This window comes from Serratia sp. FS14 (assembly GCF_000695995.1).
Lineage (GTDB): Bacteria > Pseudomonadota > Gammaproteobacteria > Enterobacterales > Enterobacteriaceae > Serratia > Serratia nematodiphila.
This window is the reverse complement of record NZ_CP005927.1, coordinates 4,292,762-4,408,104: the sequence shown is the minus strand read 5'-3', so window position 1 is coordinate 4,408,104 and position 115,343 is coordinate 4,292,762. Positions and strand designations below refer to the sequence as shown.

Annotated in this window: 94 protein-coding genes (1 of these 94 cut by a window edge); 52 read left to right on the top strand and 42 right to left on the bottom strand. The window is 59.9% G+C overall.

Annotated elements, in window-relative coordinates; translation table 11 throughout:
- Window positions 1–89 precede the first annotated feature (89 nt).
- The 5 genes from potG to rlmC all read left to right on the top strand — a co-directional run bounded on the left by potG (window position 90) and on the right by rlmC (window position 4,836).
- Entirely contained in the window at window positions 90–1,223 is a 1,134-nt protein-coding gene (potG, locus tag L085_RS20140; RefSeq protein ID WP_044031558.1) for a putrescine ABC transporter ATP-binding subunit PotG, read from the top strand.
- A 24-nt stretch (window positions 1,224–1,247) separates the two neighbouring features.
- The gene (gene potH, locus L085_RS20135; protein ID WP_021504359.1) at window positions 1,248–2,210 is read left to right on the top strand and encodes a putrescine ABC transporter permease PotH; all 963 of its coding nucleotides are present in this window, start codon (window positions 1,248–1,250) and stop codon (window positions 2,208–2,210) included.
- The gene (gene potI, locus L085_RS20130) at window positions 2,207–3,052 is read left to right on the top strand and encodes a putrescine ABC transporter permease PotI (protein ID WP_004938644.1); all 846 of its coding nucleotides are present in this window, start codon (window positions 2,207–2,209) and stop codon (window positions 3,050–3,052) included. The genes potH and potI overlap by 4 nt, the downstream gene beginning before the upstream one ends.
- Window positions 3,053–3,156: 104 nt before the next feature.
- On the top strand, window positions 3,157–3,636 hold the full coding sequence (locus L085_RS20125) for a YbjO family protein (RefSeq protein ID WP_049870692.1): 480 nt from the start codon (window positions 3,157–3,159) through the stop codon (window positions 3,634–3,636).
- Window positions 3,637–3,705: 69 nt separating this feature from the next.
- Window positions 3,706–4,836, top strand: coding sequence for a 23S rRNA (uracil(747)-C(5))-methyltransferase RlmC (gene rlmC, locus L085_RS20120; protein ID WP_044031556.1), 1,131 nt, complete (start codon window positions 3,706–3,708; stop codon window positions 4,834–4,836).
- Between the two features lie 32 nt (window positions 4,837–4,868).
- Here the strand turns inward: rlmC and artJ (L085_RS20115) are convergent, their stop codons facing one another.
- From artJ (L085_RS20115) to L085_RS20090, 6 genes are all read right to left on the bottom strand, one after another.
- On the bottom strand, window positions 4,869–5,603 hold the full coding sequence (gene artJ, locus L085_RS20115) for an arginine ABC transporter substrate-binding protein (protein WP_044031555.1): 735 nt from the start codon (window positions 5,601–5,603) through the stop codon (window positions 4,869–4,871).
- A 199-nt stretch (window positions 5,604–5,802) separates the two neighbouring features.
- Window positions 5,803–6,471 (bottom strand): arginine ABC transporter permease ArtM, encoded by a 669-nt coding sequence (gene artM, locus L085_RS20110; RefSeq protein WP_015377298.1) that lies wholly within the window; start codon window positions 6,469–6,471, stop codon window positions 5,803–5,805.
- Entirely contained in the window at window positions 6,471–7,187 is a 717-nt protein-coding gene (gene artQ, locus L085_RS20105) for an arginine ABC transporter permease ArtQ (RefSeq protein WP_004928413.1), read from the bottom strand. Before artQ ends, artM begins: the two co-directional genes overlap by 1 nt.
- 9 nt (window positions 7,188–7,196) lie before the next feature.
- Window positions 7,197–7,928 carry an arginine ABC transporter substrate-binding protein gene (gene artJ, locus L085_RS20100; RefSeq protein ID WP_044031554.1) on the bottom strand — a complete coding sequence of 244 codons (732 nt, stop codon included), beginning with the start codon at window positions 7,926–7,928 and terminating at the stop codon, window positions 7,197–7,199.
- A gap of 32 nt (window positions 7,929–7,960) precedes the next feature.
- Window positions 7,961–8,689, bottom strand: a complete 729-nt coding sequence (gene artP / locus L085_RS20095; RefSeq protein WP_004928406.1) for an arginine ABC transporter ATP-binding protein ArtP — start codon at window positions 8,687–8,689, stop codon at window positions 7,961–7,963.
- A gap of 262 nt (window positions 8,690–8,951) precedes the next feature.
- Window positions 8,952–9,494, bottom strand: a complete 543-nt coding sequence (locus L085_RS20090; RefSeq protein WP_044031553.1) for a lipoprotein — start codon at window positions 9,492–9,494, stop codon at window positions 8,952–8,954.
- A gap of 159 nt (window positions 9,495–9,653) precedes the next feature.
- Between L085_RS20090 and L085_RS20085 the strand changes: the two genes are divergently transcribed.
- Together L085_RS20085 and L085_RS20080 are read left to right on the top strand one after the other, a co-directional pair.
- The gene (locus tag L085_RS20085; RefSeq protein ID WP_044031552.1) at window positions 9,654–9,977 is read left to right on the top strand and encodes a heavy metal-binding domain-containing protein; all 324 of its coding nucleotides are present in this window, start codon (window positions 9,654–9,656) and stop codon (window positions 9,975–9,977) included.
- A gap of 121 nt (window positions 9,978–10,098) precedes the next feature.
- Window positions 10,099–10,935 carry an N-acetylmuramoyl-L-alanine amidase gene (locus L085_RS20080; RefSeq protein ID WP_044031551.1) on the top strand — a complete coding sequence of 279 codons (837 nt, stop codon included), beginning with the start codon at window positions 10,099–10,101 and terminating at the stop codon, window positions 10,933–10,935.
- Here L085_RS20080 and L085_RS20075 read toward each other — a convergent pair whose 3' ends face one another.
- Both L085_RS20075 and L085_RS20070 read right to left on the bottom strand, forming a co-directional pair.
- Window positions 10,936–11,946 carry an NAD(P)-dependent oxidoreductase gene (locus L085_RS20075; protein WP_004928393.1) on the bottom strand — a complete coding sequence of 337 codons (1,011 nt, stop codon included), beginning with the start codon at window positions 11,944–11,946 and terminating at the stop codon, window positions 10,936–10,938. It abuts the gene before it with no gap.
- Window positions 11,947–12,104: 158 nt separating this feature from the next.
- Window positions 12,105–13,544 (bottom strand): DUF2867 domain-containing protein, encoded by a 1,440-nt coding sequence (locus L085_RS20070; RefSeq protein ID WP_044031550.1) that lies wholly within the window; start codon window positions 13,542–13,544, stop codon window positions 12,105–12,107.
- Window positions 13,545–13,693: 149 nt separating this feature from the next.
- Here L085_RS20070 and L085_RS20065 point away from each other — a divergent pair, with 149 nt between their 5' ends.
- Entirely contained in the window at window positions 13,694–14,041 is a 348-nt protein-coding gene (locus L085_RS20065) for a DUF1294 domain-containing protein (RefSeq protein WP_004928387.1), read from the top strand.
- Here the strand turns inward: L085_RS20065 and L085_RS20060 are convergent, their stop codons facing one another.
- Window positions 14,042–14,869 carry a MurR/RpiR family transcriptional regulator gene (locus tag L085_RS20060; RefSeq protein WP_028127982.1) on the bottom strand — a complete coding sequence of 276 codons (828 nt, stop codon included), beginning with the start codon at window positions 14,867–14,869 and terminating at the stop codon, window positions 14,042–14,044.
- Window positions 14,870–15,036: 167 nt separating this feature from the next.
- Here L085_RS20060 and L085_RS20055 point away from each other — a divergent pair, with 167 nt between their 5' ends.
- Both L085_RS20055 and L085_RS20050 read left to right on the top strand, forming a co-directional pair.
- A complete protein-coding gene (locus tag L085_RS20055) occupies window positions 15,037–16,593 on the top strand; it encodes a PTS transporter subunit EIIC (RefSeq protein WP_044031549.1) in 1,557 nt (518 codons plus the stop codon).
- The gene (locus tag L085_RS20050; protein ID WP_044031548.1) at window positions 16,590–17,285 is read left to right on the top strand and encodes an N-acetylmannosamine-6-phosphate 2-epimerase; all 696 of its coding nucleotides are present in this window, start codon (window positions 16,590–16,592) and stop codon (window positions 17,283–17,285) included. Before L085_RS20055 ends, L085_RS20050 begins: the two co-directional genes overlap by 4 nt.
- 28 nt (window positions 17,286–17,313) lie before the next feature.
- Here the strand turns inward: L085_RS20050 and ltaE are convergent, their stop codons facing one another.
- The 5 genes from ltaE to L085_RS20025 form a co-directional block, all read right to left on the bottom strand.
- Window positions 17,314–18,330 carry a low-specificity L-threonine aldolase gene (gene ltaE / locus L085_RS20045; RefSeq protein WP_044031547.1) on the bottom strand — a complete coding sequence of 339 codons (1,017 nt, stop codon included), beginning with the start codon at window positions 18,328–18,330 and terminating at the stop codon, window positions 17,314–17,316.
- Between the two features lie 75 nt (window positions 18,331–18,405).
- On the bottom strand, window positions 18,406–20,127 hold the full coding sequence (gene poxB / locus L085_RS20040; RefSeq protein ID WP_044031546.1) for a ubiquinone-dependent pyruvate dehydrogenase: 1,722 nt from the start codon (window positions 20,125–20,127) through the stop codon (window positions 18,406–18,408).
- A 198-nt stretch (window positions 20,128–20,325) separates the two neighbouring features.
- Window positions 20,326–21,327 (bottom strand): NADH oxidoreductase, encoded by a 1,002-nt coding sequence (gene hcr, locus L085_RS20035; protein WP_044031545.1) that lies wholly within the window; start codon window positions 21,325–21,327, stop codon window positions 20,326–20,328.
- Between the two features lie 55 nt (window positions 21,328–21,382).
- Complete coding sequence (gene hcp, locus L085_RS20030; RefSeq protein WP_044031544.1) at window positions 21,383–23,032, bottom strand: hydroxylamine reductase; 1,650 nt, start codon at window positions 23,030–23,032, stop codon at window positions 21,383–21,385.
- Window positions 23,033–23,213: 181 nt separating this feature from the next.
- Window positions 23,214–24,110, bottom strand: a complete 897-nt coding sequence (locus L085_RS20025; protein WP_044031543.1) for a lysine exporter LysO family protein — start codon at window positions 24,108–24,110, stop codon at window positions 23,214–23,216.
- A 187-nt stretch (window positions 24,111–24,297) separates the two neighbouring features.
- Here L085_RS20025 and L085_RS20020 point away from each other — a divergent pair, with 187 nt between their 5' ends.
- The gene (locus L085_RS20020; RefSeq protein WP_015377311.1) at window positions 24,298–25,956 is read left to right on the top strand and encodes an ATP-dependent endonuclease; all 1,659 of its coding nucleotides are present in this window, start codon (window positions 24,298–24,300) and stop codon (window positions 25,954–25,956) included.
- Window positions 25,957–25,970: 14 nt separating this feature from the next.
- Here L085_RS20020 and L085_RS20015 read toward each other — a convergent pair whose 3' ends face one another.
- The gene (locus tag L085_RS20015) at window positions 25,971–26,924 is read right to left on the bottom strand and encodes a VirK/YbjX family protein (RefSeq protein WP_044031542.1); all 954 of its coding nucleotides are present in this window, start codon (window positions 26,922–26,924) and stop codon (window positions 25,971–25,973) included.
- A gap of 194 nt (window positions 26,925–27,118) precedes the next feature.
- On the opposite strand from L085_RS20015, the gene macA reads away from it, so the two are divergent.
- Entirely contained in the window at window positions 27,119–28,234 is a 1,116-nt protein-coding gene (gene macA, locus L085_RS20010) for a macrolide transporter subunit MacA (protein WP_044031541.1), read from the top strand.
- A complete protein-coding gene (macB, locus tag L085_RS20005; RefSeq protein ID WP_015377314.1) occupies window positions 28,234–30,180 on the top strand; it encodes a macrolide ABC transporter ATP-binding protein/permease MacB in 1,947 nt (648 codons plus the stop codon). The genes macA and macB overlap by 1 nt, the downstream gene beginning before the upstream one ends.
- An 87-nt stretch (window positions 30,181–30,267) precedes the next feature.
- Here the strand turns inward: macB and cspD are convergent, their stop codons facing one another.
- Window positions 30,268–30,489, bottom strand: a complete 222-nt coding sequence (gene cspD / locus L085_RS20000) for a cold shock-like protein CspD (protein ID WP_004928349.1) — start codon at window positions 30,487–30,489, stop codon at window positions 30,268–30,270.
- A gap of 355 nt (window positions 30,490–30,844) precedes the next feature.
- Between cspD and clpS the strand changes: the two genes are divergently transcribed.
- On the top strand, window positions 30,845–31,165 hold the full coding sequence (gene clpS / locus L085_RS19995) for an ATP-dependent Clp protease adapter ClpS (protein WP_004928347.1): 321 nt from the start codon (window positions 30,845–30,847) through the stop codon (window positions 31,163–31,165).
- Window positions 31,166–31,192: 27 nt separating this feature from the next.
- Window positions 31,193–33,472, top strand: a complete 2,280-nt coding sequence (clpA, locus tag L085_RS19990; RefSeq protein WP_004928343.1) for an ATP-dependent Clp protease ATP-binding subunit ClpA — start codon at window positions 31,193–31,195, stop codon at window positions 33,470–33,472.
- 207 nt (window positions 33,473–33,679) lie between these two features.
- Here the strand turns inward: clpA and infA are convergent, their stop codons facing one another.
- From infA to trxB, 5 genes are all read right to left on the bottom strand, one after another.
- Complete coding sequence (gene infA / locus L085_RS19985; RefSeq protein ID WP_002211347.1) at window positions 33,680–33,898, bottom strand: translation initiation factor IF-1; 219 nt, start codon at window positions 33,896–33,898, stop codon at window positions 33,680–33,682.
- A 105-nt stretch (window positions 33,899–34,003) separates the two neighbouring features.
- The gene (aat, locus tag L085_RS19980) at window positions 34,004–34,729 is read right to left on the bottom strand and encodes a leucyl/phenylalanyl-tRNA--protein transferase (protein WP_015377315.1); all 726 of its coding nucleotides are present in this window, start codon (window positions 34,727–34,729) and stop codon (window positions 34,004–34,006) included.
- Between the two features lie 29 nt (window positions 34,730–34,758).
- A complete protein-coding gene (cydC, locus tag L085_RS19975; protein WP_044031540.1) occupies window positions 34,759–36,498 on the bottom strand; it encodes a cysteine/glutathione ABC transporter ATP-binding protein/permease CydC in 1,740 nt (579 codons plus the stop codon).
- 2 nt (window positions 36,499–36,500) lie between these two features.
- Window positions 36,501–38,267: a cysteine/glutathione ABC transporter permease/ATP-binding protein CydD gene (gene cydD / locus L085_RS19970; RefSeq protein WP_044031539.1), complete on the bottom strand. Its 1,767-nt coding sequence runs from the start codon at window positions 38,265–38,267 to the stop codon at window positions 36,501–36,503.
- A 240-nt stretch (window positions 38,268–38,507) separates the two neighbouring features.
- Entirely contained in the window at window positions 38,508–39,479 is a 972-nt protein-coding gene (gene trxB, locus L085_RS19965) for a thioredoxin-disulfide reductase (RefSeq protein WP_004928321.1), read from the bottom strand.
- 654 nt (window positions 39,480–40,133) lie between these two features.
- Here trxB and lrp point away from each other — a divergent pair.
- From lrp to serS, 5 genes are all read left to right on the top strand, one after another.
- Window positions 40,134–40,628 (top strand): leucine-responsive transcriptional regulator Lrp, encoded by a 495-nt coding sequence (lrp, locus tag L085_RS19960; protein ID WP_004928318.1) that lies wholly within the window; start codon window positions 40,134–40,136, stop codon window positions 40,626–40,628.
- A 120-nt stretch (window positions 40,629–40,748) separates the two neighbouring features.
- Entirely contained in the window at window positions 40,749–44,429 is a 3,681-nt protein-coding gene (locus L085_RS19955) for a DNA translocase FtsK 4TM domain-containing protein (protein WP_044031538.1), read from the top strand.
- 195 nt (window positions 44,430–44,624) lie between these two features.
- Complete coding sequence (gene lolA, locus L085_RS19950; RefSeq protein ID WP_015377319.1) at window positions 44,625–45,236, top strand: outer membrane lipoprotein chaperone LolA; 612 nt, start codon at window positions 44,625–44,627, stop codon at window positions 45,234–45,236.
- 67 nt (window positions 45,237–45,303) lie between these two features.
- Window positions 45,304–46,590 carry a replication-associated recombination protein A gene (locus L085_RS19945; protein ID WP_049870719.1) on the top strand — a complete coding sequence of 429 codons (1,287 nt, stop codon included), beginning with the start codon at window positions 45,304–45,306 and terminating at the stop codon, window positions 46,588–46,590.
- A gap of 109 nt (window positions 46,591–46,699) precedes the next feature.
- Complete coding sequence (gene serS, locus L085_RS19940; RefSeq protein WP_044031537.1) at window positions 46,700–47,992, top strand: serine--tRNA ligase; 1,293 nt, start codon at window positions 46,700–46,702, stop codon at window positions 47,990–47,992.
- A 53-nt stretch (window positions 47,993–48,045) separates the two neighbouring features.
- Here serS and L085_RS19935 read toward each other — a convergent pair whose 3' ends face one another.
- Window positions 48,046–48,411 (bottom strand): DUF1801 domain-containing protein, encoded by a 366-nt coding sequence (locus L085_RS19935; protein ID WP_044031536.1) that lies wholly within the window; start codon window positions 48,409–48,411, stop codon window positions 48,046–48,048.
- A gap of 163 nt (window positions 48,412–48,574) precedes the next feature.
- On the opposite strand from L085_RS19935, the gene L085_RS19930 reads away from it, so the two are divergent.
- Window positions 48,575–49,726: an MFS transporter gene (locus L085_RS19930; RefSeq protein WP_033642558.1), complete on the top strand. Its 1,152-nt coding sequence runs from the start codon at window positions 48,575–48,577 to the stop codon at window positions 49,724–49,726.
- Window positions 49,727–49,775: 49 nt separating this feature from the next.
- On the opposite strand, the gene pflA is transcribed toward L085_RS19930, so the two are convergent.
- From pflA to ycaO, 4 genes are all read right to left on the bottom strand, one after another.
- On the bottom strand, window positions 49,776–50,516 hold the full coding sequence (pflA, locus tag L085_RS19925) for a pyruvate formate lyase 1-activating protein (protein WP_031299859.1): 741 nt from the start codon (window positions 50,514–50,516) through the stop codon (window positions 49,776–49,778).
- 281 nt (window positions 50,517–50,797) lie between these two features.
- Window positions 50,798–53,080, bottom strand: coding sequence for a formate C-acetyltransferase (pflB, locus tag L085_RS19920; protein WP_004928286.1), 2,283 nt, complete (start codon window positions 53,078–53,080; stop codon window positions 50,798–50,800).
- 54 nt (window positions 53,081–53,134) lie between these two features.
- Window positions 53,135–53,995 (bottom strand): formate transporter FocA, encoded by an 861-nt coding sequence (gene focA / locus L085_RS19915; protein WP_004928284.1) that lies wholly within the window; start codon window positions 53,993–53,995, stop codon window positions 53,135–53,137.
- A 461-nt stretch (window positions 53,996–54,456) separates the two neighbouring features.
- Window positions 54,457–56,220 (bottom strand): 30S ribosomal protein S12 methylthiotransferase accessory factor YcaO, encoded by a 1,764-nt coding sequence (ycaO, locus tag L085_RS19910; protein WP_044031535.1) that lies wholly within the window; start codon window positions 56,218–56,220, stop codon window positions 54,457–54,459.
- A gap of 148 nt (window positions 56,221–56,368) precedes the next feature.
- Here ycaO and ansB point away from each other — a divergent pair, with 148 nt between their 5' ends.
- The 9 genes from ansB to lpxK all read left to right on the top strand — a co-directional run bounded on the left by ansB (window position 56,369) and on the right by lpxK (window position 68,668).
- The gene (ansB, locus tag L085_RS19905) at window positions 56,369–57,415 is read left to right on the top strand and encodes an L-asparaginase 2 (protein ID WP_021504333.1); all 1,047 of its coding nucleotides are present in this window, start codon (window positions 56,369–56,371) and stop codon (window positions 57,413–57,415) included.
- Between the two features lie 302 nt (window positions 57,416–57,717).
- Window positions 57,718–58,803 carry a 3-phosphoserine/phosphohydroxythreonine transaminase gene (gene serC / locus L085_RS19900; RefSeq protein WP_044031534.1) on the top strand — a complete coding sequence of 362 codons (1,086 nt, stop codon included), beginning with the start codon at window positions 57,718–57,720 and terminating at the stop codon, window positions 58,801–58,803.
- 113 nt (window positions 58,804–58,916) lie between these two features.
- Window positions 58,917–60,203 (top strand): 3-phosphoshikimate 1-carboxyvinyltransferase, encoded by a 1,287-nt coding sequence (gene aroA, locus L085_RS19895; RefSeq protein WP_044031533.1) that lies wholly within the window; start codon window positions 58,917–58,919, stop codon window positions 60,201–60,203.
- A 259-nt stretch (window positions 60,204–60,462) separates the two neighbouring features.
- Window positions 60,463–61,152 (top strand): (d)CMP kinase, encoded by a 690-nt coding sequence (gene cmk, locus L085_RS19890; RefSeq protein ID WP_004928270.1) that lies wholly within the window; start codon window positions 60,463–60,465, stop codon window positions 61,150–61,152.
- A 184-nt stretch (window positions 61,153–61,336) separates the two neighbouring features.
- Window positions 61,337–63,010 carry a 30S ribosomal protein S1 gene (gene rpsA, locus L085_RS19885; RefSeq protein WP_004928267.1) on the top strand — a complete coding sequence of 558 codons (1,674 nt, stop codon included), beginning with the start codon at window positions 61,337–61,339 and terminating at the stop codon, window positions 63,008–63,010.
- Window positions 63,011–63,072: 62 nt separating this feature from the next.
- Window positions 63,073–63,357 carry an integration host factor subunit beta gene (ihfB, locus tag L085_RS19880; RefSeq protein ID WP_004928264.1) on the top strand — a complete coding sequence of 95 codons (285 nt, stop codon included), beginning with the start codon at window positions 63,073–63,075 and terminating at the stop codon, window positions 63,355–63,357.
- Between the two features lie 276 nt (window positions 63,358–63,633).
- Window positions 63,634–65,904: a ComEC family protein gene (locus tag L085_RS19875; protein ID WP_080497453.1), complete on the top strand. Its 2,271-nt coding sequence runs from the start codon at window positions 63,634–63,636 to the stop codon at window positions 65,902–65,904.
- A gap of 35 nt (window positions 65,905–65,939) precedes the next feature.
- A complete protein-coding gene (gene msbA, locus L085_RS19870; protein ID WP_021504329.1) occupies window positions 65,940–67,688 on the top strand; it encodes a lipid A ABC transporter ATP-binding protein/permease MsbA in 1,749 nt (582 codons plus the stop codon).
- Window positions 67,688–68,668 (top strand): tetraacyldisaccharide 4'-kinase, encoded by a 981-nt coding sequence (lpxK, locus tag L085_RS19865; protein ID WP_044031532.1) that lies wholly within the window; start codon window positions 67,688–67,690, stop codon window positions 68,666–68,668. The genes msbA and lpxK overlap by 1 nt, the downstream gene beginning before the upstream one ends.
- Window positions 68,669–68,670: 2 nt before the next feature.
- Here the strand turns inward: lpxK and L085_RS19860 are convergent, their stop codons facing one another.
- On the bottom strand, window positions 68,671–70,077 hold the full coding sequence (locus tag L085_RS19860; RefSeq protein ID WP_004928247.1) for a VOC family protein: 1,407 nt from the start codon (window positions 70,075–70,077) through the stop codon (window positions 68,671–68,673).
- A 525-nt stretch (window positions 70,078–70,602) separates the two neighbouring features.
- Here L085_RS19860 and L085_RS19855 point away from each other — a divergent pair.
- From L085_RS19855 to L085_RS19830, 6 genes are all read left to right on the top strand, one after another.
- Window positions 70,603–70,812 (top strand): cold shock domain-containing protein, encoded by a 210-nt coding sequence (locus L085_RS19855; RefSeq protein WP_004928244.1) that lies wholly within the window; start codon window positions 70,603–70,605, stop codon window positions 70,810–70,812.
- Between the two features lie 223 nt (window positions 70,813–71,035).
- Entirely contained in the window at window positions 71,036–71,257 is a 222-nt protein-coding gene (locus tag L085_RS19850; RefSeq protein WP_004928241.1) for a cold-shock protein, read from the top strand.
- Window positions 71,258–71,370: 113 nt separating this feature from the next.
- Entirely contained in the window at window positions 71,371–72,597 is a 1,227-nt protein-coding gene (locus L085_RS19845) for a winged helix-turn-helix domain-containing protein (protein ID WP_044031531.1), read from the top strand.
- A 298-nt stretch (window positions 72,598–72,895) separates the two neighbouring features.
- Entirely contained in the window at window positions 72,896–73,078 is a 183-nt protein-coding gene (locus L085_RS19840) for a Trm112 family protein (RefSeq protein WP_004928237.1), read from the top strand.
- Entirely contained in the window at window positions 73,075–73,824 is a 750-nt protein-coding gene (gene kdsB / locus L085_RS19835) for a 3-deoxy-manno-octulosonate cytidylyltransferase (protein WP_004928235.1), read from the top strand. Before L085_RS19840 ends, kdsB begins: the two co-directional genes overlap by 4 nt.
- A gap of 150 nt (window positions 73,825–73,974) precedes the next feature.
- Window positions 73,975–74,871: a YcbJ family phosphotransferase gene (locus L085_RS19830; RefSeq protein WP_015377332.1), complete on the top strand. Its 897-nt coding sequence runs from the start codon at window positions 73,975–73,977 to the stop codon at window positions 74,869–74,871.
- Window positions 74,872–74,878: 7 nt separating this feature from the next.
- Here L085_RS19830 and elyC read toward each other — a convergent pair whose 3' ends face one another.
- Window positions 74,879–75,652: an envelope biogenesis factor ElyC gene (elyC, locus tag L085_RS19825; RefSeq protein WP_015377333.1), complete on the bottom strand. Its 774-nt coding sequence runs from the start codon at window positions 75,650–75,652 to the stop codon at window positions 74,879–74,881.
- A gap of 152 nt (window positions 75,653–75,804) precedes the next feature.
- Here elyC and cmoM point away from each other — a divergent pair, with 152 nt between their 5' ends.
- The 7 genes from cmoM to L085_RS19790 all read left to right on the top strand — a co-directional run bounded on the left by cmoM (window position 75,805) and on the right by L085_RS19790 (window position 86,534).
- The gene (cmoM, locus tag L085_RS19820; RefSeq protein ID WP_015377334.1) at window positions 75,805–76,590 is read left to right on the top strand and encodes a tRNA uridine 5-oxyacetic acid(34) methyltransferase CmoM; all 786 of its coding nucleotides are present in this window, start codon (window positions 75,805–75,807) and stop codon (window positions 76,588–76,590) included.
- Window positions 76,587–77,909: a chromosome partition protein MukF gene (gene mukF, locus L085_RS19815; protein ID WP_015377335.1), complete on the top strand. Its 1,323-nt coding sequence runs from the start codon at window positions 76,587–76,589 to the stop codon at window positions 77,907–77,909. Before cmoM ends, mukF begins: the two co-directional genes overlap by 4 nt.
- A complete protein-coding gene (gene mukE / locus L085_RS19810) occupies window positions 77,890–78,618 on the top strand; it encodes a chromosome partition protein MukE (RefSeq protein ID WP_004928226.1) in 729 nt (242 codons plus the stop codon). The genes mukF and mukE overlap by 20 nt, the downstream gene beginning before the upstream one ends.
- Window positions 78,615–83,063 (top strand): chromosome partition protein MukB, encoded by a 4,449-nt coding sequence (gene mukB, locus L085_RS19805; protein WP_004928222.1) that lies wholly within the window; start codon window positions 78,615–78,617, stop codon window positions 83,061–83,063. The genes mukE and mukB overlap by 4 nt, the downstream gene beginning before the upstream one ends.
- A 221-nt stretch (window positions 83,064–83,284) precedes the next feature.
- Window positions 83,285–85,093, top strand: coding sequence for a L,D-transpeptidase (gene ldtD, locus L085_RS19800; RefSeq protein WP_028127364.1), 1,809 nt, complete (start codon window positions 83,285–83,287; stop codon window positions 85,091–85,093).
- Between the two features lie 180 nt (window positions 85,094–85,273).
- Window positions 85,274–85,822 (top strand): YcbK family protein, encoded by a 549-nt coding sequence (locus L085_RS19795; protein WP_004928217.1) that lies wholly within the window; start codon window positions 85,274–85,276, stop codon window positions 85,820–85,822.
- Window positions 85,823–85,886: 64 nt separating this feature from the next.
- Entirely contained in the window at window positions 85,887–86,534 is a 648-nt protein-coding gene (locus L085_RS19790) for an MBL fold metallo-hydrolase (protein WP_015377338.1), read from the top strand.
- Between the two features lie 76 nt (window positions 86,535–86,610).
- Here L085_RS19790 and L085_RS19785 read toward each other — a convergent pair whose 3' ends face one another.
- The 5 genes from L085_RS19785 to L085_RS19765 all read right to left on the bottom strand — a co-directional run bounded on the left by L085_RS19785 (window position 86,611) and on the right by L085_RS19765 (window position 94,252).
- Window positions 86,611–87,801, bottom strand: a complete 1,191-nt coding sequence (locus L085_RS19785; protein WP_015377339.1) for an amino acid aminotransferase — start codon at window positions 87,799–87,801, stop codon at window positions 86,611–86,613.
- Window positions 87,802–88,045: 244 nt separating this feature from the next.
- Window positions 88,046–89,173, bottom strand: coding sequence for a porin OmpC (gene ompC / locus L085_RS19780; protein WP_015377340.1), 1,128 nt, complete (start codon window positions 89,171–89,173; stop codon window positions 88,046–88,048).
- A 301-nt stretch (window positions 89,174–89,474) separates the two neighbouring features.
- Entirely contained in the window at window positions 89,475–90,875 is a 1,401-nt protein-coding gene (asnS, locus tag L085_RS19775; RefSeq protein WP_004928205.1) for an asparagine--tRNA ligase, read from the bottom strand.
- Between the two features lie 215 nt (window positions 90,876–91,090).
- Complete coding sequence (pncB, locus tag L085_RS19770) at window positions 91,091–92,296, bottom strand: nicotinate phosphoribosyltransferase (protein ID WP_004928202.1); 1,206 nt, start codon at window positions 92,294–92,296, stop codon at window positions 91,091–91,093.
- 255 nt (window positions 92,297–92,551) lie between these two features.
- The gene (locus L085_RS19765) at window positions 92,552–94,252 is read right to left on the bottom strand and encodes a GGDEF domain-containing protein (protein ID WP_044031530.1); all 1,701 of its coding nucleotides are present in this window, start codon (window positions 94,250–94,252) and stop codon (window positions 92,552–92,554) included.
- A 337-nt stretch (window positions 94,253–94,589) separates the two neighbouring features.
- Between L085_RS19765 and pepN the strand changes: the two genes are divergently transcribed.
- Window positions 94,590–97,208: an aminopeptidase N gene (gene pepN / locus L085_RS19760; RefSeq protein ID WP_044031529.1), complete on the top strand. Its 2,619-nt coding sequence runs from the start codon at window positions 94,590–94,592 to the stop codon at window positions 97,206–97,208.
- Between the two features lie 51 nt (window positions 97,209–97,259).
- On the opposite strand, the gene ssuB is transcribed toward pepN, so the two are convergent.
- The 5 genes from ssuB to ssuE are packed head-to-tail and all read right to left on the bottom strand — an operon-like array spanning window position 97,260 to window position 101,602.
- On the bottom strand, window positions 97,260–98,063 hold the full coding sequence (gene ssuB, locus L085_RS19755) for an aliphatic sulfonates ABC transporter ATP-binding protein (protein ID WP_044031528.1): 804 nt from the start codon (window positions 98,061–98,063) through the stop codon (window positions 97,260–97,262).
- A complete protein-coding gene (gene ssuC, locus L085_RS19750) occupies window positions 98,060–98,854 on the bottom strand; it encodes an aliphatic sulfonate ABC transporter permease SsuC (protein ID WP_044031527.1) in 795 nt (264 codons plus the stop codon). The genes ssuB and ssuC overlap by 4 nt, the downstream gene beginning before the upstream one ends.
- Window positions 98,855–98,865: 11 nt before the next feature.
- A complete protein-coding gene (gene ssuD, locus L085_RS19745; protein WP_015377346.1) occupies window positions 98,866–100,014 on the bottom strand; it encodes an FMNH2-dependent alkanesulfonate monooxygenase in 1,149 nt (382 codons plus the stop codon).
- A gap of 19 nt (window positions 100,015–100,033) precedes the next feature.
- A complete protein-coding gene (locus L085_RS19740; RefSeq protein ID WP_015377347.1) occupies window positions 100,034–100,999 on the bottom strand; it encodes a sulfonate ABC transporter substrate-binding protein in 966 nt (321 codons plus the stop codon).
- Between the two features lie 24 nt (window positions 101,000–101,023).
- Window positions 101,024–101,602 (bottom strand): NADPH-dependent FMN reductase, encoded by a 579-nt coding sequence (gene ssuE, locus L085_RS19735; protein WP_044031526.1) that lies wholly within the window; start codon window positions 101,600–101,602, stop codon window positions 101,024–101,026.
- 258 nt (window positions 101,603–101,860) lie between these two features.
- Between ssuE and pyrD the strand changes: the two genes are divergently transcribed.
- Both pyrD and L085_RS19725 read left to right on the top strand, forming a co-directional pair.
- Window positions 101,861–102,871 carry a quinone-dependent dihydroorotate dehydrogenase gene (gene pyrD, locus L085_RS19730; protein ID WP_015377348.1) on the top strand — a complete coding sequence of 337 codons (1,011 nt, stop codon included), beginning with the start codon at window positions 101,861–101,863 and terminating at the stop codon, window positions 102,869–102,871.
- Window positions 102,872–103,047: 176 nt separating this feature from the next.
- Window positions 103,048–103,596: a cell division protein ZapC gene (locus L085_RS19725; RefSeq protein ID WP_004928171.1), complete on the top strand. Its 549-nt coding sequence runs from the start codon at window positions 103,048–103,050 to the stop codon at window positions 103,594–103,596.
- A gap of 6 nt (window positions 103,597–103,602) precedes the next feature.
- Here the strand turns inward: L085_RS19725 and L085_RS19720 are convergent, their stop codons facing one another.
- The gene (locus tag L085_RS19720) at window positions 103,603–104,706 is read right to left on the bottom strand and encodes a YcbX family protein (RefSeq protein WP_044031525.1); all 1,104 of its coding nucleotides are present in this window, start codon (window positions 104,704–104,706) and stop codon (window positions 103,603–103,605) included.
- Between the two features lie 103 nt (window positions 104,707–104,809).
- On the opposite strand from L085_RS19720, the gene rlmKL reads away from it, so the two are divergent.
- From rlmKL to rmf, 6 genes are all read left to right on the top strand, one after another.
- On the top strand, window positions 104,810–106,936 hold the full coding sequence (rlmKL, locus tag L085_RS19715; RefSeq protein WP_031299849.1) for a bifunctional 23S rRNA (guanine(2069)-N(7))-methyltransferase RlmK/23S rRNA (guanine(2445)-N(2))-methyltransferase RlmL: 2,127 nt from the start codon (window positions 104,810–104,812) through the stop codon (window positions 106,934–106,936).
- 5 nt (window positions 106,937–106,941) lie between these two features.
- Window positions 106,942–108,846, top strand: coding sequence for an ABC transporter ATP-binding protein (locus tag L085_RS19710; protein ID WP_044031524.1), 1,905 nt, complete (start codon window positions 106,942–106,944; stop codon window positions 108,844–108,846).
- A 73-nt stretch (window positions 108,847–108,919) separates the two neighbouring features.
- Window positions 108,920–110,236 carry a membrane integrity-associated transporter subunit PqiA gene (gene pqiA, locus L085_RS19705; protein ID WP_015377352.1) on the top strand — a complete coding sequence of 439 codons (1,317 nt, stop codon included), beginning with the start codon at window positions 108,920–108,922 and terminating at the stop codon, window positions 110,234–110,236.
- Window positions 110,223–111,869 (top strand): intermembrane transport protein PqiB, encoded by a 1,647-nt coding sequence (gene pqiB / locus L085_RS19700; protein ID WP_044031523.1) that lies wholly within the window; start codon window positions 110,223–110,225, stop codon window positions 111,867–111,869. Before pqiA ends, pqiB begins: the two co-directional genes overlap by 14 nt.
- On the top strand, window positions 111,866–112,426 hold the full coding sequence (pqiC, locus tag L085_RS19695; protein ID WP_044031522.1) for a membrane integrity-associated transporter subunit PqiC: 561 nt from the start codon (window positions 111,866–111,868) through the stop codon (window positions 112,424–112,426). The genes pqiB and pqiC overlap by 4 nt, the downstream gene beginning before the upstream one ends.
- Window positions 112,427–112,696: 270 nt before the next feature.
- Window positions 112,697–112,867 (top strand): ribosome modulation factor, encoded by a 171-nt coding sequence (gene rmf / locus L085_RS24860; protein WP_004928150.1) that lies wholly within the window; start codon window positions 112,697–112,699, stop codon window positions 112,865–112,867.
- Window positions 112,868–112,930: 63 nt separating this feature from the next.
- Here rmf and fabF read toward each other — a convergent pair whose 3' ends face one another.
- The 3 genes from fabF to fabA form a co-directional block, all read right to left on the bottom strand.
- Window positions 112,931–114,208: a beta-ketoacyl-ACP synthase II gene (gene fabF / locus L085_RS19690; protein ID WP_044031521.1), complete on the bottom strand. Its 1,278-nt coding sequence runs from the start codon at window positions 114,206–114,208 to the stop codon at window positions 112,931–112,933.
- The gene (locus L085_RS19685) at window positions 114,205–114,732 is read right to left on the bottom strand and encodes a helix-turn-helix domain-containing protein (protein WP_031300129.1); all 528 of its coding nucleotides are present in this window, start codon (window positions 114,730–114,732) and stop codon (window positions 114,205–114,207) included. The genes fabF and L085_RS19685 overlap by 4 nt, the downstream gene beginning before the upstream one ends.
- A 324-nt stretch (window positions 114,733–115,056) precedes the next feature.
- Window positions 115,057–115,343, bottom strand: the 3' portion of a protein-coding gene (gene fabA / locus L085_RS19680) for a bifunctional 3-hydroxydecanoyl-ACP dehydratase/trans-2-decenoyl-ACP isomerase (RefSeq protein ID WP_004928144.1). The gene runs 232 nt beyond the window's last position; 287 of the gene's 519 nt are visible here — the last part of the coding sequence; the start codon falls outside the window, past its right edge; its stop codon occupies window positions 115,057–115,059.

Genomic DNA, 115,343 nt, shown 5'->3' with positions numbered 1-115,343 from the left:
GGCAGGCGGGCGCTCCCCGCCTGCATTGCCGTTTTGGGCCACGGCGCTCGCCGTGGTTTTGTGCCGCTTTACGCCGGAGAGCACCCCGATTGAACGACGCTATTCCTCGTCCTCAAGCCAAGTCGCAGAAGGTTTTCACCCCTCTGCTGGAAATCCGTAACCTCACCAAAACCTTCGACGGGCAGAATGCGGTCGAAGATGTCAGCCTCACCATCTACAAGGGCGAGATCTTTGCGCTGCTTGGCCCGTCCGGCTGCGGCAAGTCCACCTTGCTGCGCATGCTGGCCGGCTTTGAACAGCCGACGGAAGGGCAGATCGTGCTCGACGGGCAGGATATGTCGCATGTGCCGCCGTACCAGCGGCCGATCAATATGATGTTTCAGTCGTACGCGCTGTTTCCGCACATGACCGTGGAGCAGAACATCGCGTTTGGCCTGAAGCAGGACAAAATGCCGCGGGCGGAGATCGCCGAGCGGGTGGCCGAAATGCTGGCGCTGGTGCACATGCAGGAGTACGCCAAACGCAAACCGCACCAGCTTTCCGGCGGCCAGCGGCAGCGGGTGGCATTGGCACGCAGCCTGGCCAAGCGGCCGAAGTTGCTGCTGCTGGATGAACCGATGGGCGCGCTGGACAAGAAGCTGCGCGATCGCATGCAGCTGGAAGTGACCGACATTCTCGAGCGCGTCGGCGTGACCTGCGTGATGGTGACGCACGATCAGGAGGAGGCGATGACCATGGCGGGGCGCATCGCCATCATGAACCGCGGCAAGTTCGTGCAGATCGGCGAGCCGGAAGAGATCTACGAGCATCCGAATAGCCGCTTCAGCGCCGAGTTTATCGGTTCGGTCAACGTCTTCGACTGTGTGCTGCTGGAGCGCCACGACGATGCGCTGATCCTGCAAAGCCCTGGGCTGCGTCATGCGATCAAGGTGGATCCGGATGCCTCGGTGGTGGACGGTGTGCCGATCCAGGTGGCGCTGAGGCCGGAAAAGATCCTGCTGTGCGAACAAGTGCCGGAAGACGGCTGCAACTTCGCGGTGGGGGAAGTGGCGCACATTTCCTACCTGGGCGATCTGTCTATCTACCACGTGAAGCTGCACAGCGGGCAGATTATCAGCGCCCAGCTGCAAAACGGCCATCGTTTCCGCAAGGGGATGCCCACCTGGGGCGATGAAGTGCGTCTGTGTTGGGAAACCGACAGCTGCGTCGTGTTGACGGTGTAGTAGAGCCGGTGAGGAGTAACCCGTATGACCCTGCTTTCTGAACGCACGCCGGAACCGCCGGCCAAAACGCCCTCCACCCTCAAGGCCCTGTTCCATCGCCTGCTGATGGCTCACGGCCGCAAGCTGGTGATCGCATTGCCGTATTTATGGCTGACGCTGCTGTTTATGCTGCCGTTCCTGATCGTGTTCAAGATCAGCCTGGCGGAGCTGGCGTTGGCGGTGCCGCCCTACACCGAGCTGATGAGCTGGGTGGACGGCAAGCTGAACATTGCGCTCAACTTCGCCAACTACCTGCAGCTGACCGACGATCCGTTGTATATCGATGCCTACCTGCAGTCGCTGCGCGTGGCGGCGGTCTCGACGCTGTGTTGCCTGATCATCGGCTATCCGTTGGCCTGGGCGGTGGCGCACAGCAAGGCGTCGACCCGCAACATTCTGCTGTTGCTGGTGATCCTGCCTTCCTGGACTTCGTTCCTGATCCGCGTCTACGCCTGGATGGGGATCCTGAAAAACAACGGCACGCTGAATAACTTTCTGATGTGGCTAGGGGTGATCGATCAACCGCTGGTGATCTTGCACACCAACCTGGCGGTGTATATCGGCATCGTTTATTCCTATCTGCCGTTTATGGTGCTGCCGATTTACACGGCGCTGATCCGGCTGGATTACTCGCTGGTGGAGGCGTCGCTGGATCTGGGCGCCCGGCCGCTGAAAACCTTCTTCAGCGTGATCGTGCCGCTGACGCGCGGCGGCATCATCGCCGGTTCGATGCTGGTGTTCATTCCGGCAGTGGGGGAGTTCGTGATCCCGGAACTGCTCGGTGGGCCGGACAGCATCATGATCGGCCGCGTGCTGTGGCAGGAGTTCTTCAATAACCGCGACTGGCCGGTGGCCTCGGCGGTCGCCACCATCATGCTGCTGTTGCTGATCGTGCCAATTTTGTGGTTCCACAAACACCAGAACAAGGAAATAGGGGGGCAGGAATGAACAACTTGCCGGTAGTGCGTTCACCGTGGCGCATCGCCATCCTGACTGTCGGCTTTACCTTCCTGTATGCGCCGATGCTGATGCTGGTGATCTACTCCTTCAACAGCTCCAAGCTGGTGACGGTGTGGGCCGGCTGGTCCACGCGCTGGTATAGCGAACTGTTCCACGATTCGGCGATGATCAGCGCGGTGGGGCTCAGCCTGACCATCGCCGCCGCCTCCGCCACCGCCGCGGTGGTACTGGGGGCCATCGCCGCCGTGGTGATGGTGCGATTCGGCCGCTTTCGCGGTTCAACCGGCTTCGCGTTTATGCTGACCGCGCCGCTGGTGATGCCGGACGTGATCACCGGCCTGTCGCTGCTGCTGCTGTTCGTGGCGATGGGGCATGCCTTCGGCTGGCCGTCGGAACGTGGCATGTTCACTATCTGGCTGGCGCATGTCACCTTCTGTACCGCTTATGTGGCGGTGGTCATCAGTTCGCGTCTGCGCGAGGTGGATCGCTCGATTGAAGAGGCGGCAATGGATCTGGGGGCGCCGCCGCTGAAGGTGTTCTTCGTCATCACCTTGCCGATGATTGCGCCGGCGCTGATCTCCGGCTGGATGCTGGCGTTCACCCTGTCGCTGGATGACCTGGTGATCGCCAGTTTCGTTTCCGGCCCGGGCGCCACCACGCTGCCGATGCTGGTGTTCTCCAGCGTGCGCATGGGGGTGAACCCGGAAATTAACGCGTTGGCCAGCCTGATCCTGCTGGTGGTGGGCATCCTCGGCCTGATCGCCTGGTGGTTTATGGCGCGCTCGGAAAAACAACGATCGCGTGAATTGCAGCGGGCGGCCCGTAGCTGAATCGTAACAAACCTGCTATTTTTGCAATCAATAAGTATTGCAACTAACTACCTGACTTTACATGTGCCACCTGTATAGGTGGCGCGTCGTAGCGGAACACGGATATGTCAGACATGCTGAAAAGCGGGCAGGGAATGGGATCGACTTCGGATGCGCCGGTGCCGGTGATGGTGGCGGGCACCGCCATGGTGGCGATCAAGTGTATCAGCGTGGTGCTGCTGCTGGGTGAGCTGGGCGTCGACGGCGCGCAGGAGTTCGTCAACACCAGCGCGCAGGCGTGGGATTCCACCTTTATCTTTCTGGCCGGCCTGATGCTGCTGTGCCTGCAAATCAGCTGCGGCTTTGCGGTGATGCGCGGCCGCAATTGGGGGCGCTGGGGCTATGTGGTCTGCCAGTGCATCGTGGTGCTTTACCTGCTGTTGGCCACCATCGGCAGCCTCTTCCCCGAGGTGTTCACCGTGGAGGGGGAAACCAGCGGCCAAATCCTGCACGTTCTGATCCTGCAAAAGATCCCCGACGTGGTGATCCTGGCGTTGCTGTTCGTTCCTGCCGCCAGCCGCCGCTTCTTCACCGCGCGCAAGTGAGATTTTAGGCGCGCGGAGTGGTAAACTCTGCGCCCTTAATTCGTCATCCTGAACTTCACGGTAATCTTCATGCATTGCGCTTTGTATACGGCGGGCACCTGCCGTTCCTGTCAGTGGCTGGAAAAGCCCTATCCGCAGCAACTGGCCGACAAACAGCATCACCTGCAATCGCTGCTGGCCGGGCGCGACGTCGCGCAGTGGCTGCAGCCGGTGGCGGGGGAACTGAGCGCATTTCGCAATAAAGCCAAGATGGTGGTCAGCGGCAGCGTGGAGCGACCGCTGCTCGGCATGCTGCACCGCGACGGCACGCCGGTCGATCTGAGCGACTGCCCGCTGTACCCCGCCGGCTTTGCGCCGATGTTTGCTGTGCTGAAAAGCTTTATCGCCCGCGCCGGCCTGACGCCGTATAACGTGGCGCGCAAACGTGGCGAGCTGAAATACCTGCTGCTGACCGAAAGCACGCTCGACGGCGGCGTGATGCTGCGTTTCGTGCTGCGCTCGGAAACCAAACTGGCACAGCTGCGCGCCGCGCTGCCGTGGCTGCAGCAGCAGCTGCCGCAGCTCAGGGTGATCTCCGCCAATATTCAACCGGTGCATATGGCGATCATGGAAGGGGAGCGCGAGATCGCGCTGACCGAACAGCAGGCGCTGGAGGAACAGTTCAATCAGGTGCCGCTGTTCATCCGCCCGCAAAGCTTCTTTCAGACCAACCCGCAGGTGGCCGCCGATCTGTATGCCACCGCCCGCGACTGGGTGCGCGCGCTGGGTATCGACAGCATGTGGGATCTGTTCTGCGGCGTCGGCGGTTTCGGCCTGCACTGCGCGCAGCCGCAGACGCGCCTGACCGGCATCGAAATCAGCGCGGAGGCGATCGCCTGTGCGCGCCAGTCGGCGCAGCGGTTAGGGTTGTTGCAGGTAGATTTTCAAGCGCTCGATTCCACCCGCTTCGCCACCGCCGAAGGCCAGGTGCCGCAGCTGGTGCTGGTCAATCCGCCGCGGCGCGGCATCGGCCAGGCGCTGTGCGACTATTTGAGCCGGATGGCGCCGGACTATATTCTGTATTCGAGCTGCAACGCCGAGAGCATGGCGAAAGATATCGAGATGTTGCCGGGGTATCGCATCGAACGGGTGCAGCTGTTCGACATGTTCCCGCATACCTCGCACTACGAAGTGCTGACGCTGCTGGTGCGGATTTTATAAAACATAAGGCCCGGATAACCGGGCCTTATTGCTTACTGCGGGAACCACTTGTCGTTGATGGCTTTGTAGGTGCCGTCGGCCTTGATGGCGTCCAGCGCGGCGTTCAGCTTGGCCAGCAGCGCCTGGTTGTCTGGGCGCACCGCGATGCCGAGACCGGTGCCGAAGTATTGCGCATCGGTGATGTGCTCGCCCACCGGCGCCAGCTGCAGGTTGGTTTTCAGCCATTCGTTCACCACGGCGGTGTCGCCGAACACGCCGTCGATGCGGCCGTTTTTCAGCTCCAGAATGGCGTTCTGGTAGCTGTCGTAAGAAACGGTGTTAATCTCCGGATGCTTGTCCTGCATGTATTTCTGGTGGGTGGTGCCGTTTTCCATGCCGAGCTTTTTGCCTTTCAGATCCGCCAGCGAGCTGAACTTGCCTTTTTGCGCGATCACGATCGCCGAGTTGGCGTAGTAAGGCTGGGTGAAAGCGACCTGCTTGCTGCGCTCCGGCGTGATGTCCATACCGGAAATCACCGCATCGTATTTCTTGAATTTCAGCGCGGCGATCAGGCTGTCGAACGCCTGGTTGGTGAAGGTGCACTGCGCCTGCATCTGCTTGCACAGCGCGTTGGCCAGATCGATATCGAAGCCGACGATCTGGTTGTTGGCGTCGAGCGATTCGAACGGTGGGTAGGTGGCGGAGGCGGCGAAGCGGATGGTTTCGGCCGCGGTGGCGTTAAAGGTCATCCCGGCTAACATCGTCGCGGCAAGCAGCAGTTTTTTCATGCGTAGAGCTCCTGTCTGGATCCTGAAAGTGATTATTCGCTATCGTTTGTTTTTACTGGTAATCGCCAGAGGTTTTTGCGCGAATGCCTGTTGTTAACCCTGCCATTGAGTGAATTAAAATGCAATATAAATGATTAAGTATTGTCTTGAGGGGTAAAAAAAGCCCCGCACAATGGCGGGGCTCATGGGGGCGGCGGCCTCAGTTGCGGCGTTCAAACGCCAGCGCGCGGCGCTCCACCAGGCGCATAAGCAGCGTCAGCAGGCCGTTGACGCACAGGTACACCAGGCCGGCGGCGCCGAACACCATCACGTCGTAGGTGCGGCCGTACATCAGCTGGCTGTAGCCCATCACTTCCATCAGCGTGATGGTATAGGCCAGCGAGGTGCTTTTGAACACCAGCACCACTTCGTTGGAGTAAGACGACAGCGCGCGCTTGAAGGCGAACGGCAGCAGAATGCGCAGCGTCTGCCGGCGCGACATGCCAAGCGCTTCGCACGATTGCCACTGCCCGGCGGGAATGGCGCGCACCGCGCCGTAGAACAACTGCGTGGTGTAGGCCGCGCTGTTCAGCGCCAGCGCTATCATCGCACACAGCCAGGGCTGCGACAGCAGGTTCCACAGCCAAGGGTAGTCGCGGATCGCCGGGAACTGGCCGGGGCCGTAGTAGATCAGGAAGATCTGCACCAGCAGTGGCGTGCCGGTGAACAGCGTCACATAGGCCTTGACCAGCGGCGTCAGGATCGGCGTTTTCAGCGTCAGGATCACCGTCAGCAGCAGCGACAGCACCAGTGCGACGATCAGCGCGGCGACGGTCAGCGTCAGGCTGGTGTGCAACCCTTTGAGGATCTCCGGCAAATATTCAATCATCAGGCCGGCCCCCGCTCAAAGCGCGTGGCGCGCAGCTCAATGCGTTTGATGACGTATTGGCTGAACAGCGTCACCAGCAGGTAGATGGCCGCGGCGATCACATACCAGGTAAAAGGCTCCTGGGTGCGGGTAGCGATGCTCTTGGTTTGCAGCATCAGATCGTTCACGCTGATCAGCGACACCAGCGCGGTGTCTTTCAACAGCACCAGCCACTGATTGCCGAGGCCGGGCAGGGCGTGGCGCCACATCTGCGGCATGATCAGGCGAAAGAAGATCGCCGCCTTACTCAGTCCAAGCGCCTGGCCGGATTCCCACTGCCCCTGCGGCACCGCTTTGAGCGCGCCGCGCAGCGTCTGCGAGGCGTAGGCGGAATAGAGCAGAGCCAGGGCGATCACCCCGCACAGGAACGGGCTGACTTCGAAATTGTCGATCGCCAACTGAATCGGCAGCTGGAACAGACCGAGGTTGAGGGTAAAGCCGTCGGAGAGCATCAGCAGCAGCTGCGACGAGCCGAAATAGATAAACAGCACCACCAGGATTTCCGGCAGGCCGCGCAACACGGTCACCCAGGCGGTGCCGAGCCAGCTGACCGCTTTCCAGCGGGACGATTCCCATACGGCGAACAGCATCGCCAGAATCAGCCCGAGGATCAGGGCGCAAACGGCAAGGCCGACGGTCATGCCGGCGGCGCTTGCTAAAGGTTGTAATTCATTCATTTGGGCGTATTACTGCTGGAACCATTTTTTGTAGATGGTTTCATAGGTCCCATCCTGCTTGATCTTGTCCAGAGCGGCGTTGAACTTGCCCTGCAGATCGGTGTTCTTCTGGCGCACCGCGATGCCAAGGCCGGTGCCGAAGTAGTCTTTGTCGGTCACTTTGGCGCCCACTGCCGCCAGCGCGTCATTCTGCTTCAGCCACTCGTTGACCACCGCGGTATCGCCGAACACCGCATCAACGCGGCCGTTCTTCAGATCCAAAATGGCGTTCTGATAGCTGTCGTAAGGCACGGTGGTGATTTCCGGGTGCTTGTCGGTCAGGTATTTCTGGTGGGTGGTGCCGTTTTGCACGCCGACTTTCTTGCCTTTCAGCGCCGCCACGTCGGCAATTTTGCCTTTCTGCGCGATGAACAGCGCCGAGTTATCGTAGTAAGGCTTGGTGAACAGCACCTGCTTCTCACGCTCCGGCGTAATGTCCATACCGGCCATCACCGCATCGAAACGCTTGAACTTCAGGCTCGGGATCAGGCTGTCGAACGCCTGGTTGGTGAAGGTACACTCGGCCTGCATTTCTTTGCACAGCGCGTTGGCCAGATCGACATCAAAACCCTGAATCTTGTTGCCGGCGTCAATAAATTCAAACGGAGGATAGGAGGCTTCGGTAGCGAAACGGATGGTTTCGGCTGCGGAGACGGAAACGCTGATGCCGGCCAGAACGGCGGCGATTATTAGTTTTTTCATCGCAAACTCCCCAAATTACAGCAAGTTAATTGTTAGTGTGATAAGTAATTAGCAAACTCGGTGGTCCGCGGCTGCGTGAAGTGGCTGCTGTCGCCTTGCTCCACTACGTGGCCGTTTTCCATGTACACCACGCGGCTGGCGGTTTTGCGCGCCACTTCCACTTCGTGGGTGACGATCACCTGCGTGATGCCGGTGCCGGCCAGTTCGCGAATGATGCTGACGATCTGGGCGGTGATTTCCGGATCCAGCGCTGCGGTCGGTTCATCGAACAGCAACACCTGCGGCTCCATCATCAGGGCGCGGGCGATCGCCACGCGCTGCTGCTGGCCACCGGAAAGGTGCAGCGGGAAGCGATCGGCGAAGTCGGTCAGGCGCAGACGCTTGAGCAGCTTGTCGGCGCGCTCCATCGCCTGAGCCTTGGTCAGACCCAGCACGCGGCAAGGTGCCTCGATCAGGTTCTGAACCACGGTGAGGTGAGGCCACAGGTTGTATTGCTGGAACACCATGCCGACGTTTTGGCGCAGTTCGCGAATGGCTTTCTCGCCCGGCGCCTGCCTGAAGTCGAATTGGTTGCCGGCGATCTGCAGTTGGCCCGAACGCGGCATTTCCAGCAGGTTCAGCACCCGCAGCAATGAACTTTTCCCGGCGCCGCTTGGGCCAAGCAGCACCAGGGTTTCCCCGGCTGGACATTCCAGCGTGATGTCAAACAGCGCCTGGTGAGCGCCGTAATAGCAATTGATACCGTTAAGTTGAATACTCATGCGCCAGAATTGAATAGACATTGATGCCGCAAATGTTAACTTCCACAGAATACTTATGCAATCTTTGTGCGTTAAAATTTATGAGTGTGCGGCGGGACAGTAAAAGATTAGCACAAGATACCGCGACTCAAGCCGAGGGAGGGGATTTGTGGCGCAGGCTGTGAGATCGGTAGCGAAATTTTTTCTATTGGACGAAATTCGAGCGGTAGACGGGCGGCGGGATGACCGACGCGGCAAGCCCGCGTCGGCCGGGGGAAGCGGGTTACTGGTTTTCCAGCACCTGGCGTACGCTGCCGTTGGTGGCGTGCGCTGGAACATTCAGGTAGCGAATATCATCAACCACCCAGCAGGTGCCTTCGCGCACCATCAGCACTTCGTCCTGCCAGTTCACGGTGCTGTTGGCGTCTTTCTGGTAGCTCAGGTCAACGCGCAGCGGGATGTTCTTCGCATCGGTGTTAGGAATGGTCGAGGCGCTGGCGACGGATGCGCTGCTTGGCCCCTGCGCATTGCCGGAGAACAGATCGCCGGTAATCTGATGCTTGCCCGGGTTTTGAGCGGTGCTGACCAGATCCTGATACAGCACTTTGCTCAGATAAGGCTGCAGCTGCGCCAGGCGGTTGCTGTCCGGCAGGCCGGCGCCCTGCTGGATGCGCAGGTCATAGAACTTTTGCGCGACCGTATCCGGGCCGCCTTCCACACAGCTGCCGCTGCGGGTGCCGATTTCCTTGTATGCCGGTTCCACCGTGGTACAGGCACTCAGCAACAGCGCTAAGGGTAAAACAGCCGCAATCGTTTTTGTTTTCATCTTATTACCTTATGTGAAAGTCTCTACCATGAAGACCGATAGCTTACAGTATAAATGCGTTTTTTGGCCTTGCATTCGTACTGCGTGCCATTGATTAAGCGAACATAATGTCAATCTTCTGGTCATAGATACGTTGAATTAATCAAACAAGGAGTTCTGATGCAGCTTTCAACTACCCCGACCCTGGAAGGGTTTACCATCACCGAATACTGCGGCGTCGTCACCGGCGAAGCGATTCTCGGCGCCAACATTTTTCGTGATTTCTTCGCCGGCGTGCGCGATATCGTCGGCGGCCGTTCGGGCGCTTACGAGAAAGAGCTGCGCAAGGCGCGCCTGATCGCGTTCGAAGAGCTGGAAGATCAGGCGAAAGAGCTGGGCGCCAACGCGGTGGTCGGCATTGATATCGATTATGAAACCGTTGGTAAAGATGGCAGCATGCTGATGGTGACCGTCAGCGGCACCGCGGTGAAAGTCGGCCGCTAATCCCATGCCTTAACGCCCTGGCTCACGCCGGGGCGTTTTTACTTTGTCGGCGGGTGGCTTCCGTGGCGACTATTGCTTAGCGTTAACGCTAGACCAAATCATCAAACCACAGGGAGGATGAGTGAAAATTTGGCCAGGGATCATCGCCGCCGCGCTGTTGGCGGGATGCCAAAATCCGCAGCAAGACACGCTCGTCGATCGTGGCGCTTACCAGCTCGAAACCTTGCATCAGGCGCAGGGCGCCGATCGGCGCATTCGGTTTCTGGTGATGCACTATACGGCGGAAGATTTCCATTCATCGCTGAAAACGCTGACCGACGAACACGTCAGCGCGCACTACCTGTTGCCGGCGCACCCGCAGCGCGAACACGGCAAACCGACGGTGTACCGGTTGGTGCCGGAGGCGATGCGCGCCTGGCATGCCGGCGCCAGCGGCTGGCGCGGGCGCAGCAATCTCAACGACACCTCGATCGGCATCGAAATCGTCAACAAGGGGTTCACCCGCAGCATGCTATTCACCCACTGGCAGCCCTACACGGCGGAGCAGATCGCCGTGCTGATTCCGCTGAGCCGCGACATCATCCAACGCTATGGCATCCAGCCGCAGGACGTGGTGGGGCACAGCGACATCGCACCGCAGCGCAAACAGGATCCCGGCCCGCTGTTCCCCTGGCGACAACTGGCGCAGGCCGGCATCGGCGCCTGGCCGGACGAGGCAGACGTGCAGCGACTGCTGGCGGGGCGCGATCGTCATGCGCCGGTGCCGCTGGCGCCGCTGCTTGATAAGCTGGCGCGTTACGGCTACGCGGTTGATTCGTCATGGGATGCGCGGCAGCAGCGCAATGTGCTGGCGGCGTTTCAGATGCATTTCCGGCCCGACGATGTTCGCGGTGAACCGGATGCAGAGAGTGAGGCGATTATCGATGCGCTGCTGTTGAAGTACGGCGCGTGGCGTTGATTACAGGCCGTGCAGTTTGCCGTGATCTTTCAGCCAGCGGGCGGTGCGCGCGATGCCTTCTTCCAGCGAGACGATCGGCTGATAGCCCAGCTCTTGCTGCGCGCGGGTGGTATCGAGCGTGAGGTCGAAGTTGAGTTTGGCGACGCCGTAATGGGTCAGCACCGGCTCCTTTTCGCTTTTGCTGCCCAGGCGCTCCATGCCGCGAGCCATCATGTCGAGCATCGGATAGGGGACGGAGCGGATGCGGCACTTCATGCCCAAATCGTCGATCAGCTGCTGCACCACGGTGCGCAGCGGGCGCGGCTGCTGGTTGGTGATGTTGTAGGCGCGGCCGGACGGCGTGTCTTCTTTTAGCGTCGCCAGCCACATGGCGTGCACCGCATTCTCCAGATAGGTCATGTCCACCATCGCCGCGCCGCCGCGCGGCAGCAGCAGGTTGCCGTAGCGTTTGATCATCTGCAGCAACCGCGGCAACATCACCTTGTCGTGCGGCCCGAACAGGCCCTGCGGGCGCAAAATGGTGAAATGGGTCTGCGGATTGGACAGTGCCAATTGCTGGATCACCTGCTCGCCGGCGGCCTTGCTGCGCGCGAACTCGTTGGCGTAACGCTGCGGGCGAAAGTCTTCGGTCACGTTGCGGTGATGGTGGTAGTCGAAATAGATCGCCGGGGAAGAGATGTGAATGAACTGCGCCACGCCATAGGCCGCCGCCCATTCGCCGAGGCGGCGGGTAGCGCGGACGTTGGCCAGTTCGAAGGCTTCTTCGGTGCCCCAGGGCGAGGTAAAGCTGGAGCAGTGCCACAGCACATCGACGTCCGCCAGCATCGCTTTGGCCTGCGAAGAGATCAGGTTGGTGAGATCGGCATGAATGAACTCCGCGCCCATTTTTTCCAGCAGGCCGCCCATCGCCTGGTTGCGGCCGGTGGCGCGCACTTTGATGCCCTGGCGGCGCAGATATTCAACGGCGTTACGGCCTAACCCACTGGTTGCACCGGTGACCAATACCTTCATAACGGACTCTATTCTCACCCAAAATCGGAATACCGGCGGGCGCTTGCGGCGCTCCCAGCAAATAAGATGCCATTCTTCCGTGATTTCGTGCGCTATGCAATCGGAAAGCCCCGAAGCACAGCGGCAAACTGTGCGGTTGATCGACAAATGAGCGCCGTTCAGCGCTGTTGGCGGTCCAGATTCTCGGCAAGCTCGGCGATGCGCTTCGCCATGCCGCGAAAAATAAACAGATGCGCGGGCATCATGGCGAACCAATACAGCAGCCCGCTGAAGCCGGCCGGGTGCCACCAGGCGCGCACGTCCAGCGTGCGGCGATCGCCGTGATCGGTGATGGTGAAGCTCAGCCGCCCCAGGCCGGGCGCCTTCATGCCGAACAGCAGCGCCAGCTGCCGCAGCGGCTTCAGCGTGATGACTTTCCAGCCGTCGATCTCGTCGCCCAGCGCCAGGGCCGCGCGCGCCGGGCGGCCATAGACCACGCCGTTACCGATCATGTCGTCCATGCGGGCGCGGATCCGCCACAGGATATTGGCGTAGAAATAGCCTTCCTCGCCCCCCAGCTGCTGCACCGTTTGCCACAGGGCCTGGCTGGAGGCGGCGGTGTCGAGCGAACATCCCGCCTGTTTCGGGTAATAGCCGTAGCCGGGGCGCCAGCGGGCCCGCGCCGCCGGATCGTAGCCCCAGTCGGCGGAATCGACCACCTCCAGTTCGCGCTGCAGCGTGGCGGTGACCGCCTGATCGAAGGTGTGCAGACGTTGCGGGATCAGGGCCTGCAACGGTTTGCCGTCGGCGGGCAGATCGTGCTTCAGGCCCTGGATCAGCGCGCGCGCGATCAGCGTCGGCACCGAGGTGATCAGGCTGATGAACCACACTGAAATCAGCCGCGTCGGCAGGGGGATCGGGATCAGCCAGCGCCGCTTGCCGCTGATGGCGATAAAGCGTTTGAACATATCCTGATAGCTGAGGTATTCCGGCCCGGCGACGTCAAAGATGCGGTGTTCTTGTGCCGGGTGCGCCAGCAGATCGGCCAGGTAAACCAGCAGGTTCTCCAGCGCCACCGGCGAGGACTTCGAGCGCACCCAGCGCGGCGGCGTCAGCACCGGCAGGTTATAGACCATGTCGCGCATCACTTCGAACGCCGCCGAGCCGGGGCCGACGATGATGCCGGCGCGCAGCTCGGTCACTGGCACGCCGCTCTGGCGCAAGATCTCGCCGGTCAGGCGGCGGGCCGCCAGGTGCGGCGAACTGTCGTCGTTCGGCTGCAGCGCGCCGAGAAAGATCACCTGCTTGACGCCGGCATTGCGCAGCGCGTCACGCAGATTTTCCGCCGCCTGGCGCTCCTTTTCGATAAAGTTGTCGCCGTCGCCCATCGCGTGCACCAGATAGTACAGCGTATCGATCTCCCACAGCGCCGCGCTCAGGGTGTCCGGGCGGTACAGATCGACATACAGGCAGTTGACCTGCGGCCAGTTCTGCTCCTGCAGCCACTCGATGCGCCGCGCGGCGGCGGTAATCTGGTGCCCCTGTTCGATCAGGTGCGGGATCAGGTTCTGGCCTATATAGCCGCTGGCTCCAAGAACCAGTACGCGTTGGGGTGTCATCGGGCCGCCTTGTGCGGTGAAAGAGTCGCAGAACGACAGGATGCCAAATTCAGGATTTAAATGCACTTTTTGTATGGGTATAAGCCAGTTGCATCCGCCGCGGCGCAGGTTCACACTACGCGCCCCTTATCGAACGAAGACCGGATGTCATGAAGCTCAATGTGATTTGTTACGCCCTGCTGGGCCTGGCGCTGATCGCCAGCCTGTTCTCGCCGCATCCGGTGTGGATGGGGTTGCTGCTGGCGAACCTGCTGACGTTTCTGATCTACGGCGGCGATAAGCTGGCGGCGCGCAAGGGATGGCGACGGGTGCCGGAGACGACGCTGTTGCTGTTCGGCGCGCTGGGCGGCTGGTTGGGCGCGCTGCTGGCGCAGCAGCTGTTTCGCCACAAGACCCAGAAGCAGCCGTTTAAAACCTGGTTCATCCTCAGCGTGGCGCTCAACCTGGCGGCGGTGCTGGGGCTGTGGTACTGGGTTTACGGCCGCTGGATCTTCTGATTACAGCAGCAGCGGCAGAGTCGCGCTGGCGGTGGTCTGCATCGCCTGAGCGTAGGCGGGATCGCGCTGAGTCAGTTCGGCGATCATCAACTCCACCAGCAGCATGGCGCCGACCTTGGCCGGCAGGGCGCCAGCGGTCAGCGGCCCTTCCGGTTTGGCCGCCACCAGCAGCGTATCCGCCATCTTGGCCAGCGGGCTGCGTTGGGTATTGCTGACGGCGATCACGCGTGCGCCGCGCCCTTTGGCCAACGTCACCGCATGCAGCACGTCCTTGGTTGAGCCGGAACTGGAGATGACGATCAGCAGATCCCGCTCACTCAGCGAGGCTGCATTCATCGCCGCCCGGTGCATGTCGCTGAACAGCTGCGCCGGTTTGCCGAGGCGCAACAGCTTGTAGTGCAGGAAGTCGCCGATGATGGCGCTGGCGGCGACGCCGTAAATCTGCACCGAAGCGCAACGTTGCAAGCTGTCCGCCGCCTGTTGCAGCGCCTGCGGATCCAACAGCGCGCCGGTATCCCGCAGCGCCTGTACGCTCTCTTCCACCAAATTTTCCGCCGCGCTTTGCCGCGTCGCCGCTTCCGGCTGGCTTTGTTGCAAGCTGAGGGCCAGCGCCATTTTAAATTCGGTATAGCCTTTGCAGCCGAGATGGCGGCACAGCCGCGTGACGCTGGCTTCGCTGGTGGCGCTTTCACGCGCCAGTTCGGTGATGGTCAGGTAAACGGCGCGGGAGGGCTCCGCAAGAAGATAGTTGCCGAGCTTTTGCAGCGTGGGGCTGTACCCCGCCAAATCCTGCCGCAGCCGCAATAACAAGTTGCCTGTATTCATCACGTTACCTTTCTGAGTATTCCCGTTTCTATTGTGGCGGAAAGACGCCGCGGCTCGCCAGTGAAATCGACGGATTGTGAAGCCGATCATCGTTATGAATAAATTTTTCATTGAAACTATTTTTATGTGGTAAAAATTTTTATCATAAAAATGATGTCGGGGGAAAATTTATGTCAACACCAGAATTGCCGCGCTCCGGCGGCTGGTTCGAAAAAGCCCAGCGGTTCGGCAAGTCGTTCATGCTGCCGATCGCCGTGCTGCCGGCGGCCGGCCTGCTGTTGGGGATCGGCGGTGCGCTGTCCAATCCCAATACCGTCGAGGCGTATCCCTTCCTCGACGTCGGCTGGTTGCAAAGCATATTTACCGTGATGGCCAGTGCCGGTGCTATCGTGTTCGCCAACCTGGCGGTGTTGTTCGCGGTCGGCGTGGCGGTGGGGCTGACCAAAAGCGACAAGGGCACGGCGGGGCTGGCCTCACTGATCGCCTATCTGGTAATGAACGCCACCATCAATGCGCTGTTGAAAATCAACGGCACGCTGGCCACGCAGAACGCGGGCGCGGTGGGGCAGGGAACGATTCTCGGGATCCAGACGCTGGAGACCGGGGTGTTCGGCGGGGTGGTCATCGGTTTGGTGACCTGGTATCTGCATGGCCGCTACAACAAGATCGCGCTGCCGCCGTTCTTGGGTTTCTTCGGCGGCTCGCGCTTTGTGCCGATCGTCAGCTCGCTGGCGGCGATGGCGGTCGGTGCCCTGATGACGGTGGTGTGGCCGCATTTCCAACAGTTGATCTTCGGCATGGGCGGGCTGGTAGACGCCAGCGGCTATCTCGGTACCTTTATCTACGGCTTCGTATTGCGCATGCTCGGGCCGTTCGGCCTGCATCACATCTTCTATCTACCGTTTTGGACCACCGCGCTTGGCGGCAGCGAAGTGATCAACGGACAGCTGGTGGAAGGCACACAGCGCATTTTCTTCGCCCAGTTGGCCGACCCGAATACTCAGCAGTTCTACATCGGCACGGCGCGTTTCATGTCCGGCCGTTTTATCACCATGATGTTCGGCCTGGTCGGCGCCTGCCTGGCGATGTACCAGAGTGCGCGTCCCGAGAACCGCAAACGCGTCGGCGGACTGTTGCTGTCGGCGGCGCTGACCTCGTTTCTGACCGGCATCACCGAACCTATCGAATTCTCGTTCCTGTTTGTCGCGCCGGCGCTGTACGTGGTGCATGCGCTGTTCGACGGCCTGGCGTTCATGATCGCTCACATCCTGCATATCACCATCGGCCAGACATTCTCCGGCGGTTTTATCGATTTCATGCTGTTCGGCGTGCTGCAGGGCGAAGCGAAAACTCACTGGATGTACGTCCCGCTGGCGGGGGTGCCTTGGTTCTTCCTGTACTACTTCACGTTCCGTTTCCTGATCCTGCGCTTCAACTTTAAAACGCCGGGGCGCGAGGCGGAAACCGCGCCGGAAGCGGTGATGACGGGCACCGAACGCTCGCAGCAGGTGCTGGCGGCGCTGGGCGGCAAAGAGAATATCGTCGAACTGGATTGTTGCGCCACGCGGTTGCGCGTGACGGTGAAACAGAGCCGGTTGCTGGACGAAAGCGGGCTGAAGGCCAGCGGCGCACGGGCGGTTATCGTTCGCGGCAACGGTGTTCAGGTGATCTACGGCCCGCACGTCACCATCATTAAAAACGAAGTCGAGGAGTTGTTGGATTTATGACGCTTTCCATTTTACAGCAGATTGAGGGGCGCCTGGTGGTGTCTTGCCAGGCGCTGGACGACGAGCCGCTGCACAGCGATTTTATCATGTCGCGCATGGCGCTGGCGGCCGAGCAAGGCGGCGCGGCGGCGATCCGCGCCAACGGCGTCGAAGACGTCAACGCTATCATGCGCACGGTGGCGCTGCCGGTCATCGGCATCATAAAGCGCGATTATGCGGGCAGCGACGTCTACATCACGCCGACCCTGCGTGAAATCGATGAGTTGATGGCGGCGGCGCCGCAGATGATCGCGCTGGACGCCACCGGCCACCCGCGGCCGGGGGAGTTGCAGCTGGCGGCGTTGGTCGCCGCGATCCGCGCCAGGTATCCCCGGCTGTTGCTGATGGCGGATATCGCCACCCTGGAGGAGGCGCAAGGGGCCGCCAGGTTGGGCTTCGACTGTGTGGGCACCACGCTGTACGGCTATACCGCCGAAAGCCGGGGCGCCCGACTGGCGGATAACGATTTCGGCTTTCTGCGTGCGGTGCTGGCGGCGGTATCGGTGCCGGTCATCGCTGAAGGCAATGTCGAAACGCCGGCGATGGCCGCGCGCTGCCTGAGGATGGGGGCGCATGCGGTGGTGGTGGGCGGCGCCATTACGCGCCCGCAGCAGATCACCCGCCGCTTTGTCGACGCCATCGGCGGGCGATAAGAGACTCCCGGCGTACCAGGAGGGGAAATCAGGCGTGCTGCTGAAGAAACTCCCGCCACAGTTCGACCACCCGCTGCAGATCCTGACGGCTGACGTCGAGGTGGGTCAGAATGCGCGTCAGCGGGCCGCTGCTGATCAGCACGCCGCGTTCGCGCATCCACGGGCCGAATTTGGCCGCCAGCGCCGGCGGTTGGTGCAGGTACAGCACGTTGGTCTGCGCGCCGGGAGCGGCGATCTCCACGCCGATCTGCCGCAGCTGTTGCTCCAGCCAGGCCGCGTTGTCATGGTCTTCGCGCAGCCGCGCAACGTTATGCTCCAGCGCGTAGAGGCCGGCCGCCGCCAGGATGCCGGCCTGACGCAGCCCGCCGCCGGTCATCTTACGCCAGCGCAGCGCACGCTGAATGAAGGCCTCGCTGCCGCACAGCAGCGATCCGACCGGCGCGCCCAACCCTTTCGACAGGCAAATGGTGAAGGTGTCGCAGTATTGCACGATCTCTTTCAGCGGCAGGTTCAGCGCCACGGCGGCGTTGAAGATGCGTGCGCCGTCGATATGCAGCGCCAGCTGCCGCTCGCGGGTAAACTGCCACGCCTGCTGCAGGTAGGCCTGCGGCAAGACTCTGCCGCTGATGGTGTTTTCCAGGCTCAGCAGCCGGGTGCGGGCGAAGTGGATGTCGTCGGGTTTGATGGCGGCGGCGAGCTTGTCCAGCGGCAGCGTGCCGTCGGCGTCGGCCTCGATCGGCTGCGGCTGAATGCTGCCCAGCACCGCTGCGCCGCCGGCTTCGTATTTGTAGTTGTGCGCCTGCTGGCCGACCAGATATTCATCGCCGCGCTGGCAGTGGCTGAGCAGCGCCACCAGGTTGGCCTGGGTGCCGCTGGGCAGAAACAGCGCCGCTTCTTTGCCTGACAGGCGCACCGCCTCGGCCTCCAGCGCGTTGACCGTCGGGTCATCGCCGTAGACGTCGTCGCCGACCTCTGCCTGAGCCATCGCCTGGCGCATGGCGGCGCTGGGGCGGGTAACGGTGTCGCTGCGTAGATCGATAAGCATAGGGTTCCTGGAATGTAAGGGAGAGGAAAAGGGTACATGGCATCATATACCCTTTATTTTATCGGGGCAGCTTGCTTAGCGCAGCCAGTTGGTTTTCGCCAGTTCAACCACTTCGTCGCCGCGGCCGTTGATGATAGCGCGCAGCATGTACAGGCTGAAGCCTTTCGCCTGTTCGAACTTGATCTGCGGCGGCATTGCCAGCTCTTGCTTGGCGGTGACCACGTCCAGCAGCGCCGGGCCGGGATGCGCCAACATCTCCTGCAGCGCGCCGTCCAGATCGGAGGCTTTTTCCACGCGGATGCCCTTGATGCCGGCGGCGTTGGCGATCGCCGCGAAGTCCGGATTATGCAGATCGGTGCCGTCGGTCAGGTAGCCGCCGGCCTTCATCTCCATCGCCACGAATCCCAGCACGCTGTTGTTGAACACCACGATTTTCACCGGCAGCTTGAGCTGCGCCAGCGACAGGAAATCGCCCATCAGCATGGTGAAGCCGCCGTCGCCGCACATGGCGATCACCTGTTTATCCGGCGCGGTGGCCTGAGCGCCGATCGCCTGCGGCATGGCGTTGGCCATCGAACCGTGGTTGAACGAACCGAGCAGGCGGCGCTTGCCGTTCATTTTCACGTAGCGGGCGGCCCACACCGTCGGCGTGCCGACGTCGCAGGTGAAGATGGCGTCGTCGCTGGCGTACTGGCTGAGCTGCTGCGCCAGATACTGCGGGTGGATCGGTTGGTCGTCGTTGGCGGTCGCCAGCCCGTCGAGATCCTTGCGCGCGTTGCGGTAATGCTCCAGCGCCTTGTCGAGGAACGCCCGGTCGCGCTTCGGCTCCAGCTGCGGCAGCAGAGCGGTGAGGGTGGTGTGGATATCGCCCACCAGCGCCATATTGACCGGGCAGTGTGCGCCGATGCTGCCGGGGTTGATGTCGATCTGAATGATGTTGGCGTTGGTGGGGTAGAACGCGCGATAGGGGAACTGGGTGCCGAGCAGCACCAGCGTGTCGGCGTTCATCATCGCGTGGTAGCCGGAGGAGAAGCCGATTAGCCCGGTCATGCCGACGCTGTACGGGTTATCCCATTCGATATGTTCTTTGCCGCGCAGCGCGTGCACCACCGGCGCCTGCAGCAGTTCGGCCAGCTTGACCACTTCATCGTGCGCGCCGGCGCAGCCGCTGCCGCACATCAGGGTGATGTTCTTCGCCTTGTTCAGCGTCTCCGCCAGCTTGTTCAGCTCGCTCATCGGCGGCTGCACCAGCGGCAGCGCCGGGGTATGCCAGGTCACGGCCGCGTCTTCCGGCGCCATGCGCAGCGCCACGTCGCCCGGCAAGACGACCACCGACACGCCGCGATTGAGGATCGCCTTGCGCATGGCGATCTCCAGCACGCGCGGCAGCTGTTCCGGGTTGGAAACCAGCTCGCAATAGTGGCTGCATTCACGGAACAGCTCCTGCGGATGCGTTTCCTGGAAGTAGCCGCTGCCGATTTCGCTGGAAGGGATATGCGCGGCGATCGCCAGCACCGGCACATGGTTGCGGTGGCAGTCGAACAGGCCGTTGATCAGGTGCAGGTTGCCGGGGCCGCAGGAACCGGCGCACACCGTCAACTGGCCGGTAAGCTGGGCTTCGGCGCCGGCGGCGAAGGCGGCAACCTCTTCATGGCGGGTGCCCAGCCATTCGATGGTGCCCATGCGGTGCAGGCTGTCGCTAAGGCCGTTGAGCGAATCGCCGGTCACGCCCCAGATGCGTTTTACGCCGGCTTGATCCAGCGTTTTGGCGATCAGTGTGGCTACGGTTTGCTTCATGGTTCCCCCAAACATGGTTTGAAAAACGATGTGGACTCGATCCGGTGAGTGGCAGCAGAACAACTGCAAGCATAGCTTACCGGCTGTGGACGAGATGCGGTCAGGAAGGGTAAAGAGCGTAGGACGGGGAAAAGTGTAACCGGGCTGAAGAGGGGGAACTTGCCGATAAATGCCCCATCGCGGCGATGGGGCCAGGGATTACGCCAGCGTGACGTCGCCCTGTAGTTGGCAACTGCAGGCCAGCACGTAGCCCTGCGCGATTTCTTCCGCGCTCAGCGTCATGGTGCTGGTGGTGGTGTAGTCGCCCTCGAGAATGCGGGTTTTGCACGAACCGCATACCCCGGCGCGGCAGGCGGCGTTGACCGGCAGGGCATTGGCCTCCATCGCCGCCAGCAGGGTGCTGCCGACCGGCACGCGGAATTCGCGCAGCGGGCGGGCGGCGCGCAGCGTCAGCCCTTCGGTGGCGTCGGCCTGCGCCGCCGGCGTGTGGAACTGCTCCTTATGGAAACGCTCGGCCGGCACGCCGAGCCGGCGGCAAAGTTGCTCCACCTGATCCATGTAGGGCGCGGGGCCGCAGGTCATCACCGTGCGTTCGGCGATATCCGGCGCCGCCTGCCGCAGCGTCTGTTCATCGATGCGGCCGCTGAGGTAGCCGGGCTGCAGATCCCGCTCGGCCATCAGCGTCAGGCGCAGCTGCGGATGGGCGGCGCACAGTGCGCGCCACTGATCGGCGAAAATCGTGTCGGCGGGGGTGCGCACGTTAACGATCGCGGCGATATCGCAGGCCGGACGGTTGGCGGTCAGCCAGCGGCACATCGAGACGATCGGCGTCACGCCGCAGCCGGCGGCCAGCATCAGATAACGATCGGCCGGGTGGCGCTCGCAGCTGAACTCGCCCTGCGCGTCGGACAGCCACAGCGTGTTGCCGGGCTTGACCTCTTGCGTCAGCCAGCGCGATCCGACGCCGTCCGGCAGGCAGCGCACGCTGATGCTGAGAAAGCGGCTCTGGCCGGGCGAGGAGGAGAGCGTATAGGCGCGCAGCGTCTCCTCGCTGTTGCGGATGCTGACCAGCGCAAACTGGCCGGCCTGGTAAGGATAGAAAACGTCGCAGATCAGGTTCAGCGTCCAGACGTCGGCGGTTTCACGCCGGATGGAATGCACCTGCATGCGGTTCGGGCAAAGCGGAGTGGGTTGAGTCATCGGGCACCTCAAAAAGCAAAGGGGCCGGCGCAGGCGGCCCCATAACGTAACGGCATCAGGCGAGCAGCGCGGTGATATCCTGCTCGACGGTGGTGATCGGACGCAGGCCGAATTTCTCGTTGAGGATCGCCATCAGGTTGTCGGTCAGGAAGCCCGGCGCGGTCGGGCCGGTGACGATGTTTTTCACCCCCAGCGACAGCAGCGTCAGCAGAATGACGATCGCCTTCTGTTCAAACCACGACAGCACCAGGCTGAGCGGCAGCTCGTTGACGCTGCAGCCGAGCGTATCCGCCAGCTTGACCGCCAGCATGATGGCGGAGTAGGCGTCGTTGCACTGGCCGACGTCCAGCAGGCGCGGCAACCCCTCCAGCGTGCCGAAGTCCAGCTTGTTGAAACGGTACTTGCCGCAGGCCAGCGTCATGATCAGGCAGTCTTGCGGCACGCTGCGGGCGAAGTCGGTGAAATAGCTGCGTTCGTCGCGGCTGCCGTCGCAGCCGCCCACCAGGAAGACGTGGCGCAGTTTTTTCTGCGACACCAGGTCGATGACGGTGTCGGCGGCGTTCAGCAGCGTCTGGCGGCCGAAGCCAACGGTGATCAGGTGTTCGATCTCGGTGTAAGGGAAGCCGTTCATGCCCTGTGCCTGGCGGATCACGGCGCCGAAGTCGTCGCCTTCCAGATGGTTGACGCCCGGCCAGCCGACGATGCTGCGGGTCCAGATACGCTCGCCGTAGTTGCCGACGTTAGGATCGATGATGCAGTTGGAGGTCATCACGATCGGGCCGGGGAATTTGGCGAATTCCGTCTGCTGGTTTTGCCAGCCGCTGCCGTAGTTGCCCACCAGGTGCTTGAATTTTTTCAGTTCCGGATAGCCGTGCGCCGGCAGCATTTCGCCGTGGGTGTAGACGTTGATGTTTTGCCCTTCGGTTTGTTCGAGCAGCATGCGCAGATCTTTGAGATCGTGGCCGGAAATCAGAATGGCTTTCCCGGCCACCGGGCGCACGTTGACCGTGCTGGGCTGCGGATCGCCGTAGGCCTGGGTTTCGCCGCGATCGAGGATCGCCATCACGTTGAAGTTCATCTTGCCGATGCCCATGGCGTTGTTCAGCAGGGTGTCGACGTCGCGCGGCCAGGTGCCGAGCCAGGCCATAAAGGCGTGGTAGTCGGCATAGAGTTGCTCGTCGAATTGGCCGAGCACGTGCGCGTGTTCCATATAGGCCGCCGCGCCTTTCAGGCCGTACAGGCACAGCAGGCGCAAACCGTGTATGTCGTCGCCCACCTCGGCCTTGTCGCTGTCGAGGGCAAACTGCGCCGCCTGTTGCAGCAGCGCAGGCATATCGTCGCCGGCCAGCTGCAGCGCCGCCATCGGGTGATCGACGCGCACGCCGGCATCCAGCAGCCGGCAACGGGCGGCCAGCGAGTCGCGCAGCAGCAGGGTTTCCCGCGCGTAGCCGATGATGCGCTGGGAATCGAAGTTAACGTTGGTCAGGGTGGCGAAGAAGGCGCGCGGGGCGAAGCTGTCGATTTCGTGGTCGACGATGCCCAGCGAACGCGCCTGCAGCGCCCAGGCGGAGAGGCCCTGCAGCGCCGCCACCAGCAGATCCTGCAGATCGGAGGTTTCCGCCGTTTTGCCGCACATGCCCTGAGCATACGCGCAGCCGTTGCCTGCCGGGGTTCGAATGGTTTGTTCACATTGCACACAGAACATAGTCGCTTCCTTTTATTTTTAAAGTTGCATTTATAATGCTTGTTTAAAAGCATAGATCGGCGATCGGGGTTGCAAAAGGCTTTTGTGCGACTACTGCGGGCAAGTTTGATTTAGCGCAATTTTGCGGTGCGGATGGGAATGATTACGCTTTGGGGGCCAGGCGGCCCCCAGGGGGAAAGGATCAGGAGAACAGGGCGATCAGCACCGGCGCCAGCAGGCTCAGCAGGAAGCCGTGCACGATGGCGGGCGGCACCATGTCCAGCCCGCCGCTGCGCTGCAGCACCGGCAGGGTGAAGTCCATCGAGGTGGCGCCGCACAGGCCGAGGGCGGTGGAGCGGCTGCGGCGCACCAGCGTCGGGATCAGCATGATCGCCACCAGCTCGCGCGCCAGATCGTTGAAGAACGCGGCGCTGCCCATCACCGGGCCGTAGGCGTCGGTGATCAGAATACCGGACAGCGAGTACCAGCCGAAGCCAGAGGCCATCGCCAGCCCGGCCTTGACCGGCAGCCCCAGCAGCTGCGCCGCCAGCGCGCCGCCGGCCAGAGACGCGATGACCACCGCCAGCGCCACCAGCGTGCCGCGGCGGTTGAGCACGATCTGGCGCAGCGTCATGCCGCTGTTGCGCAGCTGAATGCCGACCAGCAACAGCAGGAAGATCAGCGCATATTCGCTGCCTTTATGGGCGAACTGCAGCCATTGCCACTGCGTCAGGCCGAGCAGGAAGCCGCCGAGCACCACGCCGCACAGCTTGAGCGACTCCAGCGCCATGTGCACGCGCGAAGGCAGCTTTTCCTGTTTATGGCTGCTGCGCCACGGCATGCGCCGCTCCAGCAGCGCCAGCAACAGCAGGTTGGCGCAGAGAATGCAGAAGAAAAACACTGCGCTGTACTGGAAGATCAGCATCAGATTGCTGCTGAGATTATCCATAAACGCCAGGCTGATGCCCATGAAAAACAGGATCACATACACCATCCAGCTCAGCAGCCGGTTGATCAGCACCAGCAGCGGGCGATGGCGTAAGGGAATGAGGTAACCGACAATCAGCGGTAACAGAATAATCAACAGTCCTGAGTACATGGTGCAACGAGTGTCCTTGAGTTTTGAAGCGCGCCGAACGCCGACGAGGAGCACACGCTAACCAAAAGCCCGGCCGGAGTAAAGCGGCAGATTTGACGTTGGCCGCTTGACCTGCAAGGGGTTTTTTGACCATGCTCTGTGAAGGTCACCTCATTGAAGAGGCGACGGCGCGCACGGGAGGCGGCGGATGTTCTTGGAGCGTATCGAAATTGTAGGTTTTCGCGGCATTAACCGGCTGTCGCTGATGCTGGACGACAACACGCTGTTGCTCGGCGAAAACGCCTGGGGTAAATCCAGCCTGCTGGATGCGCTGACGCTGCTGCTGGCGCCGGAGCAGAAGCTGTATCGGTTTGAAGCGCACGACTTCCATTTCCCTCCCGGGGAGGAGGCGGCCAAAGAGCGCCACCTGCAGGTGGTATTCACCTTCTGCGAAAAAGACATCGGCCATGCGCACCTGCCGCGCTATCGCCATCTGACGCCGCTGTGGGTCAAGGGCGAAGATGGCCTGAGCCGCATTCATTACCGCTGCGAGGGCGAGCTGGCCGACGACGGCACGGTGTGCACCTGGCGTGGTTTTCTCGACGCCGACGGCAACGCCTTTCAACTGCACCATATCGAACAATTGGCCCACGCCATTATCCGCATCCATCCGGTATTGCGCCTGCGCGACGCGCGCTTTATTCGCCGCCTGCGCCCCAGCAGCCTCGGCGATGAACGCAAACCCGATACCCAGGCGCTGGCGCAGCAGTTGGATCAGCTGACGCGCGAGCTGGTGCGTAATCCGCAGAAGTTGACCAACGGTGAGCTGCGTCAGGGGCTGGCGGCGATGCAGCAGCTGCTGGAGCACTATTTCGCCGAGCAGAGTTCACAGGTGACGCGGCCGCGCCGCCGCGGCGGTGAACCGGAGCAGGACGCCTGGCGCGCGCTGGACGGCATCAACCGCATGGTGGCCGAGCCGAACAGCCGCAGCATGCGCCTGATCCTGCTGGGCATGTTTTCCACCCTGCTGCAGGCCAAGGGCGACGTCAAGCTGGATCCCCATGCCCGGCCGCTGCTGCTGGTGGAGGATCCGGAAACTCGCCTGCATCCGATCATGCTGTCGGTGGCCTGGGGGCTGCTCAATCAGCTGCCGCTGCAGCGCATCACCACCACCAACTCCAGCGAACTGGTGTCGCTGGTGCCGGTGGAGCACGTCTGCCGGCTGGTGCGCGAGTCGGGGCGGGTTGCGACCTATCGTCTCGGGCCGCGCGGGCTCAGCGCCGAAGACGGGCGGCGCATCGCGTTTCACATCCGTTTCAACCGGCCGTCGTCGCTGTTCGCCCGCTGCTGGCTGCTGGTGGAGGGCGAGACCGAAGTGTGGCTGCTGAACGAACTGGCGCGCCAGTGCGGCTACCATTTCGAGGCGGAAGGGGTGCGGGTCATCGAATTCGCTCAGTGCGGTCTGAAGCCGCTGCTGCGCTTTGCCCGCCGCATGGGTATCGAGTGGCATGCGCTGGTGGACGGCGATGAGGCGGGCAAAAAGTACGCCAACACCGTGCGCAGCCTGCTGGACAATCATGAAGACAACGAACGCGATCGGCTGACCGCGCTGCCGGCGCCGGACATGGAACACTTCATGTTCCGCGAAGGGTTCGCCCCGGTCTATCACCGAATGGCGTCGGTGCCGATCAACGCGCAGATGCCGGTGCGCAAGGTGATCCTGAAAGCGGTCCACCACTCGTCGAAGCCGGATCTGGCGATCGAGGTCGCGATGCAGGCCGGCGAATGGGGCACGGACTCGGTGCCGCCGCTGCTGAAGAAAATGTTCTCACGGGTGATCTGGCTGGCGCGTGGCCGGGCGGACTGACGGCCCGCCGGGCGTTATCGGGCGCAGAAATGCGCCGCCAATCCCTGTTCCAGTTCGTCCAGCAACTGATAGCGGCGGCGATACTCGGCGCGCTTCTTGCTGGCAATCTCTTCGATCGGCTTGCGGGCGATGCGATCGGGCAGCAGGAAATAGCCGCTGTCGAGCGGTTTGGCGCCCATCGACAGCCAGAACTGATCGTAGTCGGCGTGCAGTTGGTCCTTCTTCTTACTCTGGTAGCGCCAGTTTTGATAGATATGGGTGGCGTTGCCGACGGCTACGATCCGGCGGATGCCGAGATGCCGAGCCAGCGTGCAAACGCCTTCCAGCACCAGACGTTTAGGGAACAGGCCGTGACACTCTTTGGTGGTGTGCTGGATCTCGGCGTGCGGCACGTCATGGTTCGCGCCCTGCAGGCCGCCGATGAACAACGTCGGCTGCTGCTGATAATGCATCAGCGCAAAGGTGATCTCCGCCAGCATCACGCCGTTGGCGTTGCGCAGCAGCAGCGTGGCTTCCCCTTCCTTATTCAGTTTGTCGATCGCCGCCAGTTCCAGCGAGATCGGCGCTTCGTTTTTGCCCATCGCGCGGGCCAGCACGAAAGGCTGTGGGCCGAGGTGGCCGAGACGCATCTTCAGCGGCATGCGCTGCACGATGAGATCGTAATGATCGCGCAGGGCGAACAGGCATTCGATCTTGCTCATGTTGGCCGCCAGGTAGGGACGATGCAGCTTGCACGGCAGGTTCGGCTGCGCGTTCAGGATCTCTTCCAGCAGCGGGTTGCTGGCCAGGGTGCTGAGCAGGCCGCTGGTGGTGCGCCAGTTGAGCAGCGAACGGCCGAGAAACTTCAGGCGAAACGAGGTTTTTTTCCAGGCGTTGCTCGGTGCCTTTTCGCCATTGATCAGCGCTGTCATCAGTTGCCAGCCGTTAAGCGGCCGGGCGGAGGCGAGTGGGTAGCTGAGCTGTGACATGATGAAATCCTTGGCTGTGTTGAATGGCGCTATTTCATCAAGGCTTCACTAAACGGGAGTTCAATGCCGAACTGTAACCAAGCGTGTCTCCACATTGTGTTGAGCTAAGGTTTAGTTATTCCCTACGGTGCGTGCTAATTTAGCTCCGCCGCCGCAATGGGCGGTCGATATTCACAAGCACAGGCAGGTCAATTTTGACAGGGTTTAAAGGACATAAACGCCGCTGGATACTCGCACTGGCGGTGATTGCGGCGATTGCCGCGGCGGCCGTTTGGCACTTCCGCCATCCGGCGCCGACCGATTTCAAAACGGTAAAGGTCACCCAGCGCGATCTGCAGCAGAACGTGTTGGCGACCGGCCAGCTGGACGCCGTGCGCAAGGTTGACGTCGGCGCGCAGGTCAGCGGGCAGTTGGAAAAGCTGTATGTCGAGATCGGCGACAAGGTGAAAAAAGGCCAGTTGCTGGGGGTTATCGATCCGCAGCAGGCGCAGAACAGCATCCGTGAAGGCGAGGCGACGCTGCGCGAACTGCATGCGCAGCTGCTGCAGGCGCAGGCGGAACAGCAGCTGGCGGCGGTCACGCTGCAGCGCAACCAGGCGCTGGCCAGGCTGCAGGCGGTGTCGCGTCAGGATTTGGATCAGGCGGCGACGCAGCTGGCGGTGAAGAAGGCGCAGGTGGGCACCATCAATGCGCAGATCGCGCGGAATCAGGCCAGCCTGGACACCGCCAAGATCAACCTGGCCTACACCCGCATCGAAGCGCCGATGGATGGCGATGTGGTGCAGATCACCACGCTGCAGGGCCAGACGGTGATCGCGGCGCAACAGGCGCCAAACATTCTGACGCTGGCGGATCTCGGCACCATGCTGGTGAAGGCGCAGGTCTCGGAGGCCGACGTCATTAACCTCAAGCCAGGTCAGAAGGCCTGGTTCACGGTGCTGGGCGATCCGACCCGGCGCTTCGACGGCGTGCTGAAAGACATTCAGCCGACGCCGGAAAAGGTCAACAACGCCATCTTCTATTACGCGCGTTTCGAAGTGCCTAACCCGGAAAGGCTGCTGCGCTTACAAATGACGGCGCAGGTGCACATTCAGCTGGCCGGCGTCCAGCAGGCGCTGGTGATCCCGCTGGCGGCGCTGGGCGATCAGATCGCCGACAATCGCTACCACGTTTCGGTGCTGAAACAGGGCAAGGAAGAGAAGCGTGAGGTGGCCATCGGCCTGCGCAACAATATCGATGTGCAGATCCTCAGCGGGCTCGAGGCGGGCGATGAGGTGATCGTCAGCCGCGGCGGCGTGGAGGCCGGCTGATGGCGGCGCTGTTGCAGCTGAACGGCATTCGCCGCAGCTACCGTTCCGGCGAGCAGACGGTGGAGGTGCTGAAGGGGATCAGTCTGAGCATCGACGCCGGTGAAATGGTGGCGATCATGGGGGCTTCCGGCTCCGGCAAATCGACGCTGATGAACATTCTCGGCTGCCTGGACAAGCCGAGCGCCGGCGTGTATCGGGTAGCCGGGCAAGATGTGGCGATGCTGAGCGACGATGCGTTGGCGCAGCTGCGGCGCGAGCATTTCGGCTTTATCTTTCAACGCTATCATCTGCTGCCGCACCTGAGCGCGGCGCACAACGTCGAGGTGCCGGCGGTGTATGCCGGGCTGGGCAAAGCGGCGCGGCGCGAACGGGCGGAAGCGCTGTTGCGCCGTCTGGGGCTGGGGGAGCGAGTCAACTATCGGCCGAGCCAGCTTTCCGGCGGCCAGCAGCAGCGCGTCAGTATCGCCCGCGCGTTGATGAACGGCGGGCAGGTGATCCTGGCGGATGAGCCGACCGGCGCGCTCGACAGCCATTCCGGCGAAGAAGTGATGGCGATCCTTAAACAGTTGTGCGCCCAGGGGCACACGGTGATCCTGGTGACTCACGATCCGGCGGTGGCACGTCAGGCTGAACGGATCATCGAGATCCGCGACGGCGAGATTATCGCCGACTCGCGGCCGGCACCGCAGGAGAATGCGCAGGCCAAGCCGCTGGCGCTGGCCGCCGCGGCGCCTTCCTGGCGGCAGATGGGCGGCCGCTTCCGCGAGGCGCTGATCATGGCCTGGCGCGCGATGGCGGCCAACAAGATGCGCACCGCGCTGACCATGCTCGGCATCATTATCGGCATCGCCTCGGTGGTGTCGATCCTGGTGATCGGCGACGCCGCCAAGCAGATGGTGCTGGCGGACATCAAATCCATCGGCACCAATACTGTCGATATCTATCCCGGCAAGGATTTCGGCGACGACGATCCGACCTACCGGCAATCGTTGAAATACGGCGATCTCGATGCGCTGCGCGAACAGCCTTACATCAGTGCGCTGTCGCCGAGCATCAGCAGCAGCATGCGGCTGCGCTTGGGCAACGTTGATGCGGCGGCCAACGTCAACGGCGTCAGCGAGCAGTTCTTCCGCGTGTACGGCATGAGCTTTACCCAGGGCGTCGGCATCGATCCGATGCAGGTACAGTCGCAGGCGCAGACGGTGGTGATTGACGCCAATACCCAACGGCGGCTGTTCCCGCACCAGAAGAACGTGGTGGGGGAAGTGATCCTGGTGGGCAACATGCCGGCGACGGTGGTCGGCGTGGCCAAGGAGAAGCAGTCGATGTTCGGCAGCAGCAAGACGCTGAACGTGTGGGTGCCGTACAGCACCATGGCCAACCGGCTGATGGGCAACAGCTATTTCGATTCGATCACCGTGCGCATCCGCGACGGTTACGACAGCAAGGAAGCGGAGCAGCAACTGTCGCGCCTGTTGACGCTGCGCCACGGCAAGAAGGATTTCTTCACCTATAACATGGATAGCCTGGTGCAAACCGCGGAGAAAACCACTCGCACGCTGCAGCTGTTCCTGACGCTGGTGGCGGTGATTTCGCTGGTGGTGGGCGGCATCGGCGTGATGAACATCATGCTGGTGTCGGTGACCGAGCGCACGCGCGAGATCGGCATCCGCATGGCGGTGGGCGCGCGTTCCGGCGATGTGTTGCAGCAGTTTCTGATCGAGGCGGTCTTGGTCTGCCTGGTGGGGGGGGCGCTGGGGATTACATTGTCGTTCGCTATCGGTTTGGCGGTGCAGCTGGTATTGCCGGGTTGGCAGATCAGTTTCCCGCCGGCGGCGTTGCTGAGCGCGTTCCTCTGTTCCACCGGCATCGGCGTGGTGTTCGGCTATCTGCCGGCGCGCAATGCCGCGCGGCTGAATCCGATCGATGCGCTGGCGCGCGAGTAAGTCACAGACATAAAAAATGCCAGTCACACGGCGGCTGGCATTTTTATCGCAGTCAGAGTCAGTGCAGCGCGACGCTGCCGGAAGCGTTTAGGACAGCGCCTCGCTTTCCACCGGCACAATCAGACTGGCATGGTTCCCTTTTGGCCCTTGATGCACGTCGAAGCTGACCTGCTGGCCCGCCTTCAACGTTCTGTAACCATCCATCTTGATTGTGGAATAATGCGCGAAAATATCTTCGCCGCCGCCGGCTGGGCAGATGAAGCCAAAACCTTTGGCGTTGTTAAACCATTTAACAGTACCCGTCTCCATGCTTTTACATCCCTCGCAACGCTATTTTAAGTGAGATGAATAACTGAATTCGCACCCGCCGTGGGCGGGTAGCAGGGTGGACAAGGGGTGGTTAAAAGACCACCAGCCACGAATTTACACTCTAGAGCAAATGATCGGGGCGTCAAGGGATCGGCTTTTGTCGGCGGGGAGCAGTTCACCAAAGTTTGAAGCAGGTAACGCTATTGCCACGATTCAGTCACAATTGGCCCGTTTTTTTGCGCACGTTACAGTGCGGCGGGACGATGGCGAAGATGATAAAATAGTAACTATCCCCACTTTGAATAACCGAAACCTGTCCCCATATCATTGGGCAGAGCAGAGAAGATGAGCAGCGATGGGCAATAACAACGACTGGCTAAATTTTGAACACTTGGCCGAAGAAAAACAAATCGATGCGGTAAAACCGCCGTCTATGTATAAAGTTATACTTAACAACGACGATTACACACCGATGGAATTTGTGATTGACGTTCTGCAAAAGTTCTTTTCTTATGATATTGAACGCGCAACGCAACTGATGCTCACGGTCCACTATCAAGGCAAGGCGATCTGTGGTGTTTTCACCGCCGAGGTGGCGGAAACCAAAGTCGTCCATGTGAACCGGTACGCAAGGGAGAACGAGCATCCGTTGCTTTGTACGCTGGAAAAAGCCTGAATAAGGCAATCTATTGGGGAGGTGCTTATGCTCAATCAAGAACTGGAACTCAGTCTCAACATGGCTTTCGCCAGAGCGCGTGAGCACAGACACGAGTTTATGACCGTGGAGCACCTGTTGCTGGCGTTGCTGAGCAACCCTGCCGCGCGAGAAGCGCTCGAGGCATGTACGGTGGATCTGGCCGCGTTGCGCCAGGAGCTGGAAGCCTTCATCGAACAAACCACACCGACGCTGCCCGCCGGCGAAGAAGAGCGCGACACTCAGCCGACGCTCAGCTTCCAGCGCGTGCTGCAGCGCGCGGTCTTCCATGTGCAATCTTCCGGCCGCAGCGAAGTCTCCGGCGCCAACGTGTTGGTGGCCATCTTCAGCGAGCAGGAGTCGCAGGCGGCCTATCTGCTGCGCAAGCACGACGTCAGCCGTCTCGACGTGGTGAACTTCATTTCACATGGCACGCGTAAAGACGAGCCGGGCCAAGCGCCGAATGCGGAAAACCCGGTGAACGAAGAGCAGTCCGGAGGGGAAGACCGTATGGAAAACTTCACCACCAACCTCAATCAGTTGGCCCGTGTGGGCGGCATCGATCCGTTGATCGGCCGCGATCGTGAGCTGGAGCGCGCGATTCAGGTGCTGTGCCGCCGTCGTAAAAACAACCCGCTGCTGGTCGGCGAATCCGGCGTGGGCAAGACCGCGATCGCCGAAGGCCTGGCCTGGCGTATCGTGCAGGGCGACGTACCGGAAGTGATGGCGGACTGCACGCTGTATTCGCTGGATATCGGTTCACTGCTGGCCGGCACCAAATACCGCGGCGACTTCGAGAAGCGCTTCAAGGCGCTGCTCAAACAGCTGGAACAGGATCAGAACAGCATCCTGTTTATCGATGAAATTCACACCATCATCGGCGCCGGTGCGGCTTCCGGTGGGCAGGTGGATGCCGCCAACCTGATCAAACCGCTGCTGTCGAGCGGCAAGATCCGGGTGATCGGCTCGACCACCTACCAGGAGTTCAGCAACATCTTCGAAAAGGATCGCGCTTTGGCGCGCCGCTTCCAGAAGATCGATATCACCGAACCGACGGCGGAAGAGACCGTTCAGATCATCAACGGCCTGAAGGCCAAGTATGAAGCGCACCACGACGTGCGTTATACCGCCAAGGCGATCCGCGCCGCGGTGGAGCTGTCGGTGAAATACATCAACGATCGTCATCTGCCGGACAAGGCGATCGACGTGATCGACGAGGCGGGCGCCCGCAGCCGGTTGATGCCGGCCAGCAAGCGCAAGAAAACCGTCAACGTGGCCGATATCGAATCCGTGGTGGCGCGCATTGCGCGCATCCCGGAGAAAACCGTGTCGGCCAGCGATCGCGACGTGCTGAGAAATCTGGGCGATCGCTTGAAGATGCTGGTATTCGGCCAGGATCAGGCAATCGAGGCGCTGACCGAAGCGATCAAGATGAGCCGCGCCGGTCTGGGCCACGAGCGCAAGCCGGTCGGTTCCTTCCTGTTTGCCGGGCCGACCGGGGTCGGCAAAACCGAGGTCACCGTACAGTTGGCCAAGGCGATGGATATCGAGCTGCTGCGTTTCGACATGTCCGAGTACATGGAGCGGCATACCGTCAGCCGCCTGATCGGCGCGCCTCCGGGCTACGTCGGTTACGATCAGGGCGGGCTGCTGACCGATGCGGTGATCAAGCATCCGCATGCGGTGGTGCTGCTCGATGAGATCGAGAAGGCGCACCCGGACGTGTTCAACCTGCTGCTGCAGGTGATGGACAACGGCACGCTGACCGACAACAACGGCCGCAAGGCGGATTTCCGCAACGTGATCCTGGTGATGACCACCAACGCCGGGGTGCGGGAAACCGAACGCAAGTCGATCGGTCTGGTGCAGCAGGACAACAGCACCGACGCGATGGAAGAGATCAAGAAGGTGTTTACGCCAGAGTTCCGCAACCGTCTGGACAACATCATCTGGTTCAACCATCTGTCTACCGAGGTGATCCAGCAGGTGGTCGACAAGTTTATCGTCGAACTGCAGGCGCAGCTGGATGCGAAGGGCGTCTCGCTGGAGGTGAGCGACGAAGCGCGCGATTGGCTGTCGGTGAAGGGCTACGACCGTGCGATGGGCGCTCGTCCGATGGCGCGCGTCATGCAGGAAAACCTGAAGAAACCGCTGGCCAACGAGTTGCTGTTCGGCTCGCTGGTGGACGGCGGTTCCGTGAAGGTCGAGCTGGACAAGGACAAGAAACAGCTGACCTACCACTTCCTCAGCGCCGCCAAGCGCAAAGCGGACGAGGGCGCGGTGCACTAAGGCCGCCTTCAGGCAAAGAAAAAGCGATGCTTCGGCATCGCTTTTTTTATGGGTGAGATTCACCGTACAGCAGAAACGAGTGAGCCCTCTCAGTTTACCTGCGCACCTGCAACCCGTTGTGTAACGTCGCTGCGGGGGTAAACGGAAAGGGCTCCCGAGGGATATTACATCCTCGATGCCGCCAGCGTGTGGCGCGCGGTGAGCCGATTAACGGCTACGGAAGACAATGCGGCCTTTGCTCAGGTCGTACGGGGTCAGCTCTACAGTGACTTTGTCGCCCGTCAGGATGCGGATATAGTTTTTACGCATTTTACCGGAGATGTGTGCGGTTACCACGTGCCCGTTTTCCAATTCAACGCGGAACATGGTGTTCGGCAGCGTATCAAGAACGGTGCCCTGCATTTCAATATTGTCTTCTTTGGCCATCGAATCCTCTAGGTCTAACTACCTTAGTTTTTAACCGGCAAGATAATGCCGAAAAACCCCCATTATGTAAAGATGTGTCGGTGAACATTGCACCGTTTCCACCAATTAGTTTGCTGGGCAGGGCGGTTCAACCGGCTGTGGGGATATGACTTGCGGCGCCCAGCACGCCGGTGCCAAAGGCCGCCGTTGAAGGGTGCTGAGCTGCTGCAAAAATTGACGGCGCGGAATTTCACGCGCGCCAAGGCGGGCAGTGTGAGCGTTCAGCACCTGGCAGTCAATCAATTCCCCGCCATAAGCGGCAAAATGGCGGCAAAAGGCCATCAATGCGCATTTTGAGGCGTTGGTGACGCGGCTGAACATCGATTCGCCGCAGAACAACGCGCCCTGCGCCACGCCGTACATGCCGCCGACCAGTTGATCATCCTGCCATACCTCCACCGAGTGCGCGTAGCCGAGGCGATGAAGATGTTGATAGGCGCGCTGTACCTCCGGGCCGATCCAGGTGCCTTCATCCGGCCGGTGGGCGCAGGCGGCGATCACTGAGGCGAAGTCGTGATTAAGCGTGATGCGAAACGGATCGTGGCGCAGAAAGCGTTTCAGGCTGCGGTTGAGATGAAACTCGGCCGGGAACAGCACCGCACGCGGATCGGGTGACCACCACAGAATCGCTTCCCCCGGCGAGTACCAGGGGAAGATGCCGCGCTCGTAGGCTGCCAGCAGCCGTGGCGCCGTCAGGTCGCCGCCGATCGCCAGCAGGCCGTTGGGATCGCGCAGGGCGCCCTCAGGCGAGGGAAACGCCAGCGACTGAGGGGAAAGCTTAACGATGCGCATACAGGGTTTCTGCGTCCTCTACGGGCCGATTACGGCGCCAGGTTGCTGATACGGTTGCGAAAGCGGGCATAGCGGCCCTGCTGGCGCATTAGGGCGGCGTGATCGCCCTGTTCGACAATTTGGCCGTCATCCATTACGCAAATGCGATCGAGATGCTCCAGGCCGTACAGGCGGTGCGTCACCAGGATCAACGTCTTGCCCTGACAATGCCGGCGCAGCAGCGCCAGGATCTGCTGCTCGGTCTCGGCGTCCAGCCCTTCGGTGGGTTCGTCAAGCAACAGCAGCGGGGCAGGGTGCAGCAGCGCGCGGGCGATGCCCAGCCGGCGCTGTTCGCCGCCGGACAGCTGCCGGCCGCCTTCCCCCAGCCAGGCGTTCAGCCCGCCGTCGCTGTCCAGCAATTTGCCGAGCCCCACCTGCTGCAACACCTCGCTCAGGCGAGCGTCGCCGGCATCCGGTGCGGCCAGCCGCAGGTTTTCCCGCAGCGTATCGCTGAAGATATGCACTCGCTGGCTGACGACCGTGGTCATTCGACGCAGCGTGGTTTCATCATAATCTTCCAGCGGTTCGCCGTTGAGCAGAATTTTTCCGCCGTCGGTGCGCCAGGCGCGGGTCAGCAGCTGCAGCAGGGTGGACTTGCCGCAGCCGGTGCGGCCGAGCAAGGCGATGTGTTCGCCGGCTGCCACCTCGAGCGTGACGTCGCGCAGCACCGACTGCGGCTGATCGGGGTAGGTGAAACTCAACTGCCGCAGGCTAAGCTGAGCCCGGTCGGCGGCGGCCGGGCCGACGGCCGGGAAGGAGACTTCCGGTTGGCGATCGATGATCTGTTTGACCCGCGTGGCGGAGGCGATCACCTGGCCGAGGTGCTGGAAGGCGCCGGCCACCGGCATCAGCGCTTCGAACGACGCCAGCGCGGCGAAGACAAACAGCGCGATCAGCGCGCCGGGTTGGGTATCGCCGCCGATGCCGGCGGCGGTCAGCCACAGCAGCAGCGTCACCGTCAGCCCGCTGGCGAGGATCATCAGCGCCTGCGCCTTGCCGCTCAGCGAGGCCTGCTGCCACTGGCGGCGTTGCCACAGCTGTTCGGTGGCGGTCAGCGTCTGGCGGAAGTCGTTGACGGCGCCGAACACCACCAGCTCCGCCTGCCCCTGCAGCCAGGCGGTCAGGTCGGTGCGGTATTGGCCGCGCAGGGCGGTGAGTTGCCCGCCGATCGGTTTGCCGGCGCGATAGAACACCGGCGGCACCAGCAGCAACAGCAGCAACAGTATGCCGCCCAGCGTCAGGGCGAGCGCTGGATCCAGCCAGCTCAGGCCGTAGGTGACCACCAGGATCACCACCGCCGCGCCTACCAGCGGCGAGATCACCCGCAGATAAAGGTGATCCAGCGTGTCCACGTCCGCCACCAGGCGATTGAGCAGGTCGGCCTGGCGGAAACGGGCGATGCCGCCAGGCGTCAGCGGCAGGATCTTGCTGAAGGTGAACACCCGCAGGTGCGACAGCACGCGGAAGGTGGCGTCGTGGCTGACCACGCGCTCGGCGTAGCGCCCGGCGGTGCGGAAGATCGCCGCGCCGCGCACGCCGGCGGCCGGCAGCATATAGTTGAAGGTCAGCAGGCCCGCCAATCCGGCCAGCGAAGAGGCGGCCAGGAACCAGCCGGAGAGCGCCAGCAGGCCGATGCTGGCCAGCAGGGTGACGATCGCCAAAAGGATGCCCAAGCTAATCAGCAGGCTATGGCGGCGATACAACGCCAAAAACGGCAGCAAAACGCGCATGATTAAAGCTCCCCGCGGCGATGGGCGATCAGAGTGGCGAACAGGCCCGGCTGGGCGCTGAGGGTGGCGTAATCGCCCTGTTGCACGATGCGCCCGTTATCCATCACCCAAATCTGATCGTAGTCTTCGGTATCTTCCAACTGGTGCGTCACCAGCAGGGTGGTTTGCTGATGCGAAGCGGCATTCAACGCCTGCATCACCCGTTGTTCGCTATGGGCATCGAGGCTGGCGGCCGGTTCATCCAGCAGCAGCAAGCGGCGCGGGCCGATCAGCGCCCGGGCGACCGCCACGCGCTGCGCCTGGCCGACCGACAGGCGGGCGGCGTTGTCGCCCACTTCGGTGTCGAGCCCCTGCGGCAGATACGGCAACAGTTCGCTGACGTAGGCGTGTTCCACCGCCTGCTGCAGCTGCGCTTCGTCGGCCTGTGGGCAGCCCAACAGGATATTGGCGCGCAAGGTTTGCGCCGGCAGGTGCGGGTTCTGCCCGACCCAGCTGAGCTGTTGACGCCAGTTCTCTGCGGACAGTTCACGCAGCTCGACGCCGTTGACGGTCAACGACCCACGGTAGGGCAGGAAGCCGAGCAGCAGATTGAGCAGCGAGCTTTTACCGGCGCCGCTCAGCCCGACCAGCGCCACGCGCTGCTGCGGTTGCAGGGTGAAACTCAGCGGCCCGGCCAGCAGCACGCCGTTCGGCGACAGGATTTCCAACGCGTTCGCCTGCAGCGTCAGCGGTTGATCGGCGGGCAGCTGCCGCGTGCCGTTGCCCATCTGCTCGCCTTCGGCGCTGAGGAAGGTTTCCAGCGCCTCCGCCGCGCCGACCGCCTGTGCTTTGGCATGGTAGAAGGTGCCGAGATCGCGCAGCGGTTGGAAAAACTCCGGCGCCAGAATCAGCACCAGAAAACCGGAAAACAGCGTTACGCCGAGGCCGTAGCTGCCGAAATTGAGTTCGCCGAGGTAGGAAAAACCGAAGTACACCGCCACCACGGCGATGGAAATCGAGGCGAAGAACTCCAGTACGCCGGAAGAAAGGAAGGCCATGCGCAGCACTTCCATGGTGCGGCTGCGGAAGTCTTCGGAGGATTTGGCGATTTGCGCGGTTTCGGCCTGCGCGCGGTCGAACAACCGCAGGGTGTCCAGGCCGCGCAGGCGGTCGAGGAAGTTGCCGCTCAATCGCGCCAGTGCCACGAAGTTGCGGCGGTTGGCGTCGGCGGCCCCCATACCGACCAGCGCCATGAACAGCGGGATCAGCGGCGCGGTCGCCAACAGAATCAAACCGGCGGCCCAATTGATCGGGAAAACGGCGATCAGGATCAGCAGCGGGATGAAGACCGCCAGATACATCTGCGGCAGATAGCGCGAGTAATAGTCCTGCATATCCTCGATCTGCTCGACGATGATGCTGGCCCAACTGCCCGCCGGTTTGCCCTGGATCCAGGCCGGGCCGAGCTGCTGCAACTTATCCAGCACCTGCTGGCGCATGCGCTGACGGATCACCTGGCCACACTGGAAACCGACCCGCTCCCGCAGCCAGCTCAACAGCGCCCGCAATGCGAACGCGGCGGTCAGCCAGATAAACGAAGGGAGCAGCTGTTCACGTGGGGTATGTTCGATGATCAGGGCGTGCAGCAGGCTGGCCAGCAGCCACGCCTGCGCCACGATCAGCAGGCCGCTGAACAGCCCCAACAGCATGGAAAGGCGCAGCCAACGCTGCGCCAACGAACTCTGGGTTTTAAGCCAACGGGTTAACTGTTGCTGTCTGGTTTTTTTCATCAGATATGCGTCTGCGTCGCCGGTGCCCGTTTGTTACAGGCTGGGTTAACGTACTGTTAAATAATAGTGTTTGGCGCAATCGGCGACAAACAAGCGAGGTCCCATGTTACCTCGTCACCCGGCAGACTGAAAATAATAAAGCGGCCAAATGTGGCTATAACAGACGCGGGAAGGAGAGTGCGGAGGGGGGAAACAAAAAAAGCGGCCCGAGAGCCGCTTTTTGCTGATGACGAGAAAGTCTTAGCAGACTTCTGCGCCGGCGATGCCGTCCAGGTAACGTTCTGCGTCCAGCGCCGCCATACAGCCGGTGCCGGCGGAAGTGATCGCCTGGCGGTAGACGTGATCCATCACGTCGCCTGCGGCGAAGACGCCGGGGATAGTGGTTTGGGTCGCATTGCCGTGAATGCCGGACTGTACCTTGATGTAGCCGTTTTCCAGCTCCAGCTGGCCGCCGAAGATGCCGGTGTTCGGGCTGTGGCCGATAGCGATGAACACGCCGGCCAGTTCCAGTTCACGGGTTTCGTTTTCCGCTTTGGTGCTGCGGATGCGCACGCCGGTCACGCCCATTTCATCGCCCAGCACTTCGTCCAGCGTATGGTCGGTGTGCAGCACGATGTTGCCGCTTTTCACTTTTTCCATCAGCCGGTCGATCAGGATCTTCTCCGAGCGGAAGCTGTCGCGACGGTGGATCAGGTGAACCTCGGCGGCGATGTTGGACAGGTACAGCGCCTCTTCAACGGCGGTGTTGCCGCCGCCGACCACCGCGACTTTCTGGTTGCGGTAGAAGAAACCGTCGCAGGTCGCGCAGGCGGAAACGCCTTTGCCCTTGAAGGCGTCTTCGGAAGGCAGGCCAAGGTAGCGGGCGGAGGCGCCGGTCGCGATGATCAGCGCGTCGCAGCTGTATTCGCCGCTGTCGCCGAACAGGCGGAACGGACGCTGCTGCAGATCGACGCTGTTGATATGATCGAAGACGATTTCAGTCTGGAACTTCTCCGCGTGCTCGCGCATGCGCTCCATCAGCGCCGGGCCGGTCAGGCCTTCGGCGTCGCCCGGCCAGTTTTCCACTTCGGTAGTGGTGGTCAGCTGGCCGCCTTGCTCCAGACCGGTGATCAGCACCGGATTCAGGTTGGCGCGCGCCGCGTAGACGGCGGCGGTGTAACCGGCCGGGCCGGAGCCCAGAATCAGTAATTTGCTATGTTTAGCCGTGCCCATGAATAACCTCTTTATTCCACAATGGCGGACAATGAAGCCGATTGTAGGGAAAATGGCGCAGTAAAAAAAGCGCCGGGCGACGTTGTTAACGATTTGTATGATAGTTGTCGCCTATTAATGCACCCGCTGTCGGCAAATCGTACGCCGAACGCAGAAATTTACCTTATCAAAGCCGCATTCGGCCGCTGAATCGCCAACCGCGCAAAAACGGCGCATTCTGCGACTTCAGCCGCTCCCCGCCGGGGTTTATCTGCCAGCGATTCATAACCAAAAATGGGATGCAGACTTTTCGTGACGGTACGTTGTTCTGATTTTGCTTCTTTTACTTTGACAATCCGCTGCGCATTTGCGAAAACATCATAGGAAGAAGAAATTATCCCCGTAACACCAGCAAATCGTACGTATTTGCGCCGCGAGGCGGCAATGCGCGATGGGTGTGCGGAGCAGAGCGCGCAAGCGTTTGCTGATTTTTTCTCGACCTAAACGTCGTTACCTGCATCGCGCGGAGTTGGACAGACAGGCTGCGCGGCGTGGAATGATGGTAGTGAAGAAGCATATGACAGGCATCGGGTCTTCGCTTGGAACGAACCCTTACACATTGACGTTGGCTAGGGTGTGGCAAGTGCACGGAAGAAAATAAGAGAGACAATAATAATGGCAGACAACAAGAAACGCCCGGGTAAAGATCTTGACCGTATCGACCGCAACATCCTGAATGAGCTGCAGAAGGATGGGCGTATTTCGAACGTCGAGCTTTCGAAGCGCGTGGGGTTATCCCCGACACCATGTTTGGAACGCGTGCGCCGTCTCGAGCGCCAGGGTTTCATTCATGGCTATACCGCATTGCTTAACCCGCATTATCTGGATGCGTCCCTGCTGGTTTTCGTGGAGATCACGCTGAACCGCGGCGCGCCGGATGTGTTTGAGCAATTCAACTCGGCAGTGCAGAAGCTTGAAGAGATTCAGGAGTGTCATCTGGTTTCCGGCGATTTCGACTACCTGTTGAAAACCCGCGTACCGGACATGTCGGCTTACCGCAAATTGCTGGGCGAAACCTTGCTGCGTTTGCCGGGGGTTAACGACACCCGTACCTACGTAGTGATGGAAGAAGTGAAACAGAGTAACCGTCTGGTTATCAAAACACGGTAAGGTGCAGGTGCAAAACCTGATTAAATTGGTTACACTCCTGTTTATTCATACAGTTTCGGCGCCGGGGCAGTTTCTCGGCGCTGTTGCTATGTCAGCTAACAGGAACCTGGAGAGCCTTTCTTGAGCCAGGAATATACAGAAGATAAAGAAGTTACCCTGAAAAGACTCAGCAGTGGCCGGCGTTTGCTGGAAGCTGTGCTTATCGTGGTAGCGATTTTTGCCGTTTACCTCATGGCTGCGTTGGTCAGTTTCAATCCGTCTGACCCAAGCTGGTCGCAGACCGCGTGGCATGAGCCGATTCACAATCTGGGCGGCGGTGTCGGGGCCTGGTTGGCCGATACGCTGTTCTTCACCTTCGGGGTGCTCGCCTACGCGATACCGCCGATCATGCTGGTCCTGTGCTGGGCGGCTTATCGCCAACGCAGTAACAGAGACTACATCGACTATTTCGCGCTTTCCCTGCGCCTGATCGGCACCCTGGCGTTAGTGCTCACCTCCTGCGGGCTGGCGGCGCTGAACGTCGACGATCTCTATTACTTCGCTTCCGGCGGCGTGATAGGCAGCCTGCTGAGCAACGCCATGTTGCCGTGGTTCAACGGCATCGGCGCTACGCTGGCGCTGCTGTGCGTATGGGCGGCGGGGTTGACGCTGTTTACCGGCTGGTCCTGGCTGGTGATCGCCGAGAAGATCGGCGGGGCGGTGCTGGGCGTCGCGACGGTGATGACCAATCGCTCACGTCGCGAAGAGCGTTATTTTGAGGATGACGAGCGTTACGTCGACGACGAGCCTGAGCAGGCAGGGAAGGGCGCCGCCGCAGCGGTTGCCGCGACCGCCGCCGGAGCCGCGGCCGCCGATGACGACGTGCTGTTCTCCGCGCCTTCGGTCACCGAAAGCGCCAAAGCGGCGGCGGAAGACGCCGCCGATCCGTTGCTCAGCGGCCTGCGCGCCGACGATGGCGAGCTTGAAGCAGAAGCCGCATCCATCGCGCCGGCGGCTTCGCCTGCACCGGCGGTGAAGGCAGAGATCCACGAGCCCGTTGCAGCGCCGATCGCCACACAGGCGCCGTCGGTGACGGTGGCGCCGGCCGCGCCGGCCTCTGTCAATCAGCACCCGGTGAGCGCCCCGGCGCAAGACGCTACGCCGCCGCTGTATTCCTTCGAGATCCCGGAAGAAACGCCCGCGCCTAAGGCGACGCGTCCTGTCGATCCTTATCAGGATGACGATGAGCCGCGCCTCGGCAACTGGCAAGAGCCGGCCGCGCCGCAGCCGCCGGCGCGTTCTCCCTTTGATTTTACCGCCGCACAGCGTGACAGCGTCGACATCGGCAGTTCGAGCGGTTTCAGCGCCACCGGCGCCAAACCGCAGCCGGATACGGCGGCAGCCGCTGCTGCTGCAGGTGCCGCGGCGGCGACCTTTATGCCGGCCTTCACGGCGACCAGCGACGGCAATCCGCAGGTTAAGCAGGGCATCGGCCCTGAACTGCCGCGGCCGAATCCGGTGCGCATCCCGACCCGTCGCGAACTGGCTTCCTACGGCATCAAGCTGCCTTCGCAGCGTGCGGCCGAACAGGAGCAGCGCCAGACAGAGGCGGAGCCTCAGCAGCCGGCGGTGGTGAACCCGCAGGAAGAAGAGGCGCTACAGGAAGCCGCGCTGCGTCAGGCGTTTGCCGAGCAGCAAAGCCAGCGCTATGGCGAAAGCTACGCGTCTGAGCAACAAGATGACGAGAGCGCATTGCAGGAAGCCGAGCTGAGCAAGGCGTTTGCCGAGCAGCAGCACCAACGCTACGGCGAAGGCTATCAACAGGACGACGAAGAGGCGCAGCAAGAGGCCGCGCTGCGCCAGGCGTTCGCCGAGCAGCAGCAGGCGCGCTACGGCCAGCAAGCACCTGCTCCGCAGGCACCGGCCACCAGCCCGATCGATACCCGCAATGCTTTCAGCTTCTCGCCGATGGCGGATCTGGTGGACGATGGCCCGAGCGAGCCAATGTTCACGCTGTCCCCGCAGCTTGAAGAGCGCATTGAACAGCAAAGCGAGCAGGAGGACGATGTGCCGTTCGGTCAGTTTGAGCCTGTGGCGCCTGCGGCTCAACCTCAGCAATCGCATCAGCCGCCTCAACAATACCAACAGCCGCAGCCGCAGCAATACCAGCAGCCGCAGCAACAGCAGTATCAACAGCTGTCGCAGCCGCAATATCAGCCGTCGCAGCAACCGGCGCAGCAGCAGCCTCAGCAAGCTCAGGCCGAGCAACATCCGGCGATGGACAGCCTGATTCACCCGTTCCTGATGCGCAACGATCAGCCGCTGCAGAAGCCGACCACGCCGCTGCCGACGTTGGATCTGTTGACCGAAGCGCCGAAAGAGGTGGAGCCGGTCGATTCCTTCGCGCTGGAACAGAAGGCGCGCCTGGTGGAGGCCAGCCTGGCCGATTACCGCGTGAAAGCCGACGTGGTGGACATCCTGCCGGGGCCGGTCATCACCCGCTTCGAGCTGGATCTGGCGCCGGGCGTTAAAGCGGCGCGCATTTCCAACCTGTCGCGCGATCTGGCGCGCTCGCTGTCGACTTCGGCGGTGCGCGTGGTGGAAGTCATCCCCGGCAAGCCTTATGTCGGTCTGGAGCTGCCGAACGCCAAACGGCAAACGGTGTATCTGCGCGAAGTGCTGGATTGCCCGGCTTTCCGTGACAATCCGTCGCCGCTGTCCATCGTATTGGGTAAAGACATCTCCGGCGAACCGGTAGTGGCCGATCTGGGCAAAATGCCGCACTTGCTGGTCGCCGGTACCACCGGTTCCGGTAAGTCGGTCGGGGTCAACGCCATGATCCTGAGCATCTTGTATAAGGCCACGCCGAAAGAAGTGCGCTTTATCATGATCGACCCGAAAATGCTGGAGCTGTCGGTTTACGAAGGCATTCCACACCTGTTGACCGACGTGGTCACCGACATGAAAGACGCCGCCAACGCGCTGCGCTGGTGCGTGGGTGAAATGGAACGCCGCTACAAGCTGATGTCAGCTCTGGGCGTGCGTAACCTGGCCGGCTACAACGAGCGCGTCGATCAGGCCGAAGCGATGGGGCGTCCGATCCCGGATCCATTCTGGAAGCCGACCGACAGCATGGACATCACGCCGCCGGTGCTGGAGAAAGAGCCGTACATCGTGGTGATGGTCGACGAATTCGCCGATCTGATCATGACGGTGGGCAAGAAGGTCGAAGAGTTGATCGCTCGCCTGGCGCAGAAAGCGCGTGCGGCGGGTATCCACCTGGTGCTGGCGACCCAGCGTCCGTCGGTGGATGTGATCACCGGCCTTATCAAGGCCAACATCCCGACGCGTATCGCCTTTACCGTGTCGAGCAAGATCGACTCCCGCACCATCCTCGATCAGGGGGGCGCCGAGTCCTTGCTGGGCATGGGTGATATGCTTTATCTGGCGCCGAACTCCTCGATCCCGGTGCGCGTACATGGCGCATTCGTGCGCGATCAGGAAGTGCATGCGGTGGTCAAGGATTGGAAAGCGCGCGAGCGGCCCCAATATAAAGAGGGCATTCTCAGCGGCGGTGAAGACGGCGAGGGCGGTGCCGGCGGCGGCATGGACGGTGACGAAGAGCTGGATCCGCTGTTTGACCAGGCGGTGGATTTCGTGGTGGATAAACGCCGCGCCTCCATCTCCGGCGTACAGCGCCAGTTCCGTATCGGCTACAACCGCGCGGCGCGCATCATCGAACAGATGGAGGCGCAAGGCATCGTCAGTGAGCAGGGGCATAACGGCAACCGCGAGGTGCTGGCGCCGCCGCGGCATGACTGATGGTTTAGCCGTTGCAATTCAATAAGAAAGGGCCGCTTAAGCGGCCCTTGTGCAAAGAAGCGTAAACCCGTTTCTTCTCGGAACATTGGCCTACCGGCCGATCGCCGGCTTCAGGTAAAGTAACGGGAGTAAAGGGTTGATTGACCCGCACGGCGTCGCCCTGCGGTTAACGCATTTCATAAGGTATCTGGAATAATGAAAAAACTGTTAGTTGCCTGCTGTCTGCTTTCGGGATTCGCTTCTACCTCCGTGCTGGCCGATGCCGCACAGGATCTGCAAAGTCGCCTGGCGAAGGTGAACAGTTTCCACGCCAGCTTCTCGCAAACCGTGACCAGCGCCGAAGGCGCCGCGGTGCAACAGGGTGAAGGCGAGCTGTGGGTGAAGCGGCCGAACCTGTTCAACTGGCACATGACCTCACCCGATGAGAGCGTGCTGGTCTCCGATGGCCAAACCCTGTGGTTTTACAACCCGTTCGTCGAGCAGGTGACGGCGACCTGGTTGAAGAACGCCACCGGCAATACGCCGTTTATGCTGATCACCCGCAACAATGCCAGCGACTGGAAACAGTACAACGTGAAGCAAAAGGGCGATGATTTCGAGCTGACGCCGAAATCCGCCAGCGGCAACCTGAAGCAATTCGCCATCAGCGTGACCAACAGCGGCACCATCCGCAGCTTCGCCGCGGTGGAGCAGGATGGCCAGCGCAGCGCTTATACGCTGAAAAGCCAGCAGAACGTTGCCGCCGATCCGGCCAAATTCAAATTTACCCCGCCGAAGGGGGTGACGCTGGACGACCAGCGCCAGTGAGGTGCAAGTGAGTAATAATCTGTCGCTCGATTTTTCCCAGAACGAGTTCCAGCCGTTGGCCGCGCGCATGCGGCCGACCACGCTGGCGCAGTATATCGGCCAGCAGCATCTGCTGGCCGCCGGCAAGCCGCTGCCGCGCGCCATCGAGGCCGGGCAGCTGCACTCGATGATTTTATGGGGGCCGCCGGGCACCGGGAAGACGACGCTGGCAGAGCTGATCGGCCGTTATGGTCAGGCGGATGTCGAACGGATCTCCGCCGTGACCTCCGGCATCAAGGAGATCCGCGAGGCGATCGAACGGGCGCGGCAAAACCGCGACGCCGGCCGCCGCACTATTCTGTTCGTCGATGAAGTGCACCGCTTCAACAAAAGTCAGCAGGACGCCTTCCTGCCGCACATTGAAGACGGCACCATCACCTTTATCGGCGCCACTACCGAAAACCCGTCGTTCGAACTGAACTCGGCGCTGCTGTCGCGCGCCCGCGTGTATCTGCTTAAGGCGCTGACCGCCGAAGATATCGGCCAGGTGCTGGATCAGGCGATGAACGACAAGGCGCGCGGTTTTGGCGGCCAGAACGTCGAGCTGCCGGCGGAAACGCGCCGCCTGCTGTCGGAGTTGGTGGGCGGCGATGCGCGCCGGGCGCTGAACAGCCTGGAAATGATGGCGGACATGGCGGAGCTCGACGCCAAAGGCGTGCGGGTGCTGACGCCGCAGCTGCTGAAAGAGGTGTCGGGCGAGCGCAGCGCGCGCTTCGACAACAAGGGCGACCGTTATTACGACCTGATTTCCGCGCTGCATAAATCGGTGCGCGGCTCGGCGCCGGACGCCGCGCTGTACTGGTATGCGCGCATCATTACCGCCGGCGGCGATCCGCTCTATGTGGCGCGCCGTCTGTTGGCGATTGCCTCTGAAGACGTGGGCAACGCCGATCCGCGCGGCATGCAGGTGGCGATCGCCGCCTGGGATTGTTTCACCCGCGTGGGGCCGGCGGAGGGCGAACGCGCCATTGCGCAGGCGATTGTTTACCTGGCCTGCGCGCCGAAAAGCAACGCGGTTTACACCGCGTTCAAGGCCGCCATGCGCGACGCCAGGGAGCAGGCCGATTATGACGTGCCGGAGCATTTGCGCAACGCGCCGACCAAGCTGATGAAGGAGATGGGGCTGGGGGCGGAGTACCGTTACGCCCACGACGAACCCAACGCCTACGCCGCCGGCGAGAACTACTTCCCGCCCGAAATGGCCCATACGCGCTACTACCAACCGACCTCGCGCGGGCTGGAAGGGAAAATCGGCGAAAAGTTGGCATGGCTGGCTGAGCAGGATCAAAATAGCCCGACAAAACGCTACCGCTAGCGTGGCCGTTGCGGTAAGGTTAGCGGGTATCACTCTTCTTTTATGCGGCTATAAATCAGCCGCATAGAACAACAACACTTCTTTCAATAACAACAAGCACAGGATTAGCATGCTCGATCCCAATCTGCTGCGTAATGAGCTAGACGCAGTCGCCGTCAAACTGGCTCGCCGAGGCTTTAAACTCGATCTGGATCTGCTGCGTTCGCAGGAAGAACGCCGCAAAGTTCTGCAGGTAGAAACTGAAACGCTGCAAGCGGAACGCAACTCCCGATCGAAATCCATCGGCGCGGCCAAAGCGCGTGGGGAAGACATCGAGCCGCTGCGTCGCGAAGTGAACGAGCTGGGTGACAAGCTGGATGCCGCCAAGGCGGCGCTGGATGCGCTGCAAAGCGAGATCCGCGATTACGCCCTGACGCTGCCTAACCTGCCGGACGACGCGGTGCCGGATGGTAAAGACGACAGCGAAAACCTGGAAGTCACCCGCTGGGGCGAACCGCGCCAGTACGACTTCGCGGTGCGCGATCACGTCGATCTGGGCGAAATGGCCGGCGGGCTGGATTTTGCCGCCGCAGTTAAGCTGACCGGTTCGCGTTTCGTGGTGATGAAAGGGCAAATCGCCCGCATGCACCGCGCGCTGTCCCAGTTCATGCTGGATCTGCACACCGAGCAGCATGGCTATCTGGAGGCCTACGTGCCTTATCTGGTCAACCACGCCACGCTGTACGGCACCGGCCAGCTGCCGAAGTTCGGCGAAGATCTGTTCCATACCCGCCCGTTGGAAGAAGAAGTCGACAGCAGCAACTACGCGCTGATCCCAACGGCGGAAGTGCCGCTGACCAACCTGGTGCGCGACGAGATCGTGGAAGAGGAATCTCTGCCGCTGAAGATGACCGCACACACGCCATGCTTCCGTGCGGAAGCCGGTTCTTACGGCCGCGACACCCGTGGTTTGATCCGCATGCACCAGTTCGACAAGGTTGAAATGGTGCAGATCGTCCGTCCGGAAGATTCGATGGATGCCCTGGAAGAGCTGACCGGCCACGCGGAAAAAGTGCTGCAGCTGCTGAACCTGCCTTACCGCAAGGTGCTGCTGTGCACCGGCGACATCGGCTTCGGCGCGTGCAAGACTTACGATCTGGAAGTGTGGCTGCCGGCGCAGAACACCTACCGCGAGATCTCGTCCTGCTCCAACATGTGGGACTTCCAGGCGCGTCGCATGCAGGCGCGCTGCCGCAGCAAGGCCGACAAGAAACCGCGTCTGGTTCACACGCTGAACGGTTCCGGCCTGGCGGTCGGCCGTACGCTGGTGGCGGTGCTGGAAAACTACCAGCAGGCCGACGGCCGCATTCAGGTGCCTGAAGTGCTGCGTCCTTATATGGGCGGCCTGGAATACATCGGTTAAACGGCAAAGCATTTGAAAAAAGCGCCTGCGGGCGCTTTTTTTATGTCGGAAATTCAGTCTGTCGCCAGCGCGTAGGCTTGTTTAATGTAGTCCGCCAGGTGCTTGCTTTTCACTTCGGCGGGCGAGTGGAGCTTGATGTGCCGCCGATACTGGCCGTTGCCCTCGAGCAGGTGATAACGATCTTCCAGGCGGTAGCCCTGGCCGAACTCTACCGTGACGTGGCTGCGGTAGGCGAAAACGCCGCAGAAAAATTGAGTATGCGAGAACATGATGCCGCCGTATTTGACCGATTCGGTGATGCCACTGCCGCTCGCCGCAGCGACCCGGCGCACCTGTTGTACGATCTCCAGCAGCTCGCCGTGCGTGCTGCCGATGTCTGCCAGCAAGGTCTCGACCGCCGCATTATTTGCCTGACTCATCTCGCTTCTCCGTCGTTAAATCCGCTCTGCGCTGAGCATAGCGCTTTTTCAGCCGCTTAGCCGGAAACAAATCGTGCGCTGGAATGATAAGAGGCGATTGACTTTTTTATCGCCAGTGGCATGATGCGCGCACTCTCATTGCGCGTTCGGTCACAATTTCACTATGTCCGCATACTCCCGCCCAGTGCTCCTGTTGCTCTGCGGCCTCTTGCTGCTCACGGTATCCATTGCCGTTTTGAATACGTTAGTGCCGCTTTGGTTAACCCATGCTCAGCTGTCGACCTGGCAAGTGGGAATGGTCAGCTCCTCCTATTTCAGCGGCAACCTGTTGGGCACGTTGGTGGCGGGCAAACTGATCCAGCGCGTCGGCTTCACCCGCAGCTACCATCTCTCCTGTTTGTTGTTCGCCGCCGCGACCGCCGGTATGGTGCTGTCGATCGATTTCTGGAGCTGGCTGGGCTGGCGCTTCTTCGCCGGCGTCGGTTGCGCCTGGATCTGGGTGATTGTGGAAAGCGCGCTGCTGCGCAGCGGCAATCTCAGCAACCGCGGCCAGCTGCTGGCGGCCTATATGATTGTCTATTACCTCGGTACGGTGACCGGCCAATTGCTGTTGAGCATGACCTCGACCGAATTGCTGCACGTGGTGCCGTGGGTGACCGCCATCGTGATCAGCGCCATGCTGCCGATGCTGTTCGCGCGGGTCAACCGCCATGAAGACGAGCCGCAGCAGGCGGCGGTGTGGACAATGTTGAGACGCCGCAGCGCGCGCCTCGGCATCAACGGCTGCATCATCTCCGGCATCGTGCTCGGTTCGCTGTATGGCCTGATGCCGCTGTACCTCTCTCATCAGGGCATGAGCGACGCTAACGTCGGCTACTGGATGGCGCTGTTGGTCAGCTCCGGCATCGTCGGCCAATGGCCGGTCGGGCGCCTGGCCGATCGTTACGGGCGCCTGCTGGTGCTGCGCATTCAGGTGTTTGTGGTGATCCTCGCCAGCGTGGCGATGCTCGGCAACTACGCCATGGCGCCTTCACTGTTCATCCTCGGCTGCGCCGGCTTTACCCTGTATCCGGTGGCGATGTCCTGGGCCTGTGAGAAGGCAATGCCGCACGAACTGGTGGCGATGAACCAGGCGCTGCTGATGAGTTACACCATCGGCAGCTTGCTGGGCCCATCGATGACGGCGCTGCTGATGCAGAACTATTCCGACCGCGTGCTGTTCGTGATGATCGCCGCCGTGGCGCTGGTTTACCTGCTGATGCTGCTGAAAAAGCAGAAGCCGGATCGCCATCACACGCCGTTCGCCGCTGCCTGAGCATAAAAAAACCGGCCATGAGCCGGTTTTTTCTTTGGCGCTGCGTCAGTCAGTAGATCACTTTGTGGCCGTAGCTTTCCAGGATGCCTTTGACGCGGTCCATGGTCTCGGCCTTCGGCGGATGCACGCCGTCCAGTTTGTACTCTTCCCCCATCGCTATCCATTTGTGCTTGCCCAGCTCGTGGTAAGGCAGCAGCTCGATTTTCTCGATGTTGGTCATGTCTTTGGTGAACTCGCCCAGCAGGTGCGCCGATTTATCGTCGTCTGACCAACCCGGCACCACCACGTAACGGATCCAGGTGCGCTGGTTGCGTTTCGCCAGGTAGCGGGCGAATTCCAGCGTGCGATGGTTGGAAACGCCGACCAGATTCTGGTGGATCTCATCGTTCATCTGTTTCAGATCCAGCATCACCAGATCGGTGGTGTCCAGCAGCTCGTCGATCACCGGATCGTAGCGGCGCACGAAGCCGTTGGTATCCAGGCAGGTATTGATGCCTTCGGCGTGGCAGGCGCGGAACCAGTCGCGCACGAATTCAGCCTGCAGGATCGCTTCGCCGCCGGATGCGGTCACGCCGCCGCCGGAAGCGTTCATGAAGTGGCGGTAGGCCACCGCGTCTTTCATCAGCTCTTCGACGGTCACTTCTTTGCCGCCGTGGGTATCCCAGGTGTCGCGGTTATGGCAATAGAGGCAGCGCATCAGGCAGCCCTGGAAGAAGACGATAAAGCGGATCCCTGGCCCGTCGACGGTGCCGCAGGATTCGAAGGAGTGGATGCGACCAGTTACTGACATTGCGGGGTTTTCTCCAATATTGACTGTCAAACGCAGTCTAAAAATAGGCGCGTGGCCGCCGGCCAGGTATCTGCGATGCAGTGGCGGAGTGAGCCCGCCACCGGGGGTAATGATGCCTGTCGGCCGGTCAGTTGCCGGATAACTGTTTTGCCGGCTATCCATTCAGTATAGATGTCCGGCAAAACAGACTCGTACAGAGTCAGGGGAGAGCGGTGGGAGAAAAGGGCCGGCAGAACCGGCCCTGACGTTGCTACCGGGCGGTTTCCCGCCCGGCTGGCGCATTACATCGTTTGAGTGAAGGTACGAGTAATGACGTCCTGCTGTTGCTCTTTGGTCAGCGAGTTGAAGCGCACGGCGTAACCGGAGACGCGGATGGTCAGCTGAGGGTATTTCTCAGGGTTTTCCATCGCGTCCAGCAGCATTTCGCGGTTCATTACGTTGACGTTCAGGTGCTGGCCGCCTTCGATGGAGGCTTCATGGTGGAAGTAACCATCCATCAGGCCCGCCAGGTTGGCTTTACGCACGTCGTCGTCTTTACCCAGCGCGTTAGGCACGATGGAGAAGGTGTAGGAGATCCCGTCTTTCGCGTAGGCAAACGGCAGTTTGGCTACCGAGGTCAGGGAGGCGACTGCGCCTTTCTGGTCGCGGCCGTGCATCGGGTTGGCACCTGGGCCGAATGGTGCGCCGGCGCGGCGGCCATCCGGGGTGTTACCGGTTTTCTTACCGTACACCACGTTGGAGGTGATGGTCAGTACGGACTGGGTCGGTACCGCGTTGCGGTAGGTGCGCAGTTTCTGAATTTTCTTCATGAAACGCTCAACCAGGTCGCAGGCGATGTCATCGACGCGGGCGTCATTGTTACCGAACTGTGGATACTCGCCTTCCACTTTGAAGTCGATAGCCAGGCCGTCTTCGTCGCGAATGGTGGTGACTTTCGCGTACTTGATGGCGGACAGGGAGTCGGCCGCCACGGACAGACCGGCGATGCCGCAAGCCATGGTGCGATAAACGTCACGGTCATGCAGCGCCATCAGCGCAGCTTCGTAGCTGTACTTGTCGTGCATGTAGTGAATGATGTTCAGCGCGGTCACGTACTGCTTGGCCAGCCAATCCATAAAGTGGTCCATGCGGGCCATGACTTTGTCATAGTCCAGCACTTCGTCCATCATCGGCGCTTCTTTCGGGCCGACCTGCATTTTCAGTTTTTCGTCAACGCCGCCGTTGATGGCGTACAGCATGGTTTTCGCCAGGTTGGCGCGGGCGCCGAAGAACTGCATTTGTTTGCCGACGATCATCGGGCTGACGCAGCAAGCGATGGCATAGTCATCGTTGTTGAAGTCAGGGCGCATCAGGTCGTCGTTTTCGTACTGAACGGAAGAGGTGTCGATGGACACTTTCGCCGCGAATTTCTTGAAGTTCAGCGGCAGCTTCTCAGACCACAGGATGGTCATGTTCGGTTCCGGAGACGGCCCCATGGTGTACAGGGTGTTCAGGAAGCGGAAGCTGTTTTTGGTGACCAGGGTACGGCCGTCGACGCCCATACCGGCCAGGGACTCAGTCGCCCAGATTGGGTCGCCGGAGAACAGCTCATCGTACTCAGGGGTACGCAGGAAGCGCACCATACGCAGTTTCATCACCAGGTGGTCGATCAGTTCCTGCGCTTGCTCTTCGGTCAGTTTGCCCGCCTTGATGTCGCGCTCGATGAACACGTCGAGGAAGGTGGACACGCGGCCGAAGGACATGGCGGCGCCGTTCTGGGATTTCACCGCGGCCAGGTAGCCGAAGTAGGTCCACTGCACCGCTTCTTGCGCGCTGGTGGCTGGGCCGGAGATGTCGTAACCGTATTTGGCGGCCATCTCTTTGATCTGAGCCAGAGCGCGATGCTGTTCAGCGATCTCTTCGCGCAGCTGGATGGTCATTTCCAGGTCTTCGCCGTTTTCCAGTTTTTCCTGCAGCGATTTGAACTGGTTCAGCTTGTCGGCCATCAGGAAGTCGATACCGTACAGCGCAACGCGGCGGTAGTCGCCGATGATGCGGCCGCGGCCGTAGGCGTCCGGCAGACCGGTCAGCACGCCGGATTTACGGCAGTTCAGGATGTCTTTGGTGTAAACGTCGAATACGCCCTGGTTGTGGGTTTTGCGGTATTCGGTGAACACTTTTTTCAGCTGCGGATCCAGTTCGCGGCCGTACACTTTGCACGAACCTTCGACCATTTTGATGCCGCCGAACGGGATCAGCGCGCGTTTCAGAGGGGCGTCGGTCTGCAGACCCACGATGGTTTCCAGCTCTTTGGCGATGTAACCCGCGTCGTGAGAAACGATGGTTGAAGCAACGTTGGTGTCGAAATCAACCGGCGCATGAGTGCGGTTTTCCAGTTTGATCCCTTCCATAACCTTGTCCCACAAGGTGGTGGTGGCTTGAGTAGCGCCAGCCAGGAAGGATTCGTCACCCTCATAAGGCGTGTAGTTTTTCTGGATGAAGTCACGAACGTTGACTTCATTCTGCCAGTCACCCTTGCTGAAACCTTCCCAAGCGTTGGCTAATTTCTCGTTAAGTTCGGTCATTGTACACCTACCTTTGATTGTGGATTTCTAACTCTGCGCGCGGTTACTCACAGCTTAGTGCTGCTCGCGGCCCCCGCGCAGATAAATTACCCAGTAAGTCAACCCAACCAGCAGACCGCCGCCGATGATGTTACCGAGGGTGACCGGAATCAGGTTGTCGATGATGAAGTTGCTTACTGTCAGATGAGCGAATTGCTCAGGTACCGCCCCTACGGCTTGCCAGAATTCCGGCGTGGCGAAGTGTTTGACCACGATGCCCATAGGGATCATAAACATGTTGGCGATGCTGTGTTCGAAGCCGCTGGCGACAAACATCCCGACCGGCAGCACCATGGCGAGCATCTTGTCGGTCAGGGTACGGCCGGAGTAGCTCATCCAGACCGCCAGGCAGACCATCAGGTTGGCCAGAATGCCGAGGCACACGGCTTCGATGAAGGTGTGATGCAGCTTGTGGTCTGCGGTTTGCAGGACATTCAGGCCCCACTGGCCGTTGGCGACCATATACTCGCCGGAGAACCAGATCAGCGCCACGAAGAACAGCGCGCCGACCAGGTTGCCGAGATAAACGTTCAGCCAGTTGGCGCCCAGCTGGCCCCAGCTGATGCGGCCGCTGGCCTTGGCGATGACGATAAGCACGGTAGAGGTGAACAGGTCGGCGCCCGACACCACCACCAGCATTAACCCGAGAGAGAAGCAGATGCCGCCGACCAGTTTCGCCAGCCCGAAAGGCACGCCGGCGGTGCCGGTGGTCGCCGTGATGTAGAAGACGAAGGCGATGGAAATGAAGACACCGGCGGTGATCGCCAAATAAAACGTTTTCAGCGGATGTTTGGTGGCTTTATACACGCCGGCATCTTCAGCGATTTTCGCCGTTGCCGCAGGTAAAATCAGATCGAAGGGGCTGTCAGTTTTCAAACTAACTCTCGCTCTTAAGGGTTAAAACAACGCAATGAGATACTAGCAAAGCAGTATAGGGGAAAATTTGATTTGGATCATAAGGCGGGGAAGTAGAGCGGTGAAATGGCGTGTTTTTTGTGTGGTTTTTATGGTTAATTTATTGATTTTTAATCAAAAACATTTTTTTAATGTTTGCAAATTTTTTTGAATCCACCGAGTGGTCGGCGTGGAGTAAAGTTAAATTTTTAGGCGTTTTGTCGCCGCGCGGCGTTGAAAGTTTAATTATCGGTTAATTATTATTTCACCGTCCGGCAACAATTGACGGTTTATTTATTTTTATGGTCGTTTAACCACCTATTTCCCGGCGAAAAAATAAAACCGAATGCGTTGAAATAAACCGCAAAATTGAAAACGCCGCAACGGAGTGCGGCGTTTGGCAACAGGGGTACTCCCAAAGTGGCAGTATCCCCTGATGATGCTTAGGCCTTGGCCCAGTGGCGGCGTTTGGCCGCCTGCAGCTTCTCGTAAGCCGCCAGCAGCGCCTGATGGGCCGGCAGCGCCTTCAGATCGGCATCGACGGCGAACAGCCCGTTGAAGCGCTCTTCACCGCTGATGGCGGCGGAGGCGGCGTCGACCGCTTCCTGGCCGTACATCTTCACGAACGCGGTATAATACTGCGCCGCTTCGCGTTCAGGCTCCTGCGCCAGCAGCAGCAGCGTTTGCAGGCAGCGGTAGTAGTTGCTGCGCGCCGGGCTCAGCACCGAGGCGTTGAAGTCCTGCGTCCATTCGGTCCAAATCAGCGCCTGATCCAGATCGCCGCCCGCCAGCGCCAGCATCGATTTCAGCTCGCCCACGCGCAGGGTATACCAGGCGTTGTCTTTGCCGCTGGCAATGCCCAGCAGTTCGCGCACGCGGGTGAAATCGTCCAGCCCTTCGTCGTCCAACTGCTCGATCAGCGCCAGGTATTCTTCCGGCTCCCACTCGCTGCCCGGCAGCGCCAGCAGCGTATCGCGCAGGTGCGCGCCCATGCTGTTGTTAGCCAGCAGCAGGTCTTCCGCCGGGTAGATATCGGACATGCCCGGCACGATGATGCGGCAAGCGTAGACGCCCAGGTGCTCGTAGTCGGCGATGTACACTTCCGCGTCTTCCTTGTCGAAGATGCTCATCAGGGTGGCGAACTCTTCCTGCGTGCTGCCGCTGAAGTTCCAGTCAACGAACGGGTAATCGGCATCCTGTTTGAACAGATCCCAGGAGATCAGACCGCTGGAGTCGATGAAGTGCGTTTCCAGGTTGGTGTGTTCCGCCACTTCTTCGTCATCGAAGGTCGGCGCGGTGAACACGTCGAGATCTTTCAGGCTGCGGCCCTGCAGCAGTTCGGTTACCGTGCGCTCCAGCGCCACGCCGAAGTCCGGATGCGCGCCGAATGAAGCGAAACAGGTGCCGTTGGTCGGGTTGAACAGCACCACGCAGATCACCGGGTAGTTGCCGCCCAACGAGGCGTCATAGGAGAGGGTCGGGAAACCTTCCTCTTCCAGCTTGGCGATAGCTTCCACCACGCCCGGGTAGCGGTTCAGCACCTCGTCCGGGATCGCCGGCAGGCTGATGGATTCGGCGATGATGCGGTTTTTCACATAACGCTCGAACACTTCCGACAGGCCCTGCACGCGCGCTTCGTTGGCGGTGTTGCCGGCGGACATGCCGTTGGAAACATACAGGTTGCCGATGATATTCATCGGGATGTACACGGTTTGCTGGTCGGACTGACGGGTAAACGGCAGTGCACATACCCCGCGATCGGCGTTGCCGGACTGCAGATCGACCAGATCGCTGGCGCTCAGCTCTTGCTGCGGATCGTAGAAGGCGTGCAGACGTTCGTCGAGGATGCCGGCCGGCAGCGCGTCGTCTTCAGGGATCGGGAACCATTTCTCATTCGGATAGTGCACGAAGTCGCCTTCGGCGATCTGCTTGCCCAGATAGAAATCGGCGAAGAAGTAGTTGGTGGACAGGCGCTCGAAATATTCACCCAGCGCGGAGGCCAGCGCGGCTTTTTTGCTGGCGCCTTTGCCGTTGGTGAAGCACAGCGGGCAATCGCGATCGCGGATGTGCACCGACCACACGTGCGGCACCGGGTTCAGCCAGGAGGCTTCTTCGATGTTGAAACCGAGATCGCTCAGTTTCTGCTGGAAACGGGAGATGGAGTCTTCCAGGGCGGCGTCTTTACCGGGGATAAAAGTTTGCGTCATTGTCTTCACTTTTTGCGCGTACTAAAAACGCGCAATGATACGGGGTTTTACGCTGGAGCTCCACGTATTCCTAAAGCGGTGGCAAAGTCACAGTTTTTTTAAGGATAAAGACCATAATTCAGCAAGTTATCTGTCACGGAGAAATCTAATGAAATCAGTGAAACTCAGCGCGTTAACCCTCTTGTTGACCGGTGTCAGCGCCTCGGCGCTGGCGCTGCCCAACATCACCCTGCTGGCGACCGGCGGCACTATCGCCGGCGGCGGCGATTCGGCGACGAAATCCAACTATACCGCGGGCAAACTGGGCGTCGAGGCGTTGGTCGATGCGGTGCCGGCGCTGAAAGATATCGCCAACGTGCAGGGGGAACAGGTGGTGAACATCGGCTCGCAGGACATGAACGATCAGGTCTGGCTGACGCTGGCGAAGAAAATTGACGCCGACTGCGGCAAAACCGACGGCTTCGTCATCACTCACGGCACCGATACGCTGGAAGAGACGGCCTATTTCCTTGATTTGACGGTGAAATGCGACAAGCCGGTGGTATTGGTGGGGGCGATGCGGCCGGCGACGGCGATGAGCGCCGACGGCCCGTTCAACCTGTATAACGCGGTGGTGACGGCGGCGGATCCGCAATCGGCCAACCGCGGGGTGCTGGTGGCGATGAACGACACCGTGCTGGACGCGCGTGACGTCACCAAGACCAATACCACCGCCGTGCAGACCTTCCAGTCGCCAAACTACGGCCCGTTGGGGTATATCCACAACGGCAAGATCGATTATCAGCGTTCGCCGCAGCGTAAGCATACCCGGGAGACGCCGTTCGACGTCAGCAAGCTGAACGAGCTGCCGAAGGTCGGCATCGTCTACAACTACGCCAACGCCTCCGATGCGCCAGCCAAGGCCCTGATCGCCGAAGGCTATCAGGGCATCGTCAGCGCCGGGGTCGGCAACGGCAACCTGTATAAAACCGTGTTCGACACCCTGGCGACGGCGGCGCACAACGGCGTGGCGGTGGTGCGTTCTTCGCGCGTGCCGACCGGCGCCACCACCGAGGATGCGGAAGTGGACGACGCCAAGTACGGCTTCGTGGCCGCCGGCACGCTGAATCCGCAAAAGGCGCGCATTCTGCTGCAGCTGGCGCTGACGCAAACCAAAGACGCGAAGCAGATCCAGCAGATGTTTAATCAGTACTGATCGTTTCTTCTCCTGCGGGGGCCATCCGGGCTCCCGCAGCCATGTTGGCTGAATACAGCATAAAACACCGCGTTAACCCGCTGAATTTCCCCATGTCACAGGGTTTTATCGTCCAAACAATCGCGACGGCCGCAGAGCCTGTCATCACCCGGCACGGCCGTTTGCCGCCGACGGGCGAATAAGCGTTGCAGCCATGGGGCGTGAGTGATAAAACCGGAGGGTTGGTTAACGCGAGCGTTAACTTCGGGCGTCTTTTCGACAGGTCGCTTTTCTGCGGCGAACAGTGAATGTGGTGAGGGGAAATGACTCAGGTTTATAATTTTAGCTCTGGCCCGGCGATGCTGCCGGTGGAAGTGTTGCGTCGTGCGGAACAGGAACTGTGCAACTGGCACGGCCTGGGAACGTCAGTGATGGAGATCAGTCACCGCAGCAAAGAATTCATCGCCGTTGCCGAGCAGGCGGAACAGGATCTGCGCGATCTGCTGAAAGTCCCCTCCAACTATAAAGTGCTGTTTTGCCATGGTGGCGCGCGCGCGCAATTCGCCGCGCTGCCGCTGAACCTGCTGGGCGACAAGGCTACCGCCGACTATATCGACGGCGGCTATTGGGCGCACAGCGCCATCAAGGAAGCGGAAAAGTATTGCGCTCCGAACGTCATCGACGTGAAAACCCGCATCGACGGCCTGAGCGGCATCACGCCGATGAAAGAGTGGCAACTGAGCAACGACGCGGCTTACGTGCATTATTGCCCGAATGAGACCATCGACGGCGTGGCCATCGATGAAACGCCGGACTTCGGCGACAAAGTGGTGATCGGCGATTACTCCTCGACCATCCTGTCCCGCCCGCTCGACGTCAGCCGCTTCGGCGTGATTTACGCCGGCGCGCAGAAAAATATCGGCCCGGCCGGCCTGACGCTGGTGATCGTGCGTGACGATCTGTTGGGCAAGGCGCGTAAAGAAGTGCCGTCGATCCTCGATTACACCGTGTTGGCCGAGAACGATTCGATGTTCAACACCCCGCCGACCTTCGCCTGGTACCTGTCCGGGCTGGTGTTCAAATGGCTGAAAGAACAGGGCGGCCTGGTGGAGATGCAAAAACGCAATCAGGCCAAGGCCGAGTTGCTGTATGCGACCATCGATAAATCCGACTTTTACCGCAGCCAGGTGGCGATCGACAACCGCTCGTGGATGAACGTGCCGTTCCAGCTGGCCGATGCAGCGCTGGATAAGGTGTTCCTCAGCGAAGCCGAGGCCATCGGCCTGCAGGCGCTGAAAGGTCACCGGGTAGTTGGCGGCATGCGCGCTTCTATTTACAATGCGATGCCGCTGGCCGGCGTACAGGCGCTGACCGACTTTATGACCGATTTCGAGCGTCGTCACGGTTGATCCCGTCAGCTCGCCGGGCGCGGGCTGACCAGGCTGTTGTCCTTTTGCATTAAAGCGGCTCCGGCATTATTCCGGAGCCGTTTCGTTTATCAGAATTGGAGAGTTTTGTTCACATGGTGGATTCCCTGACGTTACAACCGGTCGCCCTGGTCAATGGCACCGTCAACTTACCCGGCTCCAAGAGCGTTTCCAACCGTGCTCTGCTGCTGGCGGCGCTGGCGGAGGGAACGACCCGGCTGACCAACTTGCTGGATAGCGACGATGTGCGTCATATGCTGAATGCGCTGCAGGCGTTGGGCGTGAACTACCGGCTTTCCGCCGACCGCACCGTGTGTGAAGTCACCGGCGTGGCCGGGCCGCTGGTAGCCGACCAGCCGCTGGAACTGTTCCTCGGCAACGCCGGCACCGCGATGCGCCCACTGGCGGCGGCGCTGTGCCTCGGCGAAGGCGACGTGGTGCTGACCGGGGAACCCCGCATGAAAGAACGTCCGATCGGCCATTTGGTGGACGCGTTGCGCCAGGGCGGGGCGCAGATTGATTACCTCGAACAGACCGATTATCCGCCGATTCGCCTGCGCGGTGGCTTCCAGGGCGGCGACGTCACCGTCGACGGCAGCGTCTCCAGCCAGTTCCTGACCGCGTTGCTGATGGCCGCGCCGCTGGCGCCGCAGGATACGCAGATCCACATCAAGGGCGAGCTGGTTTCCAAGCCGTACATCGACATCACGCTGCACCTGATGCGTACCTTCGGCGTATCGGTGAGCCACGACAATTACCGGGTGTTCCACATTCAGGGGCGCCAGACGTATATCGCGCCGGGCGACTATCTGGTTGAAGGCGACGCTTCTTCCGCGTCCTACTTCCTGGCGGCGGCGGCGATCAAAGGCGGCACCGTGCGCGTGACCGGCATCGGCCGCAAAAGCGTGCAGGGCGACACCAAATTCGCCGATGTGCTGGAGAAAATGGGCGCGCGCATCACCTGGGGTGACGATTTCATCGAGTGCAGCCGCGGTGAACTGCGCGGCATCGACATGGACATGAACCACATTCCCGACGCGGCGATGACCATCGCCACCGCAGCGCTGTTCGCCGAGGGGCCGACCACCATCCGCAATATCTACAACTGGCGGGTGAAGGAGACCGACCGTCTGGCGGCGATGGCCACCGAGCTGCGTAAAGTGGGGGCGGAAGTGGACGAAGGCGAAGACTACATTCACGTCGTGCCGCCGGCCAAACTGCAGTTCGCCGAGATCGGCACCTACAACGATCACCGCATGGCAATGTGCTTCTCGCTGGTGGCGCTGTCGGATACGCCGGTCACCATTCTCGATCCGAAATGCACCGCGAAGACCTTCCCGGATTATTTCGAACAGCTGGCGCGCATCAGCCAGCCGGCGTAACCCGTCAAATCGTTTATTTTAAGGCCCCTTTGCGGGCCTTTATCGTTTTTAACCTTTGGCGACCGGCGTTTCTTCTATACTTTTTCGCGGTTGTGCGCTTATTTTCAACAACCGGATAGTTCCAGGGTAACAGATCGCCGTAGGGCAGCGTATAATACGCCACCGTATTTGCCCCTGATTGGGCAGGTGACAGAGCTCACGGGCTTCGAGTCGAAGCACGCCGTGTCTCTGTGAGGTTTTCTACCTGAAGGAGAGAGAAATGACGGCTACAGCCCCGGTGATAACCGTTGATGGACCAAGTGGCGCGGGCAAAGGCACGCTGTGTAAAGCGTTGGCCGAGTCCCTTGGTTGGCGTTTGCTGGACTCCGGCGCGATCTATCGCGTGCTGGCGCTGGCGGCGTTGCATCATCAGGTGGATATCACTTCTGAGGAAGCGCTGGTTCCGCTGGCCGCACATCTCGATGTTCGCTTCGTTGCCCAGGACGGCAAGCTGCAGGTGATTTTGGAAGGTGAGGACGTCAGTAATGAGATCCGCACCGAAACCGTCGGCAACACCGCGTCGCAAGCGGCTGCGTTTCCGCGCGTGCGCGAGGCGTTGCTGCGCCGCCAGCGCGCATTCCGTGAGGCGCCCGGCCTGATTGCCGATGGCCGCGACATGGGCACGGTGGTGTTCCCTGACGCGCCGGTCAAGATTTTCCTCGACGCCAGCTCGGAGGAGCGCGCGCACCGCCGCATGCTGCAGTTGCAGGAGAAAGGCTTTAATGTTAACTTTGAACGTCTTTTAGCCGAGATAAAGGAACGGGACGACCGTGACCGTAATCGGCCTATCGCGCCTCTGGTGCCCGCTTCTGACGCCCTCGTGCTGGATTCTACCAGCATGTCGATCGAAGAGGTGATCCGGCAGGCGTTGACGTATGCACAGAAAGTGTTGGCGTTGCCGCAGCAATAAGCGCGGCGGCGCTATTGGCTTTTTGTCATATTTGTCATAGCGGTATCGCAATATATCGGGTAAAATTTTACCCCTGTAACCTTAAACCCTGTCGGCATGGAGCCAATGGCGGGGTATGTGAAACAACCCCATTCGGCGGGACGCTAAATGGACGTTAAACTAAAGAACCCTGAAGATTAACAACATGACTGAATCTTTCGCTCAACTCTTTGAAGAATCCTTAAAAGAAATCGAAACCCGCCCGGGTTCCATCGTTCGTGGCGTCGTTGTTGCTATCGACAAAGATATCGTACTGGTTGACGCCGGTCTGAAATCTGAGTCTGCCATCCCGGCTGAGCAATTCAAAAACGCCCAGGGCGAGCTGGAAATCCAGGTTGGTGACGAAGTTGACGTTGCTCTGGATGCTGTTGAAGACGGCTTCGGTGAAACCCTGCTGTCCCGTGAGAAAGCTAAGCGTCACGAAGCTTGGATCACGCTGGAAAAAGCCTACGAAGAAGCTGAGACTGTAACCGGTGTTATCAACGGCAAAGTGAAGGGTGGCTTCACCGTCGAGCTGAACGGCATCCGCGCGTTCCTGCCAGGTTCCCTGGTTGACGTGCGTCCGGTACGTGACACTCTGCACCTGGAAGGCAAAGAGCTTGAGTTCAAAGTCATCAAGCTGGATCAGAAGCGCAACAACGTTGTCGTTTCTCGCCGTGCGGTTATCGAATCCGAGAACAGCGCTGAGCGCGATCAACTGCTGGAAAACCTGCAGGAAGGCATGGAAGTTAAAGGTATCGTTAAGAACCTCACTGACTACGGTGCATTCGTTGATCTGGGCGGCGTAGACGGCCTGCTGCACATCACTGACATGGCTTGGAAACGCGTTAAGCACCCAAGCGAAATCGTCAACGTTGGCGATGAAATCACTGTTAAAGTGCTGAAGTTCGACCGCGAGCGTACTCGTGTATCCCTGGGCCTGAAACAGCTGGGCGAAGATCCATGGGTTGCTATCGCGAAACGTTACCCAGAAGGCACCAAGCTGACTGGCCGTGTAACCAACCTGACTGATTACGGCTGCTTCGTAGAAATCGAAGAAGGCGTTGAAGGTCTGGTACACGTTTCTGAAATGGATTGGACCAACAAAAACATCCATCCGTCCAAAGTTGTTAACGTGGGCGACGTAGTGGAAGTGATGGTTCTGGACATCGATGAAGAACGTCGTCGTATCTCCCTGGGCCTGAAGCAGTGCAAATCCAACCCATGGCAGCAGTTCGCAGAGACCCACAACAAGGGCGACCGCGTTGAAGGTAAAATCAAGTCTATCACTGACTTCGGTATCTTCATCGGCCTGGACGGCGGCATCGACGGCCTGGTTCACCTGTCTGACATCTCCTGGAACGTTGCAGGCGAAGAAGCAGTACGTGAATACAAGAAAGGCGACGAAATCGCTGCGGTTGTTCTGCAAGTTGACGCAGAGCGCGAGCGTATCTCCCTGGGCGTGAAGCAACTGGCTGAAGACCCGTTCAATAACTACCTGTCTATGAACAAGAAAGGTGCTATTGTTACTGGTAAAGTCACTGCAGTTGACGCCAAAGGTGCTACAGTTGAATTGGCAGGCGGCGTAGAAGGTTACCTGCGTGCATCTGAAGCCTCTCGCGACCGCATTGAAGATGCAACTCTGGTTCTGAACGTAGGTGACGAAGTTGAAGCTAAATTCACCGGCGTTGACCGTAAGAACCGCGTTGTAAGCCTGTCCGTACGTGCTAAGGACGAAGCTGACGAGAAAGACGCCATCGCAACTGTTAACAACAAACAGGAAGAAGGCAACTTCTCTAACGCAATGGCTGAAGCTTTCAAAGCGGCTAAAGGCGAGTAATGACGGGGGGCGGTCGCTGGCCGCCCCAATACGGTAGTTTAGCTGCAAAGCTTGGAGGTACTATGACCAAGTCTGAACTTATTGAAAGACTTGCTGGCCAGCAATCTCATATTCCGGCGAAGGCCGTTGAGGATGCAGTGAAAGAGATGCTTGAGCACATGGCCGCTACGCTGGCCGAGGGCGAACGCATTGAGATCCGCGGATTCGGCAGTTTTTCTCTTCACTACCGTGCCCCGCGTGTAGGCCGCAACCCGAAAACCGGTGACAAAGTTGAGCTGGACGGCAAGTACGTTCCTCACTTCAAACCAGGCAAAGAGTTGCGTGACCGCGCCAATATCTATGGCTAGTCGCTGACTGATCATAGCGTTGTTGCTTGTAAAGAATATAAAACGGTGCCTGTAAGGCGCCGTTTTTTTTCGCCTGCGATTCTCCACGATACGCTTGTGAAATGCGTACTGCGCCGCATTTGCGGTGTAGTTGCTGCATAAACCTCTCTTACCCTGGCGTGCTCGCCGCATTCTCGCTAAAGCCCGCTGGTCTCGGCATGCCGCTTGACTCATCCTGTTTGCCTGCCGTAACGCGCTTGTGCGCGTGGCGGGTGCGATGGGAGAAGAACGATCAAAATTTCGCTGGATCTGGCGATATTCGCCGTTATCTGCGGCATCTTGCCGCTGCTGATTTTACCGCAGTTGCCAGAACTATGGCTGCTGTGGCCGATGCTGTTTGTCGGCTGCTTGCTGTTGCGCGCGCGTTGGCCGTTCTGCCGCTATTTGGCCTGCCTGGGATTGGGATTCACATGGGCGGTTTTCAACGCCGGAAGCCTGCTCGGGCAAATGGAGCGCTTAACTCGCATGCCGGACGTGACGGCGGTGGTGCAGGTGAGCAGCGTCGCGCTGGAGCCCGCCGCCAGTAAACAGACGCTGATGCGCATCGAGCGGGTCGACGGTCATTGGTTGGCGCCTGCGCTGGCGTTTACCACGACGTGGGCTCCCGAACGGCAGCGGCTGTGCGCCGGGCAGCGTTGGCAATTGAAACTGCGCCTGCGGCCGGTACATGGCAAGCTCAATGAAGGCGGATTTGACAGCCAACGTTGGGCGATTGCCCAGCGCCAGCCGTTGACGGGGCGGGTCAGGCAGGCTCGTTTGCTGGATGGCGATTGCGGGCTGCGCCAGCGCATCATCAGCCATGCGGAAACCAACATCGGTGAATTGCGTTACAAGGCGGTATTGCTGGCGCTGGCGTTTGGGGAACGAACCGCGCTGGAGCAGGCTTTGCGCACGCTGATGCTGAAAACCGGCATCGCTCACCTGATGGCCATTTCAGGGTTGCATGTGGCGATGGTCGCCATTTTGTTCTGGGCCGCGTTGCGAGCGCTGCAGTTTTTTCTTCCCGCCCATTTGATTGGCTATCGCTTTCCATTGGTCGCAGGCTGGGTGGCGACGCTGATCTATGTTTGGTTGGTGGGCGCCCAACCGCCGGCGGTGCGTACCGCGTTGGCGATGACGCTGTGGATGCTGCTGCGCTTGCGCGGCGTTCATTGTTCTTCCTGGCAAGTGTGGCTGTGGTGTATCGGGCTGATTTTGCTGTGCGATCCGTTGGCGGTTTTGTCAGACAGTTTTTGGCTGTCGGTGCTGGCGGTGGGGTGTTTGATTTTTTGGTTTGAATGGGCACCGCTCAGCGAGCGATTTCGCTCGGCCTGGTATTGGGCGCCGGTACGCTGGCTGCATATTCAGTTGGGCATGACGTTGTTGCTGGTGCCGATGCAGGTCGCGCTGTTTTTAGGTCTGACGCTGACCTCGCTGCCTGCCAATCTTTGGGCTGTGCCCATCGTCTCATTGGTGACGGTGCCGTTGATTTTGCTGGCGGTGATCGGCGGCGTCTTCCCCTCGCTAAGTTACGGGCTTTGGTGGTTGGCTGATTTCACGTTGAGCGGGGTGTTTGTGCCGCTGCATTACCTGCAACGCGGTTGGGTGGATTTGGGGGCCGCCTCGCTGCTGGCCAGCATAGCGGGATGGCTTATCGTTATCTGCTGGCGCTTTCATTGGTGGTGGCGCTATGCACCGGGGCTGGCGGCGGTGGCGATATGCTGCGTGTTGTGGCGTGGCAAAGCGCCGGACTATCGCTGGCGCGTCGATATGCTTGATGTCGGGCACGGGTTGGCGGTGGTTATCGAGCAAAACGGCAAGGGGATACTGTACGATACCGGCGATCGTTGGCCCACGGGCAGCGCTGCCGAACGGCATATCTTACCGATGTTGAACTGGCGGAATATTGAACTGGAGCAGATCATTATCAGCCATATTCACCTCGATCATATCGGCGGGCTGCCGGTGATGCGGCGGGCGTTTCCGCAGGCGACGGTGCGCAGCCCGATACGCGGGGAAGGACACTTGCCCTGCATCGCCGGGGAGCGTTGGCGCTGGCAATCGCTGCAATTCGAGGTGCTGTGGCCACCGAAAACGCGCAAAAGGCCGGTCAATGACGACTCCTGCGTGATCCGCATCGACGATGGGCAATTCAGTTTGCTGCTCACCGGCGATGCGGAAAAGAAGGCGGAGGCGCAGCTGTTACGGTTGCGGCGTGATCGCTTGGCGGCTACGGTGTTGCAGGTAGGGCATCACGGCAGCAAGACGTCCTCGACGCCGCCGTTTCTGCGCGCGGTCAATCCCGAAGTGGCGCTGGCCTCCGCATCGCGTTACAACAAATGGCGATTGCCGGCGCGGAAAGTGGTCGCCAGATACCGGGCAAATGGCATCCAATGGCGCGATACGACGCGCTCGGGTCAGTTATCGGTACTTTTTTTCGACAACGATTGGCAAATTAAAGGCTTTCGCGAACAATTAATGCCCCGTTGGTACCATCAGCGGTTTGGCGTAGAGGGTGATAATGAGTAAAATAGGCCGCTATTTCTTCCGATGCTGGTATTTGCATGATGAATGATAAAGATCTCTCGACCTGGCAGACGTTCCGTCGACTCTGGCCGATGATCACTCCTTTTAAGACCGGGCTGATTGTGGCCGCCATTGCGTTGATTATGAACGCAGCGGGGGACACGCTGATGCTGTCTCTGCTTAAACCGCTATTGGACGATGGGTTTGGAAAAACCGACAGCAGCGTGCTGGTATGGATGCCGTTGGCGGTGATTGCGCTGATGTTGATGCGCGGCGTGACCAGTTTTGTTTCAAGCTACTGCATTTCCTGGGTTTCCGGCATGGTGGTGATGCAGATGCGCCGCCGCCTGTTTGGCCACATGATGAGAATGCCGGTGGCCTTCTTCGATCAGCAGTCCACCGGGACTTTGCTGTCGCGCATTACCTATGATTCCGAGCAGGTAGCTTCCTCCTCTTCCAGCGCGCTGGTGACCGTGGTGCGTGAAGGAGCCTCGATCATTGGCCTGTTCATCATGATGTTTTACTACAGCTGGCAGCTGTCGGTGATCCTGATCGTGCTGGCACCGATCGTCTCCATCGCCATTCGCCTGGTGTCCAAGCGTTTCCGCAACATCAGCAAGAACATGCAGAACACCATGGGGCAGGTGACCACCAGCGCCGAGCAGATGCTGAAAGGCCATAAAGAAGTGTTGATCTTCGGCGGCCAGCAGGTGGAAACCGAGCGTTTTAACTCGGTGAGCAACCGCATGCGCCAACAGGGCATGAAACTGGTCTCCGCGTCTTCCATTTCCGATCCGATCATTCAGCTGATCGCTTCGCTGGCTCTGGCGTTCGTGCTGTTTGCCGCCAGCTTCCCAAGCGTGATGGAAACCCTGACCGCCGGCACCATTACCGTGGTGTTCTCGTCGATGATCGCGCTGATGCGTCCGCTGAAGTCGCTGACCAACGTCAATGCCCAGTTCCAGCGAGGGATGGCGGCCTGTCAGACGCTGTTCTCCATTTTGGATATGGAACAGGAAAAAGACACCGGCACCCGCGAAGTGAAGCGTGCGAAAGGCGATATCGAATTCCGCAACGTCACCTTCTACTACCCGGCCAAAGAAACGCCGGCGCTGCGTGATATCAACCTGAAAATCGCCGAAGGCAAAACCGTCGCGTTGGTGGGCCGTTCCGGTTCGGGTAAATCCACCATCGCCAACCTGCTGACGCGCTTCTACGATATTCAGGAAGGCGAAATCCTGATGGATGGCCACGATCTGCGTGAATATACCCTGGCCTCGCTGCGCAATCAGGTGGCCCTGGTTTCACAAAACGTGCACCTGTTCAACGACACCATCGCCAACAACATCGCCTATGCGCGCGAGAGCGAATACAGCCGCGAGCAGATTGAGAAAGCGGCGGAAATGGCGTACGCGATGGACTTCATCAACAAGATGGAAAACGGTCTGGATACGGTGATCGGTGAAAACGGCGTGATGCTGTCCGGCGGCCAACGCCAGCGCATTGCCATCGCGCGTGCTTTGCTGCGCGATTGCCCGATCCTGATCCTGGATGAGGCGACGTCTGCGCTGGATACCGAATCCGAGCGTGCCATTCAGGCCGCGCTGGACGAGCTGCAGAAAGACCGCACTTCGCTGGTGATCGCACACCGTCTGTCGACCATTGAGAAGGCGGACGAGATCCTGGTGGTGGAGGACGGCCGCATCGTCGAACGCGGTGAACACGCCGAGTTGCTTGAGCGCCAGGGCGCCTATGCGCAGCTGCACCGCATGCAGTTTGGTCAATAATGATTGAGCGCATCTGGTCCGGCGGTTCGTTGCTTTATCTGGCGCTATTGCCGCTCTCGTGGCTTTATGGCTTGTTCAGTTGGCTGATCCGTCTCAGTTACCGCTGCGGCCTGCGTAAAAGTTGGCGTTCGCCGGTGCCGGTAGTGGTGGTGGGTAACCTCACCGCCGGCGGCAACGGTAAAACGCCGATGGTGATTTGGCTGGTGGAACACCTGCAACAACGGGGCTATCGCGTTGGCGTGGTGTCACGCGGCTACGGCGGCAAGTCGGCGGTTTATCCGCTGGTGCTCGGTCAGAATACGTCGACCCGCGAGGCGGGCGATGAGCCGGTGCTGATTTATCAACGTACCGGTGCGCCTGTGGCGATCGCGCCCAAGCGAGCTGAGGCGGTGCAGGCCCTGCTGCGACAACAGCCGCTGGATGTGATCATCACCGACGACGGCTTGCAGCACTACGCTTTACAGCGTGACTTCGAGCTGGTGGTCATCGACGGCGTGCGTCGTTTCGGTAACGGCTGGTGGTTGCCGGCCGGGCCGATGCGTGAACGTGCCGCGCGGCTTGGCAGCGTCGATGCGCGCGTCGCCAATGGCGGCGTGGCGCAGGCCGGGGAAATTGCCATGCGTCTGCAGGCGCGTGATGCGGTGAACTTGCTGAGCGGTGAGCGTCGCCCGGCGGCCGAGCTGCCGCGCGTGGTGGCGATGGCGGGTATCGGCCATCCGCCGCGTTTCTTCGCGACGTTGGAAAAGTTGAACGTCGAAGTCGTGCAGGAAGTGGCGTTTGCCGATCATCAGGAATATCAGCAGGAACCGCTGGCGGCGTTGGTTAATGCAGATCAAACGCTGTTGATGACGGAGAAGGACGCGGTGAAGTGTCGCGCCTTTGCCCAGCCCAATTGGTGGTATCTACCGGTTGATGCGGTGCTACCGTCCGCTCAGGCTGAGCAACTGCTGCAGGATATCGAATCTCTGCTGACTAAGTAATCTCAGGATGCCAGCGTGGCAAGCCCCAGGGCTTGCGCGCAGGCTTCCAGCGAACGCTGCTGGGTTTGCTGATACAGTGCCAGTTCGTCGATCACCTCACTGCCCAACGCTTGTTCAAACGCTGCCCGGCTGGAAACCGCGTTGTACTGCGCGTGGCGGCTGTCCCCCAGATTCGACTGGAAAATCCCCGCCGCGCTGACCGGCAGGAAATCTTCATATACCAGAGGCTGGAAGCGAACGTGTTCTTTCTCGATCAGTTGTTCCAGGGTGCTGTGCTTGTCCAGCGACTCTTTGGCCGCCAGGCCGCATTCGGTCGGAAAATAGCGGAACCAGGCCAGCTGTTGCTCACGCAGCGTGGCGTAATCATCCGGAAACGCCCGGAAGTTTTCCTCCAGCAGTTGATAGTAGCGCTCGGCATTCTTCTCGCTTGGCGGCGCCTGCAACGCATCGTTGGTCGCCTGCAGCAAACGGTCGTAAAGTTCGCGTCCTTTAGGCGTTAGCGCCACGCCGCGTTGTTCGATCTCGCCGAAGCGCGCGGTATGGTGACCGGCGATGGCGTGGCCGTCGTGCTCAACGAAATCGACGCTTTCTTCCAACGCTTTGAAGCTGGTTTGGCGCAGCAGGATCGCGCGGCGGCGGCGCGGCGGGCCCTCGATGACCGCTTTGGGCGTAATACCGCGGCCGGGCATCGCTTGCTGAACGCGATCGATATCCAGCGTACGTGGTGTCAGATGGTTGATATGCGGCCCTTTAAACGCCACCACGTCGGCGATCAGGCGATGCTGATCGTGCAGCTGCCGGTATTCTTCGGCGCTGACCGTCGCCTGGTTATGCCAGCGGAAGGTTTCCAGCGCTTGTTCGACAAATTCTTGCGCCTGCACTTCATTCAGCCCGCCTTGCGCTTCCTGCAGCGCCATCAGCTCCAGCGCGCGATCGGTAAAGATACGGCGGCGCGCCAGCAAGCGCTCGGCCAGCGCACGCAGCGCGGGATCTTCTATCAGTTCCAGGCGTAGCAGGGAGGTGAACACGCGGAAAGGACTGATCTGCAGCGCGTCTTCGTGTATGGCGCGAAAAGCGGTGGAGTGCACCGGAACGCCCGCCACCGACAGGTCATAGTAACCGACCGGCGCCATGCCCATCACCCGGAACAGGCGGCGCAGGGTGGCCAGTTCGTCCGCCGTGCCGACCCGGATCGCGCCGTGGCGCTCCATGGCCAGGCGTTCGATCTCGCCGGTGATTTGCAGTTGATGAGCCAGTGCGGCATCTTCGCGTAGAACCTGCCGGTTGGTTTCCGCCACCAGCTCCAGCAGATCGCCGTACAGCGGTACCTCTTTTTGATACATGTCCGACATCGCGTGAGAGAATCTGGCGCGGATTTCATTAGGTGAAACGAACTGCTGGGCGGTCATGCGCATAGCTCCTTGATTCAGCATAATCTGAAAAATCGTGTTTTTAGCGGCAAAAGTGCTGGCGAAAAAGCCGTCTGCCTTGTTTTCCCCTCAAGTTTAGCCATCTGATTTGGGATTTGTTATAGCGGCGTCAAGCATATTAGAGTTTTATGCGTTAGCTCTCATTTGCAGCGCTCAGACGGGCAAATGATGCCCCGGTGAGGAGAGGAACGCGCTGGATCGGCTGCGGCGAGCGTTAAATTAAGTCATGTATATTCATGGGGATAAAAATAAATTCGGCGTAATGATGAATTTATTGCAATAAACCTCTTGTGCATTCACCATTTTTATGAGTAAATGCAAGTCGGCCTGTAATCCAGACCTATTTATGTTCGAGTTTAGAGTTAAGCAGTTCCTCCAAAAACGTTATCATCCGATTCCGCTTCAAAGACGAACCTTCTAAGTACCTCCCATAAGTAATGTTTCTGAAATGGCCGCAATTGCCTCTTATGGCAGGTTTTGTAAATATATTTAAAGGTAAAAGTAATGTCTAAGAAGACTGGTCAAGTTAAGTGGTTCAACGAAAGCAAAGGTTTTGGTTTCATTGAGCAGCACGACGGCGGCAAAGATGTATTCGTACACTTCTCCGCAATCATGACCGACGGTTTCAAGACCCTGGCTGAAGGCCAGCGCGTCGAGTACACCATCCAGGACAGCCCGCGCGGGCCGGCTGCCGCCAACGTAGTTGCTCTGTAAGAAGACAGGGAACGCGTATAAAGAGATCTTAATACAACCATGGTGACGCTTCAGCGCTGAGTCATGCGGAAGATATTAAGTTCAACAAGCCCGCCTTAGTGCGGGTTTTTTATTTTTTTGCTCACGAGAGGTTTGTTACGAAAAACTTTAGGATGGGCTGGTAGCGTCCAGACAATATAAAAAATGACGTTGTCAAGGATGCTCAAGTAAAAGGATATAAGTTATGTTTAAAAATACTGTGTTAAAAATGGGTCGTGTGAAATGGTTTAATCAGGCCGAAGGCTATGGTTTTATTTCACCGGTAGATGGCAGCGACGAAATCTATGTCAACCGCAACGCTATCGCCAACACCAAAAATAAGTCGTTGAACGAAGGTCAGAACGTTGAGTTCTCGATCTATCGCAGCTCGCATGGGCTGTCCGCGGCAGACGTTATCGCGTTCTGATCGCATCCTCCTTCCTCGCCAGTGCCGGTGTCGCCACCCGCAAGCACTGGCGAAGATAAATCCCGCGATATCCACTATTATCAGGCCATTGCCTACTCGCCATGGATATCAGGATGACCACCCCGACCATTTCCCTTACCGCCGCTCGCGCACTGCACCTTGCCGCCCAGGGGCTGCTTTCTCCGCTTAAACGCCAGGCTCGGCCCGATGATGTCGTGAGCGCGATCCAGCGCATGGGGCTGTTACAAATCGATACCATTAGCGTCGTCGCCCGCAGCCCGTATCTGGTGCTGTTCAGCCGTTTGGGGGCCTATCAGCCGGAGTGGCTGGAACAGGCGCTCGCCGGCCGCAAGTTGTTCGAGTATTGGGCACACGAGGCCTGTTTCCTGCCGATCGAGGATTTTGGTCTGTTGCGGCATCGCATGCTGGCGCCGCATGATATGGGCTGGAAATACTCGGCCGACTGGGTGCAGCAGCACCAGGCGGCGATGGACAACCTGCTGCGGCATATCGAACAACAGGGGCCGGTGCGTTCCGCCGATTTCAGCGCCGAGAAGAAAGGCAACAGCGGGTGGTGGGACTGGAAACCGGAGAAACGGCACCTGGAGATCCTGTTTACCGCCGGCAAGCTGATGGTGGCCGAGCGTCGTAACTTCCACCGGGTTTACGATCTGACCGAAAGGCTGCTGCCGGCCTGGGACGATGCGCGTCATGCGCTGCCTGCGGAGCGGGCGCGCCGGCAGATGTTGCATCGCACCTGCCGCTATCTGGGCATTTTCCGCGCCGAGTGGTTGGCGGATTATTATCGGCTGAAACGCGTGGCGCCAAAAGCCTTGCTGGCAGAGCTGCAGGCGCAGGGGGAAATTTCGCCGGTGCAGGTAGAGGGGCTGGAAGGGCAGTTCTATGTGCATGAATCACTGGCGGAACTGCTGCCGCTGGCGGAGCAGGGCAAACTGAAATCGACGGTCACCAGCCTGCTGTCGCCTTTTGATCCGGTGGTGTGGGATCGCCGCCGGGCGCTCGAACTGTTCAACTTTGACTATCGGCTGGAGTGTTACACGCCGAAAGAAAAACGTCGCTATGGTTACTTCACGTTGCCGGTGCTGCATCGGGGCGAACTGGTGGGGCGGATTGACGCCAAGGCGCACCGTCGCCAGGGCATCTTCGAGATCATCAGTTTCCATGCGGAGCCGCAGGTGCGCTTCGGCAAACAGCGAACGCAGGACATCCGGCAGGCCATCGCGCACACGGCCAAATGGCACGGTGCGCAACGCGTCGCGCTGGGCGACATTCCGGCCGCGTTGGCCGCGGAATGGGGTGCCGGCTGGGAAGTGGGATAACGAGCGACGCCGTCGGTGGGGTAAAACGAAGTGAAGCGTCGCTCGTTACAAAGGGGCTCAGTGGCTGAAGTTAGCGAACAGAGCGATGATTTTATGCAGGCGTTTGATCATGTATCACGGCTTTCTTTTGTGATTTGTGTCACAAAATTCTACGCCGGGATGCGCCGTAGTTCAAGCTGTCGCGCTGACGCAGTGAGGAAATATCGGCGGCTTGGCGCCGCCGATGATTAACCTGAGGCCGGGCGTTATGCTATCCTCACTGCCTTTCCCAGATGACCTATCCCCTAGCGGAGGATGCATGGACCACCGTTTACTCGAAATCGTTGCCTGCCCGGTATGCAACGGCAAACTCTATTTCAATAAAGAAAACCAGGAACTGGTGTGCAAAGCGGACGGGTTGGCTTACCCGCTGCGTGATGGCATTCCGGTGCTGTTGGAAAATGAAGCGCGTGCGCTGTCGCTGGATGAGAAGCACGCATGAGTTTTATCGCTATTATTCCCGCCCGCTATGCCTCAACCCGTTTGCCGGGCAAACCGCTGGCCGATATTCACGGCAAGCCGATGGTGGTGCATGTGATGGAGCGCGCCCGTGAGTCCGGCGCCAGCCGCGTCATCGTGGCGACCGATCATCCTGAAGTCGCCAAAGCGGTGGAAGCCGCCGGCGGCGAAGTGTGCATGACCAGCCCGGATCACCATTCCGGCACCGAGCGTCTGGCGGAAGTGATCGCGCACTACGGCTTTGCCGACGACCAGATCATCGTTAACGTGCAGGGCGATGAGCCGCTGATCCCACCCGTTATCGTGCGGCAGGTGGCGGAAAACCTGGCGGGCAGCCAGGCCGGCATGGCGACGTTGGCGGTGCCGATCGAGAGCGCCGAAGAGGCTTTCAATCCCAATGCGGTGAAGGTGGTGATGGACGCGCAGGGCTACGCGCTCTATTTCTCACGCGCCACCATTCCGTGGGATCGCGAGCGTTTCGCCGCGTCGAAAGAGAGCATCGGCGACAGCCTGCTGCGTCATATCGGCATCTACGCATACCGCGCGGGCTTCGTGCGCCGCTACGTCAGCTGGGCGCCGAGCCAACTGGAGCAGATCGAGCTGTTGGAACAGCTGCGCGTGCTGTGGTACGGTGAAAAGATCCACGTGGCGGTCGCGAAAGCGATCCCGAGCGTGGGGGTCGATACGCCGGAAGACCTCCAGCGCGTGCGCGACAGCATTCAACCCTGAGCCTGATTTCGTCGGCGCGCCGCGCAACGCGCCGACGATGCAATACCCCCATTATTGATCCCCGTTTTGTTGATCTGCGTTGAAGAATTTTTCCGCTCGCCGTTCGATGATGTTACGCATCCCCCCTAATTAGCCTGAGGTGAATGCCTTATGGAGCAGTTACGCGCCGAACTGAGCATTGTGCTGGGTGAGTCCATCAGCCGGCTGGAGCGGGTGAGCGAACAGCCTTATGCGCATATGTATTCGCTGTACGATCGGCAGGGCAACGCGATCCCGCTGATGGCGAAAAGCTTTATCTGTCGGGGCATCGCCCAGCAGGAGGCGTACAAGCTGTCGATGCTGGCGCGCGACGGGGATATTCGCCTGCCTACGGTGTATGGCGTGGTGTGTACCCACCAGGCGCCGTATACGGAAATCCTGCTGATCGAGCGCCTGCGCGGCGTGTCGGCTGAGGCGCCGACGCGCTCGCCGGATCGCTGGAATATGTTGATGGAGCAGATCGTTGACGGGATATTGGCCTGGCACCGTATCGACAGCCACGGCAGCGTCGGCAGCGTTGACAGCACGCAGGAGAATGATTGGTTTTGCTGGTATCAACAGCGGGTCGAAGTGCTGTGGGCGACGGTGGTCAATCTCACCACCCCGCAGTTGACTATGGCGGATCGGCGTTTGCTGTACCGCACGCGCGAAGCGCTGACCCATTTCTTCGTCGGCTTCGATGATCCCTGTGTTCTGGTGCACGGTAACTTATCGCTGCGCAGCATGCTGAAAGATCCCAAAAGCGATCAACTGCTGGCGATGCTCAATCCCGGCGTAGTGCTGTGGGCGCCGCGCGAATACGATCTTTTCCGCCTCTGCGAGGCGGGCATGCCCAGCCAGCTGCTGTTCAGCTATCTGCAGCGGGCGCCGGTCGCCGACGCTTTCCTGGCGCGGCGCTGGCTATATGTGGTGTGGGAAGCGGTAGGGCGTTTGATCCATACCGGCAAGCTGGAGCGGCGGCCGTTCGACTATGCGTCGCAACAGCTGCTGCCCTGGCTGGCCGGTTGAACGAGCTTTACTCTGCGCCGGCGCTATCTGCGCCCTTCAGCCATTGCCACAGACTACCCAGCGTTTCATACCAGGCGCGCTCGGTATGGCCGAGGAACATTGACGACGGTGTGGCGCGATCCCAGATATTCAGCGGCGAGTCGATCGCCAACTGGTTGGCCGGCGCCGGGATCGGGTGCAACCCCTTAGCCTTGAAGAAACGCATGGCGCGCGGCAGATGGTTGGCGGAGGTTACCAGAATGAACGGTTGCTCGCCGACCAATTTGGCGACCTGAGCGGCCTCTTGCTCGGTATCGCGCGGTTCCCCCAAGATCACCATATCACTGCGCGGCACGCCCAGGCTTTCGGCCACCAGCGCCGCAGTGGCGGCGTTGCTTTGCATGGGGCCGGCGGACGCGCCGGTGAACACCATCCTGGCGCCGGGATGTGCAAGGTAGAGCCGCACGCCTTCCGTCACGCGCGGCAGACTGTTGCCGAGCAGGTTTGAACTGGGCGCCCAATCGGGATTGTAGGTATAACCCCCGCCCAACACGACGATGTAGCTGACCGGATCGTTACCGCGATAAGTCTGGTATTCGGCCTCGATCGGCCGCAGCAGCCGGTCGGCCACCGGTTGCAGGCTGAAAAGCAGTAAAAACAGCCAGCTCAGCGTGAAAATCGTCTTACCGCTTTTTTGCCAGCGGGTGAACCACAGCAGCAGCAGCGCCAGCCCCATCAGCAGCATCAACAGCGGCAGTGGCATCAGCAGGGCGCCAAAGAACTTTTTCAGGTTGAACAGCATCGAAAATCAGATCCTTTTGGGTGAAAAAGCGGCATCCAGGTATAAACAGGCCGCAAGAAGATACATTCTAAGTCAGTCTGTGCCAAAATAGCAGGTTTGAATGGGCGTGCGCTTTGCCGCCGACAAGAATGAGATCAGCGGAGCCGTTGTCCATGCAGGATCGCAATTTTGACGATATTGCTGAAAAATTTGCGCGTAATATTTACGGCACCACGAAAGGAAAAATCCGCCAGGCGGTGGTTTGGCAGGATCTGACCGGGCTGCTGGCGCAGTTGCCGCAGCGGCCGCTGCGCATTCTCGACGCCGGGGGCGGTGAAGGCCATATGGCCTGCCAACTGGCAGAATTAGGACATCAGGTGTTGTTGTGCGATCTTTCTGGTGAGATGATCCAGCGCGCCGCGCAGCTGGCGGAGCAGAAAGGTGTGAGCCAGAACATGCAATTCGTACAAAGTTCTGCGCAGGATATCGCTCAACATTTGGAACAGCCGGTTGATCTGATATTGTTTCATGCAGTGCTTGAATGGATCGCCGAGCCCGAAGCGGCGCTGCAGGCGTTGTATGACTGCCTGACGCCGGGTGGCGCACTGTCGCTGATGTTCTTCAACGCCAACGGCCTCTTGATGCGCAACGTGGTGTTGGGTAATTTCCAACTGGTGGATCCCGAGGTCAGACGGCGCCGCAAGCGTTCGCTGTCGCCGCAATATCCGCACGATCCGCTATTGGTCTACGGTTGGTTGGAACAGCTGGGCATGCGCATCGGCGGCAAAACCGGCGTGCGGGTGTTCCACGACTATCTGCAGAGCAGACAGCTGCAAACACAAAAATTTGAAGAGTTACTGGCGCTTGAACAGCACTATTGCCGGCAGGAGCCGTACGTGAGTTTGGGGCGCTATATTCACGTCATGGCGCATAAACCAAACCTGAAGGACGAACTATGAGTGAATTTTCCCAGACAGTACCCGAACTGGTCGCCTGGGCACGGAAAAATGATTTCTCTATTTCGCTCCCTACGGAGCGTCTCGCATTTCTGCTCGCCATCGCCACCCTGAACGGCGAACGACTGGACGGCGAGATGAGCGAAGGTGAGCTGGTTGATGCATTTCGCCATGTCAGCAAGGGTTTTGAACAGACGCATGAAACGGTGGCGATGCGCGCCAACAATGCGATTAACGACATGGTGCGCCAGCGCCTGTTGAACCGCTTTACCAGCGAGCTGGCGGACGGCAACGCGATTTACCGCCTGACGCCGTTGGGTATCGGCATTACCGATTACTATATTCGCCAACGCGAATTCTCCACGCTGCGCCTGTCGATGCAGCTGTCGATCGTGGCGCAGGAACTGAAGCGCGCCGCCGACGCCGCCGACGAAGGCGGCGACGATTTCCATTGGCACCGCAACGTGTTCGCGCCGTTGAAATATTCGGTGGCGGAAATCTTCGACAGCATCGACATGACCCAACGCGTGATGGACGAACAGCAGCAGAGCGTGAAGAACGACATCGCGGCGCTGCTGAGCAAAGATTGGCGGGCGGCGATCTCCAGCTGCGAGATGCTGCTGTCGGAAACCTCGGGCACCCTGCGCGAGCTGCAGGATACGCTGGATGCGGCGGGCGATAAGCTGCAGGCCAACTTGCTGCGTATCCAGGACGCAACCCTCGGCAACGTGGAGCTGGGTTTCGTTGACAAGCTGGTGTTCGATCTGCAAAGCAAGCTGGATCGCATCATCAGCTGGGGGCAGCAGGCGATCGACCTGTGGATCGGCTACGATCGCCACGTGCATAAATTTATCCGTACCGCTATCGATATGGACAAAAACCGCGTGTTCGCCCAGCGCCTGCGCCAGTCGGTGCAAACCTATTTCGACCACCCGTGGGCGCTGACCCATGCCAATGCCGATCGTCTGCTGGACATGCGCGACGAAGAACTGGCGCTGCGCAGCGATGAAGTGACCGGGGAACTGCCGCCGGATCTGGAGTTCGAAGAGTTCAGCGAGATTCGCGAACAGCTGGCGGCGATGATCGAAGAGGCGCTGAAGGTGTACCAGGAACAGCAGATGCCGCTCAACCTTGCAGCGGTGATGCGCGATTATCTGGCGCAATATCCGCGTGCGCGTCATTTCGACGTGGCACGTTTAGTGGTCGACCAGGCTGTGCGCCTCGGTGTGGCTGAAGCAGATTTCTCAGGGTTGCCGGCGGAATGGCAGGCAATCAATGATTACGGAGCCAAGGTCCAGGCCCATGTCATCGACAAATATTGAACAAGTAATGCCAGTCAAGCTGGCCAAGGCGCTGTCCAACTCGCTGTTTCCGGCATTGGATAGCCAACTGCGTGCGGGTCGTCACATCGGTATCGATGAGCTGGACAACCACGCCTTTTTAATGGATTTCCAGGATGAGCTGGAAGAGTTTTACAACCGTTACAGCGTCGAGCTGATTCGGGCGCCGGAAGGTTTCTTCTATTTGCGCCCGCGCTCCACCACGCTGATCCCGCGTTCGGTGCTGTCCGAGCTGGATATGATGGTGGGTAAGATCTTGTGCTACCTGTATCTCAGCCCCGAGCGCCTGGCGCACGAGGGCATTTTCAGCCATCAGGAGCTGTACGACGAGCTGCTGAGCCTGGCCGATGAGAACAAGCTGCTGAAGTTCGTCAACCAGCGCTCTACCGGTTCGGATCTCGATCGGCAGAAGCTGCACGAAAAGGTGCGCACCTCGCTGAACCGTCTGCGCCGCCTCGGCATGGTCTATTTCATGGGCAATGACAGCAGCAAGTTCCGCATTACCGAGGCGGTGTTCCGCTTCGGCGCCGACGTACGCAGCGGCGACGATCCGCGTGAAGCGCAGCTGCGCATGATTCGCGACGGCGAGGCGATGCCGGTTGAAACCAGCCTGTCGCTGAACGATGAGAATGACGCTGAGGATCAGCAGGTTGATAACGCTCCTGACGGTGCAGAGGATGAACAGGAATGATTGAACGCGGTAAATTTCGCTCGTTGACGCTGGTTAACTGGAACGGCTTCTTCGCCCGCACCTTTGATCTGGATGAGCTGGTGACCACGCTGTCCGGCGGTAACGGGGCGGGGAAATCCACCACCATGGCGGCCTTCGTCACCGCACTGATCCCCGACCTGACGCTGCTGCACTTCCGTAACACCACCGAAGCGGGCGCCACCAGCGGCTCGCGCGACAAGGGCCTGCACGGCAAGCTGCGCGCCGGCGTGTGTTACTCCACTCTTGACGTCGTCAATTCACGCCACCAGCGCGTGGTGGTTGGCGTGCGTCTGCAGCAGGTGGCAGGGCGCGACCGCAAGGTCGATATCAAACCGTTCACCATTCAGGGGCTGCCGACCGCGGTACAGCCGACTGAATTGCTGACCCAGACCGTGGGTGAGCGCCAGGCGCGCGTGCTGTCGCTGCAAGAGTTGAAAGAGCGCGTGGAAGAGATGGAGGGCGTGCAGTTCAAGCAGTTCAACTCCATCACCGATTACCACTCGCTGATGTTCGATCTGGGCGTCATCCCGAAACGCCTGCGTTCGTCCGCCGATCGCAGCAAGTTCTACCGTCTGATCGAAGCGTCGCTGTACGGCGGTATCTCCAGCGCCATCACCCGCTCACTGCGTGATTACCTGCTGCCGGAAAACAGCGGCGTACGCAAGGCGTTCCAGGACATGGAAGCGGCGCTGCGCGAAAACCGCATGACGCTGGAAGCGATCCGCGTCACCCAGTCGGATCGCGACCTGTTCAAGCATCTGATCTCCGAGGCCACCTCCTATGTGGCGGCGGACTATATGCGTCATGCCAACGAACGCCGCATCCATCTGGACGGCGCGCTGGCGCTGCGCAGCGATCTGTTGGGCAGCCGCAAGCAGCTGGCCGCCGAACAGTATCGCCATGTGGAAATGGCGCGCGAGCTGAGCGAACAGAGCGGCGCCGAATCCGATCTGGAAACCGATTACCAGGCCGCCAGCGACCACCTGAATCTGGTGCAGACGGCCATGCGTCAGCAGGAGAAGATCGAACGCTATGAAGCCGATCTGGAAGAGCTGACCTACCGTCTGGAAGAGCAGAACGAAGTGGTGGCCGAGGCGAGCGAGCAGCAGGCCGAAAACGAAGCGCGCGCCGAAGCGGCCGAGCTGGAAGTGGATGAGCTGAAGAGCCAGCTGGCCGACTACCAGCAGGCGCTCGACGTGCAGCAGACCCGCGCCATTCAGTATCAGCAGGCGCTGCAGGCGTTGGAGCGCGCGCGCGCGCTGTGCCAACTGCCGGATCTGACCGCCGACAACGCCGAGCAGTGGCTGGACACCTTCCAGGCCCGCGAGCAGGAAGCGACCGAAGCACTGCTGATGCTGGAACAGAAGCTGAGCGTGGCCGACGCCGCGCACGGCCAGTTCGAGCAGGCCTATCAGCTGGTGGGTAAAATCGCCGGTCAGGTCAGCCGCAGCGAAGCCTGGCAGTGCGCGCGCGAATTGCTGCGCGACTGGCCTTCGCAGCAACACCTCGCCGAGCGCGTTCAGCCGCTGCGCCTGCGCCTGAGCGAACTGGAACAGCGCCTGCGCTCGCAGCAGGACGCCGAGCGCCTGCTGCAAGAATTTTGCAAACGCCATGGTCAGGAGTACCAGCCGGACGATCTCGACATGCTGCAGCAGGAGCTGGAAGAGCGCCTGGAAGCGCTGTCGCAGAACGTCAGCGAAGCCGGCGAACGCCGCATGGAGATGCGCCAGGAGCTGGAGCAGATCCAGCAGCGCATCCGTGAGCTGACGGCGCGCGCCCCGGTGTGGCTGGCGGCGCAGGACGCCCTGAGCCAGCTCAGCGATCAGAGCGGAGAGCCGCTGGAAAACAGCCAGCAGGTGACCGAATACATGCAGCAGCTGCTGGAGCGCGAGCGTGAAACCACCGTCGAGCGCGACGAGGTGGCGGCCCGCAAGCGCGAAGTGGAAGCGCAGATCGAACGTCTCAGCCAGCCGGGCGGCGCGGAAGATCAACGCCTGGTCACCTTGGCCGAACGTTTCGGCGGCGTGCTGCTGTCGGAAATTTACGATGACGTTACCATCGACGACGCGCCTTACTTCTCGGCGCTGTACGGCCCTTCGCGCCACGCCATCGTGGTGCCGGATCTGTCGCTGGTGCGCGAGATGCTGGAAGGGCTGGAAGATTGCCCGGAAGATCTCTACCTGATCGAAGGGGATCCGCAGTCGTTCGATGACAGCGTATTTGCCGTCGAAGAACAGGACAAAGCGGTGGTGGTGAAGATCGCCGATCGCCAGTGGCGTTATTCCCGCTACCCGGAAGTGCCGCTGTTCGGCCGCGCGGCGCGCGAAAACCGCCTGGAAGTGCTGCATGCCGAGCGTGAAACGCTGGCGGAACGTTATGCCACGCTGTCGTTCGACGTGCAGAAAACCCAGCGTTCGCATCAGGCCTTCAGCCGCTTTATCGGCACCCATCTGGCGGTGGCGTTTGACGCCGATCCGGAAGCGGAGATCCGCGGCCTGAACGCCCGTCGCGGCGAGATCGAGCGTGCACTGAACAATCACGAAGCGCAGAATCAGCAGCAGCGTCAGCAGTACGACCAGGCCAAAGAGGGCATTTCCGCGCTCAACCGCCTGATGCCGCTGGTGTCGTTGCTGAACGATGAAACGCTGCAGGATCGCGTCGACGAGATCCGTGAAGAGCTGGAAGAAGCACAGGACGCCGCGCGCCACATTCAACAGCACGGGGTGTCGCTGACCAAACTGGAGCCGCTGCTGTCGGTGCTGCAGAGCGATCCGCAGCAGCATGAACAGCTGCAGCAGGACTACGCGCAGGCGCAAAGCGTGCAGCGTCAGGCCAAACAGCAGGCGTTCGCGTTGACAGAAGTGGTGCAGCGTCGCGCGCACTTCAGCTATACCGACTCCGCCGGCATGCAGAATGCCAACAACGATCTGAACGATAAGCTGCGCCAGCGTCTGGAACAGGCGGAAGCCGAACGCGCCCGCGCCCGTGAGCAGCTGCGTCAATATCAAACCCAGTTCACCCAATACAGCCAGGTGCTGGCCTCGCTGAAAAGCTCGTATGACGCCAAGCGCGACATGCTGAAAGAGCTGAGCCAGGAGCTGGTGGATATCGGCGTGCAGGCCGACGCCAACGCCGAAGCGCGCGCGCGTCAGCGCCGCGACGAGCTGCATGCGGCGCTGAGCAACAACCGAGCTCGCCGCAATCAGCTGGAGAAACAGCTGACCTTCTGCGAAGCCGAAATGGATGGCCTGCAGAAGAAACTGCGCAAGCTGGAACGCGACTACCATCAGCTGCGCGAGCAGGTGGTGACCGCCAAGGCGGGCTGGTGCGCGGTGATGCGTCTGGTGAAAGACAACGGCGTGGAACGCCGTCTGCATCGCCGCGAGCTGGCGTATATGGATGGCGACGAGCTGCGCTCGATGTCGGATAAGGCGCTCGGCGCGCTGCGTCTGGCGGTGGCGGACAACGAACACCTGCGCGACGTGCTGCGTCTGTCGGAAGACCCGAAGCGGCCGGAGCGTAAGATTCAGTTCTATATCGCGGTGTACCAACACCTGCGCGAGCGTATCCGCCAGGACATCATCCGTACCGACGATCCGGTCGAGGCCATCGAGCAGATGGAGATTGAGCTGGGCCGTCTGACCGAAGAACTGACCGCGCGCGAGCAGAAGCTGGCGATCAGTTCGAAAAGCGTGGCCAACATCATTCGCAAAACCATTCAGCGCGAGCAGAACCGCATTCGCATGCTGAACCAGGGGTTGCAGGCCGTTGCTTTCGGCCAGGTGAAGAGCGTCCGTCTGAACGTCAACGTGCGCGAAGCGCATGCCACTCTGCTGGACGTGCTCTCCGAGCAGCAGGAACAGCATCAGGATCTGTTCAACAGCAACCGCCTGACCTTCTCCGAAGCGCTGGCCAAGCTGTATCAGCGCCTGAATCCGCAGATCGACATGGGGCAGCGTACGCCACAGACCATTGGCGAGGAGTTGCTGGACTACCGCAACTACCTGGAAATGGAAGTTGAGGTGTACCGTGGTTCCGACGGCTGGTTGCGTGCGGAAAGCGGCGCGTTGTCTACCGGTGAAGCCATCGGTACCGGGATGTCAATCCTGGTGATGGTGGTGCAGAGCTGGGAAGAAGAGTCCCGCCGCCTGCGCGGTAAAGATATCTCGCCGTGTCGCCTGCTGTTCCTCGATGAAGCGGCGCGTCTGGATGCCAAGTCGATCGCCACGCTGTTCGAACTGTGCGATCGTCTGGAGATGCAGCTGATCATCGCGGCGCCGGAAAACATCAGTCCGGAGAAGGGCACCACCTATAAACTGGTGCGTAAGGTGTTCCAGAACCACGAGCATGTGCACGTGGTGGGGCTGCGCGGTTTCGCCGGCGAGCCGCCGGCGCTGGGCACTGCGCCGGTTGAGACGCCGTAACGCAGAAAAACGCCCTAAAAATCCGAAAATAGCCGCCGCAGGGTGGCTATTTTTTTGTGCGCGTGGATGATAGTCCTGCTTTTTTATCCGTTGAAAAGCGGTTAGTTTAATCACATAAACAGTTATTCGACGCCCGCAGGGCGAAACGGCCTTTCTGTTTGTATACTGAAACTATATGCAGTTTTTGACGTTTTTTTTTGTGAGCATACAGGGGGCAAGGGATGTTGCTTAAAAAGGGAAACTCTCTACGACGTTTGGCGCTGAGTGGCGCTATCGCCTGTAGTCTTGTGTCGTCGTTTTCCGCCTTGGCCACCGTAACGGCGTTACCGGTGGCAACAGCAGGCATGTCCGTTGCGCAGAGTCGTTCTGAACTGCTGGCCGCGTTGCCGCGCGGTATGGATCTGCACTACCTTTCCACGCTGGCGCCGCTGTATGCGGCGAATCATATGCAGCCGATGTGGCAGGATCGCGAGGCCGTTCAGCAATTTCAACAGCAGCTGGCCGAACTGGCGATGTCCGGCGTACAGCCGCAGTTCACCCAGTGGGTGAAGATGTTGACCGATCCGGCGCTCAGTGAAGCGGGCCGCGATGCGGTGTTGTCCGATGCGATGCTGGGCTATTTGCAGTTTGTATCCGCCATCGGCGCCAACGGCAACAACTGGCTGTACAGCAATATTCCTTACAAGCTTGGTTTGCCGCCCACGGCGGTGATCAATCAATGGCAGCTGGCGGTGCGCCAGGCGCGAACCCTGAGCTACGTGAATTCGCTTGCGCCGCAGCATCCGCAATACGCCAAGATGCATCAGGCGCTGCGTGACATGCTGGCGGATAACCGCCCCTGGCCGCAGGTGGGCAGTGGCCCGAGCTTGCGCCCAGGCCAAATGAGCAACGATATCCCGGCGCTGCGTGAGATCCTGACGCGCACCGGCATGCTGGCCGCCTCGGCACCGGAAGCGGAGCCGGAACCGGCGGTGGTCTCGGCGAAGAGCAATGAACCCGACGACGGCGGGCTGACGGTAGACGAAGAGAAAAGCCGCGTGACGGTCAGCCCATCGGCAGCGCCGGTGACGGAGTTGACCGCGGAACAGACGCCGCCGCAGATCGGCAGCGTGGTGAGCGACAACCTCTATACCAACGAGCTGGTGGAGGGCGTCAAGCGTTTCCAGAAATGGCAGGGGTTGACGGCGGACGGCGTGATCGGCGTGCGCACCCGCGAGTGGCTCAACGTGTCACCGAAAACCCGCGCCGCGCTGTTGGCGCTGAATATCCAGCGCTTGCGCATCTTGCCGGGGCATGTCGGCACCGGCATTATGGTGAACATTCCCAACTACTCGCTGACCTACTATCAGAACGGCAACGAAGTGTTGTCCTCCCGCGTTATCGTCGGGCGGCCAAGCCGCAAGACGCCGTTGATGAGCAGCGCGTTGAACAACGTGGTGGTCAACCCGCCTTGGAACGTGCCGACTACGCTGGTGCGTGAGGATATTGTGCCGAAGGCGATGCGCGACGGTAACTATTTCCAGAAACACGGCTATACCGTGCTGTCAGGCTGGAGCAACGATGCGGAAGTGATCAACCCGGCGATGATCGACTGGAGCATGGTTTCTGCGCGCAACTTCCCGTATCGCGTGCGCCAGGCGCCTGGCGCCACCAACTCGCTGGGGCGTTTCAAGTTCAATATGCCGAGCTCGGATGCCATCTACCTGCACGATACCCCGAACCACAGCCTGTTCCAGAAAGACATCCGCGCGCTCAGCTCCGGCTGCGTGCGGGTGAACAAGGCTTCCGATTTGGCGAATATGCTGCTGCAGGATGCCGGCTGGAACAATAGCCGTGTTTCCTCCACGCTGAAAGAAGGCAATACCACTTATGTGAATATTCGCCAGCGTATTCCCGTAAAACTGTATTATCTGACCGCCTGGGTTTCGGATGATGGCCAACCGCAATTCCGTACAGATATTTACAATTATGATAATACGGTGAGATCGGGCGCACAAATTTTGGCTCAGGCCAAAAAATTAATGCAGTAAATGCAGTAATTATAAATAAATAACGGTCAGAATGTTTGGCTATACCGCAGGCCCTCGTAGCCGGGGGCCTGTAAACCTAGGCGTATCGCGGGTTGACTCAGCATACGCAGGCGGTTATGGTTCGGACAGTGCGCTGCTTTGTGCATTTATTTTGACATTCTTGCCGGGTTTAACAGAGTCATGGACAAAATTGATCATCATCGCCGTAAATGGCTGGCGCTAGGTGGCGCCGCTATGGGCATAGCGCTGCTTCCAGGGCAGGCATTTGCCAGTCTTTCCACCGCTCGACCGCGTATTTTAGTGCTGAATAACCTGAATACCGGTGAATCTATTAAAGCCGAGTTCTTTGACGGCAAAGGCTACAATAAAGAAGAGTTGGTTCGGCTAAATCATCTGTTCCGCGATTATCGCGCCAACAAGGTTAAATCGATCGATCCCAGCTTGTTTGATCACCTCTATCGCCTGCAGGGGCTGCTGGGTACCAGCAAGCCGGTGCAGCTGATCTCCGGTTACCGTTCCGTAGATACCAATAACGAATTGCGCGCGCACAGCCGCGGTGTGGCCAAGCACAGCTACCATACCAAGGGCCAGGCGATGGATTTCCATATTGAAGGTATCCAATTGAGTAATATCCGTAAAGCGGCGTTAAAAATGCGCGCTGGTGGTGTAGGATATTACCCACGTAGCAACTTCGTGCACATCGATACCGGCCCGGTTCGGAGCTGGTAATCGCGGTGCCCTCAGTGAATAACGCCGCTCCTTGCGGAGGCGGCGTTATTGTCGTTGGAGCCTTATGAAATACCATCTTATTCCCGTTACCGCCTTTAGCCAGAATTGCAGCCTGATCTGGTGTGAAAACACGCAGCAGGCGGCGTTGGTCGATCCCGGCGGCGAAGCGGAAAAAATCAAAGCGGAAGTGGCGAAACAGGGTGTGACAATCACGCAGATTTTGCTGACGCACGGCCATTTGGATCACGTCGGCGCGGCGGCTGAGCTGGCGGAACATTATCAGGTGCCGATTTACGGCCCGGATAAAGAGGACGCTTTTTGGCTGGATGGTTTGCCGGCGCAGAGCCGGATGTTCGGGCTGGAAGAGTGTGCGCCGCTGACCCCGACCCGTTGGTTGTCGGAAGGCGATGAGATGCAGGTGGGAGAGATGACGCTCAAGGTGTTGCATTGCCCTGGGCACACACCGGGCCACATCGTCTTTATCAATGAGCAGGCGCGTTTGGCGCTGGTGGGTGACGTGCTGTTTAACGGCGGCGTGGGGCGCAGCGACTTCCCGCGCGGTGATCATCAGGCGCTGATCGCCTCTATTCGCACCAAGCTGCTGCCATTGGGCGACGATATGCGCTTTATTCCCGGCCACGGCCCGATGTCGACCTTTGGCCACGAGCGCCAGACCAATCCGTTCCTGCGCGAAGAGCCGGCGGTGTGGTAACGATTATTTCCCGGCCGAAATAATCAAGGGCGCATAGAGCGCCCTTTTTTTATGATTTATGACCTGCGTCGATGCTTTAGAGCACGGCGACGATGGCTTCACACAGCGGTGCCATGTTGTCCGGCGTCATGCCGGCCACGTTCACCCGGCCCGAGTTTACGGCGTATACGCCGAACTCTTCACGCAGACGCAGCACCTGTTCTTTGGTCAGGCCGCTGAATGAGAACATGCCGTTCTGCTGGATGATAAAGCTGAAGTCCTGTTGTGCGCCTTTCTCCTGCAGGGTGTTCACGAACAGCTGACGCATGCGGTGAATGCGCTGGCGCATGTCGGTCAGCTCCTGCTCCCACATCGCGCGCAGGGCGTCGTTGCCCAGAATGGTGGCGACAACGGCCGCGCCGTGCGACGGCGGGTTAGAGTAGTTGGCACGAATGGCCGCCTTCACCTGGCTGAAGGCGCGATCGGCGGTTTCGGCATCGGCAGCTACAAGGGTGCAAGCGCCGACGCGCTCATTGTACAGGCCGAAGTTTTTCGAGTAGGAGCTGGCGACGATCAGCTCTTGATGTTTGGCGGCGAAAATACGCAGACCCTGCGCATCCTCTTCCAGACCGTTGGCGAAGCCCTGGTAGGCGAAGTCGAACAGCGGCAGCCAGCCATTGGCGGCGGAAAGCTCAGCCAGCTGCGCCCACTGTTCCGCCGTTGGATCGATACCGGTCGGGTTATGGCAGCAGCCGTGGAACAACACGACATCACCGGCCTGAGCCTGTTTCAGGCTGTTCAGCAGGCCGTCAAAATCCAGCGCGTGGTTGGCTGCGTCGTAGTAGGCGTACTCCAGCACTTCCAGGCCAACGGCGCTAAAGACGTTCTTGTGGTTCGGCCAGCTTGGGTTGCTGATCCAGATGCGCTTGGCGCTGGTCTGGTTGGCGATAAAGTCTGCCGCTACGCGCAAGCCGCCGGTGCCGCCTGGCGTCTGTGCGGTGCGTGCGCGACGATCGGTGACGATCGGGCTCTCTTTACCGAACAGCAGCTCTTGCGTGCAGCTGGCAAACGCCGGGATGCCTTCAATGCCGAGATAGTTTTTGGTGGTCTCGTTTTCCAGCAGATACTGTTCAGCTTTTTTTACGCTGGTCAGCACCGGGGTTTTGCCGGTTTCATCTTTATAAACGCCAATGCCTAAATTGATTTTATTCGGGCGGGCGTCGGCGCGGAAAATGTCGGTCAGGCCCAGGATCGGGTCGGCGGGTGCGGCGGTGATTTTTTCAAACATGTCAGGTGCTTCCAAATCTCGGAGTTAAGCAGACAGAAGCATCAGGGTAGCGCCAGTTATCGGCTTTGCCAACCGTTTGCGATAAAAACACCGCGATCTTGTGAACGGGAAGGATTCGACAGAAAAAATGAGGGATAAGGGGAAATCTGCAGGATAAAACGTTACCGGCAGACACAAATAAAAACAGGGCCGAAGCCCTGTTTTTTAACTTAGCCGACGGTGAACCGCCGTTAAGCGAGACAACTTAGAACTGGTATACCAGACCAACAGCTACGATATCGTCGGTAGCGGTGCCGGTTGCTTTGGTGAACTCGTTGTCATCCAGCAGGTTGATTTTGTAATCAACGTAGGTGGACATGTTCTTGTTGAAGTAATAGGTGGTACCAACAGAAACATATTTAACCAGATCCTGGTCAGAACCCACGCCTGGGACGTTCAGGTTTTTACCTTTAGACTGCAGGTAAGACACTTCTGGACGCAGACCGAAGTCGAACTGGTACTGAGCAGTCACTTCGAAGTTCTGAGTTTTGCTCGCGAAGCCGCCGCACTTGTCATCGGTAGCTGCACAGCCAGCACCGAAGTTACCGCCGCCGAACGGAGTCATGTTACGGGTTTCTGCGTACATCGCCGCCAGGTAAACGTTGTTGGCGTCGTATTTCGCGCCCACGGTCCATGCGTCAGCCTTGTCGCCACGCTCGTTGGAACGCAGTTTTTGGTCGTCGGTACGGTTAGAAGATGCGTATGCAGCGCCGAAGCTTACGCCTTCGCCGATGTCATAAGTAGAGGAGATGCCCCAGCCGTCGCCGTTTTGTTTCTTGACGTTACGGCCGTCGTTCTGGTTTTTGCCCTGGTACTGAACGGCGAAGTTCAGACCGTCAACCAGACCGAAGAAGTTGTTGTTACGATAGGTCGCAACGCCGTTGGTACGGCCGGTCATGAAGTTGTCGGTGTAGGTGTAAGTATCGCCACCGAACTCTGGCAGCATATCGGTCCAGCCTTCCACGTCGTACAGTACGCCGTAGTTACGGCCGTAGTCGAAGGAGCCGTAGTCAGCGAATTTCAGACCCGCGAAGCCCAGACGGGTTTTGGTGCCTTCGGTGCCCTGAGATTCGGAGTGGTTAGCCTGGACGTTGTATTCCCACTGGCCGTAACCGGTCAGTTGGTCAGTAATCTGAGTTTCACCTTTGAAGCCGAAACGAACATAGGTCTGATCGCCGTCATTACCTTTGTCGTCGGAGAAGTAGTGCAGACCGTCAACTTTGCCGTACAGATCCAGCTTGTTGCCGTCTTTGTTGTAGATTTCAGCTGCGTTTGCTGCACCAGCAGCCAACAGAGCCGGGATAACCACTGCAAGAATGTTGCGCTTCATCATTATTACCCTCATTGGTGTTATTCGGACACCTTTGCCACTGCCGCCAATAATTCCTTGGGAACTATTGTTGATAGATTGGTGTCGTCCTGTGTCTGAACGCAGTGTTCCATTCACAGGCGGGTTAATCTAGGACGAAAATGATACCAATGTCGCAATGAGGTTGCAAAAGGAAAGTATGTGTAACCAAATGTAATTTTTCGGGAACTTTGTGACGTGCGTCAATATTAAAAAATGCGAAAGGCCAGCGAGGCTGGCCTTTGTTTTGTAACGAAATCGTTTAAAAAACGTGTGATCGTATAAATTAGAAGCTTGCGTTACGTGGGGTGCGTGGGAACGGGATCACATCGCGCACGTTTTGCACGCCGGTGACATAGGCGATTAAACGTTCAAAGCCCAGGCCGAAACCGGAGTGCGGCACGGTGCCGTAACGACGCAGATCGCGATACCACCAGTAGTCTTCCTTATTCAGGCCCATCTCTTCCAGACGCTGATCGAGCACGTCGAGACGTTCTTCACGCTGAGAGCCCCCGATGATTTCACCGATGCCCGGCGCCAGCACGTCCATGGCCGCGACGGTTTTGCCGTCTTCGTTCATGCGCATATAGAACGCTTTGATGTCTTTCGGGTAGTTTTTCACCACTACCGGCGCCTGGAAGTGTTTCTCCGCCAGATAACGCTCATGTTCGGAAGAGAGATCGATACCCCAGGAGACCGGGTTTTCGAAGGTTTGGCCAGAGGCCAGCAGGATCTCAATGGCGTCGGTGTAGTCTACCTGGGCGAAATCGGAAGAGACGAAGCGCTCCAGACGCGCGATAGCGTCTTTATCCACGCGCTCGGCGAAGAATTTCAGATCGTCGGCACGTTCATCCAGCACAGCCTGGAACACATACTTCAGCATGCTTTCGGCCAGGCCGGCGACGTCGTCCAGCGTAGCGAAGGCCACTTCCGGCTCGATCATCCAGAATTCCGCCAGGTGGCGGCTGGTGTTTGAGTTTTCGGCGCGGAAGGTTGGGCCGAAGGTGTATACCTTGGACAGCGCACAGGCGTAGGTTTCGCCGTTCAGCTGGCCGGAAACGGTGAGGAAGGCTTCCTTACCGAAGAAGTCTTCGCTGAAATCGACGGCGCCCTTGTCGGTGCGCGGCAGGTTTTCCAGATCCAGCGTGGAGACGCGGAACATCTCGCCGGCGCCTTCGGTGTCGGAGGCGGTGATCAGCGGGGTAGATACCCAGAAATAGCCATTTTCATGGAAGAAGCGGTGGATCGCCTGCGCCAGGGTATGACGCACGCGCGCCACGGCGCCGATCAGGTTGGTGCGCGGGCGCAGGTGGGCCACTTCGCGCAGGTATTCGATGCTGTGACGTTTGGCCGCCATCGGGTAAGTATCCGGATCGTCGACCCAGCCGACCACTTTGATCGCGGTGGCCTGCAGCTCGAAGCTCTGGCCTTCGCCCGGTGAGGCGACGACCTTGCCGGTAACTTCAACCGAACAGCCGGTGGTCAGGTGCAGCACTTCATCTTGATAATTCGGCAGAGAATTATTAACGACGGCCTGTAACGGATCAAAGCAGGAACCGTCATAGACGGCCAGGAAGGAGATACCAGCTTTTGAATCTCTCCGGGTACGTACCCAGCCGCGTACGGTGACTTCACTGTCAACCGCAGCACGACCTTGCAGTACGTCGACTACAGGCACTACGCTCATAGATTTCTCTCTTTAATAATTTGGTTTAGAAATAGCTTACAACCCAAGAATATGGGGGTAATGGCTATGTTACTTGCCGCGGTGCAGAGCACAAGCAGAAATCATCGGATTGGCGCAACATTTATCGCGGCTGACTGAAAAGAGGGCGTTCGGGATAAAAACAAAAAAGCCGGCGCGTGAACCGGGCCGGCTTTCTCTCTTTATATAAAGAAGGCTCAGCTGGCTTTCTTCACCAGCGGCAGATCGAAGGCCTTGCGCAGAGCCCTGACGAACGCCTGGTCCTGGCAGATGGTCTTGCCGGGGCTGTCGGAGAGTTTGGCCACCGGCTTGCCTTTGCACTCGACCAGCTTGATCACGATATTTAACGGCTTAACGCCGGGAATATCGCAGGTCAGGCGCGTGCCGATGCCGAAGCCGAGATTAATGCGCTGATAGAAATGGCGATAGAGCGCCAGCGCTTTTTCCAGATCCAGATTGTCCGAGAACACCAGCGTTTTGCTCAGTGGGTCGATGCCCAGTTTCTGATAGTGGGCAATGGCCTTTTCACCCCACTCGACGGGATCGCCCGAATCGTGGCGAAGCCCCTGATAACGCTCGGCGAACTGCGGGCCGAAGTCGCGCAGGAAGGCATCCATGGTGATGCAGTCGGTGAGCGCGATGCCAAGCTGGTCCGGATATTCATCCAGCCAGGCCTGCAATGCGGCGCGCTGGCTGTTGGCCAGCACCGGGCTTATCTGCTGATGCGCCTGGAACCACTCATGCGCCTGCGTGCCGACCGGCGCCAGACCCAGCTGGTGCGCCAGATCGTAATTGCTGGTGCCCGACAGGTACGGGAATTCGGCCTGCAAGGTGCTGACGATGGCCTGTTGCACGCCCTGAGAGAAACGGCGGCGGGTGCCGAAGTCCATCAACTTGAAGCGCGAAAGATCCAGATCGCCCGCCAACGTCTTGAACTGCGCCAGCTTGGTTTGCAGATGCGCCACCGCCTGTTCCGGCGTCGCCAGCGGCGAGCGCCGGCGGTGCACCACTTCGCTGATCACCGCCAGCAATGGGACTTCCCACATGATCACTTCACGCCAGGGGCCGGCGATGCGGATTTGCAGCTTGCCGTCGCGGTTGTCGATGGTGACCTGCTGCGGATCGTAGCGGAACGTTCGCAGCCAGTTCAGGTAATCTTGACGGAAGAAGGGCAGGCCCGAAAGATAAGCGAATTCGGCGTCGGTTAGCGCCAGCCGGCTCATCAGCGCCACCTGCGCGCGGATCTCGTCGGCATATTCGCCCAGCAGTTCGTCGCCGCGGCAGCGGAATTCCGCCGCCACGCTGATCGCGGGATAGCGATGGAACACTGCTTGCTGCATATGAAGCTTATAAGCATCGGTATCAAGCAGTGATGTCAAAATCGGGGAAGCGTATTGAGTCATAGCGCGTTACAGCATCCTCGTCAGGCGCGTGTCCAAATCCGGATAATCATAAAAGTGGGGGTGGAGTATACCCGGATTATCCTGTTATTGAAGCTGCATCACACCATAAATCACCGAAGCGGGTCGAGGATTAAACGTGCCTTTATGGCAGCCGGATAGCGGCGGAGAGGAAAAAAAGCCAGATATGCCTGTAAGGTGAATGACTTAGCCTAATTAGTCATAAAAATTATAATGTTAATTATTTTAAACAGCGAATCAGATAAAGCCGGCCTGGGTATGCACGCTGACCCGATCCTTGCCGTTCTTTTTGCAAAAGTAGAGCGCTTCGTCCGCCTGTTTGATCGCCGCCTGCAGCGCGGTGAACGCGCTGACTGGCGCAATGCCGCAGCTGGTGGTGAAACGCACTTGCCGTCCGTCGGCCAGATTTAGCGTCAGGCGATGAGTACGGGCGCGCAATTGCTCCATGATGTCCCGCGCGTTGTCCAACGAACAGTTGCCCAGCAGCACCGCGAACTCTTCGCCGCCATAGCGGCAGAAGATGTCGCTGGCGCGGAACGCGCGTTGCAGCAGGTGGCCGAAGGCCACCAGCGCCCGGTCACCCACGTCGTGGCCGTAGCTGTCGTTGAGTTGTTTGAAATTATCGATGTCGATCAGGCAAAAGGCCTGCGGGTAGCTGGCGTTGCCCAGCAGTTGACATTCAAGGAAGAATTTACGGCGGTTGTAGATATTGGTGAGCGGATCGAGGAAGGAAGAGGCCTCGAGCTCTTTAATCAGCAGTTGTTTCTCGCTCTCCAGCGAGACCTTGTCCAGCTGATATTGCCTGAGCTGCTGAATGGCGTCGCTGATGGCGATCAATTCCTGGCTGTAGAAGGCGTCGTTGCGATCGATATTCATCTCACCGCGCGACAGCCGCACGATATTGTTGTGGGTCTTGGTCAGCCAGCGGTTGATGCTGGTGCAGAACACCAACGCCGGCAAAATGAACAGCAAAACCACCAGGCCGGCCAGCGCGATCATGCCGTAAATGGTCGTCTGGCTGTCGTAAATCTTGTGGCGCGAGGCGAGGGTTTCCAATTCGAAACTGCGTTGATACAGCGCCTGCGAAAGCTCGCTCACATCGTCGACATAGCGCGAAATAAGCGCTGTGGGGTAGGGCTTATGGGTATCGATAGCGGTATACAGCCCATTGGTAATCTGCTGGAGGCGCTCAGCGGACACTTGGGCGAGCAACGCATTGACGATGTTAGTGATTTGTCCATCGTCGTAGTTGATCTTCATGAAGATCAATCGGGTGCTCAGCGCGTTCAGCACGCCGGTTAGCTGAATGGACTTCAGATAGGCATCTTTGCGAACGAGCTGGCTGACGTTGACGTCGATAATCTGATCGCTCAATTCCGTCAATGACATATTTAGCCGGTTATTGAGGCGGATGGCCTCGAGAAACATAAAGGAGTCGGTATCCACCATCCGGGTATCGTAGGTGTAGCGGTAATAACTCTTGCTGGTTTGCGAGATGTAATAGGCGCTGTTGATGTTGAACAGATTGGCGTTGGTGTTATTGACCTGCGAAAGCTGCAGGTTGTCATTATCCAGCAGCTGTTCCATCAAAGCGATCATCGACAGCGCGGCGATTTTTTGCTGAACCCCGAGCTGTCTGGCGACCTCATCGTCCAGATGTTCGCGGATCCGGGTGATTCTCTCGCGCGCTACCCGATCGGCGGCCAAACATTGCGCACGGGTGATTTGCGGATCGATCAGGCTCAATCGTTTGAGGCGATGAGCCAGCAATGCAGCCTGAAAAGCTTCGGAAATTTCTTTGGTGCGATCAATTTTGTACAGGTTTAGCTGGTTGTCGCGGTAGTCGGTATGGGCTTCGAGCAGCTCATCGACGATGAACAGAGAGAAGGAAGTCATCAGGCACAGGGTGAAAAAATAGATTGCGTATTTAATCTTCATAATGCGAGCCATCCCTGAACCTGATGCCGCAATTATACCACTATGCCGCCGGTGTCGCCTCAACTATGCCGGCGCGCCGCGATGGCGGTTTTTTAGCATTAAATGCTGATTTTTATTTGGCCATTGGTCACCCGCACTGCCGCCTGCCGGGCGATTTATGATTTGCCTCTGATTTCTCTCTCCTGGTCGCCCTGCGGCTCTGGGCTTTTCGGCCAGCTGTGATACAGTTTATTCACAATTCAGGCTCACCGCGCGCCGCAGGGGAACATACCGGCTGCGGTACGAAGGAGAAGAGCAGCCTGGCACCTATAACTCACTGAGACGTTTAAGGGTTTTTATGACACAACAGCCACAGGCAAAATACCGCCACGATTATCGCGCGCCCGATTACACCACGACCGATATCGATTTGGACTTCAGTCTGGACGCGGAAACCACCCGCGTGACCGCCGTCAGTAAAATCAAATGTCAGGGGGCGGCCGGTGCACCGCTGGTGCTGGATGGCGAAGATTTGACGCTGGTGAGCATTCAGGTGGACGGCCAACCGTGGAGCGCCTACCGTCAGCAGGATAACCAGCTGATCATCGAAGAGTTGCCGGCACAATTCACTCTTACCATTGTCAACGATATTCACCCGGCGAAGAACACCGCGCTGGAAGGGCTGTACCTGTCCGGCGATGCGCTGTGCACGCAATGCGAAGCCGAAGGCTTCCACCACATTACTTATTACCAGGATCGCCCGGACGTGCTGGCGCGCTTTACCACCCGCATCGTGGCCGACAAGACGCGCTATCCGTTCCTGCTGTCGAACGGCAACCGCATCGGCCAGGGCGAATTGGCCGATGGCCGCCACTGGGTGCAATGGCAGGATCCGTTCCCGAAACCTTGCTACCTGTTCGCGCTGGTGGCGGGGGATTTCGACGTGCTGCGCGACAGCTTCACCACCCGTTCCGGCCGTAAGGTCGCACTGGAGCTGTTCGTCGATCGCGGCAACCTGGATCGCGCCGACTGGGCGATGACTTCGCTGAAGAACTCGATGAAGTGGGATGAGACCCGCTTCGGCCTGGAATATGATCTCGACATTTATATGATTGTGGCGGTCGATTTCTTCAATATGGGCGCGATGGAGAACAAAGGGTTAAATATCTTTAACTCCAAATATGTGCTGGCGAAGGCGGAAACCGCGACCGACAAGGATTACCTGAACATCGAAGCGGTGATCGGCCACGAATACTTCCACAACTGGACCGGTAACCGCGTGACCTGCCGCGACTGGTTCCAGCTCAGTCTGAAAGAGGGGCTGACGGTGTTCCGCGATCAGGAATTCAGTTCCGATCTGGGATCGCGTTCGGTCAACCGCATCGACAATGTGCGCGTGATGCGCGGCGCGCAGTTTGCCGAAGACGCCAGCCCGATGGCGCACGCCATCCGACCGGACAAAGTCATCGAGATGAACAACTTCTACACCCTCACGGTGTATGAAAAGGGTTCCGAGGTGATCCGCATGATGCATACCCTGTTGGGGGAGGAGAACTTCCAGAAAGGGATGCAGCTCTATTTCGAACGCCACGACGGCAGCGCCGCTACCTGCGACGATTTCGTGCAGGCGATGGAGGATGCGTCTAACGTCGATCTGTCGCGCTTCCGCCGTTGGTATAGCCAGTCCGGCACGCCGCTGTTGACGGTGCGCGACGAGTACGATGCGGAAACTCAGCAATATCGCCTGCATGTCAGCCAGAAAACTGCGCCGACCGCCGATCAGCCGGAGAAGTTGCCGCTGCATATTCCGCTGGATATCGAACTGTACGACAGCGAAGGCAATGTCATTCCATTGCAAAAAGGCGGCCTGCCGGTCAACAACGTGCTGAACGTCACCGAAGCGGAGCAGACCTTCGTGTTCGACGGCGTGGCGCACAAGCCGGTGCCGTCGCTGCTGCGTGAATTCTCTGCGCCGGTGAAACTGGACTATCCGTACAGCGATCAGCAACTGACCTTCCTGATGCAGCATGCGCGCAATGAGTTTGCGCGTTGGGATGCGGCGCAGAGCCTGCTGGCGACCTACATCAAACTGAACGTGGCGCGGCACCAGCAGAAGCAGCCACTGTCGCTGCCGCTGCACGTGGCCGATGCGTTCCGTGCGGTGCTGCTGGACGAAAAACTGGATCCGGCGCTGGCGGCGCAGATCCTGACGCTGCCGTCGGAGAACGAAATCGCCGAGCTGTTCGCCACTATCGATCCGGAAGCGATCGCCGCGGTGCACGAAGCGATCGTACGCTGCCTGGCGCGGGAACTGGCCGATGAGTGGCTGGCGGTGTATCACGCCAACAAGACCGACGGCTACCGCGTGGAGCACGCCGAGATCGCCAAGCGCGCCTTGCGCAATGTGTGCCTGGGCTATCTGGCGTTCGGCGAAGATGTGGCGCTGGCGGACCAGCTGGTGAACGAACAGTATCGCCAGGCGGACAACATGACCGACTCGCTGGCGGCGCTGTCTGCCGCGGTCGCGGCCCAGCTGCCGTGCCGCGATGCGCTGCTGGCGGCGTTCGACGAGCGCTGGCATCAGGATGGCCTGGTGATGGACAAATGGTTCGTGCTGCAGGGCAGCAGCCCGGCAGCAGACGTGTTGAGCAAGGTGCGCGCGCTGTTGCATCACCGTTCGTTCAGCCTGAGCAACCCGAACCGCACCCGTTCGCTGATCGGCGGCTTCGCTTCCGGCAACCCGGCGGCGTTCCATGCCGCGGACGGCAGCGGCTATCAGTTCCTGGTGGAGATCCTCAGCGATCTCAACCAGCGCAATCCGCAGATCGCCGCGCGCCTGATCGAACCGCTGATTCGCCTGAAGCGTTACGATGCCGGCCGCCAGGCGCTGATGCGTAAGGCGCTGGAACAGCTGAAAGGGTTGGAAAACCTGTCCGGCGATCTGTACGAGAAGATCAGCAAGGCGCTCGACGCCTGATTTTTTCGCGCTAGAGACATCAAGGGACGGCCTGGGCCGTCCCTTTTTCATTCAATTCGCCGCCCGGCGCGCGGCGTCCGTCGCGGCAGGCGGCGATAACACCCGTTCCAGCACTTCGGCCTCCAGTTCCGCCAGCCTGGCCGAGCCTTTGCGGCGCGGCCGCGGCAGATCGATGCTCAGATCCAGCCCGATATGCCCCTCTTCAATCAGGATCACCCGATCCGCCAGCGCGATGGCTTCGCTGACGTCATGTGTGACCAGCAGTACGGTAAAACCGTGTTGTAGCCACAGCGTTTCTATCAGCCCTTGCATCTCGATGCGCGTCAGGGCATCCAGCGCTCCGAGCGGTTCATCCAGCAGCAGCAGACGGGGGCGGTGGATCAGTGCGCGCGCCAGGGCGACCCGCTGTTTTTGTCCGCCGGACAGCGCCGCCGGCCAATCGCGGGCGCGATCCGCCAAACCGACCGCTTCCAGGGCTTGCAACGCCGCGTCGCGCCACTGGCCGCGCAGCCCCAGACCCAGACCCAGACCCAGACCCAGACCCAGACCCACGTTATCGATCACCGTTTTCCACGGCAACAGGCGCGCATCCTGAAACATCAACCGGGTATCCTCTTTAGCGGCGGCGAGCGGCGCGTTGCCGCTGAGCAAAGCGCCGCTGCTGGCCTGTTCCAGGCCGGCCAACAGGCGCAGCAGGGTGCTCTTGCCGCAGCCGCTGTGGCCAACCACCGCCACGAACTGCCCGGCGGAAATGCGCAGCTGAATATTGTCCAGCACCGTGCGGTTGCCGTAACGTTTGCCGATAGACTCCAGCGTCACCGGCGTGCCTTGCGCAAGGCGAGCGGGAAGGGTCATAGCGCTTCTCCCTGTTTCAGTTGATAGGCCGGATGCCAGCGCAACCAGACGCGCTCCAGCAGCTGCGCGCCCACGTCCGCCAGCTTGCCGAGCAGGGCGTACAGCACGATCGCCACCACCACCACGTCGGTTTGCAGAAATTCACGCGCGTTCATCGCCAGGTAGCCGATGCCCGAATTGGCCGAGATGGTTTCGGCGACGATCAGCGTCAGCCACATGAAGCCGAGAGCGAAACGCACGCCGACCATAATCGACGGCAGCGCGCCCGGCAGCACCACCTGTGTAAACAGGCGAAAACCGCTCAGGCCGTAGCTGCGGGCCATCTCCAACAGGCCGCGATCGATGTTTTTGATGCCGTGATAGGTATTGAGATAAATCGGGAACAGCGTACCGAGCGCCACCAGAAAGATCTTGGCGGATTCATCGATGCCGAACCACAGGATCACCAACGGGATCAGCGCCAGATGCGGCACGTTGCGGATCATTTGCACCGAGCTGTCCAGCAGGCGTTCGCCCCAGCGCGACAGCCCGGTAATAAAGCCGAGTATCAGTCCGATGCTGCCGCCGATGGCGAAGCCTAACAACGCGCGCTGGCTGCTGATGCTCAGGTGCTGCCACAGTTCGCCGCTTTGGCTCAGGCGCCAGAAGGCGGCCAGCACCGCACTCGGCGCCGGCAAAATGCGGTTGGAGAGCCAGCCGGTTTCGACGGCGATTTGCCAGATGATCACCAGCGCCAGCGGCAGCGCCCAGGGGGCCAGCCGGTACAGGATGCGTTGTACGTTATTTGCCATCGAGGCGCTCCTCAGCTCTGCGATACTTTTTGCGGAACATAGATGTTGGCCACCACTTCGCCCTGCGGACGCACCGGCTGAAGGCGAGCGGGCGTTTCCTCCTGCGCCAGATCGAGGTGCGGGAACAGCAATTCGCCGACGCGGTAGGCCTCTTCCAGATGCGGATAGCCGGAGAGAATAAAGGTGTCGATGCCCAGATCGGCATATTCCTGCATGCGCGCCGCGACCGTCGGGCCATCGCCCACCAGCGCGGTGCCGGCGCCGCCGCGCACCAGGCCGATGCCGGCCCACAGGTTCGGGCTGATCTCCAGATTATCCTTTTTGCCGCCGTGCAGCGCCGCCATGCGCCGTTGGCCGACGGAGTCGAAGCGCGCAAAGGCCTGCTGCGCGTTGGCGATGGTTTCCTCATCGAGGTGGGCGATCAGCCGGTCAGCGGCGCGCCAGGCTTCTTCGGTGGTTTCCCGCACGATGACGTGCAGCCGGATGCCGAAACGCACCTGGCGGCCTTTCGCCGCCGCTTTGGCGCGCACCTCTTCGATCTTCGCCTTAACCTGCGCCGGCGGCTCTCCCCAGGTGAGATACATTTCTACCTGCTCGGCGGCCAGATCCTGCGCGGCGGCGGAGGATCCGCCGAAATAGAGCGGCGGGCGCGGCTGTTGCACCGGCGGGAACAGCAGTTTGGCGCCTTTCACCTGAATATGCTTGCCGTGGAAATCGACGGTTTCCCCTTCCAGCACCCGGCGCCAGATGTGGGTGAACTCGGTTGAGGCTTCGTAGCGTTCTTCATGGCTAAGGTGCAGCCCCTCGGCCGCCAGCTCTTCCGGATCGCCGCCGGTGACCAGATTGAACAGGGCGCGCCCGTTGGACAGGCGATCCAGCGTCGCCGCCTGGCGCGCCGCCAGCGTAGGGGAGATGATGCCCGGCCGCAGCGCGACCAAAAATTTCAGCCGCTGGGTGACCGGGATCAGCGAGGCGGCCACCAGCCAGGAGTCTTCGCAGGAGCGGCCGGTGGGGATCAGCACGCCGCCGAATCCCAGCCGATCCGCCGCCTGGGCGATCTGCTGCAAGTAACCGTGATCGACGCTGCGCGCCCCTTGTGCGCTGCCAAGATAGTGGCCGTCGCCGTGGGTGGGTAAAAACCAGAAAACGTTCAGGCTCATCGTCAATGCTCTCCCGTATTTATTGCGCGCTAGGGCGCCAGATGCGTTGCGAGATGTCGACCTTCACCGGCACCAGCCGGTTGGCGTAAAACAGGTCGGCGGTTTGCTGCTGCGCGGCGATGGTATGCGCATCGAGCGGTGTGATGGCGGTCGGGGGGCGGTGATCCAGATAGCTGGCGATCACCGGTTCCGGCAGCCCCATGGCGTTGGCCAGCAAGGTCACGCTTTGCGCCCGGTCGCTGCGGGTGAGCGCATCGGCCTGGGTCAGCACCGTCAGGACCTGGCTGATAAAGGCGCCGTTGGCTTCGACATAAGGGCGCGCCGCCAGATAGAAGGAGCCGGTCTGGTTCAGATCGGTGCCGTCGCCGAGCACCCGCACGCCGCCCTGCAGCAGCGCGGCGGAATAATAAGGATCCCAGATCGCCCAGGCATCGACGTTGCCCTGTTGGAATGCGGCGCGCGCATCGGCGGGCGTCAGATAGGCGGGCTGGATATCCGTAAATTTCAGTCCGGCTTTTTGCAGCGATCGCAGCAGCAGGTTATGTGAGCTGGATCCTTTCTGGAACGCGACCTTATGGCCTTTCAGATCGGCGACGGTTTTGATCGGGCTGTTTTCCGGCACCAGGATCACTTCCGCCTTCGGTTTGGGCGGCTCAACGCCGACATACAGCAGATCGGCCCCGGCGGCCTGCGCGAAGATCGGCGGAATATCGCCGGTGCTGCCCAGATCGATGCTGCCGACGTTCAAGGCCTCCAGCATCTGCGGGCCGGCGGGAAACTCGATCCAACTGATGCGGGTGGCGGGGAAACGTTCCTCCAGCAGCCGGTGGCTCTTCGCCAGCACCAGACTGACCGATCCTTTTTGGTAGCCGATGCGGAACTGCGCCGGATCCTGAGCGACGGCGGCGTTGGCCCAAACCAGCGACAGCAGGCCGGTGAAGGCGGCGGCGCTCAGCCAACGCCGCAAAGCGATGCGTTGTTTCATTCAGGCTCTCCTTTTCTAGGCGTTTCAGGCGGTTTGACGCGCCGCCAGTGGCGAGGCGACGCGCAGCGCCGGCGGTTTGCGGCGGCCAAGCGCCAGATAGAAACTGGCCAGTGCCTCTTCCAGCCGGGCGGCCACGGCGTCGGTGAGCGTGGCGCTTTCGTCGGTCAGCTGGATCTGGCTGTCGTCGGCGAACACGCCGTGCAGCACCTCTTGCGCTTTCAGCGCCGCCAGTACCGGTTTCAACGCATAGTCCACCGCCAGCATGTGGCCGATCGAACCACCGGTCGCCAGCGGCAACACCACCTTATGATCCAGAGCGCGTTCCGGCAGCAGATCCAGCAGGGTTTTCAGCGCGCCGGAGAACGACGCTTTATAAACCGGCGTGGAAATCAGCAGGCCGTCGGCCTGCGCCAGCTGCTCGGCAAACGCCTTGATCGCCGGACTGTTGAAGTTGGCGTACAGCAGATCTTCGGCGTCAAAGTCGTGCAGGGTATAGGCCGTCACTTCCACCCCTTGCTGCCGCAGCCAGTTCTGACTCAGCGAGAGCAGCGCGGCGGAACGTGATGGGATGCGTGGGCTACCGGCCAGTGATATAACGCGCATTGCCACTCCTTATAACTAAAAGTTAGGTTTAATTAGAAAATCAATAGGAAGTGTTTTAAACCTACCAGCAACCGGGCGCGTTTTTTAAATCTCATTTTTTGATTTGGATATGCGCAAAAGCGGATTAGCGCCGATTTGGCGGTGAAGAGGGAAAACGATTGCGTAAAAACGGCTTTTTTTGCCTTTAATCAATTCCAATTAGGCGGGGGATACCGGATAATACGCCCCCGGTTTGCAACCGGGAAATCAGGAGAGTCCATGTACTACCCCCTCATCAGGAAAGCGTTGTTCCAGCTCGATCCGGAGCGCGCGCACGAAGTGACCTTTCGTCAGCTCAGCCGTATTACCGGCACCCCATTAGCGTTTCTTGTCCGTCAGTCCGTGCCGACCAAACCGGTCAACTGCATGGGGCTGTCGTTTAAAAACCCGCTGGGATTGGCCGCCGGTCTGGATAAAAACGGCGAATGCATCGATGCGTTCGGCGCGATGGGCTTCGGCCATGTGGAAGTCGGCACCGTGACGCCGCGTCCGCAACCGGGCAACGACAAGCCGCGCTTGTTCCGCGTGGTTGAGGCGGAAGGCCTGATTAACCGCATGGGGTTCAATAACCATGGCGTGGACAATCTGGTTGAAAACGTTAAGAAATCCCATTTCGGCGGCATTCTTGGGATCAATATCGGCAAGAATAAAGACACGCCGGTCGAGCAGGGCAAAGACGATTATTTGATCTGCATGGATAAAGTTTATCCGTATGCCGGATATATCGCGATTAACATCTCTTCACCGAATACGCCGGGGCTACGATCCTTACAGTATGGCGAAGCGCTGGACGATCTTTTGGCTGCGATTAAAAATAAGCAGCAGGAATTACATGCGCGTCATCACAAATATGTGCCGGTGGCGGTAAAGATCGCGCCGGATCTTTCAGAAGAAGAATTGATCCAAATTGCCGATAGCCTGGTGCGGCATAATATCGATGGCGTGATCGCCACCAATACCACGTTGGATCGAAAATTGATCCAGGGGTTGAATTACTGCGAACAAGCGGGCGGGTTAAGCGGGCGTCCGTTGCAATCACGCAGCACCGAAGTTATCCGTCGTCTCTCCACCGAACTGCAGGGGCGCCTGCCGATTATTGGCGTAGGCGGCATCGATTCGCTGACGGCGGCGCGCGAAAAAATGGAGGCCGGCGCGAGCCTGCTGCAAATTTATTCCGGATTTATCTATCACGGCCCGCGTTTGATTAAAGATATCGTTACCCATATCTAATATTTTTCCTCTCATTTTATTCCGGGGGTTTATTTCTGCCCCCGGCTCGTCTATATTTTGTTCGTTAGCTTAAATATCGTTCGCGGAATTATCCGATGTTTAAGCGATTTCATCGGTGATAAAATCGCCTTTTAGGGTGAGTGCGGCGTTGGCATAGGCAGCGAGAAGGATACGAAATGAAGATAAAACCTGACGATAATTGGCGTTGGTATTTTGATGCCGAACACGATCGGCTAATGCTGGATTTAGCTAATGGTATGATCTTTCGTTCACGTTTCCCGGCCAAAATGTTAACGCCGGACGCCTTTGATGAATGTGCTTTTTGCGTGGATGACGCCGCCCTTTATTTCACCTATGAAGAACAGTGCAAGCAGGTCAAGCTTAGCCATGAACAGCGCGCCGAGCTGGTGCTGAATGCGCTGGTCGCCTATCGCTTCCTGAAACCGCTGATGCCAAAGAGCTGGCATTTCTCGCAGCAGCATTACCCGCTGCAGCCGAAAAACGGCGAGCTGGCGGCGGTGAAAGTGATGGAGAGCGGCGCGGAAGCGCGCTTGCTGGTGGTGGAGGCCGGGGATAACGCCAGCCTGTGCCTGCTGGCGCAAAATCAGCTGACGGTCGCTGGCCGTACCATGGTCTTGGGCGACGCCATCAAGGTGATGCACGATCGGCTGAAGCCCTGCGCACAGGATGAAAGCGCCGCCCCGGCTTACGACAGGGCGGTATAAGGCGGTTTACGCCAGGGTCAAATCACTTTTCGGGATGCAGCTGCAGCACAGGATGGTGCCGTTGTCGCCCAGCGCGCTTTTCTTCAGGGGCGCGACTTCACCGTTCAGCAACGTAATGCGGCAACTGCCGCAAATCCCGGCGCGGCAGGAGTAAGGTACGCGGATGCCTTGCTGTTCCAACTGTTCGAGCAAGATCTGCTGGTTGTTGCCGGTAAACACCTTTCCTTCATATTCGATCGTGACGCTGTGCGCGCTGTCTTGCGGCGCCTGCACGCTCTCCACCACTTTGCCTGCGCCATAAGGGCGCGGCGGCTTGGTCGACAGCACTTCCACCGTATCGCCCACGCGGATGATGCCGCTGTTGCGGGCGATCATATTCTGGCCGAAATCGATATCGCCGTTGTCGGCGGAGCGGAATTTTTGCAGCGTGCTGAGCGGCTCGCCGCTCGGGTGCTTGCGGCCGCGCTCGGTGCTGACGGTGGTGAGCACGCAGCGGCTGCAGGGTTTCACCAGATCGAACATCACGTCGCCGACGCGGATCACCTGCCAGCCGTCCTCGGCCCAGGCGGTGGCGCCGCTCACCACCAGATTGGGGCGGAACTGCTCCAGCTTGATGCTGCCGGGGCAACGCTGCTGCAGATCGTTAAACGAAGCCTGGTTAATCAGCAGATAAGGATAGCCGTCCGCAAACGTCAGTGGGATTTCGGGGTGCTTCTTCACCCGGCGGGTCAGCTCCGGCCCCAGCCAGCGCAGCTGCACGTCGCGCTGGAAATAGCCGCTTAGCCAGCGGTTGATCTCATCTGGCGCGATCAGCGCGGTGAAATGGTTGCCCCACACCTCGGTCGGCTGCGGCGCGGCGGCGAAGTCGCTGAAGCGAATGGCGGCGCTTTCGCCGTCCGGCGCGGTCAGGAATAGCCCGTCCGGCAACAGCGCCGGCGTGAACAACACCATCTGCGGGTATTGGCGCGCGGTAATAAAGGTGCCGTCCGGCTCGGTGATCATAAAGTTGCGGTCGAAGGCCAGACCGCTGCTGCCGACCTGGGCGTAGGAAAGCTGCAGGCCGCGCAGTGATTTAACCGGATGGACGTAGAGTCTGGAAAGCGTGATCACCCTTATCTCCGTGCGATGATTAAATAGAAGGGAGCAACTTTATGACAAGCGGTGCGGATTAGCTATAATGCGCAACAATTTTCTTTTTGGTGATAAGTACGATATGAACTCTCTGTTTGCCAGCACGGCGCGTGGATTGGAAGAACTGTTAAAAAGCGAGCTGGAAGCGCTTGGCGCTCACGACTGCAAAGTGGTGCAGGGCGGGGTACATTTTCAGGGTGACGATCGTCTTCTGTACCAAAGCCTGCTGTGGAGCCGCCTGGCTTCGCGCATTCTGTTGCCGCTGAACGAATTCCGCGTGCACAGCGATCTGGATCTGTACCTCGGGGTGCAGGCGATCGACTGGCCGAGCATTTTTGGCGTGGATAAAACCTTTGCCGTGCATTTCAGCGGCGTGAACGAAGAGATCCGCAACAGCCAGTATGGCGCGCTGAAGGTGAAAGACGCCATCGTTGACAGCTTCACCCGTAAACTCGACCAACGCCCGACGGTCGCCAAGCAGCAGCCGGACATTCGCGTTAACGTCTTCCTGCAGCGCGATATGGCCAGCGTGGCGCTCGATCTGAGCGGCGAAGGACTGCATCAGCGCGGCTACCGCGATCTCACCGGCCAGGCACCGCTGAAGGAAAACCTGGCGGCCGCCATCGTGTTGCGTTCCGGCTGGCAGCCGGGCACGCCGATGCTCGATCCGATGTGCGGCTCCGGCACGCTGTTGATCGAAGCGGCGATGATCGCCGCCGATCGCGCGCCGGGCCTGCACCGTCAACACTGGGGCTTTAGCGCCTGGAATGGCCACAACGCCGAACTGTGGCGTGAAGTCACCACCGAAGCGCAGGTGCGTGCGCGTCGCGGCCTGCAGGAAACCGCCTCTCGCTTCTTCGGCTCCGATATCGATCGCCGGGTGATTGAAATGGCGCGCGGCAACGCCCGCCGCGCCGGCGTCGCCGAGCTGATCACCTTCAACGTCGGCGACGTCGCGCGCTTGACCAACCCGCTGCCGGAAGGCCCGCACGGCACGGTGATCAGCAACCCGCCTTACGGCGAGCGTCTGGAAAGCGAACCGGCGCTGATCGCGCTGCACAACATGCTGGGGCGCGTGATGAAAAACGCCTTCGGCGGTTGGCAACTGTCGCTGTTCAGCGCCTCGCCGGAGCTGTTGAGCTGCCTGCAGCTGCGCGCCGAGCGCCAGTTCAAGGCGAAGAACGGCCCGCTGGAGTGCGTGCAGAAAAACTATCAGCTGGCGGCAAGCCCGGCCGGTAGCGCCACCGGCGGCGTGCAGGTGGCGGAAGATTTCGCCAACCGTCTGCGCAAGAATTTGAAGAAGCTCGACAAGTGGGCGAAGCAACAAGGCATTGAATGCTACCGCCTGTACGACGCCGATCTGCCAGAATACAACGTCGCGGTGGACCGTTACGGCAGCAAGGTGGTGGTGCAGGAGTATGCGCCGCCGAAAACCGTCGATGCGCAGAAGGCGCGTCAGCGCCTGTTCGATGTGATCAACGCGACGCTGGCGGTGCTGGAATTGCCGTCGAATCAGCTGATCCTGAAAACCCGCGAGCGCCAGAAGGGCAAAAATCAGTACGAGAAACTGGCGCAGAAGGGCGAGTTCCTGCTGGTGGAAGAGTATAACGCCAAGCTGTGGGTCAACCTGACCGACTATCTCGATACCGGCCTGTTCCTCGATCACCGCATCGCGCGCCGTATGCTGGGCGAGATGAGCAATGGCAAGGACTTCCTCAACCTGTTCGCCTATACCGGCACCGCCAGCGTGCACGCCGGGCTGGGCGGCGCGCGCAGCACCACCACGGTGGACATGTCGCGCACCTACCTGGAATGGGCGGAGAAGAACCTGCGCGCCAACGGCCTGACCGGCCGTCAGCATCGGCTGATCCAGGCCGATTGCCTGTCTTGGCTGAGCAACGCCAATGAACAGTTCGACGTGATCTTCATCGATCCGCCGACGTTCTCCAACTCCAAGCGGATGGAGAACACCTTTGACGTGCAGCGCGATCATCTGGCGCTGATGAAAGATTTGAAACGGTTGCTGCGCCGCAACGGGACCATCATGTTCTCGAACAACAAGCGCGGTTTCCAAATGGATATGGCAGGGCTGAGCGCGTTGGGTCTGGAGGCGAAAGAGATCACCGCCAAGACGCTGTCGCAGGATTTTGCCCGTAACCGTCAGATCCACAACTGCTGGCTGGTGACTCACGCCGGCGAAGGAAAATAATTACTATGTCGTTAATCAGCATGTCCGGCGCCTGGCTCTCTTTCAGCGATGCGCCACTGTTAGACAACACCGAAATTCATATTGAAGACAACGAGCGCGTGTGTCTGGTCGGGCGCAACGGCGCCGGCAAATCCACGCTGCTGAAGATCCTCGGCAAAGAGATCCCGCTGGACGACGGCCGGGTGATCTACGAACAGGATCTGATCGTGGCGCGTCTGCAACAGGATCCGCCGCGCAATATCGGCGGCAGCGTGTTCGACTTCGTGGCGGAAGGCGTTGCGGAGCAGGCAGGACACCTGAAGGCCTATCACGCGATCTCCCACCTGGTGGAAAGCGATCCGAGCGAGAAAAACCTGGCGCGCATGGCGCAAATCATGGAGATCCTCGATCACCAGGGGCTGTGGCAGCTCGACAGCCGCATCAGCGAAGTGCTGCTGCAGCTGGGGCTGAACGGCGACGCCGAGCTTTCCTCACTGTCCGGCGGCTGGCTGCGTAAAGCGGCGCTGGGCCGCGCGCTGGTGAGCTCGCCGCGCGTGTTGTTGCTCGACGAACCGACCAACCACCTGGATATCGAAACCATCGACTGGCTGGAAGGTTTCCTGAAAGAGTTCGACGGCAGCATCGTCTTCATCTCGCACGACCGTTCGTTTATCCGCAACATGGCGACGCGCATCGTCGATCTGGATCGCGGCAAGCTGGTTTCCTGGCCGGGCAACTACGATCTGTATCTGCAGAGCAAAGAAGAAGCGCTGCGGGTGGAAGAGCTGCAAAACGCCGAGTTCGACCGCAAGCTGGCGCAGGAAGAGGTCTGGATCCGTCAGGGAATCAAGGCGCGCCGCACCCGCAATGAAGGCCGCGTGCGCGCGCTGAAGGCGCTGCGCGTCGAGCGCTCGCAGCGCCGCGAAGTGATGGGCACCGCCAAGATGCAGGTGGAAGAGGCGACCCGCTCCGGCAAAATCGTGTTCGAGCTGGAAGACGTCAATTATCAGGTTGGCGAAAAGGTGCTGGTGTGCGGTTTCTCCGCCCAGGTGCAGCGCGGCGACAAGATTGCGCTGGTGGGGCCGAACGGCTGCGGCAAAACCACGCTGCTGAAACTGATGCTCGGTCAGCTGAAAGCCGACAGCGGCCGCGTGCACTGCGGCACCAAGCTGGAAGTGGCCTATTTCGACCAGCACCGCGCCGATCTCGATCCTGAGCGCACGGTGATGGACAACCTGGCGGAAGGCAAGCAGGAAGTGATGGTCAACGGCCGTCCTCGCCACGTATTGGGCTATCTGCAGGACTTCCTGTTCCACCCGAAACGCGCGATGACGCCGGTGAAGGCGCTGTCGGGCGGTGAGCGTAACCGCTTGCTGTTGGCTAAGCTGTTTCTGAAACCGAGCAATCTGTTGATCCTCGATGAACCAACCAACGATCTCGACGTCGAAACGCTGGAGCTGCTGGAAGAGCTGATCGACGGCTATCAGGGCACCGTGCTGCTGGTCAGCCACGATCGTCAGTTCGTTGACAACTCGGTGACCGAGTGCTGGATCTTCGAAGGCAACGGCGTGATCAATGCCTTCGTCGGCGGTTACTACGATGCGCATCATCAGCGCGCGACGGCGAAACCGATTCGTCAGGCGGCGCCGAGCGCGAGCAAACCGGCGGCGGAGAAAAAGGCCGAACAGCCGAAGAAAACGGCGGCCAAGCTGAGTTACAACCTGTTGCGTGAGCTGGAACAGTTGCCGCAGCGGCTCGAACAGCTGGAAGCGGAAATCGAAGCGCTGCAGGCGCAGATGAGCGACGCCGACTTCTTCACGCGGCCGCATAGCGAAACGCAAGAAGTGCTGACGGCGCTGGCTGATGCCGAGCAAGCGCTGGAACAGGCTTTCGCCCGTTGGGAAGAGCTGGAAGCGATGAAAAACGGCTGACCGTTGCGATGCCGCCCGCGCGCTGCTGCGGGCGGCATCGACGTGCCGGTGAGCGACGTTATTTAGGAGGAATATGGTGTGTTCCCACAACAATCATCAGCAGCATAGTCATTCCGCACCCTCGGCGGCGCAGCAGGATAACCTGATGCTGTGTCCGCAGTGCGACATGCTGGTGGCGCTGCCGCCGCTGGCCTATGGCAGCAAAGCGGTATGCCCGCGCTGCAAAACCACGCTCAGCGCCCGCTGGGACGAGCCGCGCAAGCGGCCGATCGGTTACGCGCTCAGCGCCTTGTTCATGCTGGTGCTGGCCAACATTTTCCCGTTTATCAACATGCGCGTCGCCGGCCTCGGCAACGAAATCCGGCTGATCCAAATCCCGGAAGTGATGGTGGCGGAAGACTACGCCAGCATGGCCACCTTGTTTATGGTGTTCGTGCAGCTGATCCCGGCGTTTTGCATGGTGGCGATTATCCTGCTGTGCGCCAGAGTGCGCTTGCCGCTGGGGCTCAAAGAGTGGATGGCTCGGGTGCTGTTCCAGTTCAAGACCTGGTGCATGGTGGAAATTTTCCTTGCCGGGGTGCTGGTCAGCTTCGTCAAGCTGATGGCCTACGGCGATATCGGCATCGGCAGTAGCTTCGTGCCTTACTGCCTGTTCTGCCTGCTGCAGGTGCGCGCCTTCCAGTGCGTGGATCGGCGCTGGCTGTGGCAGGATATCGAACCGGCGCCGCGACTGCATCGCCCGCTGACGGTGGGGCGCACCGGCATGCGCCAGGGCGTGCGCTCCTGCGCGTGCTGCACGGCGATCCTGCCGGCCGATCAGGTGCGCTGTCCGCGCTGTCACACCAAGGGCTACGTGCGGCGTCGTCACAGCCTGCAGTGGACGCTGGCGCTGCTGGTGACCTCTGTCATGCTGTATATTCCGGCCAACCTGATGCCGATCATGGTGACCGAGGCGCTGGGCAACAAGATGAACTCCACCATCATGGCGGGGGTGATCCTGCTGTGGGGGGACGGCTCTTATCCGGTGGCGATGGTGATTTTCATCGCCAGTATCATGGTGCCGTCGCTGAAAATGTTGGCGATCGGCTGGCTGTGCTGGGATGCGAACGGCAGGAAGAAACCGCGCGCCGACAGCGAGCGTATGCATCTGATTTATGAAGTGGTCGAATTCGTTGGCCGTTGGTCAATGATCGACGTGTTTGTGATCGCCGTGTTGTCGGCGTTGGTGCGAATGGGGCAGTTGATGAGCATTTATCCCGCGACGGGCGCCGTGCTGTTCGCGCTGGTGGTGATCCTCACCATGTTCGCCGCCATGACATTTGATCCCCGGCTGACCTGGGATCGCGCAAGTGAAACAATCAACAAGGAGCCGCAAGGTGACGGAAAATAATCATAGCGTCGCAGACGTTGAGAAGATCAAACGCTGGTCGCCGGTGTGGATCATTCCCATCGTGACCGCGCTGATCGGCGCCTGGATCCTGTTTTACCACTTCAGCCATCAGGGGCCGGTGGTGACGCTGGTGACCACGACGGCGGAAGGGCTGGAAGCGGGTAAAACCAAAATCAAAAGCCGCAGCGTTGACGTCGGGGTGGTGGAAACCGTCACGCTGAGCGATGACCTGAGCAAGGTGATGGTGCAGGCGCGTCTCAATTCCGGCATGGAGAAATTGCTGCGCCAGGATTCCGCCTTCTGGGTGGTGAAGCCGCAGATCGGCCGTGAAGGCGTCTCCGGGCTGGGCACGCTGCTCTCCGGCGCCTATATCGAACTGCAGCCGGGCAACAAAGGCAAAGACGGCAAAGACAACTATCAGCTGCTCGATGCGCCGCCGCTGGCTTCCCCGGATGCCAAAGGGTTGCGCATCGTGCTGGACAGCGAGAAATCAGGCCAGCTCAACGCCGGCGATCCGGTGCTGTTCCGCGGTTATCGCGTCGGGTCGGTGGAAACCAGCTACTTCGATCCTAAAGAACGCGCCATGCGCTATCAGCTGTTCATCACCGCGCCTTACGATCAGTTGGTCACCACCAACGTGCGCTTCTGGAAAGACAGCGGCGTGGCGTTCGATATGTCGGCACAGGGCATGCGGGTGGAGATGGGCTCGTTGACCACGCTGTTCAGCGGCGGGGTCAGTTTTGACGTGCCGGACGGTTGGGATCGCGGCGAACAGGCGAAAGAAAAGGCGGAATATCAGCTGTTCGACAACCAGCGCAGCACGCAGGATTCGCTGTATACCGTGCATAAAGACTACCTGCTGTTCTTCTCCGACTCGGTACGCGGCCTGCAGCCGGGCGCGCCGGTCGAGTTCCGCGGCATCCGTCTGGGTACGGTGGCGCAGGTGCCGTTCTATAAAGACGGCATGGCGCAGCGTCTGGATAACGATTACCGCATTCCGGTGCTGATCCGCATCGAGCCGGATCGCTTCCAGAAACAGCTGGGCGGCAACTTCGATATTGAAGGGCACCTGAAAGATGCGGAATCTCGCGGCATGCGCGCCTCGATGAAGTCCGCCAACCTGCTGACCGGTTCGCTGTACATCGATCTCGACTTCTATCCGCAGGAAAAACCGTGGAAAGGGCCGCGCGAGCTGTTCGGTTACCCGCTGATGCCGACCACCAGCGGCGGTCTGGCGCAGATCCAGCAGAAACTGATGCAGACGCTGGATAAGATCAACTCGATGCCGATCAATCCGATGATCAACGAAGCGACCAAGACGCTGGCGGAGAGTCAGAAAACCATGAAGTCGACGCAGCAGACCATGAAGTCGCTGAACGACATCATCGCCAGCAAAGAGATGCAGGCGCTGCCGCAGGACATGCAGAAAACGCTGTTGGAACTGAACCGCAGCATGAAAGGGTTCCAGCCTGGTTCACCGGCTTACAACAAGATGGTGGGCGACATGCAGCGCCTCGATCAGGTATTGCGTGAGCTGCAACCGGTGCTGCGCACCCTGAATGAGAAGAGCAACGCGCTGGTGTTTGAAGCCGCCGGCAGCACTGACCCTCAGCCGAAGAAGGCCACGAAATGATGAAATGGATCCCGGTAGCCCTGGCGCTGTTGCTCAGCGCCTGCAGCAGTTCGCCACAGAAGACTTACTATCAGTTGCCGGCGCTGGGTGCGCCTGCTGCGGCCAGCAGCAACGGCGCTTCCACGCGTCAGCTGTGGCTGGAACACGTGAGCGTGGCGGATTATCTGGCGCAGAGCGGCGTGGTGTATCAGACCAACGACGTACAGTATGTGATAGCCCAGAACAACCTGTGGGCCAGCCCGCTCGACCAGCAGCTGCAGCAAACGCTGGTCACCAACCTGAGCAGCGCGCTGCCGGGCTGGGTGGTCTCTTCGCAGCCGATGAGCAGCGATCAGGATGTGCTGAACGTGACCATCAGCGGCTTCCACGGCCGTTTTGACGGCAAGGCGATCATTCGCGGCGAGTGGGTGCTGAATCGCCAGGGGCATTTGATCAAAAGGCCTTTCAACCTGGAGCTGAAACAGGGTGAAGACGGCTATGATGCCCTGGTGCGCACTCTGGCGCAGGGATGGCAGCAGGAAGCTCAGGCTATCGCAGCACAGATGGGCGGCATTTAGTCATAATTTGGTCTAAAATCGTCTAATCCCTGTCGGCGTGAAAATCCGTTTTTTCTCGCTGGCAGGGATTTCTATTTAATTTCAAACAGTTAACCACTTTCCCGGCAGATCAGCCACTTAGCACTTTCCTCGGGCGTAGCTCACAAATATGACATTGGCGTGAATTTTGCGCATTGATCTTCTCTTCTTTTAGCGCTATTGATTACTCGTGGCTGCGCAAAAAGCAGCCATTGTTTTCTTTCCACCAGACCAAAATGAGGGAAACGAGGCATGAAGAGACAGAAACGCGATCGTCTGGAAAGGGCGCATTCGAGAGGGTATCAGGCAGGTATTTTAGGGCGTTCCAGGGAACATTGTCCCTACCAATCATCGGTGGACGCCCGGTCTCAATGGCTGGGAGGTTGGCGAGAAGCCATGGAAGACAGGGCTGTGACCGCTTAAGCGGCTCCCTGTCAAATAAAAGGAATAACCTCCGCCCTTGGCGGAGGTTTTTGTTTGTGCCGTTTACTCGTCCTGCCAGCGTTTCAGTAGAATACTCGCATTCACGCCGCCAAAGCCGAAGCCGTTCGATAAGGCGTAGGTTATGTTCATCGATTCAGCCCGTTTCGCGACCAGGTGTAAACCTGCCGCCGCCGGATCGGGATTGTCCAGATTCAGCGTCGCGGGGGCGATCTGATCGCGCAGCGCCAAGGCGGTAAAGATGGTTTCCAGCCCCCCGGCGGCGCCGAGCAGGTGCCCGGTGGCGGATTTTGTCGAGGTTACCGCGACGCTTCCTGTCGTGCCAAACAGGTGTTTGATGGCATTGATTTCGCCCAGATCCCCTACGGGTGTCGACGTCGCGTGTGCGTTTAAATGCTGAACCTCTTCTGGGGCGATGTTCGCCTGCCTCAACGCGATTTTCATCGCCCGATAAGCACCGTTGCCGTCTTCGGCACCGGAGGTCATGTGGTAGGCGTCGGCGCTGGTGCCATAACCGACGATTTCCGCGAGCGGGGTGGCGCCGCGCGCCAGCGCGTGTTCCAGCGTTTCAATCACCAGCATGCCGGCACCTTCCCCCATGACAAATCCGTCCCGTGCACTGTCGAAAGGCCGGGAAGCCTGCCTTGCCAACTCGGCCGGAGCGGTGGACATGGCGCGCGCGGCGGCGAACCCGCCCAGGCTGACGGTATCTATAGCGGCTTCGGTACCGCCGCACACGGCGATATCGGCTTCATCATTGCGGATCATACGCACTGCGTCGCCAATGGCTTGCACGCCGGCGGCACAGGCGGTGACCGGCGCGCCAATCGGCCCCTTGAAGTGGTGTTTGATTGAAACGTGGCCGGCCGCCAGATTGACCAGGAATGAGGGGATGGTGAACGGCGACAGCCGCTTGGCGCCGCGGCTGTCGGTGGTGCGCACCGCCTGGGCAATCGCCGGGAAGCCGCCAATGCCCGAGGCGATGACGGTGGCGGTGCGCTCTTGTTTTTCGTCCGTATCGGCTATCCAGCCGGCCTGACGAACGGCTTCATCCGCCGCCGCCATAGCAAACAGGATAAAGCGGTCCATTTTCTTTTGGTCCTTGGGGGCGACGGAGGCGTCGGGGTTGAAGCCCGCTTCAGCATCTTGCGCCAGCGCCGGGACCTGTCCTCCGACCTTGACCGGTAAATCTGCACCGATCTCGTCAGGCAACGCCCGAATGCCGGACTCTCCTTTTAACAAACGTTGCCAGATGGCTTCAACACCGCACCCTAGCGGTGAAACGGCGCCCATGCCGGTAATGACGATACGACGATTGCTCATGATGGCTCCTTGGTAAATTCGGGTAAATCGGCGAGGCGCCGTTGCCGCATCAGTGCGGCGCGTTGATGTATGCCTTCATTTGCCGCAGGCCCTGGTGCCAACGTAATAAACTGCGGCGGCACCTGCTGTTGGGTATCGACATTGACCAATTGGACCTGGATCGGCCGATCGGTGCGGCCGTCGACTAACAAGGCGCTGATGTCACCATCGATCAAATGGCGATTGCCCCATTCTGAGAGAGCTGCCAGCACGGGGAGAAAATCGTTGCCGCGTTCGGTGAGCAGATACTGATAGCGAACCGGCCGCGTTTGATAACGTTGCTTATGCAGAATGCCGTGGGCTACCAAATCCTTCAGTCGCCGGGCCAGGAGAGTCGGTGACATCCCCAGACTTTGTTGGAATTCGTCGAATTTGGATAACCCCTGAAAGGCATCACGCAGGATCAGAATGCTCCACCATTCTCCGACACGATCTAATGAACGTGCGACGGGGCAAGGTGCATCGCTAAAGCGGGTTTTTTGCATATCGGCCCTTAGTTGGTACATTTATTGTAGTTACATGGGTGGCTATACTAGGTGATTTTAAGGGGCAAGAAAATAACCGGATGCAAAAAACGCTATCGTGTCGATAGCTGGCTGTGGGAGGGGGCGCTCAAATTGGCCTGTGGCTTTGACCGTTTCGGGTAGGAAAAGGGTAGAGACAGGAGGGATAAATCGGTTCGGTAGCGGGCGATTAAAGGAGGTAGGTAGTCTTTAAACGGTAAGAGAAAGAAATGCCATCACGCTGGGCGTGATGGCATGCGAAGAGCATTAGCAAAGAAGACGATGGCCGCCCTCTCGTCTGCGTGATTAGAACGCTGTGGTATCCTTGAACAGACCCACTTTCAGATCGGTGGCGGTATAGATCACTTCGCCGTCAACCAGCACTTCGCCATCGGCGACGCCCATGATCAGCTTACGGGTGATGACGCGTTTGAAGTTAATACGGTAGGTCACTTTTTTCGCGGTTGGCAGCACCTGGCCGGTAAACTTGACTTCACCAACGCCCAGCGCGCGGCCTTTGCCTTCGCCACCCAGCCAACCGAGGTAGAAACCGACCAACTGCCACATCGCATCCAGGCCCAGACAGCCTGGCA

Coding starts and splice junctions, on each gene's coding strand:
- potH (WP_021504359.1), top strand. CDS start 1,248: ATGACCCTGCTTTCTGAACGCACGCCGGAACCGCCGGCCAAAACGCCC.
- potI (WP_004938644.1), top strand. CDS start 2,207: ATGAACAACTTGCCGGTAGTGCGTTCACCGTGGCGCATCGCCATCCTG.
- L085_RS20125 (WP_049870692.1), top strand. CDS start 3,157: ATGTCAGACATGCTGAAAAGCGGGCAGGGAATGGGATCGACTTCGGAT.
- rlmC (WP_044031556.1), top strand. CDS start 3,706: ATGCATTGCGCTTTGTATACGGCGGGCACCTGCCGTTCCTGTCAGTGG.
- artJ (WP_044031555.1), bottom strand. CDS start 5,603: ATGAAAAAACTGCTGCTTGCCGCGACGATGTTAGCCGGGATGACCTTT.
- artM (WP_015377298.1), bottom strand. CDS start 6,471: ATGATTGAATATTTGCCGGAGATCCTCAAAGGGTTGCACACCAGCCTG.
- artQ (WP_004928413.1), bottom strand. CDS start 7,187: ATGAATGAATTACAACCTTTAGCAAGCGCCGCCGGCATGACCGTCGGC.
- artJ (WP_044031554.1), bottom strand. CDS start 7,928: ATGAAAAAACTAATAATCGCCGCCGTTCTGGCCGGCATCAGCGTTTCC.
- artP (WP_004928406.1), bottom strand. CDS start 8,689: ATGAGTATTCAACTTAACGGTATCAATTGCTATTACGGCGCTCACCAG.
- L085_RS20090 (WP_044031553.1), bottom strand. CDS start 9,494: ATGAAAACAAAAACGATTGCGGCTGTTTTACCCTTAGCGCTGTTGCTG.
- L085_RS20085 (WP_044031552.1), top strand. CDS start 9,654: ATGCAGCTTTCAACTACCCCGACCCTGGAAGGGTTTACCATCACCGAA.
- L085_RS20075 (WP_004928393.1), bottom strand. CDS start 11,946: ATGAAGGTATTGGTCACCGGTGCAACCAGTGGGTTAGGCCGTAACGCC.
- L085_RS20070 (WP_044031550.1), bottom strand. CDS start 13,544: ATGACACCCCAACGCGTACTGGTTCTTGGAGCCAGCGGCTATATAGGC.
- L085_RS20065 (WP_004928387.1), top strand. CDS start 13,694: ATGAAGCTCAATGTGATTTGTTACGCCCTGCTGGGCCTGGCGCTGATC.
- L085_RS20055 (WP_044031549.1), top strand. CDS start 15,037: ATGTCAACACCAGAATTGCCGCGCTCCGGCGGCTGGTTCGAAAAAGCC.
- L085_RS20050 (WP_044031548.1), top strand. CDS start 16,590: ATGACGCTTTCCATTTTACAGCAGATTGAGGGGCGCCTGGTGGTGTCT.
- ltaE (WP_044031547.1), bottom strand. CDS start 18,330: ATGCTTATCGATCTACGCAGCGACACCGTTACCCGCCCCAGCGCCGCC.
- poxB (WP_044031546.1), bottom strand. CDS start 20,127: ATGAAGCAAACCGTAGCCACACTGATCGCCAAAACGCTGGATCAAGCC.
- hcr (WP_044031545.1), bottom strand. CDS start 21,327: ATGACTCAACCCACTCCGCTTTGCCCGAACCGCATGCAGGTGCATTCC.
- hcp (WP_044031544.1), bottom strand. CDS start 23,032: ATGTTCTGTGTGCAATGTGAACAAACCATTCGAACCCCGGCAGGCAAC.
- L085_RS20025 (WP_044031543.1), bottom strand. CDS start 24,110: ATGTACTCAGGACTGTTGATTATTCTGTTACCGCTGATTGTCGGTTAC.
- L085_RS20020 (WP_015377311.1), top strand. CDS start 24,298: ATGTTCTTGGAGCGTATCGAAATTGTAGGTTTTCGCGGCATTAACCGG.
- L085_RS20015 (WP_044031542.1), bottom strand. CDS start 26,924: ATGTCACAGCTCAGCTACCCACTCGCCTCCGCCCGGCCGCTTAACGGC.
- macB (WP_015377314.1), top strand. CDS start 28,234: ATGGCGGCGCTGTTGCAGCTGAACGGCATTCGCCGCAGCTACCGTTCC.
- cspD (WP_004928349.1), bottom strand. CDS start 30,489: ATGGAGACGGGTACTGTTAAATGGTTTAACAACGCCAAAGGTTTTGGC.
- clpS (WP_004928347.1), top strand. CDS start 30,845: ATGGGCAATAACAACGACTGGCTAAATTTTGAACACTTGGCCGAAGAA.
- clpA (WP_004928343.1), top strand. CDS start 31,193: ATGCTCAATCAAGAACTGGAACTCAGTCTCAACATGGCTTTCGCCAGA.
- infA (WP_002211347.1), bottom strand. CDS start 33,898: ATGGCCAAAGAAGACAATATTGAAATGCAGGGCACCGTTCTTGATACG.
- aat (WP_015377315.1), bottom strand. CDS start 34,729: ATGCGCATCGTTAAGCTTTCCCCTCAGTCGCTGGCGTTTCCCTCGCCT.
- cydC (WP_044031540.1), bottom strand. CDS start 36,498: ATGCGCGTTTTGCTGCCGTTTTTGGCGTTGTATCGCCGCCATAGCCTG.
- cydD (WP_044031539.1), bottom strand. CDS start 38,267: ATGAAAAAAACCAGACAGCAACAGTTAACCCGTTGGCTTAAAACCCAG.
- trxB (WP_004928321.1), bottom strand. CDS start 39,479: ATGGGCACGGCTAAACATAGCAAATTACTGATTCTGGGCTCCGGCCCG.
- lrp (WP_004928318.1), top strand. CDS start 40,134: ATGGCAGACAACAAGAAACGCCCGGGTAAAGATCTTGACCGTATCGAC.
- lolA (WP_015377319.1), top strand. CDS start 44,625: ATGAAAAAACTGTTAGTTGCCTGCTGTCTGCTTTCGGGATTCGCTTCT.
- L085_RS19945 (WP_049870719.1), top strand. CDS start 45,304: ATGCGGCCGACCACGCTGGCGCAGTATATCGGCCAGCAGCATCTGCTG.
- serS (WP_044031537.1), top strand. CDS start 46,700: ATGCTCGATCCCAATCTGCTGCGTAATGAGCTAGACGCAGTCGCCGTC.
- L085_RS19935 (WP_044031536.1), bottom strand. CDS start 48,411: ATGAGTCAGGCAAATAATGCGGCGGTCGAGACCTTGCTGGCAGACATC.
- L085_RS19930 (WP_033642558.1), top strand. CDS start 48,575: ATGTCCGCATACTCCCGCCCAGTGCTCCTGTTGCTCTGCGGCCTCTTG.
- pflA (WP_031299859.1), bottom strand. CDS start 50,516: ATGTCAGTAACTGGTCGCATCCACTCCTTCGAATCCTGCGGCACCGTC.
- pflB (WP_004928286.1), bottom strand. CDS start 53,080: ATGACCGAACTTAACGAGAAATTAGCCAACGCTTGGGAAGGTTTCAGC.
- ycaO (WP_044031535.1), bottom strand. CDS start 56,220: ATGACGCAAACTTTTATCCCCGGTAAAGACGCCGCCCTGGAAGACTCC.
- ansB (WP_021504333.1), top strand. CDS start 56,369: ATGAAATCAGTGAAACTCAGCGCGTTAACCCTCTTGTTGACCGGTGTC.
- serC (WP_044031534.1), top strand. CDS start 57,718: ATGACTCAGGTTTATAATTTTAGCTCTGGCCCGGCGATGCTGCCGGTG.
- aroA (WP_044031533.1), top strand. CDS start 58,917: ATGGTGGATTCCCTGACGTTACAACCGGTCGCCCTGGTCAATGGCACC.
- cmk (WP_004928270.1), top strand. CDS start 60,463: ATGACGGCTACAGCCCCGGTGATAACCGTTGATGGACCAAGTGGCGCG.
- rpsA (WP_004928267.1), top strand. CDS start 61,337: ATGACTGAATCTTTCGCTCAACTCTTTGAAGAATCCTTAAAAGAAATC.
- ihfB (WP_004928264.1), top strand. CDS start 63,073: ATGACCAAGTCTGAACTTATTGAAAGACTTGCTGGCCAGCAATCTCAT.
- msbA (WP_021504329.1), top strand. CDS start 65,940: ATGATGAATGATAAAGATCTCTCGACCTGGCAGACGTTCCGTCGACTC.
- lpxK (WP_044031532.1), top strand. CDS start 67,688: ATGATTGAGCGCATCTGGTCCGGCGGTTCGTTGCTTTATCTGGCGCTA.
- L085_RS19860 (WP_004928247.1), bottom strand. CDS start 70,077: ATGACCGCCCAGCAGTTCGTTTCACCTAATGAAATCCGCGCCAGATTC.
- L085_RS19855 (WP_004928244.1), top strand. CDS start 70,603: ATGTCTAAGAAGACTGGTCAAGTTAAGTGGTTCAACGAAAGCAAAGGT.
- L085_RS19850 (WP_004928241.1), top strand. CDS start 71,036: ATGTTTAAAAATACTGTGTTAAAAATGGGTCGTGTGAAATGGTTTAAT.
- L085_RS19845 (WP_044031531.1), top strand. CDS start 71,371: ATGACCACCCCGACCATTTCCCTTACCGCCGCTCGCGCACTGCACCTT.
- L085_RS19840 (WP_004928237.1), top strand. CDS start 72,896: ATGGACCACCGTTTACTCGAAATCGTTGCCTGCCCGGTATGCAACGGC.
- kdsB (WP_004928235.1), top strand. CDS start 73,075: ATGAGTTTTATCGCTATTATTCCCGCCCGCTATGCCTCAACCCGTTTG.
- L085_RS19830 (WP_015377332.1), top strand. CDS start 73,975: ATGGAGCAGTTACGCGCCGAACTGAGCATTGTGCTGGGTGAGTCCATC.
- elyC (WP_015377333.1), bottom strand. CDS start 75,652: ATGCTGTTCAACCTGAAAAAGTTCTTTGGCGCCCTGCTGATGCCACTG.
- cmoM (WP_015377334.1), top strand. CDS start 75,805: ATGCAGGATCGCAATTTTGACGATATTGCTGAAAAATTTGCGCGTAAT.
- mukF (WP_015377335.1), top strand. CDS start 76,587: ATGAGTGAATTTTCCCAGACAGTACCCGAACTGGTCGCCTGGGCACGG.
- mukE (WP_004928226.1), top strand. CDS start 77,890: ATGTCATCGACAAATATTGAACAAGTAATGCCAGTCAAGCTGGCCAAG.
- mukB (WP_004928222.1), top strand. CDS start 78,615: ATGATTGAACGCGGTAAATTTCGCTCGTTGACGCTGGTTAACTGGAAC.
- ldtD (WP_028127364.1), top strand. CDS start 83,285: ATGTTGCTTAAAAAGGGAAACTCTCTACGACGTTTGGCGCTGAGTGGC.
- L085_RS19795 (WP_004928217.1), top strand. CDS start 85,274: ATGGACAAAATTGATCATCATCGCCGTAAATGGCTGGCGCTAGGTGGC.
- L085_RS19790 (WP_015377338.1), top strand. CDS start 85,887: ATGAAATACCATCTTATTCCCGTTACCGCCTTTAGCCAGAATTGCAGC.
- L085_RS19785 (WP_015377339.1), bottom strand. CDS start 87,801: ATGTTTGAAAAAATCACCGCCGCACCCGCCGACCCGATCCTGGGCCTG.
- ompC (WP_015377340.1), bottom strand. CDS start 89,173: ATGATGAAGCGCAACATTCTTGCAGTGGTTATCCCGGCTCTGTTGGCT.
- asnS (WP_004928205.1), bottom strand. CDS start 90,875: ATGAGCGTAGTGCCTGTAGTCGACGTACTGCAAGGTCGTGCTGCGGTT.
- pncB (WP_004928202.1), bottom strand. CDS start 92,296: ATGACTCAATACGCTTCCCCGATTTTGACATCACTGCTTGATACCGAT.
- L085_RS19765 (WP_044031530.1), bottom strand. CDS start 94,252: ATGAAGATTAAATACGCAATCTATTTTTTCACCCTGTGCCTGATGACT.
- pepN (WP_044031529.1), top strand. CDS start 94,590: ATGACACAACAGCCACAGGCAAAATACCGCCACGATTATCGCGCGCCC.
- ssuB (WP_044031528.1), bottom strand. CDS start 98,063: ATGACCCTTCCCGCTCGCCTTGCGCAAGGCACGCCGGTGACGCTGGAG.
- ssuC (WP_044031527.1), bottom strand. CDS start 98,854: ATGGCAAATAACGTACAACGCATCCTGTACCGGCTGGCCCCCTGGGCG.
- ssuD (WP_015377346.1), bottom strand. CDS start 100,014: ATGAGCCTGAACGTTTTCTGGTTTTTACCCACCCACGGCGACGGCCAC.
- L085_RS19740 (WP_015377347.1), bottom strand. CDS start 100,999: ATGAAACAACGCATCGCTTTGCGGCGTTGGCTGAGCGCCGCCGCCTTC.
- ssuE (WP_044031526.1), bottom strand. CDS start 101,602: ATGCGCGTTATATCACTGGCCGGTAGCCCACGCATCCCATCACGTTCC.
- pyrD (WP_015377348.1), top strand. CDS start 101,861: ATGTACTACCCCCTCATCAGGAAAGCGTTGTTCCAGCTCGATCCGGAG.
- L085_RS19725 (WP_004928171.1), top strand. CDS start 103,048: ATGAAGATAAAACCTGACGATAATTGGCGTTGGTATTTTGATGCCGAA.
- rlmKL (WP_031299849.1), top strand. CDS start 104,810: ATGAACTCTCTGTTTGCCAGCACGGCGCGTGGATTGGAAGAACTGTTA.
- L085_RS19710 (WP_044031524.1), top strand. CDS start 106,942: ATGTCGTTAATCAGCATGTCCGGCGCCTGGCTCTCTTTCAGCGATGCG.
- pqiA (WP_015377352.1), top strand. CDS start 108,920: ATGGTGTGTTCCCACAACAATCATCAGCAGCATAGTCATTCCGCACCC.
- pqiC (WP_044031522.1), top strand. CDS start 111,866: ATGATGAAATGGATCCCGGTAGCCCTGGCGCTGTTGCTCAGCGCCTGC.
- rmf (WP_004928150.1), top strand. CDS start 112,697: ATGAAGAGACAGAAACGCGATCGTCTGGAAAGGGCGCATTCGAGAGGG.
- fabF (WP_044031521.1), bottom strand. CDS start 114,208: ATGAGCAATCGTCGTATCGTCATTACCGGCATGGGCGCCGTTTCACCG.
- L085_RS19685 (WP_031300129.1), bottom strand. CDS start 114,732: ATGCAAAAAACCCGCTTTAGCGATGCACCTTGCCCCGTCGCACGTTCA.